The following is a 115,343-nucleotide window of genomic DNA, read 5'->3' as shown; positions in this document are numbered from 1 at the left end:
CGATTAAAGTAACAACGACATAGTTATCTCGCCGCTCTGAGCGCACAAGGCCGTAAATTGAATGCCGCTCCTGAAGCATAAAAGGCACGCCTTTATAGACTTGGCGCATTTTGTCTTCAAAGTTTTCTCGCTCGTGGTCGTGCAGATACACATTCCATGACAAGCCTTGCAGACTGGTTTGGCGTTGCAGAACCTCTTCGGCAAAGCGTTTAAAGTCAGCAGGAGAGGTCTCCAAATTGGAATAAAGAAAGCCCCGTAGATTGTAAAGCTGATTAATATGGGCATTCAGCTCTGCCTGTATCGCTAGCTGTAGGGCATTCGCTTGTCCTTTAAAACGAACACTCTGACTTTCTTCCTCTTTATCTAGCCCTTGGCGGTACATTAATATTGTGAAAATAACCACCAAGATCAAAGGTAGCCCTACAGTAAAACGCTGAGCTTTCCAGTAACGACGCGGCAGGGCAAACATCAAAAACATTAATGGAGCAAAAACAGTCACGCCAATGGTATCGCCCACCCACCACGTGAGCCAGTTAATCTCCGCGACCTGAGCATCAACAACGCCGGTGGAAATTAAGAAACCAACACTTAGGGTGGCACTGACCAAGCAGCTCACCGGCCCAGCAAGGATAAGAAAGCGTAAAATATCGCCAACTCGATTAAGACGTGTAGGGTAGCCGATATAACGGCGCATTAGAAAAGCCCCCAATATTGCCTGTAAGGCAGAGGCGCTAGCAATCCATGTCGGGGCAATTAATGCTTCAATGGCAGGGATCTGCAAGCCATGTTGGTTAATAACATTGATAAAAAAAGAAGCGAACCAGACGCCGACTAATCCTGGAGTACGCCAGATAAGCACGGATGCTAAGGCAACCCCTGATGGCGGCCAAATTGCCGTTGCATAACCTGGTGGAATCGCTAGCTGCACACCAAGTAAGCCAGCAAAAATATTAACCGTGAGTACGAGCAGAACTACCATTGTAAAGTGCCGCACAGAGATTCCTTAATATATTAGTCGGACATCAAATTAAGATATTACCAATTACCAACCGATGTGACTGCTAGCCTTTTGTTATCAATTGTCTGATAACCCAGCATTTTGTGTTATTAAGATTAAGACTAGCATGACAAAAACAAAAAAACCCCACATCAAAAGTGAGGTTTTTATACTTACTGGATCGTGTAACCATCCAACGGATTTAAGCTAATTGTGGCTATCTGACGAAATCTATCTAAGCGAACGAACTCTAGCTAACAAACCCTAACTAACGAGTCACTAACCCTAAGCCCGACTAAGCCGGATAACCCAAACGCTAAAATAATCCCTGTGCGTAACTGGTCACAACAACCCCTAATCCAAATATCAGTACCAATACCGTTACTAGATCAGGTCGATTTTTTTTCATGGTTATTCCTTGCCTCTTCTATATAGAGCCTACAAACCAAAATCGAGAAAACCCACCAAAATACTTAAATAACATTGTCGATATGAGTGTTTTCACGGTTAATGCTTATAGTTTATAGAGGTCCACTTGCTTTGCAATAGATACCTTACAGGCTCTTTGTCTAGGTCATTTTTTGCCGGTTTTTCGACTAAAAATACCGCTTAGAAAAGACACAGCAAAAAAGAGGCCAACCGTAATATCAACAGTTCTAGCCCAGAGCAGAACCATTACTGCAAAAACAGATGATAAGCAGGGTTTCCGCTCTCATCCCAGTAGCGATAACCGATCCGATCTAAATATTCAGATACTTTTTGTTTGTCTTTATTAGGCACCTGCATACCGATCAAGACACGACCATAGGCGGCACCGTGATTACGGTAATGGAACAGAGAGATGTTCCAATTCTGACCAAGATTATTAAGGAAATTAAGTAACGCACCCGGACGCTCGGGGAACTCAAAACGGAACAGTTGCTCGTTTTCAATATCATCATTACGCCCACCACCAAGGTGACGAATATGCAGTTTAGCCATCTCGTTGTCGCTAAGGTCGATGGTCGGATAGCCTTCAGCATCTAATGAGCGAATCAGTTCAGCCCGATCGTTAATATCTTTTAGTTGGATACCCACAAAAATTTTGGCATCACGACTATCAGAATAGCGATAGTTGAATTCTGTCACCATGCGACGGCCCACAATTTTGCAGAACTGTTTAAAGCTGCCCGGACGCTCAGGAATCGTCACCGCTAGAATCGCTTCCCGTTTTTCACCTAGCTCCGCACGCTCGGCAATATGCTGTAGGCGGTCAAAATTGGTATTAGCGCCAGAGTTAATACAGATAAGGGTTTCGCCTTTTGTATTGTTCTGCTGTACATACTTTTTTAGGCCAGCCAAAGAGAGCGCACCAGAAGGCTCCGATACCGCACGGGTGTCTTCAAACACGTCTTTTACGGCGGCACAGATCTCATCGGTATTTACCGTGATCACATCATCAACAAAGTGCTGAGCGATACGAAACGGCTCTTCACCAATTTGAGCCACAGCCACACCTTCAGCAAAAATACCAACCTGATCAAGAATGACCCGTTCGCCAGCATCCATAGCCGCTTTTAGGCAGGCCGCATCTTCCGCTTCAACACCGATAACCTTGATGTCAGGACGTAAGTATTTCACGTAAGCCGCGATACCGGCGATTAAACCACCGCCGCCCACAGGAACAAAAATAGCATCAATATCCGCAGGATACTGACGCAGAATTTCCATCGCGACCGTACCTTGTCCTGCAATCACTTCAGGGTGATCGTAAGGAGGGATATAGGTGTAGCCTTTCTCTTTTACCAGCTCTTGGGCGTACTCAGACGCTTCTGCAAAGGCATCGCCTTTTAGAATAACCTTTGCGCCACGGGCTTTAGCGGACGCGACTTTAATTTCTGGAGTAATTTTAGGCATCACAATAATCGCCTTAATCCCCATATGCTTAGCCGCCATTGCCACACCTTGAGCATGATTACCTGCAGAGGCGGTAATAACGCCACGGGCTTTCTCTTCTTCCGTCAACTGCGCCATCGCATTGTAAGCGCCGCGCAATTTAAATGAGAAAACGGGCTGTAGGTCTTCGCGCTTAATCAAAATGGTGTTGTTCAATCGTTTGGAGAGAAAACGAGCCTCACTCAGAGGAGTTTCTATGGCCACATCATAAACGCGGGCCTGTAAAATGCGCTTTACGTATCTTTCCAACATTCTCTTTTCCACTCTTTGAACAACACGATAGGGTAGTGATTTATATAGGGTTCACCATAAAGCCGACTATCTTATGCCTTATGGCAAGATAACGTCTACAGCTTACCGGCCTTACCCCGTATAATATGCGGGTATTTTATCCGTTAGCGTCTAAAAAAGACCCCCCATCCAGGCTCAAATCCCATGACTCAAGACGATCTGAAAAAAGCAGTTGCAGAAGCAGCCCTAGAAGAAGTTAAAAAAATCATCGATAAAGATAGCATTGTTGGCGTGGGCACAGGCTCTACCGCAAACTTTTTTATTGATGCTTTAGCGACCATCAAATTTGATTTTGACGGTGCGGTTGCCAGTTCTGAAGCAACTCGTGAACGCCTTCAAGCCCACGGTATTGCTGTTTATGACCTAAACGGTGTAGGTACGGTGCCGGTTTATGTCGATGGGGCTGATGAAGTTAATGATCGCCTGCACATGGTAAAAGGCGGTGGCGGCGCACTAACCCGTGAGAAGATTATTGGTGCGGCATCACAAACCTTTATCTGCATCGCCGATGAAAGCAAGCAAGTGCCTATTCTGGGAGGTTTTCCGCTGCCGGTTGAAGTGATTCCAATGGCACGTAGCTACGTGGCTCGGGAGCTGGTAAAAATGGGAGCCAATCCCGTTTACCGTGAAGACTTTGTAACCGATAACGGCAATGTAATTCTGGATCTATACAACTTCCCTATTGATGATCCGTTAACCATTGAACAAAAAATCAACAACATTACAGGGGTTGTCACCAACGGCCTGTTTGCATTACGTCCAGCGGATATTCTGCTTCTAGGTGGCGTTGATGGCGTTAAAAAACTAACCGCTAAGTAGCCTCAAAAGTAGTTTTTGTGGGCAGCCTCAGCCAGTAATAAAAACGGTAGCTATAGGGCTACCGTTTCTTATGTCAGCTTGCAACACACCCTTTAATCGCAAGACAATCATTCTGTTGATCACGGCCTTTCAAGCTCATTGCAAAATGATCACCGGCTTTAAGAGCAGCAACCCCGGCTGGGGTTCCTGTTAATACAACATCACCCGCTTCCAGGGTAAATGTTTGGCTGATAATACTAACAAGCTCCGCCAATGGTGTGATCATCTGGTCGCTACTACCCTCTTGGCGCAACTGATCATTCACACTTAACGTAATATGTAGGATTTTATCGCCGATCAATTGGCAAGGAACAAAAGCGGATAAAGGCGCAGAGCCATCAAATGCTTTTGAAACTTCCCACGGATGGCCATTCTTTTTCAACGTGCTTTGCAGGTCTCGCAGGGTCAGATCAAGCCCTAGCCCAACGCCAACAACTTTATCGATCGCCTCTTCTGGGCTTACTTTGCTTAATGTATCACCAATTAGCAGAGCAATCTCCGCTTCATGATGGCATTCGCCTTGCCCTTGGGGTAGCACTAAAGGCTGCGTGATATCAACAGCCGCCGTGGCAGGTTTAATAAAAAGCAAAGGTGTCGCCGGAATAGGGTTATTCAACTCTTTAGCATGTTCCGCATAGTTACGGCCAATGCAGACTATTTTCCCTAGATTCCAAGGCGTTGGTTTTTGATCAGACCATTGCAAAGTAAAGGCCATAACGAAAATATCCTTAATCTTACTTAATGTTAGTCGTGCCACCTAATTTTAGGCAGTTTCAGCTTGCAGCATAACATCATCGCTATTAGAGGATATGCCTCTTGTTTGAATCCCTGTTAAGGCTTAGAGACCAAAAAACGGCTGCATTAATTTTGGAATCCAACCGTCAAACTTTAACGGTGCATCGGTAACAATCAAACAGATACAGTCCTGATCACGGTCGGCAATGGGTTGATGATTGATATCAGGATCAAGGTCAGCAACATCCCCCGAGCATAGCCGTCCGGTTTCATCGCAATAAGAGCCGCTTAAAATAAGCGTCAGCTCACTACCGCTATGTCCATGCCGAGGCATACAGGTTCCAGGGGAGATCTTTAACAGTCGCACAGCCTTATCACCGGAAAAGTTAGGTTGATCGAACTTAATCTGACTGATCCCTGGTGCAAGCCGTTGCCAGTTTTGATCTTTTTCTAACCATTGAGCCACCGGCTCTGCCCACTCAGGCAACCAGTCTGGGCGCTCAAAATGCACCGCTTTTGACGTTAACGATGGCGCTGTATCGAGCAAATCCAGCTTAGCAAAAATATCATCAACGGAGGCCCGCATACTGCTCTGGGGTAGATGCTCCAGTAAATCGCCACCGATAGCTTCAGCGTCTGCGACACGATGCCGACAATGCTCACAGCAGGCCAAATGGCACTGCAATAACATTTGCGCACCGGGGCTTAAACTGCCAGCGGCATAACTCAGTAAGGTTGCATCGTCAGGGTGATGTTTGGGGGCAACATGAGCATCGTTCATTAGCTCATAGGGCGGTGCTATTTGAGCAGATTTCATACGGGCTCTCCCCCAGTTAAGCCATCACTGGCTAGCGACAGACGTAATTTTTTAAAAGCCAAACGTAAACCAGATTTAACGCTGCCAATGGGTATCTCCAAATCAGCGGCGATCTCACTGTGGCTTTTACCTTGGTAATAAGATTTGTAGACTAGCTGGGCTTGCATAAGCGGTAGTTCTTTTAAGGCATCTTCGATATGTTTCTGTGAACTCTTCCAATCACTATTATCGTCACTGGCGTACTCTTGGTGATCCAGCAAACTTTCATGCTCATGGTAAGAGTCCGTGCTTTTCTCTAGCTTTCCACGACCTGATCGCTGTTGATCAATAAATAGATTACGGGCAATACAGAAGATCCATGTAGACGCAGCAGCTTTCTCAGCATGATACTGCTCTGCTTTCCTCCAAACTTGTAACAGCGCCTCCTGCGCCAGCTCTTCCGCCTGCGCCTCAGTTAAGCCAAAACGCAGCAGGTAGGTTTTTACTCGCGGAGCAAAATACTGGTACAAGGCCGCAAACGCTTCACGGTCGTGATGTAAACCCACGTCCGTTAAAGCCTGATTCCAGTTTTTAGAGGCTGATCGCACTTTTTCCATCCGTTCTCTCCCGTTATCTACTGCTTTTACGAGCGAGTGTTTTCGCTGGATCACTGACCGTAGATATCAGTTCGATTATGTCTAGGCGATTCCCAAATGGGCCGCTCGGTTATCTGTGAAACAAGTGATCTGCTTTATTTACGCTACCGTAAGGTGAGTCAGTAGATTATGAATCATCAGCTTATTTTGGAGCGTCTTTTATGGCCCCTTCCGTTACCGGTCACTCTGTGTCTAGCTTGTCAAACTCTGGAACTGACGTATCAAGTTCTGAGGCTGACGTATCAAATATTGAAACCGCTCTATCTGCTGGCCACTCCGCCTTTGATAACAGAGGCCGCAGTAACGGCAAAACCATTGCCGTGATCGGCTCGGGAATCGCAGGACTCTCTGCCGCTTGGCTGTTAAGCAAAAAACACTCGGTCACTTTATTTGAGAAAGACGACCGTTTTGGCGGCCACTCCAATACGGTAACCGTTAATACGCCCGATGGCCTTATTCCTGTCGATACAGGTTTTATTGTTTACAACCCAACGAACTACCCTAATTTAACCGCACTGTTTAAGCACCTTAATGTTGATACAGCCGCGACTGAGATGTCATTTGCCGTCTCCGCAGAGGAAGGCCGCATAGAATATAATGGTAATGGCCTACGGGGTATTTTTCCCTCATTGGGCAACGTATTTAATCCTCGCATTTGGCGCATGTTAAAAGATGTGCTGCGTTTCTATAAAGAATCTGAAAGCTGGCAGGCCGTGCTATCTGAGGACGTAACCCTTGGAGAGCTGCTAAAAAACCATCATTACTCCGATGACTTCCGAGACCTACACCTGATTCCAATGGGGGCCGCCATTTGGTCAACGCCTGCGGATCAAATGATGGATTATCCTGCCCTAGCCTTTCTTCGCTTCTGTAAAAACCATGGCTTACTACAGGTTGATGACCGGCCTCAATGGCACTCTGTTCGCGGTGGTAGCCGTGAGTATGTCAGCAAACTGATCCATGAAATTCAACCGGCTACATTTTGTAATTTGGGGGTACGTCAAATCATTCGCGCCCAAGATAAGGCCGGAAAAAACAGCAAAGTAACCGTCGTCGACTCCCGCGGCGAACAGCGGGAGTTTGATGATGTGGTTCTGGCCTGTCATGCCGACCAAGCACTGCAATTATTAGCCAACCCAACCCAGCAGGAACAACACTTACTGGGAGCTTTTGGCTATCAGCGTAACAAAGCTATTTTGCATAGCGATACCGCGCTTATGCCCAAAAACCGTAAGGTTTGGTCAAGCTGGAACTACCTAAGAGGCCGAGATGACGACCTGCGTGATCAGCAATCTTTAGCGGTTAGTTATTGGATGAACAAACTACAGGCGCTAGATACAGATCAACCGATGATTGTCACCCTGAACCCACCGATCGAGCCGGAAGAAGGCAGCATTCATTGCAGCTTTTTATATGATCATCCGGTATTTGATCGTAATGCCATCGCCGCTCAAAAAGAACTCCATCAATTACAAGGCCAGCAAAACACATGGTTCTGCGGCAGCTATTTTGGCTATGGTTTTCATGAGGATGGCTTACAATCCGGCCTCGCTGTGGCAGAAGCCCTAGGGGACGTGCGCCGCCCGTGGCAAGTTGAGGATGAATCTGGCCGTATTTATTGGCCGGAGTCTATTCGTAAAGGATTAACTCTAAGCAGTAATAAACAGCAGTAGTGAATAAAAGGAAGTACTCTATGCCGACCAACATGCCCACAAATACCGCTGCCAAGATAACCACAAAAGAGCCTATCAATACAGGCCATAGCCGCCTGTATTACAGCACGGTCATGCACCATAGAGTGAAGCCTGTGGCACATAAATTCACCTATCAAGTCGGTACTTTTTTGCTGGATCTAGATGAGCTTGGCGATCTAGAACAGACATTAGGTAAACGCTGGGGAATGCGATTATTAGGCTACAACCGATCAGGATTATTTAGCCTATACGATAGTGATTACGTAACACACCAAGGTGATTCGCTAAAGCAGCATGCCCAGCGTTTACTGGCAACCAAGGATTGCTCCCCTGCCATTCGCATCGAACTACTGTGCATGCCGCGCCATTTGGGCTACAGCTTTAATCCACCGAGTATTTTCTTCTGCTACAACGCGAAAAATGAGCTGTACTGCACCTTATATCAAGTCAGTAATACCTTTAATCAAAAACATATTTACAGCGTAGAAGCCAAGCCCATTGAAACCAGTAAACAAGGGACACTGCAACATCAGGCAAAGAAAGTCTTTTATGTATCGCCCTTTATCAAAATGGATTGCCAATATCGCTTTCGAATAAAAGCACCCAGCGAGCAATTAAAAGTGCTGATTCGCCAAGACGATAGCGAAGGCTTATTGCTTCACGCCAACCTGACCGGCAAAGCCACACCGCTAACAGCCAAGGGCTTAATCAGTATGGCCCTTAAGCGGCCACTGTTCACTTATAAAGTTATTGCAGGCATTCACTGGGAAGCACTTCGTCTTTGGCTGAAAAGAATTCCACTGGTGAGTCGCAAAGGCATTCCACAGCCATCACTTGTCACTAAAGGCCAGCCCTTAGCCATAACGACTAAAGAGGATTAGAACCATGCCTTCTCGTTCACGCTCTATCGTACAACTATCAAGATCTGCGGCTCAGGACTCAGTATCTACAGATAAACATCAGCCGGTGCGTCACCCATTTTGGCGCTGGCTTATCAATATTATGAACAAGTCTCAGCTCAGTCGTCTGACATTGGTACTGCCCAATAATCATATCCTGCACATTGGTCGCATTACTGAAGGTGTGCCTGCTCCGACGATAAAAATCAACAACACGGCGGCTATTCGTAAGGCTTATATTTCCGGCATTCTAGGCTGGGGGGAAGCTTATATAGAAGGTGACTGGGAGACCAATGACCTGTTGCAAGTCACCGAGTGGGCGATGCAAAACTCTCAGGCTTTAAACGATATATTCGACGGCAGTACCTTTGGTCGTTGGTTGCATCGTTTATTACACCGCTTAAACGACAACAGCTTAAAAGGCAGTCGCCGTAATATCTCAGCCCATTACGATCTGGGTAATGATTTTTATGCACAGTGGCTAGATCCAAGCATGACCTATTCATCAGCACTGTATCATCATGCCAATGACAGCCTGCAAACGGCGCAGCACAACAAATATGACCGTATTCTAGAGCTGCTTAATCCTAAGGCTGGAGATAAAGTACTGGAGATAGGTTGCGGCTGGGGCGGTTTCGCCGAGCGGCTGTTAAATCAACACCCTGATAGCCACTATCACGGGATTACGTTATCCACAGAGCAGTTGGCTTGGAGCCAAAACCGCCTAAGAAAACAAGCGGTGGATAACCGAGGGGAAGCAACATTAACCGGCTCTCAAATAAGATTAACCGACCCTCAAACAACATTAACGGATTATCGCGAGATCACGGGACAATACGAAAAGATCGTTTCCATTGAGATGCTGGAAGCCGTTGGTGAGGCCCATTGGCCAACGTATTTTAAAACCCTCTATGATCGCTTAGTCCCCGGTGGTGAGGCGGTTATTCAGGTGATCACCATTGAAGAGCAGCGCTTTGAACATTATCGCAACAACGCAGATTTTATCCAACGCTATATATTCCCCGGAGGCATGCTGCTAACGCCAAGGGTGGTTCAAGAGCAAGCAGAACAGGCAGGACTGGAACTGAATGTCCAACAGGCCTTCGGTCAAGATTATGCCAAAACCCTTGCCGCATGGCGGGATAACTTTGATGGCGCTTGGAGCAGTATTCAATCATTGGGATTTGATGAACGCTTCCGCCGTCTATGGCGCTACTACCTTTGTTACTGCGAGAGTGGGTTTCGCCATGAAAGTATTAATGTGTATCTCTTCCGTTTGAAAAAGCCCGAGTAATGATGCCGATTCAACGCCAACACCCGTTCAGTATTTATGTTCAGCGGTTGTCGCTTCTAATAGGCATAAGATTGCTGCTTTTAATCAGCACAAGTTTGAGCGTTATGGCTTCAGCCGATGAGCCCAAAATAGATCATCGGCCCAAATATAAGCACGACTTTTACAGTCTATCCCATTGGAATAAATTATATGGTGGGACAATAGACTTTAGTGTCACTCGCAACCAAAAAACCGTGGGGCGTTATCAGATTTTATTTAAAGGCACGGAGGAAAACTGGCAAGTAGAAAGCAGCATGGCATTAGACTTTAAGGCTTTTCTATTTTTCCCTTACCGTTTTCGCTATCAAGGTATAGAGCATTGGCAGCAACAGACAATGACGCGTTTTAGCAGCAAAGTTGATCGCAACGGTGATATCAGCATCAGCCAGCTTCAACGTACCAGAAATAGTACCGGAGATCCCTTTTGGCAAGGCGGAGCATGGTCGCTTGATGATAAAATCACCAAAGAAACACAACCGCCAAAGTCAGCCATTAAGGTACTTTCCACTGGCGATCAGGGGTTATCATCGAGCCTTTCCTCTAACCTTTCGAATCTTGCCTTAAGCAATCACTATAACCCCAGCATTATCGGTCAAAGCCTGTTGTTTAATTCGTTAAGCGGGCAACTGAATCGTATTGCGCTGGTCAAAGAAGGCATTGAAACCGTCTATGATGGCCAAGCAAATATTACAGCAACCCGTTACCGCTATACCGGCGACCTTAAAGATACTTGGGTGTGGTACGCCAATGATGGGCGCTGGGTACGGATGCGCTTTATCGCCGATGACGGCTCTAGGATTCAGCTTAACTGCCAGCGCTGTTATTAACATCATCGCTATTATCTATTAGCACCACCGTGGTTTAACGCTATTAATACGAGGTAAAGCCATGACGCAGGAATTGATTTGGATTACCGGCGCCAGCCAAGGGATTGGTAAAGCCCTTGCTTTAGCTTATGCTCAGGAAGGTAAAACCGTCGCAATCAGCGCCCGCAATGCTAGCAAGCTGCAACAGGTTGTGGATGAATCGATCGGCTTAACGGGTCGTATCTTTGCCCTTCCCTGTGATGTCACCGATAAACATCAAGTACAAGCCTGTCTCAATCTATTAATCGAGGAAGAGACACTTCCTGATCGCGTTATACTTAACGCTGGAACCCACCAGCCAATGGCTGCCAATGAGTTCAGCGCCAGCACTCTGAAAACGCTGATGGATATCAACGTCATTGGCACGGCGATTCCTCTGGAAATGTTATTGCCGCTCTATCTTAAACCGCCGCTCTGTCTTAAGCAGTCTTCCCATCTCGAATATCAACCCGGCCAGCAAAAAAAGGTTCAGATTGCGATTGTTGCCTCGGTAGCCGGATATCGCGGCCTACCCACCGCCAGCGCCTACGGTGCCAGCAAAGCCGCACTTATCAACTTAGCCGAGTCATTAAAGGCCGAGCTGTATCATTCTAGAGTCGATATTCGTTTAATTAATCCAGGCTTTGTCAAAACCCCACTGACCGATGAGAATAACTTCAAGATGCCTTTTCTGATCAGTGCTGACAAGGCCGCCCAGACGATTATAAAAGGTCTCACTGGGAAACATTTCGAGGTCGTATTTCCATCAAGAATGGCCATTGCCATGAGCCTGCTAAAATGGTTACCTGATAGTATCTTCTTTCCACTGATCAACAGAGGAACCAAACATGGACGCTAATGCCAAGGTGCAAGATTCTGCCATCATGCAGGCCAATACGGAGCTTACGGAGACGCAGCATGAACAGCTGCACCAAACTTTAAAACAATATTTTGCACTTTTTCAGAGTGCTGATTATCAAAAAGAAATAACGCCCGAAGCCATTAATACCATCGTGCATAGCAATATTCTCTTTAAAGATCCTTTCCAGCGCATCAACGGCCATCAAGACTTTTGCCAGTTGCTGAATCACTTCCATCATTCGGTAAAAGATGCACGGTTTCTTATTGAAGCGATCTTTGAACACCCAGAGCGTGACAACCTGCATAACCGTCACTATCTTGTAAAATGGCGGTTTAGTGGCCACCTAAAAAGCACCGGCCTATGGCAGTTCCCTGGGGTTAGCGAAATAGAACAAGATGAAGACGGCCTTATAACTCATCACACCGATTACTGGGATGCAGGGGAGCACTTCTATGAGAAGCTGCCCTTCTTCGGCAGAATTGTCGGCTGGATCAAAGCCAAAGTGGCAAGCGCCGTAAGGAAAGCCTGAAACAAAGGGCTAGACTCAAAAAATTGGACGAGCTAGGACTTGCTAGAAAGCGCTAGAAAGTGCCCTGCTACCTGCCGCCGCCGTATATAAGACGGGCGCTTTCTAGTGCAATTACCGTAATTTAAAAATCAGAGTAAATAACCATCCACCAGCCCCACCAACTTACCAATCTCTGGTTTGGTCATGGTGTCGTTAGCACCAAGCGCTAAGGCTTTGCCACGGTTGTCCTCACTCATAATAGAGGAGAACATAATAATCGGTGTTGAAACATAGCCCTTGCTCTCCCGCAGGCGCTTCACAAGGTGTAAACCATCCATGCGCGGCATCTCCACATCACTGATAATCATGCTAACCAAGTCGCTAACCGGCAGGTGCTCTTCTTTGGCAACCAATTCAAACTCTTGCAGAATCTCGAAAGCATCCGCCCCATCTTTAGCCGCGATAACATTGTAACCGGCTGTGCGTAGAGTGGTTTCGATCAGCTTGCGGATAAAAGCGGAATCATCCACAACTAATAGAGTATTGGCCTGACGCTTAGCGGTCATACGGTCATCGATGATCACTTTACGATCTTCTTTGACATTATATTTTTCCATACTCAATTCTGGGTTGATATCGGCGATGATTTTCTCAAAGTCCAGAATCATAATCAGGCGTTTTTCACGACGAACAACGGCGACAACGCAGTCTTGCTCTCCGCTTTCTAAGAACTGGCTTGGAGATTCAACCTCTTCCCATGAGATACGATGGATGCGGCTAACACCATCGACCAAAAAGCCATTCGACATACGGTTAAAGTCGGTAACGATAACGTTTTTAGTCTCGAATGCACCAAGGGTTTTAATACCGAGCCAACCACCCAGATCAACAAGGGGAATCATACTATCCCGCAAGGAAAAGACCCCGACCAAGTTTGGGTTTGGATTTGGGTAATCCGTTGTTTCAGGTACGCGGATCACTTCACGTACTTTAGCGACGTTAATACCGTAATAACTGATTTTCTCACCGCCATCAGGAAGCTGTTTGCGCAGTTGAAACTCAATTATTTCCAGTTCGTTGGTGCCGCTTTCCAACAGAATGGCTTGTTTTTCTGGGCTAACTGCGTTCATAAACTCCCTCGCTGAAATTCCATAATCCTCTATGATAACAAGCCGATAGGATGCTTATTAATAGAGTGCTACTTGCTGTGGTTCTTGATAACTGTGGGGTACAGTTCTTTTTAAGGCTTTAACTCTAACAGAGCATCATAAGATAACATATAAATTTTAGGGCTTTAAAGGACAAAACCCCTAAGCCTCACACCAGTTTTAGCGGGAGTTTAGGGGCATCGCGCTTGTTTATCAGCATTATCTGATAAACACTCTTGCCTATCCAGTCTTAGCGCTCAAATACAACACTGCCATCCACTAAAGTCGTTTGCACCTGCCCTTTTAAATAAGCGCCCATCAGCGGTGTATTTTCCCCCGCTGTAAACAAGCTATCATCGTTAACTTGCCATTCACTCTCGGTATCAAAGATACACAGGTCAGCGGCTTGACCTACCGCTAAACTCCCCACAGCAAGCCCCATAGCCTGAGCAGGCCCTATGGTGAGGCGCTCAACCAGTTGCGGCAAGCTGATGACTTCCGCTTTTACCAGTTCAAGACCTTGGCTGAGCAAGGTTTCTAACGTAGCCATACCCGGTTCGGAAGCCGCAAAAGGAGCCATTTTAGCCGCTTCTTCATGGGGCAAATGAGCCGAAGTGATCACGCTTAACACGCCATCACGCACGCCTTGACGTAAAGCATCACGATCAGCATGGCTCCGCAAGGGAGGCTGCACAAAGAACTGGCTGTTGTAACCGTCTATTTCTGCTTCAGTGTAGATCAGATGCGTCATTGCCACATCCGCAGTAATAGGTAGCCCCTTAGCTTGGGCACGGGCGATCATTTCAACGGCTTGGGCTGTGGATAACATACTAAAATGAACCCGAACGCCAGTGACTTCTACCAAGTGCAAGACGCGAGATAAGCCGATAGCTTCTGCCGCAGCGGGAATACCGCCTAAACCTAAACGGGTCGCCAGCGCACCTTCATGGGCACAACCATCACCGCGCAACCAAGAATCTTCTGGATAGAAAACTACCCGCAGATCAAACGTGGATGCATATTCAAAACAGCGTCGTAAGATCAGAGTATCTTCAATGGCATTACGCATATTGGAAACAGCGATACAGCCAGAGTGCTGTAGGCCAGCCATATTGCTAAGATGGGTGCCCTCCAGATTTTTAGTCATGGCGGCAATCGGGCGAACTTTCGCTTGACCCAGTAACTTAACTTTATCCATAATTTGCTGCACAACGGCGGAGCTGTCGATACAGGGGTTCGTATCAGGCCGACAACAGATAGAGGTATAGCCACCGGCTAATGCCGCTTTAGTTTCGCTGCGCAAATTACCTTTGTAGCTTGGGCCTGGTTCTCGCAGATGTGCGCCAATATCAATAAAACCGGGACTAACAACCTGGCCTTCAGCATGAAGAGTGCGCTCTGGCGCAAAGCCCGCCGGTGCTTGCCCTAAGGCCAAAATACGGCCATCAGCAATATGAATATCGATGACTTCATCCAGTTGCTGAGCTGGGTCGATTAGACGACCACCACGAATCGTTAAGTTCATGCGGAGGCCTCCTCGCCATCTGTGTTTTTGTCGCTATTTGCGCCGCTTTCAGTACTAGCGCTTAGGGCGGCATCTTTTGCTTTCTGCTGGGTTTGGCCGCTAATAGCCATAGACATCACCGCCATACGAATCGGTATACCATAGCTCACTTGATGCAAAATCAAAGACTGGGGGCCATCGGCTACGGCAGACTCAATCTCAACACCACGGTTAATCGGCCCTGGGTGCATCACAACCGCATCCGGTTTGGCATAGCTCAGTTTCTCTGTGGTTAAACCGTAGAGACGATAAAACTCACTTTCGCTGGGCAATAAAGCCCCATCCATACGCTCTTTCTGTAGACGTAGCATAATCACCACATCCACATCTTTTAAGCCGTCTTCCATACGGGTGTACAGTGTCGCGCCCATCTCCGCTAAGCTAGCCGGCAACAAGGTTTTTGGCCCGATCAAACGCACCTCTTGTGCCCCTAAAATATTCAGCGCTTGGATTTGAGAGCGTGCCACACGGGAGTGCAAGATATCGCCGACAATCGCCACTTTCAGCTTAGCAAAATCACCTTTGTGCTTGCGGATGGTGTACATATCCAGCATCGCTTGAGTAGGATGCGCATGGCGACCATCTCCAGCATTGATAATCGCAACATTCGGTGATATTTGGCTGGCGATAAAATGCTGAGCGCCGCTATCCGCATGACGAATAACAAACATATCACTGCCCATCGCTTCCAAATTCTGTAGCGTATCCATCAGGGTTTCACCCTTGGTGGTTGCCGATTTGCTGATATCTAAATTCAACACATCAGCGGATAAACGCTTGGCGGCCAGTTCAAAAGTAGAGCGGGTGCGGGTACTGTTTTCAAAGAACAGATTGACGACGGTTTTACCCCGCAGCAAAGGCACTTTTTTTACCGACTGCTCGCCCATATTGACGAAGGAATCAGCGGTATCGAGGATCTCTTCCAGAATGTCTTTATTTAAGCCACCTAGGGTTAAAAAGTGGCGCAGCTTACCATCCTCGGTGAGCTGAACAGATCGAGGATCGACTCCTGATCCGATAGAGGCTTTAGTTTGGGGGGCGGTTATCGGCTTCATCGGTTGTTCTCACCAGTATCAAACAGCGTGTGTTTAGACCATTGCGTGTGCTTGGCGTTTAGAAACGACAAAAGACACTAGGATTCTACAATCTGCAGACGTAGAAAAACGGCAGTGAGGCCACTGCCGTTTTTGATAAAAATTAAGCGTCAGCAGGCTCTAATAACGTCAGCGCTAAAGGGTCGGGGCTAAGTTTGATCCGCGCCCCTTCTGGTAGCTGAATTTTTTGGCCTGTAATATCAGGCTGCACAGGGAGTTCTCGTCCTGGCAGATCTAACAAGGTAACAAGCGTGACGGAATCTGGGCGGCCATAATCGAACAATTCATTCAGAGCAGCCCGTATCGTCCGTCCACTCATAATGACATCATCAACCAGTACGATATGACGAGATTCAGTGGCAAATGGCAAGTTGGAAGGTTTTACACTGGGGTTTAGACCAACACGGGTGTAATCATCCCGATAAAAAGAGATATCCAATGTGCCCATTGGCTCAATAAGGCCTAAGCGGTCATGCAGTTGCTCGGCGATCCATACACCGCCAGAATGAATGCCCACAAGAGCAATATTATCCAACCCTAGCAGCCGAATACGTTGATGTAATGCATCGGTCATCTGTTCCAGTAGCGGCTCAACCTCTGGCAGGTCTTTATTCGAGCGAATCACTAAACGTTGGTTATCAGTCATGGGGCGATCCCTGATCCTACAAAATCATGTTGGCAGTTAAGCGGCCCTGAACAACCGTTAACTAACGATGACCGCAGATTTAAAGCGCAATTTACCATAATCGCAAGATTTATCCTTGAGGATCAGCAAACCAAGCCTCTAAAATTAGCTGAGCGGCGATGCCATCCACCGGATTATCCTTATAGCTGCCCCGATGACCTAAATCTTTAGCGATGCTTTTCGCCTGTTTAGTTGTGCCTCGTTCATCAACACCAAACCAAGGCTTGCCGTAGTGGCCGTACAGACGATTACCAAACTTGCGGGCGCGGCGACTCATTTCACTTTCGGTGCCATCCATATTAATAGGCAAACCAACAATAAAGAGATCCGGCTGCCATTCATCAATCAGCTTCTTTAACGCTTCCTGATTCGGTATACCATCACGGGCGGGCAACGGCGTTAACGCAGAGGCTGTACCAAGCAGTTCTTGCCCTACGGCCACACCGATTCGAGTTGTGCCAAAATCAAAAGCGAGCAGAGTGCGTTCACCAATAGTTGTCTTACGCGTTCGCATCTCAGCCATTAAGCATGACCTGCCTGACTACTGATTAAATTAATATCAACGCCTAACAAGCCTGCAGCAGCCTGAAGCTTTTGTTCCGGTTCTGCCTCGAAAAGCACAGGTAAGGTTGCAGGGCAGGTTAGCCAAGCATTCTCCTGCAGCTCACGTTCAAGCTGCCCGCCTTCCCAACCAGCACAGCCAAGGGCGATCAAAAACTGCTTTGGCCCTTGAAGGTTGGCAATAGCATCCAGAATATCCACAGAAGTGGTCAGCGCCAGTTCATCAGAGACTTGCATACTGGACTCCCATTTTTCTGAGCCACCGGTATGGATAATAAAACCACGTTCGTGATGTACAGGGCCGCCTTCAAAAATAGCCGGTACAATTTCTTCAGATTCTGATAGGCCACTATTAGGGTTAGGCAGCTCTAGCTGGGCAAATAGCTCTGATACTGGCAACTGAGCCAAGGTTTTATTAATCACAATACCCAGAGCACCTTCTTTATTGTGCTCGCAAATATACGTCACGGTGCCGGAAAAATGAGTATCTTCAAGATGGGGCATCGCAATTAGAAAATGGTTACGCAAACTTTGAAATTGACTCATTACTTAACCTTTGTTTGATGCCAATCGGAATCTAACCCGATTCGCCAAATAAATTGCCATTCCCGAACTGCCAAGTGCGGATAATTTCAAGAATGTCGGTGCGCTCTCGCATGGAGCGTGGAAAAGGAGCAAAAGGTGCGGCTAAACGCACAATATCCAATGCGGCTTGATCCAATACCGGATGACCGGAGGATTTTAGTATTTGTGCCTCTTTGACACTGCCATCTGGGTTTAATGCCACAAGAACCCGTAGGCGACCCGTCAGATTCTCTCTACGGATACGTTCAGGATAATTCAAGTTGCCGACGCGTTCGATCTTCTCCTGCCATTGGCGTAGGTAAAAAGCATCGTCTGAGGCCTTGGCGGTTAGGGTTGATATCGTGCGTACCCTAGGCCGTTTGGCATACTGTTCTGTTAGCGCTTGTTGCTCTGCTTCTAAACGCGCCATTTCAAGACTGCGGGCCAGTAACGCCTGTGCATCAATATAGGTATTGATCACTGGTGGTTCCGCTATTTCTTTAGCAGCGTTATCGGCTTTTTTCTCAACAACGCTAGGCGCTATTGTTTTCTCTTTCGGCTGAGGGGGCGGCGGTTCTGTTACCGTAACGGATTCAGCTTTTTTTTTCTCTAACGGAGTTCTTTCTAATCCGATCTCTTCGAACTTATTTTTTTCGACATTCGGTGCATCAGATGCTGTTTTTTTGGCCGTTTGAGGTTCGCGCTCAGTATCCCCTAATCCACTGGCCTGTTGATCCTGTTCAGCAAGATGCTTCACCGGCGTATCAATCGGCTTGGGCGCGGCCTTCGTCAAGGTAACAAACAAGGCGCTGGAAAGCTTAGGCTTCTCTTCCTGAGGGTGAGCATCTAAACCGGCCCAGATTAAAAAATGCACCGCAACAGCCATTAGCAGAGTGAAAGCGATACGGTCTATCGACCGCACCTGACTGTCGGGATGGATAATAGGCGGCAGTGCAGATTTCTGTATGTCTTGCATCACCGACCCATGCCTTAATCGAATAAACCTAATAATTGGCGCACTTAACGCTGCGCCAATTTATCAGCAATCACCGCCATTAGGTCACCGGCGATATCAAGACCAAACTGATCGTTCAGCTCCCGTACACAGGTTGGGCTGGTGACATTAAGCTCTGTCATATAGCCGCCAATGACATCAAGACCCACAAACAGCAGGCCTTTCTCTTTAACCACGGGAGCCACTTGTTCACACAACCAGTAATCACGATCCGTTAGCGGACGACCAACCCCTGATCCACCGGCGGCCAAGTTACCACGAACTTCACCCTGTGCAGGAATACGTGCCAAGCCATAGGGCACGGGTTTACCATCCACCATCAGGATACGGGTATCACCGTCAACAATTTCTGGCAGATATTTCTGCGCCATAATTTGACGGGAACCCATCTCAGTCAAGGTTTCCAAGATCGCGCCAATATTAAGACCGTCATCTTTAACCCGGAAGATGCCTGTACCGCCCATACCATCTAGCGGTTTAAAGATGACATCGCCGTGTTCTTTATGGAAGCTTCGCAGAATATCTTCCCGGCGGCTAACCACCGTTGGTGGGCAGCATTCAGGAAACTGCTGAGCGAAGAGTTTCTCGTTGCAGTCCCGTAAGCTTTGCGGTTTGTTAACCACTAATACACCTTCACGCTCGGCTTGTTCCAGCAGAAAGGTTGCATTCAAAAATTCGGTATCAAAAGGAGGATCTTTACGCATCAGCACAGTATCAAGTTCAGTCATGCTGAGATTCTGTGCCTCACCCAACTCAAACCAATGCTCTGAATCACGGAATACGGTTAGCGGTTGCATCACGGCCATCGCTTTGCCCTGCTGTAGGTAAAGGTCGTGCTGCTGCATATAGTACAGTTCCCAGCCTCGATCTTGAGCGGCCCACAACATCGCCAGTGTAGTGTCTTTTTTGTAGGTGATCCCCTCAATAGGATCCATAACCACACCTAGTTTGATACTCATATCCGCATGCTCCCGATGTCTAAAACCATTATCATCGTTGAAAAATGTATGACCCGATTAGAGGGTTAAATCATGGGCTAAATTCTTAGATTTAGAAGTCACCCCAGTTATATTGCAGCACACTGAGTGCCACCACGGGTGCTGTTTCAGTACGCAATACACGCGGCCCAAGGGCTAACGGCTTAAAATCCTGCTGCTGAGCCTGCTCAATCTCGCTGGCCGACAAGCCACCTTCTGGGCCAATCAACAGCGCGACGCGCTCAGGTTTATCGTATCCGCTAAGTTGGCGCTCGGTTCGATGGTGCAACACCAGTTTTAAATCGGCCTGAACCTCTTCAAGCCATTCCTGCAATGAAACCGCAGGATGCACCACCGGCACTCGATTACGCTGACACTGCTCGCAGGCGCTAATGGCCACCTGCTGCCAGTGCTGCTGTTTCTTCCCTGCGCGATCACCTTTTAAACGTACATCACCGTGTTCGGTATAGATGGGGGTTATTTCTGTAATTCCCAGCTCGGTGGCTTTCTGAATCGCATATTCCATACGATCACCTTTAGAAATAGACTGCGCCAAGTGCACCTTTAAAGGCGACTCTTTTTCATCTGGGTGAAAAGTATCAATCGAAACAGTAACCGATCGCTTACTGGATTCTTTAATCGTGGCAGAAAAACAGCCGCCATCTCCGTTAAAGAGTGTTAGCGGCTGTCCAGCCTTCATGCGTAGTACCAACCCAACATGGCGAGCTGCAGCAGCATCAAGCTGAATCAACTGACCAAGTGTTAAGGGTTGGGCGCTATAGATGCGTGGTGTGGCCATTCAGATTAAGCGTTACCAGCTTGCTCTTGCTGACGCTGAACAGCGTCGGCATAAAGCGCATCAAAGTTTACAGGGGCCAGCATCAGGGCAGGGAAACTACCACGAGTAACAATGCTGTCCACCGCTTCACGGGCATAAGGGAACAAGACATTCGGGCAGAAAGCGCCCAGTGTGTGATGCAGTTGAGCATCATCCAAACCTTGAATAAAGAACAGGCCCGCTTGCTGAATTTCAACCAAGAAAGCTGTCTTTTCATCGTTGGTTACGGTTACGGTTAACGCAACAACCACTTCATATAGATTTTCGCCCACTTGCTGACTGTTACTGTTCAGATCAAACTGAACTTTGGGCGCCCAATCTTGCTGAAAAGTTGTCGGAGAGCTTGGCGACTCAAATGACAAGTCTTTCAGGTAAATACGTTGCAGTACAAATTGTGGTTGGTTCTGTTCTTCGCTCATGGGGCTTCCTTAAGTTAACAATGTCGACGCTTTAATATCTAACAAAAACATCTAACAGACATCACACCAGCGGGTCTTAACTCGCCAGTAGTTTATCCAGCTTGCCTTGTTTCTCGGCGGCAAACAGGTCGTCACAACCGCCAATATGGGTATCACCCACCCAGACTTGCGGTACGGTGCGACGGCCACTGCTTTTTATCATTTCCTGCATCTTGGCAGGCTCACGCTCAACATCAATCTCGGTAAAGTCAATTTTCTTAGACGCTAGCAAGCGTTTAGCTTGCACACAAAACGGACACCAAGACTTGCTGTAAATCACTACTTTTTGCATAAGCACACCTTCAATTTATTTAGTGACCACCGGTAGACTATCGTTATGCCAGTTGCTCATGCCACCGCGCATAACACTGGCGTTTTCAAAACCTAGTTTCTGTAATTCGCTAACCGCCGTAGAGGCTGTATTACCCATTTTGCAGACCACAATAACGGGCTTTGTTTTATACTTTTCAATCTCACCGGCTCGATCTTTCAAACTCGCCAAGCTGATATTAACCGCACCGGCGATATGTCCCTTGCGGAAATCACCACGATCACGAATATCAAGAAAGACGCCATTTTCACGGTTAACCAGTAAGGTCGCTTGCTGACAACTAACGGCTTTATTGCTCGTTGTAAATTCATACCCTAGCCACAGAATCAACAGCACCACAAATGTAGCCACCATCATCCAGTTATTCGTGGCAAACTCTATAATCTGTTCCAACATATTTCCTCGTAAGCCTTGTCATTGATCATTGCCGCGCAGATCACGCTGAAATCGCCGCCATCAGGCTCATGTAAGATGAACCCGTCAGCCAACAAAGCCCAGTTTGGCGCTAGCATTTTCGGGCAGTAAGTATACACAACCTGACAAGGATTTAACCGCCCCTAACCACTCGCTTTTTAGACTTTTTTCATACCTTTTGACCGGTAAAGGGTTTGGGAGGGCTATGCAATCTGGGGTATGATGTGCAGCTCTTGTGCGTCCGAGGGACGTTCTGAACACTTTTGCGCTAATGCTTAAATTCTCTGACTCTTAAACGCGACCCTTAAAACATCATGCCAAAACGTACGCCTGTTGCTCTTATTATTCTTGATGGTTTCGGTTATAGCGAAATCGCCGAAAGTAACGCCATTGCTAATGCTAACAAGCCGGTCTGGGATCGGCTGTGGCAGCAATATCCTAACGCTCTGATAGAAACCTCAGGCATGGCCGTTGGTTTACCAGAAGGCCAGATGGGTAACTCAGAAGTGGGCCATATGAACCTAGGTGCTGGGCGTACGGTTTATCAAGAGTTTACCCGTATCACTAAGTCCATTGCCGATGGTGATTTTTTCGAGAATGAAGCCTTAGTCAATGGGATAGACAAGGCCGTTTCCGCTGGTAAAGCCGTGCACTTAATGGGCTTGTTGTCTCCTGGTGGCGTTCATAGTCATGAAGACCATATTATGGCAGCCTGCAAACTGGCCGCTCAACGCGGTGCGAAAAAAGTCTACGTACACGGTTTTCTTGATGGCCGCGATATGCCACCTCGCAGTGCTGAAGACTCTATTGTTAAAACTGATGCCCTACTCAAAGAGTTGGGTGTAGGTTTTGTGGCCTCTTTAATTGGTCGCTACTATGCGATGGATCGTGATAATCGCTGGGATCGTGTTGAACTTGCCTACGACTTACTCACTCAAGCAAAAGCGGCACACACCTACACATCAGCTCAAGAAGCTTTGATGGCCGCTTACGCCCGTGATGAAAATGATGAGTTCGTCGCCGCATCCAGCATTCAGCCCGAAGGTGAAGCGATTAAAATTGAAGATGGCGATGCGCTACTCTTTATGAACTTTCGTGCTGACCGCGCCCGTGAAATCACCCGATGCTTTGTCAATGCCAACTTTGACGGCTTCAACCGTAAAGTAACGCCGCAACTGGCCGACTTTATTATGCTGACTGAATACGCCGCCGATATTACAGCGACCACCGCCTATCCACCGGCCAAGCTGGTTAATACGCTGGGCGAATATATGGCAAAGCAAGGCAAAACTCAGCTGCGTATTGCCGAGACGGAAAAATACGCCCATGTCACCTTCTTCTTTAGCGGTGGGCGCGAAAATGAGTACGATGGTGAAACCCGTGTATTGATTCAGTCGCCTCAGGTTGCCACCTATGATCTTCAGCCTGAAATGAGCGCTCCAGAAGTTACTGACAAGCTGGTTGATGCGATTAAAAGCGGGGATTATGACCTTATTGTTTGCAACTATGCGAACGGCGATATGGTTGGTCACACGGGTAAATATGATGCCGCCATTAAAGCCATTGAAGCCTTAGATGTCTGCCTAGGACGTGTAACCGAAGCGTTGTTAGAAGTGGGTGGTGAATGCTTGATTACAGCGGATCATGGTAATGCAGAACAGATGGTTAGCCCGACCTCTGGACAGGCACAAACGGCTCATACAACATTCCCTGTTCCTCTGATTTATGTTAACCAGCGGTCAGAAAGCATTACCTTGGACAATGGTCGTCTTTGTGATATCGCACCAAGCCTGTTAAACATCATGGGACTAAAACAGCCCACAGAGATGAGCGGCCAAAACTTGATACAGAGAGAAAAAATAACAAATTCTCATTAATATCAGCATCTTAACTCCATTAGCGCCGGTGCCTTAGCTCCGTTAATATCTCTATTTTAACTCAGCGGGCACAGCGTCTTAACGTAACAAAGCCGTACGAAGAGCCTAATACATAACCCATCTGGCTCTTCGTTATAAGGACAAACCTGTCATTGATGATTAAAAGAGCTGCTGTGTCTGTGCTACATATAAATGTGACTCAAAACCGTTTTAGTAACATCCGACATCTACATCTGATGATCTGTTTATTGGTCTTTATGCTGCCATCGTTTCAAAGCTATGGCGCGGACAAGGGAGCGAATAAAGACGTCTCAGCACAGCAACTTCAAGCGTTAAACTCTCGCATTAAAACCCTAGAGCAATCGCTTAATCAGGTTAAAGGGGCAAAGGCGAAGGTACTCAAAGAGCTACAAGCTTCTGAAAAGTCCATTTCCAGTATCGCCAAAGATATCCGTAGCAATCTTGCCAATAGCCAGCGTTTACAAACGCGGTTAGGTGAGCTGCGCTCAGAAAAACGAGACCTTAAGCTCAAACAAAACCAGCAAAAAACCTACCTAGAGCGCCAAATTCGCTCGGCCTATGCCATGGGGCGACAAGAGTATCTCAAAGTACTGCTTAACCAGCAGCAGCCTGATCAAGTATCCCGCGTGCTCCGCTATTACGACTACATTAACAAAGAGCGCAGCCGACACATCGACGAATATTTAGAGACGGCCAAAAGTTTGAATCGTGTTGAAAAAGAGATGCTGCAAAAAGACTACGCCCTAAGCGCCATCCGCACAAAACTAGAAGAGCGCCGCAAACGCCTCAACAGCGAACAAACCAAACGTGAAACGCTCGTCGCCCAGCTGGATAAAGATATTGCCGGTAAAGGACAGGAGCTTGTCAGCTTAAACCAAGATAGAGCGCGGCTGGAAAAACTATTAGAAGAAGTCAGAGAAGCTATTGTTAATATTCCCATGCCGAAAGATACACGCCCCTTTAAATCCATGCGAGGCAAGTTACCTTGGCCGATTAAAGGCCGTGTCGCCTATGCCTTTGGTAGTGAGCAAATTAGAGGCAAACTAAGACGCAACGGCATGGTAATCCGCGCCAATGAAGGTAATGAAATTAAGGCGATTCACTCTGGCCGCGTGGTGTTTGCCGACTGGCTACGGGGTTATGGCGTGCTCTTGATTATGGATCACGGCAATGGCTATATGAGTCTTTACGGTCACAACCAATCGCTATTGCGTGAAGCAGGGGACTGGATTCATGCCGGTGAAAGTATTGCAACTGCTGGTCGAAGCGGCGGTCAAAGCCGCTCGGGGCTTTATTTTGAGATTCGGGAAAAAGGCGCGCCACAGGATCCGATCGTCTGGCTTGGTCGTCGTTAACGATTTAGCTTGGTCATTTATAAGCATTGACCAGACTAATAATAGGCATTGAATATCATAACCCAAGGAAACACCTTGGGAAGAAGGAGTTATCCATGAGCACCACACGGACCACACTTGGTATCAGCCTAGGCCTACTACTGAGCCTGACCGGATTCAATTTGTATGCAGATGATATTGAGCCCGTTGAGGAGCCCGCTTATGAGGAAGCTCAAGCGCTGCCCTTAGAAGAACTCCGCACCTTTGGTGAAGTGTTCGAGCGCATCAAGCGTGCCTACGTACACGACGTGGATGACAAAGACCTCTTAGATGATGCTATCCGAGGCATGATTTCAGGACTAGACCCGCACTCCTCTTACTTAACCCCCGAGGACTACAGCGAACTACAAGAAAGTACGCAGGGTGAATTTGGCGGTCTTGGTCTGGAGGTTAGCACCGAAAACGGCTTTATTAAGGTTATCACGCCTATTGATGACACCCCCGCCGCCCGAGCTGATATCCGTCCCCACGATCTAATCGTAAAAATTAATGATACGCCGGTTAAAAATCTTCCGCTTAATAAGTCCATTGAACTGATGCGCGGAAAGCCCGACACCAGTATCCGACTAACCATTATGCGCGACGGTGTTGATGCACCATTTGAAGTCACCCTTAAACGGGCGCTTATTCGAGTAACCAGCGTAAAGCATCGTATGCTGGATAAAGGTTACGGCTATATTCGGATTACCCAGTTTCAAGTACATACTGGCGAAGAAGTCGTCAAAGCTCTGGCCAAAATGCACAAAGAGGCCGACGGCACATTAAACGGTATCGTATTAGATCTGCGGAACAATCCAGGCGGCGTTCTACAGGCCGCCGCAGAAGTCGTCGATGCATTTATCACCCAAGGTATGATCGTTTACACCAAAGGTCGTTTGGATAATGCCGCCATGAATTTCCACGCATCCCCGTCAGACCCAAGCAAAGGCGCGCCATTAATCGTGTTGATCAACGAAGGCTCCGCCTCCGCATCAGAGATTGTGTCAGGGGCGCTGCAAGATCATAAGCGCGGCATTATTATGGGAACGCAGAGCTTTGGTAAAGGCTCCGTACAAACTATTTTGCCATTAGGTAGCGACCGAGGCTTAAAGCTAACCACCGCCTTATATTACACACCATCGGGGCGATCTATTCAGGCTCAGGGTATTACACCGGATATTGAAGTAAAACCTGCACATCTAACCCCATTAGAGGCTAAACTACAGATCAAGGAAGCCGACTTAAGCGGTCATTTAGAAAGTGGGCAAGAAGATAGCAACGGAAAAGCTCAAGCACCACAAGATTCCCTAGCAGAATCAGACTACCAACTATTTGAAGCTTTGAGCTTATTAAAAGGGCTGCATATTCTTCAAAAGTAGTCTTAAATGAATGGTTCTATCATTTTACACGTATGAACCTTAGACAACTTTATGAACCCTAGACAATGATGACCATGACCATTCAACGCGCCATTAAACCTCTGCTCAGCGGATTGCTGGGCAGTGTTATATTTATGCTAAGCCTAAGCACCACAACTCAGGCCTCTAGCGCGCCAACAATCACGCTTATTATTGATGATATTGGCTACAACCTGCGTAACGGTCTACGGGCAGTTAACTTACCGGGGGCTGTCAATTATGCGGTACTACCCCACACGCCTTACAGTAAACGCCTTGCCAAAGCGGCCCACCAACAGGGCAAAATCGTGATGCTGCACGCGCCGATGACCAATATACATCAGCGAGAGCCTGGCCCAGGAACTCTAAGCCCTGATATGGATCAGGCTAGTTTTATCAAAGAATTGAATAAATCCTTGGCTGTAATCCCCTTTGTGCAGGGCATAAATAACCATATGGGTAGCCAGCTAACCCAAGATAAAACCCGAATGCAGTGGCTAATGGAAGAAGCTAACAAGCGCAAATTATTTTTTATCGACAGCCGAACAACCGCCGCATCCGTTGCAGAAACCACCGCCCGAGAAAACGGTGTGCCAAGTATGAGCCGTGATGTTTTTCTGGATCATATCCGCACGCCTAAAGCTGTCAACGAAGCCTTTGAACTCCTGCTACGCACCGCGAAACGCAAAGGCCATGCCATAGGTATCGGTCACCCCCATCGCGTCACACTAGACATGTTAGAAGCGCGTTTGCCCGAGCTAAAAAAACAGGGTATCCGTTTAGTTTCTGTTCCCAGCCAACTTCTAGCCATGGGACAAGCTTATGATACTCAGCCTAATATCATGCCAGCTCAAATAACAGTACCACCGACTCAAATAACAGTACCACCGACTCAAATGACAGTACCGGCATCGTCCCCAGCGCCATCTCTTGATTCGTGGCTTGATGATGCTCCGAAGCTGGCCGATAATGATAAAACAACCATTATCAATAGCGTGCCTCCTCAAATAGCATTATCAAATCCATCAGATGCCACCACGTATAAAATCGATTCTTATAAAACATCCGACTATAAATCTACGATTTATAAAGCAGCCATTGTTCGCAAAAAACTGATTGACCATAACGATACCAATACCCAACCACCGGTTTCTAGGTCTGCTGTCACAGCACTGCAACGCCAACGACTCGTCGCTAGAGAAGCTGACTCGATGGAAAGCAAAGCCACCGATAATAGCGCTACTAACAATGACGTCAGAGCAAGCGATTCCCGTGCCGTACAAAAAAGTAACTTAACGGATAAAAACAGCTCTGAGCCACAACAGCCCGACACAGAGTATCAGTCCTATCAAGATGCATCATTGCAACAAAATCAAGAACCCCAGTGGCTAAAACCTATACTAACGCAACATTGGGAAACCCCTACGTACCGTAGCACTCCCAGCCTTAATTCGACCCCAAATTAGGTAGAGAAAACACCTTCATGAGCGCATTTTTTCAGCAACTTAAAGAACTTGCTCCTTGGCAGCAAACGGCATTTTCCGCCGCATTAGCAGAACGTATGATGCCTAATTACGCATTATTTTGCCAAGTGACCGAACAGGATGAGCGTGCCGCCCAACTTAAAAACAGCCTAATGCTGGTTTGGGAGCAACTCGCGAATAAAGAGAGCAAGATTAACTTTGAAGTACAGCTGGAAAAACTAGCCGAACTGATCCCCAATGATGCGGATCACGAGATGTATGGCGTATATCCCGCGATTGATGCGGCGATGGCGGTTCATACAGCGATGGAACTCGCTATGGGTACTCAAGCAGAAGAAGTTACCCGCGTTAGCCGCCTAATGCGTCAAACCATTATCAGCTTTATTGAAGCCACAGAAGAGCTTCCAGAAGACGATGAAAAAGCTCGCCGCAGCCTGCTTAACAACCATGAGTTGATGCAGTTTGATCGGGATTTTCAGGATGAAGTGCTTGAGCAAGTCAGCGCCATGAAACACCCTCACAAAGAGAAGCTAAAAGCATTAAGAGTGATGGCACACAATGACGGTGTTAGCTGCCTAGGTTTAACTGTTTAGATTTGGCTGTTTAGAGAAAAGCCTGAATGCTCTTACCGCCATCTAGGCTTCCGCTGAACCTATAAGTTCAGCGGAATGCCTTACTCCGCCAAATCCGCACCACCCTCTTTATTGTTTTCGATCTGTTCAGGCGGTGCAAACTGTACCGTACCGCTGGCCACTAAATCCTGATAGGCTTTGTAGCCAAAACCGATACAAATCAGTAGCACAATGGCGGGTAAGCTGACATACATTTTGCGGTAATGCCGGACAATAAATAGCAGAAAAAGCCCAACCTCAACTAAACCTAAAGCCAGCACCAGATAATCACCGATACTGGTTATTCCGGTAATAATGGGATGATCCGCATCTGGATTAGCCCCTACCATAATGCCAAGACTGACCGCCCCTGAGCCATTTAAGATACTGATAAAAAAGATAACTACCAGCCAGCTTATGGCAATGCGTTTCTCATGGAACAGCGCCTGAAAAAACAGAGTACAGATCGAGACAATAAAGGCCAAAAACGCGCCAGCTAAGAGCCATTGGTAAGTTAACAGTTGTTCGGTGCTCATCGGGTTTCCTTTAAATACAGGCGGGGGTTTAACGGCCCAAAAACAAAAAAAGCCTGACTTCCCCAAAAGAAAGGCAGGCTCTGTCTCTACTCATTTATTTCTTTAACCAACCATTACCTAGATCAACCAGGTTGCCCGGCTTGGTTTTTTCGATCACTTTTTTACCTGCGATTTTTTCGACTTCCTGTACGGTGATGCCATTCTTCGCCGCAAGTTCTTTATAGCGCTGCCCCCGTTTTTGATTGATTTCATCAACTAAGGCTTTCACTCCAGCCTGTGGCTGAACGACACCCAAATAGCCGGTATAACGCTCACCGACCCAGCCTTTATCTTTAGCCACATCAATATCCAATGCATAGGCAGGAGCCGCCAGCGTGAGTGTCAAAAAAACTGACAATAGTAAGGCTGTCAACAAAGAAGCCCACTGGGTGGGTATCAAGCTATTGATTTTCATCTTGTTCTCCATCAGGTTAGCGCCTTAGAAAAGATCACTGTTTTCGCTGAACATTTGATCCAGCTCTTTATCTACTTTCACCCGAATCTCATGGTCGATCTTCACATTAAGATTAATGGTGATGGGTTCCTTTGCCGACACTTCAATTCTGGGGGTACAGGCCACCAGTGCGCCGAATATGCCGATTAAGGCTAACGTTCTGAGTATCATTGATACATCCTTTGTGCGGATTCACTGAGCGATTTGTCGATCTGATCGCTTAATCGAAGTGCCTTAAGTAGCGTCAGAATATTCTGTTCGCTGGAAAAATTCAGGTTTACCGGCTGCTGTTCAACTCGGTTTTCCCCTTGAATCACCAGTTCAGCCTTTAACTGACCTTTTTCATCCATCTGGATATCACCCTGTAACAGATGATAATACAGATGATTCAGATGTCGTAGCTGTCCGGCTAGCGTTGGCTGCTGCTGCAACATCGCCTGCCATGCGGCGTTCTCTTGCAAAACAATTTCACCTTGATGACTGGCAACACGCCCCTGCTTAATAGCCACCCCTTGTTCACTAAGAATAAGGGGCAGTGTACCACTGAGCTGCCCCGTTACCTTGATCTGGTTATCGCCTAGGGCGATCAATTGGCTTAAATCTAAATGTTCCAGCTTTAAATTGGCCGCCTTCTGTTTATCAAACGGATAGGTTAGTTTTGCTAAAGCAATACCCCCGCCAAGGGTTTGGGCGGTCATATTAGCAAGTTCAGCGTCAAGCCGAAAATCATCACCAATCCCCTGCCCGCTAGCATTAAGATCAACCGCAAACTGAGTTAGTTCCACACCTGCGAAAATTCGTTCGATCGTAAGCGTTTGCGGTTCTAGCTGCCAACGGCCTGATTTAAGCGCCGCTTTTATGGGTAATTTAATGCCGGAAAACTCATACCCTTTCGCCCTACCCGTTAAATGGGTCAGATCAGCATCAATCTCTGCCATTAGCGGATTAAACAGTGTTTCAATATCAACCACCGTGTTAAGGCTAGCCGTCGGCAAGTGAGTGGTGACTCGGCCTTTTAGCTCACCGGTATTCAGCAAGGTTCCCGCTGGAAGTCGCTGCCACTCGCTGATACGGCTCATATCTAATTGCCAATCCAGTTGACTGGCTAATGCCTGCTCCGTTAGCCTCATCCCCAGTGAAAACTGAGGCAAAAGCCCAAGAGGACTACCACCCTGCCCCTTAGCAAACACCGCCATTGGTGAAGAATCCCCGGCCAACTGCCAATTCCATTGACCAACAAATCCTAGATTATTTTTCTTGGGTGAGGAGCCATTAGCAGGTAAAGAGCCATCAGCGGGTAAAGAGCCCAACTCAAGATCAGTGGTATAGGGCAACCGTAAGTTCTGCTTTAACATGGGATGCCGTATCAATAGCGCTCCCGAGGCTTGATGGCTCACTTGCCATTTCGCGACCTTCTGCCATTCCATAGCCTCCCGCCGTTTTGCCACATGCCCAGCTTGATATGAAATCTGCCATGTCCCTTGATGTCTAAGCAAAGGCAATTCAAACTGCTTAGGCGCCCACAGAACAGAAGTATCATTAACCGCTGGAGAAAGGGTTATCTGGCTCCGTGTTAACCTAGCAGATGCTTGCCGTAGTTCAGACATAGATACAGGGCTAAACTCAGCCTCTATATCCGCCAAAAAAGACAACGCTATTTGACGGGATTGATCCGCAAATAATGGATGAGGGTAAAGCTCTGCTTTTAGCTCAGCATCCAGTTTAGCCATCGCTTTTTTCGGGGAAAGCTTTAGCTCCTCAACCTCTAGCCTTATCTCTGGAGCCACGGTGTTATTAGGCTGCCACAGAAGCTTAATCCCTCTGGCATCGAGCTGAGGTGCTTTGGGCTCAGGCAAAAAGATTACCGGCTCTTCAAAAGCCAATGTTAGCAACCCGCCTTGCTGCCAACTCGCTGGCTCAAGACCTTTTAGATTAAAGCCTTCTTTTTGCTCTTCTAATGATGGGGCCTTAGCCCATACGGCGGGGATACTCGTCACAATAGCCGACAAGCATTGACCCTTTAGCGCCAGCTTTTGCCCTTGCGGCATAGCCAAATCTAGCCTCTCTTGATCGGTTTGATCGTCCTTGCTAGAGCTACGCCCGATAAAATAGCTCAAGTTCAATGTTTGAGCCTCTAGCTGTAGAGGACAGCCGTCCACGGGCTGAACACCAAAAGCCGGTAGATTCAGCGTTATATCCGCCTGCTCTGGGGTAAAGGTTGCCGCAAGCTTGAGGTTTGTTTTTGTGCTGGAAAGCCCATATTGCTTGCTGATCTGCTGCAACTGATCCAAACCATCTTTTACACCAGTCCAAACCGGTAATGGCCATTCTGCTTGCACCCAGTCCTCTAATAACTCCCGATGATCCAGCGACCCAAGGCTTAATTGAGCCTGATACTGTAAACCTGAACCCGAGCTCAAGCCCGTAGCTAAATCAAGATTTAGCCCTAGCTGAAGGGGTTGGCGCTTAGCCTGCCCTCCATTAGGAGGCATCATTTCTTCGCCACTAAGACGGATCATCCATCGACCCTTGCTTAGCGTATCCCTTGGCTCCCGCTCGATATTCACCGCAAAATCGAGCGGTAGTCCCTGCAGGCTTAACTGTTTAATGGTAAGGCTATTTAACTGGCTTTGCTCACTCAACTGATCGAGCTGGGTTAGTAAAGGCGCAACAGTGTTGTAAAGCTGCTGATAGGACTCTCGAATACTAAAACCCATTGCCTGCTGGGATGGCGCAGAACGTGAGAGTGTTTTAGTCTCTACTAAGGAAGGCGTGCTAGCCGGTACTAAAGACGGCTTCTGACTCGACGGCTTCCGTCTCGGTAGCGTCTCTGGCAAACGTAGGTTTAATCGGTCGATAACCAAATGCCCAGTCTGAGGCCAAGAGATACCTTCAACCTGTAGCTGGCTATTGGTGGGGCCGGTGATCTCAAGGGAACCCAAACGCTGCCAATGCTCAAATCTTATCGTCGAAACTTGTAAGCTTCCTGCGGGTAAGCCTGCGATAGATTCAGCCAAAATGGTTTGATTAACGGCTGCGGGCAACCAACGGGAATGGCTGACAGCCAGGCCATAGATAAGTACAGTCCCAACCAACAACAGCGCTAGAATCGTTATTAACGTCCGTCGAAGTATGATCAAGACTGTACTCCTCGCACAGGTTTCAGGTGATGGCCTTAAAGGCGCATCTCAATACCCTGAGCGGCCATAAAGGCTTTAGCTTCTGGAATGCTGTACTCACCAAAATGGAAAATACTGGCGGCCAGAACAGCATCCGCATGACCTTCAGTAACACCATCGGCCAAATGCTGCAGATTACCGACACCACCAGAGGCGATAACCGGAATCGGAATAGCATTACTGATGGCTCGAGTCACATCCAGATCAAAACCGTTTTTCGTGCCATCACGATCCATGCTGGTCAGTAGAATCTCACCGGCACCGTAATCGTTCATTTTTATCGCCCACTCAATCGCATCAATACCCGTTGGCTTGCGACCACCGTGGGTGAAAATTTCCCAACGGCCCGGCTCACCATCGGCACTAACGCGCTTGCAATCAATAGCAACCACGATACATTGCCGTCCAAAGCGTTCCGCTGCTTCTCGGACAAAATCAGGATTAAAAACCGCAGCGGTGTTAATGCCTACTTTATCGGCACCCGCATTTAACATACGGCGAATATCCTCACAACGGCGAATACCACCGCCCACTGTTAGCGGAATAAACACTTCGCTGGCAATCTCTTCCACCATATGAACCGTGGTATCACGATCTTCATTACTGGCGGTAATATCCAGAAACGTGATCTCATCAGCACCTTGCTCATTGTAGCGTTTGGCAACTTCTACCGGATTGCCTGCATCGCGAATATCAATAAAATTAACGCCTTTAACGACGCGCCCCTTATCTACATCCAAACAAGGGATAATACGTTTTGCCAGTGCCATTCTTGGCTCCTGTTTTCTTAAATCCAAAAAGGGGATCAGGCCGTTTTACCATCCCATTCAGCAAAGTTTTTCAGTAGCTGTAAACCTGCATCATGGCTTTTTTCTGGATGAAACTGCACCGCAACAACATTATCTTGAGCCAGAGCCACATGGCAGGTTTTGCCATAACGGGTTTCACCGATAACTTGATCGGTATTGGCCGCCTCAACATAGTAGCTGTGGACAAAATAGAAGCGAGTTTCATCCTCAATGCCCTGCCAAATAGGATGCGGGTGGGCTTGTTTGACCTGATTCCAGCCCATGTGCGGCACTTTTAACTTCTCGCCCTTTTCATCAAGCAGCGGATCACCAAAAAAGCGCACATGGCCATCAAAATGACCCAGGCAAGGTATGCCGCCATTTTCTTCACTGTCTTGCATTAGCGCCTGATAACCTACGCAGATACCCAAAAATGGCTTACCAGAGGCAATATTTTCCTGCACCACTTTATCCACACCCAAACGACGAATTTCCGCCATGCAATCACGAATTGCGCCGACACCGGGCAGAACAACATGCTCGGCCTGACGAATAACGTCAGGGTCAGAGGTCACAACAACCCGCTGATTATTAGCCACATGCTCCAGTGCTTTTGATACCGAGTGCAGATTACCCATGCCGTAATCGATAACAGCAATTGTCTTCATAGTATTTCCTTAAGCAGGTGCTTATAGGCTGCCTTTAGTTGACGGCATCATACCCGCCATGCGCTCATCCATCGTCAGCGCCATGCGCAGGGCACGGCCGAAAGCTTTAAAGACCGTTTCCGCCTGATGGTGTGCGTTATAGCCTTTCAGATTGTCGATATGCAGAGTAACACCGGCATGATTGACAAAACCGTGGAAGAATTCAGAGAACAACTGAGTGTCAAACTTGCCGATACTACCTCGGGTAAAGTCAACATTCAGACATAACCCAGGGCGACCAGAGAAATCGATCACCACCCGCGATAGTGCTTCATCCAGCGGCACATAGGCATGGCCATAACGCGTCATACCTTTTTTGTCGCCCACCGCTTTAGCGAAGGCTTGACCGAGGGTGATACCAAGATCCTCCACGGTATGGTGGTCATCAATATGCAGATCACCTTTAGCGACAATATCCATGTCGATCAGGCCGTGACGGGCAATTTGATCGATCATGTGCTCTAAAAAGGGAACGCCGGTATCGATATTCAGTTTTCCGGTGCCATCAAGATTGATAGAAACCTTAATTTCAGTCTCTAGGGTATTACGCTCTACGCTTGCGGTACGCTCCGCCATGCTATTCTCCGGAGGGCTGCTTATGATCAGAAAAAAGTGAATTATAGAGAATCTGCCCCGCTATCCGCTACAATACTTCAGCAAACTCTGTGCTTTATTATCGCCTTGTGTGTTTTATTATGGCCTTGATAGCTATCAAGTGACATCTCAAGTGACACCTATCATGGCCAAACTACCCTATTATGCCTTAAGCCAGAGTCCTTTTTATCTTTTGGAGACGCTGTATGCCTGTTTTGTTGACTGTCGTGACGGATAACCCAGACAAAGCTCGATTAGAGCAGTTAGAAAAAATTTATGCCGACGCTCAGCCTGAACGCCGTACTCAAATCAAGGGGGCAAACTCTGCGCCAGCGTTTGTCAGCCATATTTTGGCAGATCCGCAGCAGGCGCTTTATTGCGGCCTATTTAATGAACGCTTAATTGCTGCAGCGGTCATCACTAAAACAGGCACCTTTTGGGATATCAGCCATCTCTGTGTCCGAAAAATAACCCGCCGCCGCGGTGTGGGTAGCCGCTTGCTTCAACTGGTTTTAGAGGCCGCTCAAGCTGAAAATAAAGCACTTCGTGTGCCCGCTGATGCCCTGATGGCGCAGGACCTTATTATTTTGCAACGCATGGGCTATCCACTAAAAGCCGACGGTGATACTTATCTCTTTGAAGCGCCGTAAGTCACTTAACCGTTAACCACAGGGAAGAAATAACTGTGCGATTATTAATAAGATCTATCATCTATTTAGTAAGCTTTGCAGTCTTGCTATTAGCCGGTCTCGCTGTTTACTTAACGCAATTTTTTGATGCTAACCAGTTTAAACCTCAAATCTTAGCCGCCGCCCAAGACGCGGGGGTTCCCTTAGAGATTAATGGTGAGCTGAATGTGATGATTTATCCGCGCATCGGCATCAACATCAATCAGGTCGCCGTCAAACTACCGGATAACACGAATACCACCCTAGCATCGCTAGAACAGATGAGTGTCTCGGTTAAAGTGATGCCGCTATTGTCTGGCTCCGTTGAGGTCGACCGCATTCTTGTGGATCGTTTGCAGGCTGACTTGGTTGTGGATAAAAACGGTCGTGGTAACTGGCAGGCATTAATTCCAGAAAGTGATGCGGCGACATCAGAACCGGCCCCACAGGAAAGTAGCTCAACACAGCCAACAACATTACCGACGATCTTGATCGGCGGTATCGATCTTAACAAGGCTCAACTCACCTTTACCGACCAACAGCAAGATTTGCACTTTGCGGTTAAAGATTTAACACTGACCAGTGATAACATCACCCTAGGTGAAAGCTTCCCAATCAGCTTTTCAACTCAGCTATCAAGCCAAAACCCACAGCTTGATGCCCACCTAAAGCTAACCGCCAACCTGCGAGCAGACCTTGAAAACGAAGCCTTTAAGCTAAGCAATCTTGACCTGCAACTGAATGCCAACTCACCGTTAATCCCCGGAAACAAAGCAACATTAAGCCTACAAGCGGATGCCGAAGCGAATCTTAAGCACGATAGCGCCAATTTCTCTGCCAAACGGCTAAGTGTTAACGGCGTGACTATGGCACTGAGTACCCAGATCACACAGCTGACCAAAGCACCTATTATTAAGGGGAGCTTGCAGGTTTCCAGCTTTAATTTAAAAGCGCTATTGGCTCAGCTGGAGATTGTACTACCGGAAATGGCTCGCCAAGATGCGATGCAGCACGTCGCCCTAGCTGCTAACTTTGACGCATCCACAAAAGCGGCTGCTATTAAACAGCTAACGATTCAGCTTGATGACACCACGGTTAAAGGTAATGCCTCCATTCAATTAGCCAGCCAAGCCATTGTGGCTCGCCTTAATATCGACAAATTGAATGCCGATCATTATTTACCTCCGGTTAAAGAAGGCGAAGATGAAGACGATGCAGCAGCCCCCACCGGTGACAGCACCGCAAAATCAGCACCTGAAACTGACCTACTGCCAGTTGAGCTGATTAAAACCCTTAATGCCGATGCCCAAATCAACCTAAATCAGCTAACCATTAAAAAACTGGATATTTCTGATATTCAACTGGCCGTTATCGCCAAAAATGGGGTGGTTAACCTTAATAAAGCCAATGCTAAACTTTATGGTGGTAGCATCACCAACACAGCAACCGTCGATGTGCGCCCAGTTCCTCTTACAATCCGCTTCAAACATGCAACACAAGGCGTGCAGATCACACCGATTTTGGCGCAGATGGCAGAGTTTGAAGATGTAACCGGTGCAGTGTTTGCTAACGCCAACATCACCACACAAACAAACCGCGTTTCAACGCTGATAAGTCACTTGAATGGTCAGGTTGATTTTGATGTAAGAAATGGCGCGTTCTTACACACCAATATTGCAAAAGAGATGTGTACCGCCCTAGGTAGATCTAACACTAATCAGTGGTCTGCCAATACAGACTTTACCTCACTAAAAGGCAGCATGGTCTTTACCAATGGCGTGGGCAGCAATAAAGATATGACCATCGCAACCCCCGGTATTATGTTGACCGGCTATGGCGACTTGAACCTGCCGCAGGAACGCTTTAACTACAACTTAGGGGCTCAAATCACCGATGCTAGCGACACCGCCTGTACCGTTAATAGCAACTTTAAATCTGTTCGCTGGCCAGTAGCCTGCAAAGGTAGCTACGGTACCCCCTTTGATATCGACTGCGGTTTAGACAGTAGCGCTATTGGCGATACCCTAGGAAAAATAGCAGAGAACGAAGCCAAAGCAGCATTTAACGCAGAGAAGGCTCGCTTACAGGAAAAGGCCGATGCAGAGAAAGCACGCCTAAAAGCTAAGCTAGAGGAAGAAAAGCGGGCTGCCCGTCAAAAAGCGGAAGATAAATTAAAAGATAAACTGAAAAGCTTATTCTAGGCCATTCACGGTATATTCTCAGTGATACGCTTTTAGAATCAAAGCCGTTAGAATGATCAATAAAGTAGAATAGAATAGAATGAAGAGAAGGGTCAGCTTTTGCTGGCCCTTTTTAATGTCGACCATCCATCAACATTCAGTCAAGCAGGTAGGCACCTTTGGATCTGTCCGTTACTCTCCATAATGCTCAAGCAATATCCGATGCACTTTTAAACTGGTATAGCCAACATGGGCGTAAATCTCTGCCTTGGCAGAAAAACAGAACGGCCTATAAAGTCTGGTTATCAGAGGTAATGCTGCAACAAACACAGGTGAGCACGGTTATTCCTTATTTTGAGGCGTTTACACAACGCTTTCCAACCATTGAGCAGCTCGCAAAGGCAGATATTGATGACGTGCTGCACCTTTGGACAGGGCTTGGCTATTACGCTCGGGCAAGAAATCTACATAAATGCGCCCAGCAGATCACAGAAAAATATCACGGGGAATTCCCCAATGATGCCGTCGTATTGGAAACCCTACCCGGTATTGGCCGCTCAACTGCAGCGGCCATTGTGGCACAGGCATACAATACCCCAGCAGCCATTCTTGATGGCAACGTAAAGCGTTTTTTAGCACGACTACACTGCGTACCAGGCTGGCCGGGGCAAAGCAAAACGTTAAAGGTACTTTGGCAATTGGCTGAGCACTATACTCCCAACACCGCTACTCCCAATACCAATGCCTCCAACAGTCCAAACCCAGAGCCAAACAGCCCAAACCCAGAGCCAAACAGCTCAAGCCAAGCATCAAATAATCAGAGCCAAGCCTATACTCAAGCCGTAATGGATCTGGGAGCCTTAGTTTGCACCCGCCGGAACCCTAAATGTGAGCAGTGTCCAATTCAAGATTGGTGCGCGGCAAGAGCCACCGCCAGTCAGCATGACTTCCCCGCATCCAAACCGAAGAAAATTAATCCCGTGCGCCACAGCACACTTTATCTATTACGAGATAACGAGCGCGGCTATCTATTACTACAGCGTCCACCAACGGGAATTTGGGGCGGCCTGTGGAGCCTGCCAGATGCGGATGAAACAGAGCAATTGCTAAACCAGCAGCCGGTCAGCATTGAAAAACAGTCCCTTGAGCACAAGTTCTCTCATTTCACCCTAAAAGCCGATATTTATCTCTGCCATCTAACAAAGAATGAGAGCAAACAGATTGAGCAGGGCGTTAGAGAGCAAGGCCAGCGCTGGTACAAGCCAGAACAGCCAGATAGTATCGGTCTACCTGGGCCTATTTATAAATTACTGCACGGTTGAAATCTGTTCAGTATCCCCAATACACGCAAGACAATAAAAGAGACTTAACCTTATGAGCCACACGATCTTTTGCAAAAAATACCAACAGGAACTTGAAGCATTAATTCTGCCTCCATTTCCGGGAAAGAAAGGACAAGAGATTCTAAACAGTGTCTCCAAGCAGGCATGGCAGGAATGGATGAAGTATCAAACCATGCTGATTAATGAGAAGCACCTTAATATGATGAGTCCAGAATCTCGTGCTTTTTTAAGCGCCGAAATGGACAAGTTCTTCGCAAACGCAGATGATTTGGAGCCTGTAGCTGGGTACACCCCACCAGAAAACGTAAAAGACCAATAAGCGACTGTATTTTTTTAACTTTTTTTCAAAAAAGGGTTGACGAGAAAAAGAGTTTTTAGTTTAATACGCCTCGTTGGCCGGATAGCTCAGTTGGTAGAGCAGAGGATTGAAAATCCTCGTGTCGGCGGTTCGATTCCGTCTCCGGCCACCAAAAAAGTTTTGTTGGGGTATAGCCAAGCGGTAAGGCACCGGTTTTTGGTATCGGCACTCCCAGGTTCGAATCCTGGTACCCCAGCCATCTTTTGCTTAAAGCGTTATGTGCCGGTATAGCTCAGTCGGTAGAGCAACTGACTTGTAATCAGTAGGTCCCGGGTTCGACTCCTGGTGCCGGCACCATAAACGTGTTAGTTTCAAAAAAGATCCGCATATGCTTCACCGGCCGGATAGCTCAGTTGGTAGAGCAGAGGATTGAAAATCCTCGTGTCGGCGGTTCGATTCCGTCTCCGGCCACCATTTTTTCCCTTCTGTTTGATCTCTCTATTTTCTTTTTATATCTATTCATTTGTCATTATCTTTTCTATAATAACGATTTACGCCCTATATTGCCCGTTCCCTCTATTGCTCTTAGCTATTTCTATACTTCTCTGCCGCCTAGACAGCTATGCCACTTAAACAGCTATGGCATAAAAAAACCCTCAGCATGAAAATCACAACTGAGGGGCTTTGAAAACGGTCTATTAAAACAAACCGTCAAATCAACTTATAGAGTAAGGCTAGAAAACTTCGTCAGGCTTTAACTCAAACAGCCGCTCTTCAATTTCCATATTAACTTCTCCGCCTTCCTCTTTTGCTTCTTCATTCTGTTCATTTAAGAAGCTGATAGCGCCATTTTCTTCACTGAATCCTTGATCAACAATAATCTCGACGCGACGGTTCTTAGCACGGCTGTCACGGCTGTCATTGGACACTAAAGGTTTAGTATCGGCATAGCCAATAACTTTCATCCTAGAAGGGTCAACAAGATCATCTAACTCAAGCTCAAAGGCAACTGAAGCTGCACGAGCCGCTGAAAGATCCCAGTTCGAGCGGAAACGATCCGTATTAATGGGAATATCATCGGTATGCCCTTCAATAGTGATCTTCCCAGGAGTTGATGCCAACGCCTGCCGGATTTTATCCATGACCAATTCAAACTGCTCAGATAAAGTTGCGCTACCCGGTGAAAACGAGCCTTTCTCTTCAACACGAATAATAATATTGCGTCTTCGAGTTTCGACCTGAATTTTTCCTTCTTCTATCTCTTCTTTTAAAAGCTGAGCAATCGCCTCAGCATCAGCCTGAGTTTCAACCTCTTGCTCAGTGATTGTTTGCACACTCTCCGTACGCAGGTTAGGCTCAAACTCGGTGGTTTTCTGCTGAATAATTTCCAACGGATTTGGCTCAGGCTTGCCTGGGGAATAATTCTGCAAAATGACACTCGTTCCCATAGGAATATCATTTGCCTGAATCTGGCGCTGAATGCCATACGCTTTGGATAGCTCACCGGCCAAACGCTTGAACTTGGTGACATCCATCTCGGAGAATGACAGCAACAAGACGAAAAAACACATCAGCAGAGACATCAAATCTGCAAAGGTCATTACCCACGCGGCAGCCGGAGGGGGGCAATCACACTCTTCTACATCATCACTCATACGATAAACCCTGAATGTCTTAAGTGCCTACTGGCCGCCCGTATTAATACGAGAGGCCAACCCTGAAGCCTACTTTTATTCCGGAGCAGGCTGGTCAAAAGAGGCATCTTCACGAACGCCCGCAGGCAGGTAAGTACGCAGCATATCTTCGATAACACGCGGATTTTGCCCAGACTGAATCGCTAATAAAGCATCAATAATCACAGACTGAATCTGAGCTTCTTCTGTCATTCGCAGTGTTAATTTATCCGCAATAGGAATCGCAATCATCGTCGCCAACATAGCACCGTAAAGCGTTGTTAGTAGCGCCACAGCCATTGCAGGGCCAATTGATTTAGGGTCATCCATGTTAGACAGCATCTGAACCAAGCCGATCAAAGTACCGATCATACCCATTGCTGGGCCTACATCACCAATAGCGGTGAACACTTTGGCACCCCACTTATGACGCTCCAATGTCATTGCACGGTCTTTACTCAGCATAGTACGAACCACTTCACGGTCTTGACCGTCAACGAGTAGCTGCATACCGTTTTTCAAGTATTTGTTATCAACATCTTTATCTTCTAGCGCCAGTAAATCACCCTTGCGCGCCACTTGAGCAACATCAACCAAGATACCAATAATCTCTTCTGTCGATTCAAGTTTGAAAGCAAATGCTTTTGCAGCAACTTTCACTGCGCCAAGAAATCGGCCAAGACTAAATTTTGCTAGCACAACAAATAAAGACCCACCAATAACAATCAGCATGGAGGGTACATTAAGAAAAATAACGGGGTCACCGCCAAGAATCATCGCCATTGCGACAATACCTACGGCACCGATAATACCAAGTAGGGTTGCTATATCCACAGAGAACTCCTTGGTTCCTTGTTCACAAAATTGATGGCTCTAACCGAATGGGCCTGAAAAATCAGGTCTAACAACAGTCTTTACGAAGAGTTAGCATGTGTCTTTGGTTTTTACGCCTTTGTAACATTATGCAATTTCTCAGTACTTGGCCGTATAATAGCGGCTTTTCCTCAAGGGTTGAATGGCTTTCCAAAAAGAGATACGCCCCTTAGAGAGCACAGAGTAGAGCTTTCTTATATGCAAGTCGCTAACAAATTTACAACCCATTGATTTAAATAGTGTTTATAATCGGAAAAAGATTTGTATTTTTTTGGCTATTGAACCAATGGATATTCTCCGGTAACGTCTGCCGGTTTATTCTGGGAGTTTAGTGATGGCGCAATCCAAAGCAACAGATTTTGCTGGTAAAATGGCTGAACTGGAATCTCTCGTCACTCAGCTTGAAGCCGGAGACTTGCCATTAGAGGAATCTCTGAAGGCTTTTGAAAATGGCATTCGTTTAATTCGCGACTGCCAAACTCGCCTATCAAGCGCTGAGCAGAAAGTCAGCCAGCTTTTAGAACAAAGCGGTCAATTGAATGAAGCGCCTTTATCGTCTCATACCTTAACGGAATAATAGCCCAACGTGAGTATCCAAGACCAACTCAAACCTTTGATAGCACGCGCGGATCAACAGCTGGATTCAGCCTTGTCAGCACCATCATCAGCGTCTGACCAGCTTCTTCAAGCGATGCGTTATAGCGTATTTAATGGCGGCAAACGATTTCGCCCTGTTTTAGCGTACGCCGCCTGCAAAGCCATTACAGGGGCTATTGAATCAGCCGATGCCACCGCTGTTGCCATTGAGCTGATTCATGCTTACTCACTGGTACATGATGATTTACCAGCGATGGACGATGATGACCTGCGTCGAGGTCAACCGACTTGTCATATTCAGTTTGATGAAGCCACCGCTATTTTGGCCGGAGATGCCTTACAGACCTCTGCCTTTGCAGCACTGCTTAACCATCATAATCTAGCCCATTTGCCGCAGCTACTTGAAGAGCTAACCTTGGCCAGTGGCGCAAGAGGTATGGTCGCAGGGCAGATGATTGATTTAGCATCGGTAGGAAAAGCCATTGATGTGACCGCGCTAGAAAACATGCATCGCCATAAAACCGGCGCGCTTATCTGCGCCAGTGTACGCATGGGTGCAATAGCCGGTGGTGCAAATGATACACAGCTTAAACAGCTTACCGTTTATGCCAAGGCTTTAGGATTGGCCTTTCAAGTTCAGGATGACATCCTTGATATTGAAGGTGACACCGCAACACTGGGTAAACAAACGGGTGCCGATGCGGCTCTGCATAAGCCAACCTATCCCGCATTACTAGGTTTATCTGAAGCGAAAAAAAGAGCACATGAATTAGTTGAAGTAGGACTAGAGGCCCTTGAATCCTTTGGCCCAGAAGCCCACCTGTTGAGAGAGCTGGCACGCTATGTGATTCAGCGCAATCACTAAGCGGTACGTATAAAAGCCTATGCCTGACTACACTTTGTTCCAAGAAATCCCGCTAACCCAGCCTGTAACACCGTTACTTGATCAAGTAACCTTGCCTGAGAATATGCGTAAGCTAGATATCAATCAGCTACCTCAGCTGGCTAACGAGCTACGGGAATTTCTCCTTTACTCCGTCGGTCAGACAGGTGGTCACTTTGGCGCAGGTTTAGGGGTTGTTGAGCTGACCGTCGCTCTGCATTACGCCTTTAATACACCCGACGATCGCTTGGTTTGGGATGTTGGCCATCAAGCCTATCCCCATAAGATCCTAACCGGTCGCCGTAAGCAAATGCACACCATCCGCCAATACAATGGGCTAGCTGCATTTCCGAAAAGAACAGAGTCAGAATTTGATACCTTCGGTGTGGGTCATTCCAGCACATCTATTAGCGCAGCCTTAGGCATGGCTATAGCCGCCCGTGAACAGGGTTTAGATCGTCATGTTGCGGCAATTATTGGCGACGGAGCCATGACCGCTGGTATGGCCTTTGAGGCACTCTCTCATGCGGCTCACGTCGATGCCAATATGCTGGTCATCCTAAACGACAATGAGATGTCTATCTCCGAGAATGTCGGTGGTTTTGCCACCTATCTGGCAAAGATACTCTCCAGCAAAGCCTATACCAGTATGCGAGAAGGCAGCAAAAAGGTGCTATCAAAGTTACCTAAAGCTTGGGAGTTAGCGCGTAAAACCGAAGAACATTTCAAAGGCATGGTATCGCCGAGCACGCTATTTGAAGAGATGGGCTTTCACTATATTGGCCCTATTGACGGCCATGATGTGCAGTCTTTGGTTAACACGCTTAATAATATTAAGGGCTTAAGCGGCCCACAGTTTTTGCATGTTATTACCAAAAAAGGCAAACGCTTTGCCCCCGCTGAAGCCGATCCTATCGGTTATCATGCGATTACTAAATTTGAGAAACCAACGACCAAACCTGAAAAATCCGAGACTGAAACCCCAGAATCTCATCTAGCTTCTAAAGCATCTCGACCAAAATATTCTAATATTTTTGGTCAATGGCTATGTGATATGGCAGCTCTAGATCAGCGTCTTATGGGCATTACCCCTGCCATGCGCGAAGGCTCTGATCTAATTCAGTTTTCAAAAGATTACCCTGAACGCTACTTTGATGTAGCCATTGCAGAGCAGCATGCAGTGACTCTGGCAGCAGGTATGGCTTGCGATGGTTTAAAACCGGTAGTGGCGATCTACTCAACGTTTTTACAACGAGGCTATGATCAGCTGATCCATGATGTTGCCGTACAAAATCTTGATGTCCTGTTCGCTATCGACCGCGCAGGCTTAGTTGGTGAAGATGGCCCAACCCATCACGGCACGCTTGATCTGAGCTTTCTGCGCTGTGTACCGGGCATGATAATCATGGCGCCTGCCGACGAGAATGAAACCCGCCAAATGCTTTATACCGGCTATCAACACCAAGGCCCCGCAGCCGTGCGTTACCCGCGAGGCACAGGGCCAAATATTGAGATTCAGCAAGAGATGACCGCACTGCCTATCGGGCAGGCGGAAAAACGACTCTCCGGCAAGAAAGTGGCGCTATTAGCCTTCGGCTCCATGGTGAGCCCCGCACAAGAGATCGCAGAAAAGCACGGTTACGGCCTAATCAATATGCGCTTTGTAAAACCGTTAGATCAAAAAGCCATTTTTGAAGCCGCAAAAGAGTACGATCTTTTGGTCACTCTTGAAGAAAATACGGTCAGCGGCGGCGCAGGTAGTGGTATCAGCGAGCTACTCATGCAAGAAGCGATACTTAAACCCGTACTACATTTAGGCTTACCGGATGCATGGGTTGATCAAGGCAGCCCTCAGCAGTTATTACGAGATTGCGGACTGGATATTGAAGGCATTGAAGCATCGATAGAGCGCTATCTTGCCAAATTGACAGCTCGCTAAGCGAGCTATTAAGCAACTAAAGCGACTAAGAAAGCCCACAGGGAAGTGGGCTAGGTGAGACATTCGGTTCAACGCAGGCTTAATTAATCACCCGCAGGTTAACTAACCATCCACAGGCTTAGTCCGATTAACGTCCACATCATCTGCTTGAGTGAAGTTATCCAAATCCATCATATGCCCCAACTTCCCCGCCTTAGTCGCCAAATAACCTTCGTTATGGGGATTCATGCCGGTTTGAATTGGGACACGTTCAGCCACCTCAACCCCGTACTCCGTCAAGGCATTAACCTTGCGCGGATTGTTTGTCATCAGGCGAACAGTTTTTATGCCTAGATGATCAAGCATAGGACGGCACATGCTGTACTCTCGCAGATCTGCCTCAAACCCTAGTTGCTCGTTTGCTTCTACAGTATCAGCACCCGCATCCTGTAAATGATAAGCTCGGATTTTATTGAGCAAACCGATGCCTCGGCCTTCTTGACGAAGATACAGTAGTGCGCCACGCCCCTCGGCAGCGATACGCTTCAAAGCTTCCTGCAACTGATAGCCACAATCACAACGCATACTAAACAGTGCATCGCCGGTTAAGCACTCGGAATGAACCCGCGCCAGTGCAGGAGCACCATCGGTGAAATCACCCATAGATAGCACTACATGGTCTTTACCGGATTTAGAGTCTTCAAAGCCGTGCATAGTAAATACTCCCCAGGGTGTGGGCAGCTTGGATGATGCGATAAATGTTACGGACACGGTTCACCTCTACCGGATATCAGAAGGGCAACTATTCTAGCAGCGAGCTGACATTTGTCATCCTTTCAACGGCTTAAAACACGGTTAACCCACAACAAAAATTAAATGCCTCTGTGTAATAATGTCGTCTTTACCCTGCTTTCTGTACAATAAAGCTAAATATTACAGCCAAACGCTCCGGCGACGGGAAGACCCTTCCCACACGTCAGCCGATGCCAATACGTCCAAACTGGTTAAAGAGATCATGACAGAACTGAAAAACGATCGTTTTCTTCGCGCGCTGCTTCGCCAACCCGTTGATGTAACTCCTGTATGGATGATGCGTCAGGCAGGTCGTTATCTTCCAGAATACAAAGCCACTCGAGCGCAAGCAGGTAGTTTTATGGATCTGTGCAGAAATGCCGATCTGGCCTGCGAAGTCACCATCCAACCCTTAGAGCGCTTTGATCTGGATGCCGCGATTCTCTTTTCCGATATTCTGACCATTCCTGATGCGATGGATTTGGGGCTTTACTTTGAAGAGGGCGAAGGCCCTAAATTCAAAAAAACCGTACGTACTCAAGCCGATGTTGACGCACTGCCCATTCCAGATGCCAATACAGATCTGGGCTATGTGATGAATGCGGTAAAGACCATTCGCCATGAACTAAACGGTCGAGTGCCTCTTATCGGTTTCTCCGGTAGCCCTTGGACCCTAGCCACCTATATGGTTGAAGGCGGCTCTAGCAAAGAGTTCCGTCACATCAAAGGGATGCTATACGGTCAGCCAGACACACTGCATCAGCTATTAGATAAGTTAGCGGAATCTGTTACTAGTTATCTGAATGCTCAGATTTTAGCGGGTGCTCAAGCGGTGCAAATTTTTGATACTTGGGGTGGCGCGCTTAGCACACCGGCGTATCTTGAGTTCTCACTGAAATATATGGAGCAGATCGTTCACGGTCTAATCCGTGAGCATGAAGGCCGCAAAATTCCGGTCATTCTATTTACTAAGAATGGTGGTCAATGGCTTGAGCATATTGCCTCGGCAGGCGCTGACGCGATCGGCTTAGACTGGACAACGGAGATGGGTGCTGCTCGTGCTCGTACTAAAGGCCGCGTAGCCCTACAGGGTAATATGGACCCGAATGTCCTGTTTGGTTCTCCTGCCGGTATCAAGGCAGAAGTTGCCCGTATTCTAGACAGCTACGGTTATGGCAACGGCCATATTTTCAACCTTGGCCACGGTATTAATCAGTTTGCAAACCCTGATCATGCCAAAGTATTTGTTGATACGGTACATGAGCTAAGCGCTCGCTATCATCAGTAGTCGGGAAATTAGACCCGTAATCGGGGATTAGATATTAAAACAGCCTGCAAGGATTACCTGGCAGGCTGTTTTTTTATGCATTTTTAGCTTTTATCTTTTGGGATACGTCCCATCAGGTAAAACTCAGCATTGGGCGGTGTATTGGTTAGGCTGACCAAACGGTTTGATAATCCAAAAAAGGCTGTAATCGCACCAATATCCCAAATATCATCCTGACTAAAACCAACCGCTAGCAGTTTTTGCTCCCAGTCATCGTTTAATTCACCCACATCCTGAGAGATATAAAGAGCAAAATCGAGCATCACCCGCTCACGCTCACTAATATCCGCCGTTTTATGGTTAATCGCCACTTCATCGGCAACCGTTGGGTTTTTGCTGTAAATACGCAAAATAGCCCCATGAGCCACAACGCAGTATAGGCACTGGTTACGCGCACTAGTTGCCACCACGATCATCTCTTTCTCAGAAGGTGTTAGGGTATCCGATTCACGATCCATCAGCGCATCGTGGTAATCAAAAAATGCCCGAGCTTCCAAAGGCCGATGCACCAACATTAGAAAAACATTGGGGATAAAGCCTGCCTTCGCTTGAACAGCAAGAATGCGCTCTTTCAGGTCTTCTGGAAGATGTTCAATGGTATCAGGTACAGGGAAACGACTTAAAACTTGAGCCACGTTGCTCTCCTTATGCTCTTTTTGAGCTTTGTTATTATCACACCGCTATTCTGCGTTGAGAGCCAGAATAACACATAGTTATATTTGTATGACAAATAGAGTAATAAAGCATTTACGGATAAACAAGAGCGTTTTGTGACTTAGGAGTCAGTAGAAAGAAACGCGCGCCAGAGAAAAAAGCCTCACCAAAAAACTGGATCAATCCGGTTGTTGGTAGTTATAGCTGAGAATAAACCGGTAGAAATTAATACCGTTATTATCCTTATACATATAGTTATTGGAGTAGTGTCGGACACCAAAATCCCACTGCCAACGGGGAGAAAAATAACCCCCAATACCAGTATATTCGGTGAACTGGAGCGTATCTCCTAGTTTATGCCGTCCGACCTCATCATTAGCCAGCAGACTAAAACCCAACGACGTATCCGCATAACTTAGCCAACGTTGATTGGCAAAATTCCAGCGAAAACCCTGTATAAAGTCGAGAGTATTGTTGGAGGTTTCATGGCTTAAAGTCTCACCTTCAACCTGCCACATGGTGTAGCTAAACTGCTTATAACTGGTTAACCAGAAGTCTTCTGAGAACTTATATCCTGCATCTTGATTCCAGCGTAGGGTAATTTCATTAGAAATAATATCACCGGAAGAGCCACTACCCAGAGAGAAAGAGTCCGCTCCGACCACATTAGATGCAGCAACAGCCCCAACCCAAATAGGAATACCCAAGCGCCAGACAGAAGAAGGCGGCTCTGAAGCTTGGGCCGTTATCGATACGGATAACAGGCAGAGTAGCAAAAACTTGGGTAGTCGAAAGCCACAAAGCAAAAAGCCACGGAATAGAAGGCCAACCATCAGTAAACGTGGAAAAGCAACAGCCAATAAGCGCGGTGAAAAAAACATTCCGATGAAAGAGGTTTGCATGAAGATCGCTTCTGTTTATCAGATAAAAATACTAATAAAATCAGAAGGTTGAAAACACCTTCTGATTTTATTTATCTAACACTAATATGCAGTCAATATTGACATACATACTCAATATTAGCCTACGCTAAGCGCAAACCCATTACAGCGTTGCTTTTAACGCTTGAGTTAGATCCGCCAAAATATCATCAATATGCTCAATACCGATCGACAGACGTACCATATCCGCTGAAACACCGGCGGCCAGTAACTCTTCATCATTCAGTTGGCGGTGAGTGGTTGCCGATGGCATTGCAGCACAGCTTTTTGCATCACCAATATTAACCAAACGCAAAATCAACTGTAGGGCATCGTAAAATTTCACGCCTGCCTCAAGACCACCTTTAATGCCAAAACTTAGAATGCCCGATGCTTTACCATCCATGTATTCTTTTGCTAGCTCATGATCTTTATGATCCGCAAGGCCAGCATATTTGACCCAGCTAACCTGTTCATGATTCTGCAGGAATTCAGCTACTTTTTGAGTATTTTCACAGATACGTTCAACCCGTAGGCCAAGTGTTTCTAGGCCCTGCATTAGATTCCAAGCACTTTGCGCAGACAGAGCCGCCCCCATATTTCGCAGCGGCACCACACGGGCACGGGCGATAAAGGCCGCAGCCCCCACATCCCGGGTATAGCTTACGCCGTGATAAGACACATCAGGCTCGTTCAGCAGCGGGAAGCGATCCGCGTGTTCAGCCCAAGGGAATTTTCCTGAATCAACAATCACACCACCGATAGTCGTACCGTGACCGCCCATATATTTTGTCGCCGAGTGAACAACAATATCCGCGCCGTGCTCAATTGGCCGCCATAGGAAAGGCGTAGCAACCGTGTTATCCACAATAACTGGCAACCCATGCTTATGGGCGATCTCTGCCAGCTTAGCAATATCAACAATACTGCCAGAAGGATTACCAATCGACTCACAGTAAACCCCACGGGTTTTATCATCAATTAGGGCTTCTATGCCGCTAAAATCATCTTTGTTAGCAAAACGAACTTCAATACCTTGGCGAGGCAAGGTGTGAGCAAACAGATTGTAAGTACCGCCATACAGCTCGCTCATGGAGATAATATTATCCCCAGTGGACGCAATCGTTTGAATCGCATAGGTGATAGCAGCCATACCAGAACTTACCGCAAGCCCTGCAATACCACCTTCAAGCGCAGCAACACGCTGCTCTAATACATCGCAGGTCGGATTCATTATGCGCGAATAGATATTGCCCTGTACCTTAAGATCAAACAGGTCAGCGGCGTGTTGGGCATCGTCAAAGGAAAAAGAGGTGGTTTGATGGATAGGCACTGCAACCGAGTGTTGATTATCCGCGGTGTAACCATGATGAAGGGCGATCGTTTCTCGTTTCATAGAATGCTCTGCTCCGTCCGTGACGTTGTTAGAATATTAGCTTTTTTGTTAAGCCTGCCTCTGACAAGTAGAAGCAAGCCAGTACAGCATAATAGAACAGAAAATTATGAACCAGAAAAGATGCTCATTCTCGATAAACTCACACTAAGTAACACAAATTGCGCAGGACTTTTTCAAAGCCTCAAAATATACTGTACATTTACCCATATTCTATTGGATAGCAGCAGTTTAAAGGCGGCAGCATGGCAAAAGTTAAAACTGGTTTTGTCTGTATCGATTGCGGTGCAGACTATCAAAAGTGGCAAGGACAGTGTGGCCAATGCGGGCAGTGGAATACGGTGCAGGAAGTGCGTTTAGGCTCGGCTAGCAGCCGTAAAACAACACCCTCAGCCTCAGGACGCAGTGGTTATGCAGGGGCTACGGATGGCCAAGTTCAGGATCTGTCAGAAATAAACCTGCTGGCCTTACCGCGCTTTAGCAGCTCTATTGGTGAATTTGACCGTGTACTCGGAGGAGGTATGGTTCCTGGCTCTGCTATTTTGATCGGTGGCCATCCCGGTGCGGGTAAATCGACCCTGCTGCTACAGGTGCTATGCCAGCTATCCCAACAGATGTCTGCGTTGTACATCACCGGTGAAGAATCCCTACAGCAGGTTGCCATGCGGGCCCAACGGCTTAATCTGCCAACGCAAGGTTTGAAGATGCTGTCGGAAACCAGTGTTGAAGCCATCCTGAATGTTGCGGAGCAGATGAAACCGAAAATTCTGGTTGTTGACTCCATTCAAGTGGTGCATCTGGATGATATTCAATCCGCCCCAGGCAGTGTTAGTCAAGTCAGAGAATGCGCCGCCGCCTTAACCCGTTTTGCCAAGCAGACCGGCACCGTTTTACTCTTGGTGGGTCATGTGACGAAAGACGGCTCATTGGCGGGGCCTAAAGTTCTGGAGCATATGATTGATGCTTCGCTACTGCTTGAAGGGGATGCCGACAGCCGTTTTCGCACCCTTCGCGGTCAAAAAAACCGCTTTGGCGCGGTAAATGAATTGGGTGTTTTTGCCATGCTGGAAAATGGCCTCAAAGAGGTTAAAAACCCCAGCTCTATTTTCCTAACCCGAGATCAAGAAGACGCCTCCGGCAGTGTGGTTATGGTGATATGGGAAGGCACGCGCCCTCTCTTGGTCGAAATTCAGGCCTTGGTGGATGAGTCTCATATGGCAAACCCGCGCCGAATCAGCGTGGGTCTCGACACCAACCGAATGGCGATGCTACTAGCCGTACTTAACAAGCATGGCGGCCTGTTTACCGGTGATCAGGATGTATTTGTTAACGTTGTTGGCGGGGTTAAAGTACTGGAAACCAGTGCTGATTTAGCGCTGTTATTAGCGGTGGTTTCTAGCCTGCGTAATCAGCCATTCCCCCATGATTTAGTGATTTTTGGTGAAGTTGGCTTATCCGGTGAGATTCGGCCTGTTCCCAGCGGCCAGGAGCGCATTCGGGAGGCGGCTAAACATGGCTTCAAGCGGGCGATTGTGCCAAGGGCTAATAAACCAAAAGCCGCCATTGAAGGTATGGAGGTCATCGGCGTCACCAAGTTATCGGAGGCTTTAGAGGCGCTTTAGTTGGTTCGTCATGACCCGTAAGATATTCCTAACCCCCAAAGCTGGCATCCAGCTTTGAGGGCTGTTTTATTCACTATTCAAAGAATTACCCTATTCCGAAAACAGTCATACTTAAAAACTGGCCGGTTCGAAACGAGGTTAAGGCAAGCCTGTCATCAATAGTTTAATACCGTAGGATGCGGAAAGCACGGCGGCAAAGCCTCCAAGGTAAAGCAGGAGAAACCATTGCCATGATTTGAGCTTAGCCATTTTGGCTTTAAGACCTTTCAATAGCATTAATACCCCTCCTGATAATCTTCCACTTTCCCCGCAAATACGCGATAGCCCCAGAAGGTATAAGCGCAAATCAGCGGTACAAAAATACAGACACCGGGTAATAAGAAAAGCAAACTACTATCAGGTGATGCCGCTTCCATAAAGGTCAACTGTCTTGGTAGCAGGTAAGGGAAAAGCCCCACGACCAGTCCAGCAAAACCCAGTAAAAAGATTAAAGCAACAGCCCAAAATGGGCGGCTTTCGTAACGGCTACGATCCAATTCCTGTACGTCGAGAGCCTCTACATTATTAGAAGTACAGATCCCAGCATCACGGCCAGCATGCAGATATTTCCACGCAAAAGCGGCAGCAATACAGGTCAAAATTGGCAGGAATGACAACCATAAAAAGTTGTAGCCAGAAAACCAACGCTCACGAATTTCTACCTGACTCACCACCGTCCATAGGCTAACCGCAACCATCGCCAGTAGCGTTATGACTAACAGGCGCTTACCTAACTTAGCGGCATGTTTCTGAATACTGCCACGGCTTTTCATATAGAGATAACAAGCCGCCAATAAGGCGTAACCCGCCATAACCGAAAAGCCGGTCAAAACAGAAAACGGTGTCAGCCAATGCAAGCTAGACATACTATTCACACCCGCCGGAACCCCTTGAACCAAAGAGCCAAGCAGCATGCCCTGACAAAAAGCGGCAATGGCAGAGCCTGCGCTAAAGGCTAAATCCCAATAGGGCCGAGAGGTATCCGACTTAAAGCGATACTCAAACGCCACCCCGCGAAAAATAAGGGCGAACAGCATCAGCATAATGGGCAGATAAAAAGTTGATGTAATTTCCGCATAGGCCACAGGGAATGCGGCGAACAGAGTCACACCGCCAAATACAAGCCATGTTTCATTACCATCCCAAACATGAGAGATAGAGCGCATTAAATGGTCACGCTCACCGACCTCATCAAACCACGGATAAAGTATGCCAATGCCCAGATCGAAGCCATCGAGTAATACGTACATAAAGATGGCAAAACCTAACAGAAGAAAATAGAACAGAGCCAGATCCATTATTTATCTCCTTGTTGATGACTAGATTGATCGCTGTTTAAATTTTTCACCCAAGCAAGGGCATACCCCGGCGCGTTCATACCAATCATTTGTCGTTCTAACTCATCCATGCTCGGCGGCCCTTTCTTAATCAGCTTGCGCATAAAGTAGAGGTAAACCCCCAGCAGTAAGGTGTAGATAATGACAAACATAATAAAGGTAAAAAGCACTCGCTCCGCCGGTAGCGGCGATACGATGTCAGCGGTGCGCACAAGGTTATAAACGATCCAGGGCTGACGACCCACTTCAACAACATACCACCCCGCTAATACCGCAATAACACCGGTGGGCGTAAATAGAGTAACTAGGGCCAGGAAGGGTTTGTTCTCAAACAGACGATCTTTTCGGCGTAGCAACAGAGCTAACAGCGCGATACCAATCATGCCAACACCAATACCGACCATGACACGGAATGACCAAAAGACGAGGGGCACATTGGGCCGGTCTTCCGGTGGAACAGCTTTCAGTCCCTCTACGGCACCATCCCAGGAATGGGTCAGAATAAGGCTGCCAAGCCCAGGAATACCCACTTCATAATCGTTCGATTCGGTTTCCATATTTGGCAGGGCGAAGAGTAGCAAAGGCACATTCTCTTCTTGAGCGGGCCAAATACCTTCCATCGCAGCAAGTTTCGTCGGCTGATACTCTTTCACCGTCAAACCATGCAAATCACCGATCCATGCCTGTAATGGTGTTAAAACCAAGGCGAACCACATACACATGGACAGGCCTTTTTTGGCTAAAGGAATATTCTTCTTTTTCAACAGATAATAAGCACTAACACCCGCCACAACAAAAGTAGCCGTAATCAAAGACGCCATCACCATGTGAGTCAATCGGTAAGGCATAGAGGGGTTAAAGATCACCGCCATCCAGCTTTCGACTTCAAATTTACCTTCGATAATTTTGTAACCAGCCGGTGTTTGCATCCAAGAGTTTGCAGCAATAATCCAGAAGGCTGAAAACCAAGTACCCACCATGACAACCATCGTAGAGAAAAAGTGCAGTTTACGGCCGACTCGCTGCCAGCCAAATAACATAACACCAAGAAAACCCGCTTCCATAAAGAAAGCCGTTAACACCTCATAGGCCATGAGTGGACCTAATACTGCCCCCGTAATTTCAGAAAATTTGGAGAAGTTAGTACCAAACTCATACGACAAGACAATGCCGGACACGACCCCCATACCAAAAGTGATCGCGAAGGGCTTGATCCAAAATTTGGCCAACTGAAGATAATAGGGATTATGGGTTTTAAGCCATAGCCCTTCCCAGATAGCGATCAAGGTCGCCAAACCAATGGTGATACTGGGAAAGATAATGTGGAAGCTTACCGTAAAGGCAAACTGAAGCCGGGATAAAAGGGCGACATCGAGTTCCATAGTCATTCCAATAAGAAAAGTAGTGAAAAATCGAAAAGATTAAGACGCTTTATTTATCGTCATAACACGGACTTGTTGAATCGTCAGAGGAAGAAGCGCAAAACCCACAATGCCAAAAAGCGCGATGACTTCAGTCATAAAAAAACCAGTATTCATAATACATGCTCCACTAATAGATAAAAACTTGAGTTAAATCAAAAAACTTATATATCTAAGAGCAATCGTTAGGCCAAGTTTCCTATATTTTTATCTTACTGATTTAAAAGGGAAAAATTTAAATTTTGCACCAACTGTCAAATAAGTTTACGCTTTCTTCATCTTCAAGTGTAAACAAGGGTTACAGTTTGGCGCTCTCATTGATATTCGAAATAGCCATGTTGGTGTCCAGCGTATGCGGATGTTTAGTAGCAACTTGGTTGCTATGGCGTGCCCGTAAGCAGGGTGATCTTCAGGCACTAGCAGGCTTTGCCATCATGATGGCGATTTGGTGTTTTGGTCATGTCCTGTTATTTCACGGCTATGAACAGGCTGGAATTTACATCATTTTAGCAAACCCTCTGATGCCGACTTTTTTCCTGCATTTTGCGATCTGTTTTGTCAGCTCTGATGCCGAAAAAGAGCCGATGCTGGATCACTTGCATCAAGCGGTTCCCTGGATTTATGCCATCAGTGTTGCCGTAGTACTGCAAAGTTGGTGGGTTGGCGCAGGAGATACCATCAACACCTTAGATACCCGCTCGGTCTTTATTTTCACCGATGCAGGTTCATGGAACCTAGCCTATACGGTATTGATAGGTATCTTAGCTCACGGTGTTTTGTTGTTTGGCTGGCGCCGCCATTCAGGCAATAAAAAACGCTCTATTCTCGCCATGTTCGGGGTGGGTGCCTGGGGGCTATTACTGGCCACCAGTTTTGTTTTTCCTTCCTTTGGAATCAGCTGGTTTCCGTACCCTATGCTGCTCCTGCCAACCTATTTGCTACTCTTAGTTTACGCAGTAGTGCGCTATAAAATCCTTTCGGTAAACGCCTTTGCCAACAGGGCATTGCTTTGGGTTGCGATGATGCTGGTGATTCTCTGCCTTATTGCGGTAATCAGCGTTATATCAGGACGAGTAGGCCTACAAGCTTTAGCCGATGTACCGGGCTGGCAACTGTGGCTCTATTCACTACTGATGCTGGTGATGTCAGCATTAATTTACCAACCATTGAACCGACTTATTTCGCGAATTATTTACCCCGGTGCAGTATTAAATGAAGCGGTTTTAGATGCCTGGTCAAGCCAGCTAAAAGAAGCCCAAGACTGGCAACAGCTAATCGCCATTGGCGAACGTTCTCTTTCCTCTCAAATTAGGCGCGATGTCGATATAAAACTAGATGCCCCCGAAGCCTCCCCCAGTAACAGTGAAGGTCAAGAGCTGGCTTTGCGTGTTTTCCAGTCACACTCTGGCTGGCATTTCTTACTGCTCGGCTGGGAGGATGCCAGCCCCGGAATGCGGCTAACCGCAGAGGTTTTCGGTTCTTTATTTTCCACCAGTTGCGGCTTACTGGAGCATTCTTTGGCCCTGGCTGCCGCGGAACGAAAACGACTGGATGAACAACATCTTGTTGAACTCGGCAGTCTGTCAGCAGCTATGGCTCACGAGTTACGTAACCCGCTGAATATTATCGCCATGGCCGCTTACGATACACCACCGGAAACACGTCAGCATATTCAAACCCAATTACAACGGGCAGATAGGTTAGTCAGCGATATGCTGGTGTACTCTGGCGGCTTAGAGCTACAGGTCAGCACAGCACCACTGAGAACCTTAATTGCCAGTGTTCTGGCGCAGGTTCAACTGGAAGGTGTTTCCTATGAACTGGATGTTGATGAAGCCATCGAATTAGAAGCAGACCCTCAACGACTTCAGCAAGCTTTTATCAATTTAATCGACAACGCCATCGCTTTTTTACGTGGTCAATCTGACGGCCAGTTGTTTATCGAAGCTCAGGTTAAGGCAAGCACTGAAACAAACATCAAAGGTCCTGTAGTCGTGATTCAGGTACACAATAACGGGCCAGAGATCGACAGGAGCTTACAGGGGGATTCACTGTTCCAGCCCTTTGTCACCAAGCGAGCCGGAGGCACCGGATTGGGCCTGGCTATCGTGCGTCGTATTGTGGATGCTCACGGCGGCCTGATTCAATGCCATACCGACACGGCTTGGCCCGTAACGTTTCAGCTTACGCTACCGCTTTTTCAATCTGATCGCCTGATTCAAGGCACAGGGAAACACTGATGACACAGCATAAAATATTACTGGTTGATGATGAACCTGCTTTTCGTGAGCTGGCAAGCCGCTGGTTAGCCAATCAGGGTTATCACGTTAAAACCGCAGGCAATTTAGAGACAGCGCGGGATACGCTAACCACTTTTGATGCGGATCTGGTTCTACTGGATCTGTCTATGCCACCACATTTTGACCCTCAAACCACCTTAGCAGCCATGGCTGATTTTGAGGGGCGTCCTGTGATTATTATTACCGGCCATGCCGATCGTGATTTAGCGCTAAAAGCCGTAGCTCTTGGTGCCTGGGACTTTATCGCCAAACCCATTGACCCAGATATGTTAGCGGTTGTCGTACGCAGGGCCATTACCAAAACCACATTAGAGCGAGAACTAAATCAGCTTAAACAAGCCAGCAAACAGCCAGAAGGCGCGGCATCTTACATCGGCCATTCTACCAGCGCGCAGAAAATACGCGCACTGATCGAGCGCATCGCTCCTACCGATGTTCGTGTTTTGGTTACTGGCCCCTCGGGAACAGGTAAAGAGGTTATTTCAAGAGGGCTGCACGATCTTAGCCACCGATCAGCTAAACCATTTATATCTGTACACTGCGGCGCCATCCCAGAAGATCTTCTGGAAAGCGAATTATTCGGCTACAGCAAAGGCGCATTTACCGGTGCCGATAAAGACAAAGCAGGCTTACTATCGTTATCTGATGGTGGCACGCTGTTTCTAGATGAAATTGGCGAAATGCCCCTAGCGATGCAGGTAAAGCTCTTACGTGTATTGCAGGAAGGGACATTTTTTCCCGTTGGCGGGCGTGAACAAAAGCATATTGACGTTCGGGTTATTTCTGCAACAAACGCCGATCTGCGAGAGAAAGTAAGAGACGGTAGCTTCCGAGAAGATTTGTACTATCGTATCAAGGGCGTCAACATTGAGACACAACCCCTTGCGGAGCGGTTAGAAGATGTTCCTGTTCTGCTGCAAGCCTTCTTATCTCTTTTGCAAAACAAGCAAACCAGGCAACATAAACAAGCCAAACAGCCACCATCGAATCAACTACAGCTTAGCCCTGAAGCGATGCAATGGTTTCGCGCCCAAACATGGCCGGGTAATGTACGAGAACTGAAAAACACCCTTGAAAGCGTCGCCTCTATTTGCTCTGAAGGGCAGATCTCACTGGACGATATTCAGCTGTTATACCCGCATATTGGGCGAACAAGGGAACCATCACCAACATCCGACGCTCCCCTTTCATCAGCCACGCTGGATGAGCAGGTCAAAGACCTTGAGATTCGCCTTATCCATCAAGCTTTAGAAAAAAGCCAAGGTAATCGAACCCAAGCCGCGAAACAATTGGGTATTTCACGACAAGGACTGATTAAGAAAATAGAACGCTATGGATTATAAGCTAGGAAAAAATAAGCTGAATACAGGCTACAGATCAAACTCAACGCCAGCACTTAACTGAGCGGTATCAGTTCTGAACTGCGTATAATCGACAGTAAAAACAAGGGAGTTTGTCATCTTTAACGTAACGCCACCGCCATAAGATTCACCCGAAAATGAGAAGCGCTCTTTGGAATAATCCTGCTGGTTAAGTTCATCAAAGCTGTAGTCAACTTGAACATAGCCATACTTCATATTGATATCAACCCAGCTTCCCATCGGCTTTATGAACATTAAATAAGCACCTGATGTGGTGTATTCAATATCCCGAGCGTAAGGCGTACTGTAACTATCCTTTTTAACCATGCCACGGAAAGGCTTTGCATCGGAATACTCAAATTGAAAGGCCCATAATGAGCTTACCCGATAGCCTAATGTGTAAATTAAAGGCCTTGCTCTTTCGGCTTCCATACCGTCCATTAATAACGCACCGCCAAAAACCCCAAGATAACCGTGAGCTGTAGCGGCAAAAACTCCCTTTGGCACGAACATCAATGCAACAGCAAAAAGGATAACCCTTAACAAATCAGAACCCTCTAAGAATAGTCCTTTTAATTGGCAAGAATTATCGCATAGATTAATTTAAGCGTCTGTGATGCTGTGTAACAAATCGTTCCCCAACCTAGCTATTCTCAGCCAAGCAACAGGCTATCATCGCTGAGTTCTTCACCCTTTGTTTTAGAAAATAGCGCTAGCAGATCAGGAACATCAAGCCCTTCCCGATCCTGGCCTTCCACATCAAACGCAATATTACCTTCATGCAGCATAAGAGTACGTTCACCAACATCTAACGCCTGGCGCATTGAGTGCGTCACCATTAATGCTGTTAGGTTTTGCTCTTCGATAATATTTTTCGTCAGCTCCAGCACAAAAGCCGCAGTTTTCGGATCAAGCGCTGCGGTATGCTCATCTAATAGGAGAATCTTCATCGGCTGCAAGGTTGCCATTAACAGGCTAACAGCCTGTCGCTGGCCGCCGGAGAGTAAGCCCATACGGTCGCCTAAACGCTTTTCAAGACCCAAGCCTAAGCGGGCGAGCTTCTCTTGAAATTTTTTCTGATACTCATGACGAATCGAGCGGCTTAAGCCTCGACCATGGCCCCGTTTTAGCGCCAGCGCCATATTTTCTTCAATCGTCAACGCCTCACAGGTGCCTGCCAAAGGATCTTGGAACACCCGCGCCACTAAACCCGCTCGCTTGTTGGTAGGCCAGCGAGTGACATCTTGATCGTCGATCAGAATCTTACCGTTATCCGCTAAAACTTCACCGGCTAATGCGTTAAGAAAGGTCGATTTACCTGCACCATTACTGCCAATCACGGTAACAAACTGACCTTCTGGGATAGTAAGGCTCAATCCTCTTAAAGCACGGTTTTCCAGCGGTGTATCCGCGCCAAAGGTAACTTCAAGATTATCAACTTGAATCATGCCTGACCTCCTCTACGTTTAAGCAGCTTCATACGGGGCATTACAATGGCAAGGGTAACCAGCACAGCCGTAATTAAATTAAGATCTTGTGCTTTTAAACCGATCCAGTCGGCATTCAAAGCAACCGCAATCGCTAGGCGATAGAGCACCGCACCAATTAGACAAGCAAAAATCCAGCGAGCAATGGTACGGGTGGATAGAATCGCCTCGCCACCGATAACCGCAGCTAAACCAATCACAATGGTACCCACCCCCATGGTGACATCGGCAGTACCTTGGCTTTGAGCAAAAAGCGCACCGGCAAGTCCAACTAAGCCGTTAGCGACCGCAACACCTAAAATGGTCAACCGGCCAGTATGCACACCGTTAGCCCGCGCCATTTTGTCATTAACACCAGTTGCTCGCATGGCAAGGCCGATTTCCGAGGTCATAAAACGCACCAACAGGAAAAATACGACTAAAACAAAGCCCGTTAGGATAATCGGGTTGATCAGATAGAAAGGAATATCCCAGTTTTCAAAGGGCGTAAAAACCGTTTCATCCCCCAGTAACGCCACATTAGGTTTTCCCATAATGCGTAAATTAATGGAGTAAAGAGCAATCATCGTTAAAATTGAGGCTAATAGATTCAAAATCTGCAAGCGCACATTAAGCCAAGCGGTCACCACACCGGCCATACACCCCGCAACCATTGCCATCGCCGTTGCCAGCCAAGGGTTCCATCCCGTTACAATCAAGGTTGCAGCAACCGCAGCCCCTAATGGAAAGCTGCCATCAACCGTCAGATCTGGAAAATCTAGAACACGAAAGGCGATAAAGACGCCAAAGGCAACCAGGCCGAATAACAGACCCGATTCCACCGCACCGAAAAAGGCAATTGAACTCACGATGATTCCGTTTTTTTAAAGTTAATCGCTCACAATGAGCAAGTGATAAAAGCGAACAAACAAGCGGTAACAGTTAAAGCCAAAACGACAAAAAGCGGCCCATAGGTCCGCTTTTTCTCTTATATAAAGGCTACTGAATCACTTTTTTGGCTTCCGCGATTAGTGATGCCGGTAAAGTAACACCCATACGCTCCGCCGCCGCTGGGTTAATCACAAGATCCATCGTGCTAATGCCTTCAACAGGGATATTCTGCGGTGACTCACCTTTCAGAATACGGCTAACAATAACGCCCGTTTGACGACCAACCTGATAGTAGTCAAAACCGACCGCAGCAATAGCACCACGATTAACAGAATCAGTATCACCGGTAATCACAGGAATATTGGACTGTTCCGCCACTTTTAGTACTGCTTCTAGTGCAGAGATAACAGTGTTATCAATCGGCAAATAGATGGCATCCACTTTACCCACCAAAGAACGGGCAGAGGCCAAAACATCGGATGATTTAGTAGCTGCCGCTTCGACAACCTTCATGCCTCGCGCTGGAGCCGTATCATGTACCATCTGCACAGAACTTACAGAGTTTGCTTCACCGGGGTTAAAAATAACACCAATTGCTTTAGCGTTAGGCACAATTTTTTTCACCAGATCCATATGCTTACCCATTGGCAGCATATCCGTTGTACCCGTTACCCAGCGCGATGGCTTGTCCAGCGCCTTAACCAGCTTAGCTCCCACAGGGTCTGTCACCGCGGAGAAGACAATGGGAATACCTCGGGCAGCGGAAACCGCCGTTTGGGCCGAAGGCGTGGTGATCGCAACGATCACATCGGGGGCATCACCGGCAAACTTTTTAGCAACTTGAGCCGCCGTTGCAGGACTACCCTGGGCGCTTTCGTAGTTCCAGCTCAGATTTTTACCGACCACATAGCCTCGCTCAGCCAACTCATCTTTCACCCCTTGACGAATAGCATCCAAAGAAGGGTGTTCAACAATTTGCGTGATCGCAACAGAAGCATCGGCCTGCACAAAGGCACTTGATAGGCTGGATGCCACCAGCAATGAACCAGCAATGAGCTTACGAAGTTTGGTCTTAAGCATAATCGTCTCCAAATAAAGCAACTGTTCTCAGTCACCTGAAACATTAGGGCTACCCCACATGGAACCGCTATGATGAAGCCGATATGATCCTGTGAGCTATTTATTGTGAAACAGCAAATATGGTGCGTAACTATACCTTAATATCCCCTATGATCGAAAATGATGCTGCTCAAAATAATCAAGCCTAATTAATTTCGCGGAAAAATTAATGAACACCATTCCCAATAACGCCAGAGATGCGCTTTATATCGTTCTTGATCAGATTCCTGAAGGTCGCTTTACAACCTATGGCCGATTAGCGGACATGATGCCGGTTCGAACGAGTGCAAGACAGGTAGCACGCTTGTTAGGTCGACTACCGGAAGGTACTCAGCTACCTTGGCATAGGGTGGTCAATAGCCAGTTTAACCAGTTTAAACTGGCGAACTTTGGCGGGCAGGAAGAACAAGTCCAACGTCTAAAGTCAGAAGGTTTACTTCCCTCTGCAACAGGCCGATTACCGGCGAATAAGGTGTGGCCGTAATCAGATGAATAGGATTCATTAATAAGTGAAGAAATCTTGAACAGAAATTACAAAGGGTTGTGTTAATATAACGCGCCTGTTGTTGAGGTAAATCTTGAAACACCCCGTAAGGGCTCAGTTATCCTGTGTTAAGTGTTAACCCCTGTGTTAAATGTTTAGACCCCGTGTTAACAGTGTTAATAGTGTGAATCTGCAACAGACGTTCGCTTCAGCTTATTCTCAGACCGGCGACCTGCCGTGACCGTTAGAGGGTTCCAGCACCATGGCTACTACGTCTCTTGACAAGAGCAAGATCAAAATTCTTCTTTTGGAAGGTGTACACCAATCTGCCGTTGATAACTTCAAAGCAGAGGGTTACACCAATATCGAATATCACGCGGCTTCACTTCCAGAAGAACAGCTTAAAGAATCGATCAAAGATGCCCACTTTGTCGGTATTCGCTCCCGCACCCAGCTAACCGAAGCCGTCTTCGACGCTGCTGAGAAGCTGGTTGCAGTGGGTTGTTTCTGTATCGGCACCAACCAAGTTGATCTAACCGCAGCCATGATTCGTGGCATTGCAGTCTTCAACGCGCCTTACTCCAACACACGCTCTGTAGCAGAGTTGGTTCTGGCTGAGTCCATCATGCTGTTGCGCGGTGTTCCCGAGAAGAATGCAGTGAGCCATCGCGGTGGCTGGCTGAAATCTGCAAAGAACTCCTTCGAAATTCGCGGTAAAACCCTAGGTATTGTCGGCTACGGTAGCATCGGCTCTCAACTGTCAGTTCTGGCTGAAGCTTTTGGTATGAACGTGATCTACTTTGATGTGATCACCAAATTACCAATGGGTAACGCAAGCCAAGTTGGCAGCATGAAAGAGCTGCTGAACACAGCGGATATTGTGACACTGCACGTACCTGAAACCGAAGCGACTAAGTGGATGATGGGGCCTGAACAGTTTGCTGAAATGAAGCAAGGTTCTATCTTCCTGAATGCAGCTCGCGGTACGGTTGTTGATATTGATGCGCTAACAGAAGTTTTGCGTAGTGGTAAGTTGCTAGGCGCTGCGATTGACGTATTCCCTGTTGAGCCTCGCTCAAATGATGACGAATTTGTCTCACCTCTACGTGAATTCGACAACGTGATCCTAACCCCTCACGTTGGTGGCTCAACCATGGAAGCGCAGGCGAATATCGGCGTTGAAGTATCTGAGAAACTGATCAAGTACAGCGACAACGGCACCAGCACCAGCGCAGTGAACTTCCCAGAAGTTGCTCTGCCTGCACACCCAGGCAAACACCGCTTGCTGCACCTGCATGAGAACGTGCCAGGCGTGATGTCCGAAATCAACAGAGTGCTGTCTGATAACGGTATTAACATCTCTGGCCAGTTCCTACAGACCAACGAAAAAGTAGGTTATGTGGTTGTTGACGTTGAAAAAGAATACAGCCCGCAAGCACTGCAGGCGCTACTATCCGTTAAAAACACCATTCGCGCACGGGTGCTGTTCTAAACGGAGCATCACTTTTAAGCGTTATTAACGCTTACAATTAGCAATGGTGAACAAAGAAGCCCGACGCTCCATATTTTCTGTGGATTGATCGGGCTTTTTGGTCAGTGCTCAATCTGATCTTATTAGTCCGAGCCCAACCTACGCTTAATAACCGGTGTTCAACCTACATCTAATACAATCTACATCTAATACAACCTACATCTAATCTAATAGTAGGTGTTCTATAATCTTGATTTTTGCTAATCTGCCTGTAGCCTATATTTCTAAATATTTTTATAACTGTGCTCAATTGAAATAAGTCATCAAAGGATCTGGAATGATGAAAAAAGCGTCGTGGTTAAAACTTTCAGCATTGTCTTTAGCATTAGGCCTAGCGGCTTGCAGCGGTTCACCTGAGAAAGAAGCCATACTGTCAGGGAACTATCCATCTTGGATCGATAAGCCGGTTGTCACTGACGGCATCGCAGAAAGCGCCTGTGTTTCTTCAAGTGGCAATATGACATTGGATAAAAAGCGCGCCACCGCTAATGCTCGCGCCATGATCGCTCAATCGATTGAAACCCGTATTAAAGCGATGGATAAAACCTATCAGCGTGTGACCGAAAGCGAACAAGAGATGACCTCCGGCTCTACTTTTGAAAGTGTATCCAAACAGGTTACCGAACAAAGCTTGAACGGCACAAAAGCCGTAGAAAGTGGCTATTTTAGAATTAACGATAAAAGCCAATACTGTGTCATGGTTGCTTTTGGCCAGCAAGAAACCAAAGCCGTATTTGAACAAGCCTTAAAAGCTGCAAATACATCATTATCGCCAACATCAGAACGCGCGATGTATGAAGAGTTTCGAGCTTACAAAGCACAGGAAGAACTAGAACAATCTTTGCGCTAGCAGCGATTGGATTATCGCCTTAAGCGCTAAACAGCAGATCCAAATTACCGATCAAAAAAACGGGCTTTTTACGTAGCCCGTTTTTTTATACTCAAACAAGGCCTTGTATGACCGCCACCTGCCCTTTATGCCACGAGCCCTATGCCGATCACTACCATCAGGACAAAAAACGAGACTATTGGCAGTGCCAAACATGCGACCTAGTGTTTGTGGATAAGTCACAACAACTTAACCATGATGATGAAAAGGCCGTATACCAACAGCATGAAAATAATCCACAGGATCAAGGTTATCGCCACTTTCTCAACCGCATGGCACAGCCCATTTTGGACAGAGTACAACCGGCAAGTCAGGGGCTGGATTTTGGTTGTGGGCCAGGGCCAACACTATCGCTAATGTTTGAAGAAGCCGGCCATAACATGTCGGTCTACGACCCCTATTTTGCCAACCATCCAGAAGCGCTAAAGCAACCCTATGACTTTATCACCAGCACCGAGGTGTTCGAGCACCTATCCAATCCCAAAACAGTATTAGAACAGCTATTGGCCATCATCAACCCCCAAGGATGGCTCGGCATTATGACCAAACGCGTACGGGATAAAACCTCATTCCAAAGCTGGCACTATAAAAATGACCCGACCCATATCACCTTTTTTAGTGAACAAACATTTCACTGGATCGCCCAGCACTACCTTCTAGAACTAACATTTGTTGATCAAGATGTGGTGTTATTTCAAAAGCTTAGCGAAGAGCAGTTTTAGAGTCATAAAACAGACACAGCACGGTCAGCTTGCTGTCACTTTATCTGCTTAAAGTTGCCACAAAGCATCAACCTGAAAGGATGGTCCTGTGGTTAATACCGAGCAAGCAGTCAATATTGAAAAATCCGATGATGTTGGACGTGTTCATATTGAAAAAACCGTTAATATCGAAAAGATTATTAACGCCAAGTTTCCTGCTATTTCTCGCCGGAACCCTATCCTCAAAAGTGGTTTGTTTCGCTTTTTACGCTGGTTATCTCGCGAGCAAGAAATTAACCGTTTTATGGATATTAATCAGGATGCCAGCGCCCCTGAGTTTGTTGACCGTGTCTTAGATTACTTTGATTTCAGCTTATCAATTAGTGAAAATGAGCGGGAAAATATTCCGACAGAAGGCCGCGTTGTTATTGTTGCCAACCACCCGATCGGTACACTTGATGGCTTAGCGCTGCTTAAACTGGTGCGTAGCGTGCGCCCAGATGTACGCGTTGTTGCCAACGATATTCTGATGCAATTTACACCGCTGCAGCCGTTATTACTACCTGTGGATAACATGAGCCAAACGGGCTATAAAGAAAGTACCGCCCGAATTATCAACGCGTTAAAAAATGATGAGGCCGTTATTATCTTTCCCGCAGGGGAAGTGTCTCGGGCAGGCCCTGCCGGTATTAAAGATGGACGCTGGCAGAGTGGATTTTTGCACTTTGCCCGCAAAACCAATAGCTCGATTTTGCCAATTCACTTAGGTGGCCGGAACTCATCGCTCTTTTATAGCCTGTCATCGGTGGCTAAGCCAATTGGCACCTTGATGCTAATGCGTGAGATGTTTAAGCAGCAAAAAGTGACCTTGCCCGTGCGCATTGGCCAGCTAATACCTATTACTCATCTGGATATTGGCTCGTTGTCGAATCGAGATAAGATCAAGTTATTAAAAAAACACGTTTACCGCCTGAACAAAGATCGAAAGCCCTTATTTAATACCGAAAAATCCATTGCCCATCCAGAAGATCGTCGCATTCTGCGTCGCGAATTAAAGCAATCAAAACTGCTTGGCGAAACCAAAGACGGTAAGCAAATTTACCTGTTTGATAGCTTTAGAGATTCTGTGGTGATGAAAGAGCTAGGTCGGCTACGGGAGATCTCTTTCCGTCGAGTCGGGGAAGGCAGTGGAGAAAAGCGTGATCTGGATAAATATGATCACTATTACCGCCATATTATCCTCTGGGATGAGGATGAGCTGGATATTGTAGGTGCATACCGTATCGCAGAGGCAGCAAAAATCATTGACCAAGAAGACCAAGGAGCACTTTATTGCAGCACCTTGTTTTCCCTATCCCCTGAGTTAACGCCAAAGCTAGCCCAAGGCATTGAGTTAGGCCGAAGCTTTGTTCAACCAAAATACTGGGGCAGGCGCAGTCTTGATTATTTATGGTTTGGAATTGGGGCGTACCTAAGGCACCACCCTGATGTGCGCTATATGTTTGGCCCAGTCAGCCTAAGCAATAGCTACCCTAAAGCAGCTAAAGATCTGATTGTGCACTACTACAACCACTATTACGGTAGCCCGCTGTCCTTTGCTAAGGCCAATGCGCCTTACACGTTAAGCGCCGCCGATCGCAGCCAGATGTATCAACTATTCAGCGGTGATGATCTTCAAAGTGACTTTCAGATCCTGCGCGAGCAACTGGATCATCTTGGCGTAACCGTACCCACCCTTTATAAACAATACAGCGAGCTGTGCGAACTGGGTGGTATCGAGTTTCTCGACTTTAGTGTGGATGCAGATTTTGGCTACTGTGTTGATGGTCTCATTATGGTCGATATCCATCACATTAAAGCAAGGAAGCGGGAACGCTATATCACGACAGGGTTATCATCAGAGCTATCACAAGCGCCATCAAAAGAGCTAGAAAAATCACCTAGTGGTGAAAAAGAGTATTTTTCCGCTAAAAGTAACCCCTTATTTTAGTTTTTACAGACTTTACTTCGCACATGCACAATTTATCAGACATAATATCCCTATAAAAATAAATGTCACTAATACGTCTTTTTGCTGTCAATGTTTTGGCATAAAAATTCAATATATTCACTCGTAGACCAAACATTTTAATTGCTTAATAAAGAATCACTTATGGAGAAGAAAATGTCGTTATCATTGAAGGGTAAGAAAGGAATTGTGGTCGGTGTCGCTAATGAACATAGTATCGCTTTTGGCTGTGCTAAAGCACTGCATGAAGCAGGTGCTGAAATTGCGATGACCTACCAAAACGAGAAAGCGTTACCCTTTGTAGAGCCTCTAGCAAAAGCTGTTGATGCCAAAATTCTAATGCCTTGCAACGTCGTTAAACAAGGTGAGTTAGAATTGCTGTTTAAAGCAGCAGAAGAGATGTGGGGGCAAATTGATTTTGTGATTCACTCAATTGCTTGGTCTCCTATTAATGAGCTTCATGGTCGTGTGGTTGATTCAACAACGGAAGGGTTCTGCAAGGCGATGGATATCTCTTGCCACTCTTTTATTCGTATGGCGAAACTGGCTGAGCCTTTAATGAAAGATGGCGGTTCATTGATCACCATGAGCTACTACGGTGCGGAAAAAGTAGTCGATCATTACAATATGATGGGGCCGATCAAAGCCTCTCTTGAAAGCTCTGTTCGTTACCTTGCCTCAGAGCTAGGCGGTAGTAACATTCGAGTAAACTGTGTATCCCCTGGCCCGATGATGACTCGTGCGGCTTCAGGTATTGATCAATTTGATACGCTGGTTGAAAGCGCTAAGAGCCAATCCCCTCTTCATCGCTTAGGCACCACAGAAGAAGTTGGAGACATGGCAACATTCTTAGTCAGCTCTCTATCCTCTGCCGTTACCGGTGGCGTACATTATGTTGATGCTGGCCATCACATCATGGCATAAAATAAAAAAGGGCCGTTCTTAACGAATCGGCCCTTTTTAGCTATTTTATCTAACGAGTCCCTAAGGCTATCAATCTAGAGGCCATCAATCTAGTATTCGTAAACACGATTACCGCCTTCTTTTTGCGCTCGAATCAAGGCACGCTCGGCTTCACTGAACATTAACTCATAGCTTTTACCACCGCCAAGAACTGCGCTCATCCCAACGCTAACCGTTTGTTCTCGCTCACCGTCAACGCCAAGACTCATCTGTTGCTGCAACGACATCGCCAAACGCATACCTTCACTGGCATCAGTATAGCTGCACCAGTAAACAAACCCTTTGCCTGCAACATGGCACGCTAGCACATGATCCGGCAAACCATGACGTAAAACACCAGCGGCCATACTCACCCGCTCCGTTAAAGTCTGGTGGGTTAATGCCTCCTGATCAAAGGCCAATATAACAAGTGTATTTGGGGTATTCGGATCTAACGCTGCGATTCTTTCTGCCGTTCGAAGATTAAAAGCTTGCTGACTGAGCAACCCCGTAGCAGGATCTTGCTCCGCCATCTCTTTCAGGTTCTCATGGGCGTGTTCAAGAGCTTCTGCTTGATTGCAAATCTGCGAGATCATGGACTGAAGATGATCCAGCGTTAGCTGCTCCGGCTTCTCCATTAGCGTAATATCAGATTGAGGCTGCATCCGTTGCATGGCCGTTAGAAAGCGATCGCCTTCTCGGTGGACTTGTTCTGCCATATTTTCCAACTTAGCGACTAGCAGGTTGTATGAGGTCGCAACATCGGATATTTCTGCACCGCCCGAAATCGGCAAACGCTCACGCAGATCACCCTGGCCACCGGCCAGTTTTCGTATGGTTTCAACAACCGACTTCACCTGAAAGTTCACTCTGCGTATAAAAAATAGCACTAACAAGCCAACAGACAACATAACAAGAACCAAATTGATCCAGCTTGCCTCTTGAATGACATGCAGATCTTGTCTTAGCGATTCTATATTTAAACCACTACCGATCGTCCACTGCCAAGGCTCAAAATAATCCGCATAACTGGTCTTGGGTAGTAGCTCACTTTTATTCTCGGTATCAGGCCATTGGTAGTCCACAAAACCACCGCCACTGACAGCAACCTCATAAAGATTTCGCACAAGAGGCAGACCCGTTGGATCTTGCATACCTAAAATATTAGTACCGACAAGCTCCTTCATACCGTTGCTTATCGAGATGCCTTCGTTGTCACCCATAAAGATATAATTGCCATTATCATAACTTATCGCTGAAATGGCCTCTAAAGCGAGACGTTTAGCCTCTTCTTCGGTAAGTTCTCCAGCTAAATAGCGGCTATGATAGTGCTGAATAATGCCTTTTGCCGCATCAACAATATGCTGAACATTATCTTCATAGCAGCTTTGAACGGCATTTCGGGTATTGGTAGTTTCAAGGTAGGAATTAATCAATAGACCTAAGGAGAACAAGCCAAGAATAAACCAGATACGAACAGAAATGGATGTACGTTTCATGCACAAAGAGCTCCGTTGCACCGCCTTTAATCCCTGAAGAGCGATAATCTACTAAGGTGAATTTTTTATACGAACCTTAATTCTAGCTTAATACATCTTTTAAAGCTGCAAGCGAGCAAGTAAACGCTCACTTTATTAACCCCGCAGACACTTAAACTATTAGCCCTATAAAATATCATGTTATTGATAACAAGCATGATCGCTAATAGCCTATTAAGCAAAAACTTTACCGCCTAAGTTTGCCGCCTTGCAAGAGGCGCATTAAAATAGCCCGCCTCTGCCCCTTAAGGAACTCTAATGGCTAAAAACAAATACCCAAAAAGCTTCTGGCATCCTAGATTTTGGCCAACTTGGGTGGGGTTCTTTTTTATCTGGCTGGTGGCTTTTTTGCCTTGGCCTATTAAAAGAGGGTTAGGTCGAGCGCTAGGCTGGTTGATTTTTAGCTTGGCGAAACGTCGTCGTCATATTACCGAGGTTAATATCCGCCTCTGCTTTCCAGAGCTTGATATCACAGCTCAACAGAAGCTGGTCAAAGACACTTTTCTAGCCAATGGTATTGGTCTTTTTGAAACGGCAACCGCCTGGTTTCGCCGACCTGAATATCTACGCCCCATCACCCAGATAAAGGGGGCTGAGCATCTACAAAAGGCACTCGATCAGGGTAAAGGCGCTATTATTATCGGCATTCACTTTAGCACCCTTGATCTTGCCGGAGCCATCAACAAGCTCTACTTTGACATTGATACCTTTTACCGCAAACACGACAACCCCGTCTTTGAGTGGATTATGACGCGCTCTCGACAGCAGATTTACGGTAAAGCGATTGACCGCCATGATTTAAAAAGCGCCTTGAAGCGCATCAAACAGGGGCGAGCGATCTGGTACTCTCCCGATCAAGATTTTGGCCGCAAAGTCAGCGTCTTCGCCCCTTTCTTTGGTATTGAAGCTGCCTCAATCAAGATGACCGCCCGCCTTGTTAAAATGACAGGCTGTGCCGCCGTGCCGTTGGCCGTTCGTCGCCTAGCCGATAACCGCTACGAGCTGGAATATTTCCCCCCGTTGGATCATTTTCCATCCGGTGATGATGCAGCTGATGCCCGCCGTATTAATACCGTCATCGAGAACATTATTCGCCAGCACCCAGAACAATATATGTGGATGCATCGACGCTTTAAAACGCGCCCCGAGGGTGAGACAGGCTTTTACTAAGGGATAGGGCGGAATTATCTTGCTGGCTTCGTTATATTTTCTTGCCTGAGGTATCATAAGCCCCATTCGGGTCTTTTCTAGACCCTTGCCCAACGCTAATTATCAAGATTACTACCAGGAGCATTTTGCTGCTATGGCACAGTTTGTTTACACCATGAATCGAGTGGGAAAAGTTGTCCCACCGAAGCGAGAGATTCTAAAAGACATCTCACTATCCTTCTTCCCCGGTGCAAAAATCGGTGTTCTCGGTCTGAACGGCGCAGGTAAATCTACCCTGCTACGTATTATGGCCGGTGTTGATACCGAATATAACGGCGAAGCCCGCGCACAACCGGGTATTAATGTCGGCTATCTACCACAGGAACCCGTGCTGGATAACAGCAAAAACGTGCGTGAAGTGGTTGAAGAAGCGCTATCCGAAATCAAAGATGCCCAGGTTCAACTAGCGGCTGTTTATGATGCCTATGCTGAGCCAGATGCAGATTTTGACAAGCTAGCCGCTGAGCAAGCCCGTCTTGAAAATATTATCGAAGCCTCTGACGCCCACAACCTAGAGCGCAAACTGGAAGTGGCTGCCGAAGCGCTGCGCCTGCCAGACTGGGAAGCCAATGTTGCCAACCTGTCCGGTGGTGAGCGCCGTCGTGTGGCTCTTTGTCGCTTACTGCTATCTAGCCCAGATATGCTGCTGCTTGACGAACCAACCAACCACTTGGATGCAGAATCTGTAGCATGGCTAGAACGCTTCCTGCACGAATATGCCGGCACTGTTGTGGCCATTACCCACGATCGCTACTTCCTTGATAACGTTGCAGGCTGGATTCTAGAGCTTGACCGTGGCCACGGTATTCCGTGGGAAGGCAACTACTCAAGCTGGCTAGAACAGAAAGAAGCCCGTCTTGAGCGTGAAGCCAAGCAAGAAGTCTCCCGTCAAAAGTCGATGAAATCTGAGCTTGAATGGGTTCGCTCCAACGCTAAAGGCCGCCATGCTAAAAGTAAGGCGCGTTTGTCACGCTTTGAAGAGATGCAATCTCAAGAATTCCAAAGCCGTAACGAAACCAACGAAATCTACATTCCACCTGGGCCTCGTCTAGGTGACAAAGTGGTTAACTTTGAAGGTGTTACCAAAGCCTTTGGCGACAAATTATTAGTCGACAACCTAAGCTTTAGCGTACCTCAAGGTGCCATCGTCGGTATCGTAGGCGGTAACGGTGCGGGTAAATCGACACTGTTCAAGATGATCGCTGGTGAAGAACAACCGGATTCCGGTACCGTGGAAATCGGTGAAACCGTGAAACTGGCCTTTGTGAACCAGAGCCGCGAAAATCTCGACGGTTCCAAGACAGTTTGGGAAGCCCTATCCGACGGCCAAGATATTCTAACCATTGGTAGTTACCAAGTACCGTCTCGCGCCTATGCCGGTCGCTTTAACTTTAAAGGCAACGACCAACAGAAGTTTGTTAAAGATCTGTCCGGTGGTGAGCGTGGCCGTCTGCATCTGGCACAAACCCTGAAACAGGGTGCCAACGTGCTGCTACTCGATGAGCCATCCAACGATCTGGATATCGAAACCCTGCGCGCACTGGAAGAAGCTCTACTTAACTTCCCAGGTTGTGCGTTTGTGATCTCCCACGATCGCTGGTTCCTTGACCGTATCGCCACACATATCATGGCTTACGAAGGTGAATCTAAAGTGGAATTCTTCACCGGCAACTACACCGAGTACGAAGCCGACCACCAGAAACGCGTAGGTTCAGACGCGCCTAAGCGTGTGAAGTACAAGCGTATTGATGCGTAAAAGAGCCAAGCGTATTGGTGCTTAACGGTGTATTAACGCCTAACACCGAAAGCCGCCTGAATCGGCGGCTTTCTTATTTCCCGACATAAGCTATGCGGTTTTGAATAAGCCGGCCGATGAAGGGAGAACATTTTTCTATCATTTCCCCCTGTAGGCGAGGGGGCTACCGAGCCAAAAATCACATTTTAGAGAGCATGGGAGAGGCTCATTTTGAAAAATGCCAAACAATCACGTTGCATGATCGGCATTAAAGGTCAAACTCTCGCCCCCTGATTACCTTGTCGATATTTGGTTCTGCTCGCTTAAATTTGTCGCCAATATGCTATTAAAAGAAAACCAGTACCTATTAAAAGTGATACAGGGCAAGAGCCGTAATCAGTCACCGAATTAGCCTCGCTTACTGGGCGTGCGGTAAGTAGTGTGTCGAAAATACTAAAACATTGGGCAAGTACAATTTATTTGAAATGCAAAGCACAAGAACCATGCTTAGCCCTAAAGTCATCCATCAAGAATTTCTAATAGTAGTGAATAATGAACAATAGAACCAACGTCCTTCTACAAGCAGAAGAAATTATTAAGCCCTTAGCACTTGAGCATGTGCCACAAGACAGTGACGTTGATGCGGTAATTGATCAGTGGCTACATGCTATTGCAACCGATAACCAGTTTTACTGTAACCCTGATTTAGACAAGCCTGAAAATCTCAAAGAAAATGTAATAACTCTGCTACAAGAAAAAGGTTTATACACAACGCGAGATGCATTTTTTAATGAAGTGTTTGGAGCTCTAAAGTTAAAGCCTGATTTTGACGCTAAGTTTCGTTTTATCGACTTATTTGCAGGGATCGGTGGGGTTCGACTCGGTTTTCAACAAAATGGAGGTGTTTGTGTATTTTCTTCTGAATTTGATAAACACGCTCAACAAACCTACAAAAATAATCATGGCGAAGTACCCTTTGGCGATATTACAAAGATACCTGCGAATGAAATCCCTGAACATGATGTGCTGTTGGCAGGTTTTCCTTGTCAGCCCTTTTCTCATGCAGGTTTAAAGCGTGGTATTGACGACACTCGAGGAACCCTTTTTCACGATATTGCAAATATTTTGGAAAGAAAAAAGCCTAAATTTGCCTTACTCGAAAATGTAAAAGGCCTAATAAGTCACGATAAAGGTCACACACTAAAAGTTATACTCAAAACCCTCACCAATATTGGCTATAGCTGCAATATCCCAAAAGAAATTATTGAGCATGGAACGATTAAAGAGATTCAAACTTTAGCCAAAAAAATGGTTCTGAAATCAGTCGATTTTGGGATTCCTCAGAATAGGCAGCGTATTTATATTGTTCTATGGCGCGATGGCGAGATTGATCACTTTGAGTATCCAGTGCCGATCCAAACAGAAGTAACTGTAGGTGACAAGTTAGAATCAAATCCCGATCCTAAGCTAACCATTTCCGACAAGTTATGGGAGGGTCATCAGCGTAGAAAGATTCAAAATAAGATTAATGGCAAAGGTTTTGGGTATGGCTTAGTGACTGAAGAATCTCCGTATACGAATACTATTTCTGCAAGATATTATAAAGATGGTAGTGAAGTTTTAATTGAGCAAAAAGGCAAGAATCCTAGGAAAATAAGTCCTAGAGAAGCAGCTAGATTGCAGGGGTTTCCAGACGAGTTTGAGGCTAGTAGCTCAAAAGTTCAAGCGTATAAACAATTCGGCAATAGCGTTACAGTCAACGTGATTAATGCACTTGCACGTCAAATACGCTCACTGATGGAATAGGAAAAATGACAGATTTAAATACTTACTTCGATTCAGTTTCAGGGCAGTCTAAGTTTCCTTGTAGTCTCGGGAGTTTAGGTGGTTTTGTAAATTTCAGAAATAGCGGTCAGCGTGGCAGCGTTAAAGAGTTTACATTATCTTTAGAATCAATTTTGAGTGGGCTAAAAGATATAAGGTCTAATTTAAAAGAATTTAGTTCGATGACTCGTTATGTTGAAAAGGAATGGCGAGATAATGGCTCTAAGTATTTCACTGACCTGATTCTTAATTCTATGATTACGGTTCAAACGAAGCCATGCTTTACTACATTTTCTAAAATAATTAATTGGGCAGCTGAGCAAGACTTTTCTGATTATGACGACAATGTAATTGACTTAAGTTCTGAATCGCTAAACGTAACGATAGAAAAAATAGAAAATTTAGCTTTATCTTTTTCACCAAATGAACATGCAAAAAAGAAAAGAAAAACAAATGCAGTAAAGCCGTTAGAAGCGCAGCTACTTTCCAAACCCTTCCTCCTTCTCGCAGGCATCTCTGGTACAGGTAAAACCCGTTTTGTGCGCGAGCAGGCAAAAACATCAAAACAGTTTGCTGAAACCTATTGTTTAACCTCGGTGCGCCCCGACTGGCATGAGCCGAGTGATTTGCTTGGCTATATATCGCGTCTTGCAAAAGGCGGCAATGCCGAATATATCACTACTGATGTATTGCAGTTTATCGCCAAAGCATGGCGTGCGATTGCTGATAACAACCTAAACGTTGAAGTTCAAGATAGCGAAGATTTAGGCAAACGCCTAGTGGTAAAAGGTGAACGTGATGCGCTTGAGAAAGTGTTGCCTTACTGGCTGTGTTTGGATGAAATGAACCTTGCACCTGTCGAGCAGTATTTTGCCGATTATTTATCGGTACTTGAAACCCGCGAATGGAATTGGAAAGAAAACGGAAGCTTTACTTACAGCAGTGATGCATTGTTAAAACCTGCAGCCATTAAAGAAGTGGCAAATAGTGGCAAGTTACGTGAAGCGCTAGGCTTTGGTAGCGCTGAAGACGGTAAGTATAATGAACTTTGGAAACTAATTTGCCAATACGGCTTAGGTATTCCATTTAACCTAATAGTAGCTGGCACAGTTAACATGGATGAAACCACGCATGGCTTTTCACGTAAAGTGATTGACCGTGCACTGAGCTTTGATTTTGGTGAGTTTTTCCCTAATAACTTTAACGAATTTTTCACCTCAACCAGTTGCAATAAACGCCTGAGCTACCCAATTTGGTCACAAGCCAGTAAAGCGGATTTAGCCGATACCTTTGATACTGATGGCTCGAAAACGGTAGGTTTTTTAACGGCAGTTAACGCAGTGTTGAAAAACACACCTTTTGAACTGGCTTATCGTGCATTGAATGAATTACTCCTTGCCGTTGCCAGTAGCCAACCACAAGATGACTTGACTCTGAAAGCCGTGTGGGACGATTTTATGATGTGTAAGGTATTACCACGAATCGAAGGAGATGAAGATAAATTGGTTGGCCATATCGAAAATAATATTTTAGAAGAGCTACTAAAAGTATTAGAACAACAGTTGGCTGGGGCTTGGGAAAACGGACGACCGGATTTATACCGTGAAAAAGTAAAGCCTGCAGGTGAAACAATAACGATAGCTTGTCGTTCTAAGAAAAAACTAAATTGGATGAATAATCAACTTGTTCGTGGCTTTACATCTTTTTGGCCTTAAATAAACGGAACTTTGATACTTTGGCGGTAATGGAACATGGCTAAAAATACTGAATTGTTGAGCTATGAACATAATGACTTTGAGATTCATGTATCTACAGATAGCTTAGATCCCCCTAGGAATAAACTAAAAAGGACTTATTTATCACGGTCTGTAGAGCTACCGAAATATAATGAGATGCTTGTGTTGGTTGGTTCTCAGCCAATGTTTCCTCGTTCTGATATTGTGGGTCCACCACATATTCAACCGTTCTTTTTTGAAAACCGACAGTATTGGTTTGAAATTGAGTTTAATGACCATGTTGATAAAGACTCTTTTTCCGTCAATCACAAGTATGCTTTGCTTGATCAAAGCTTTTCTTCTCACCCCAAACGAAAATCACTGAATGCAGCGATTAACTTCGGCAATGATGTTGGATTATGTCGTTTTGAAATCCAATACAGTATTAATGGGGTTCAGCAATCTGTATCAGTAGCTTTTACAGTTTTTGCGACAAAAATGATACAAGCTCTAGATCTGAGCATTATGAACCAAGAAATTGATCGTGTTTATCCGCTGTGGCGATATGCCATTAGTGGTAAAACAACTCATACTCAAGGCAGATCATCTAGACAACCCGAGAAATTTGAACTCTTTTGGTTAGCGCAATTTGAGCGTTTAGTTGCCGAGTTTAATCAAGGTGTTAAAAGGGTATTAAATGCTCCGCATAATCGCTTACAGTCTTATATTTTTCAGCAAAAACTAGAAAGAATAAATAAAAGACTAGGAGCGAAACAGGAGCAGAAAGCAAAAGAGTTGATAGCATCAAAACGTTCATCTCGGCTGACTATCAAAAAGCAGCGCTTGAATCTTGACACCCCAGAAAACCGCTGTATTAAAATGGTTATTGTGAAAACCAAAGCGAACTTATCTCAGATACTTTTAAGTATTCGTGCAGACAATGATTCAAGAGTATCCAGCTCTTTTCTTAAAAATTTAGAAGTATGGCGTGATCAAGTTGGACGGTATGCAAAGCACCCGTTATGGCAAGAGGTTGGTGATTTTAAAGGGCAATATACTGAATCTAAAGTGCTGCAAGAAGCTGCTGGTTATTCAAAGGTTTATAAAGTCTGGCAGCAATTAAAATACTACTTAAATGGAAGCCTAGGAGAAAGCCAATTATCCATGAAGTCTGTAGCGGATATTTATGAGATTTGGTGTTTCTTAGAGGTGAAGTCGATTATTGAGTCTTTGGGCTTTATACAACAAACTAAAACCCTTAGTCACCTTAAACAAGTGCAGTTTGAAAAACAATTTCCAAAGGACGAGATGGCTGCCGCTTTCGTATATCAACATAAAAGTGATGGAATGCAGATAGAGCTTGCCCATGAACCTTCATTTACGCCTAGAGGTTCCGCTAATCGAACTTGGCTTGCAAACCATCGACCTGACATTGTGCTTCGTGTCACATTGGAAAATGGAGAAGCATTCTTTATTTTGTTTGATGCAAAGTATCGTATAGACACTACGCAGTTTGGTGAAAAAGATGCCGTACCTGAAGATGCTATTAATCAGATGCATAGATACCGAGATGCGATTATTCACCAACGACTTTTTGAACATGAGTCACCAATGAAAAGTCGACCCGTTCTTGGCGCATTTGCTTTATATCCAGGTTTTTTTCCAAATCAAAAATCTGAACAAAATCCTTATACCGAAGCTATCAAGGAAATTGGTATTGGCGCATTTCCACTATTGCCAAGTGAGGGCAATCAAGATTCTAATAATTATTGGATAAAAGAATATTTAGCTCAGAAGCTTGGTAAAACTCGGGAGGCTTTGGGATACAAAAAATCTTCGTCATATGATTATCATTTTGTTGAAGATTCTGCCCGTATTGCTCCTTATGGCGTCAATGTGTCTAGATACTACGGTTTGACATTCGTGGCGCCAGTGAATGAACTTGATCGTGACCAAGAGTATTTGGAAAAAGCTAAAACAGGTCATTTAAAAGGTTATCACACAAGACTTATCGCGACTAATCGTCAAAATGTACACAGAAACATTGTGCGTGAAATACGTTATCTTGTACTCACAGTCCGTGACAGTGATCAAGATAAGGAGCAATTAGGACAATACTTGTATTCAGTCGCTAGCGTGAAGCTTTTGCCGAGGCGTGACATTAATAAGGAAATAACAGGAAAAGATAGTGACGCTATCGAAAAATACTGGGTCTTTGAGTTTTCCGGTAGGCCAGTGCGCTTAAGCAACGCAATTAAAAAGCCTTACGAAGAACACTTTAACTTCAAACTCATAAAAGCTGAGCGTTTGCCAGAGGTTTCGCACTGGAGTGATATTCAAGGCGACCTAGAACTATACAAGGATCTGAGTTCTATTTGGTAAAAAAATGCGTTGCTCAAGCTGCTGTTGGATTATTCTTAACCATTGAAGGGTTAATCTGAAACTGTTTAATTTCTTTACCATCATTGTTTTTCCTTGTTCTAACGATAACAGGTGATTCAGGTCTATTAGATATATTTACCAAGTCCATAGTCTATCTCCTTTTAATATATATCTATAATTAGCAAAAACTGTGCCGTTAAAAGCGAAAAAAATTGCCGGTCTTGATTAGGGCATCAGACCAAGAAAAAAAACCCAGCCACTCTTCAGCAACTGGGGTTTTGTAGATCAGCTATTCAGTGATTAATCACCATAAACCACGCTTGGCAGCCATGTTGCTAATTCCGGCCAGAGGGTCAGTGCCAGTAGCATCGAGAGCTGAATCAGAATAAACGGAATCACGCCTTTATAAATAGCGGAGGTTGGTACCGAAGGTGGTGCCACGCCCCTGAGATAGAAGAGGGCGAAACCAAACGGCGGCGTCAGGAAGGAGGTCTGTAGGTTGATCGCCATCATGATACCCAGCCAGACAGGATCTAAGCCCATCATCATGAGTACTGGGGCGACAATCGGCACGACTACAAAGGTAATTTCGATAAAGTCGAGGATAAAGCCCAGTAAGAACATCACCAGCATGACGATCATCATGGCCCCCACGACGCCACCTGGCATACGTTCAAACCAATGATGGATCAGTTCTTCACCACCAAAACCACGGAACACCAGCGAGAAGATAGACGCGCCGATAAGAATCAGAAACACCATCGAGGTGACATTGGTCGTTGAGCGTACGACTTCACCCAGCATTTTAAGACTCAATTGCTTTTGCATCGCCGCTAACAGCACAGCACCAAAAGCACCAACTCCCGCCGCTTCGGTTGGCGTAGCTGCACCAGTAAGAATGGAACCTAGCACGGCTACAATTAGGATAATCGGCGGTACTAAACCCTTCAGAAGAATAACCATCAAGGGTTCTTGAACATGTCGATCCGCTTGAATCTGCTCACGGCTCACCGCAGGTGCTGCGTCTGGTTTTAACCAAGCAACCAAGACCATATAAGTGATATAAGCTGCGACCAGCAACAAGCCTGGAATCATAGCGCCAACAAATAGATCACCAACGGAGACTGTTTTTGGGCTAAAGATACCCATATTCAGCTGGGCTTGCTGGTACGCGCTGGACAGCACGTCACCTAGCAATACTAGGGCGATAGAGGGCGGGATAATCTGACCCAGAGTACCGGTTGCGCAGATGGCACCGGTTGCCAATGACGGTGAGTAGCCCCGTTTTAGCATGGTTGGCAGCGAGATCAAACCCATGGTAACAACCGTTGCACCAACGATGCCGGTACTGGCGGCAAGCAGCATACCAACAACAACAACGGAGATGCCTAAGCCGCCGCGCATAGAGCCAAACAACAGCGCCATTGCATCTAATAGGTTTTCGGCCACCTTAGATTTTTCTAACAGCACGCCCATCAAGACAAATAAGGGGACGGCGATTAAAGTTTGGTTGGTCATAATGCCGTATAGACGATTTGGGAAAGCCTGCAGAAAAGCCATATCAAATACGCCAAAGGCCATGCCGCCACCGGCAAAAACCAGAGCGGTACCAGCCAGCGACAGCGCAACAGGGTAGCCGAACATCAACACAACACAAACGGCAGCAAACAGGAATAGAGGTAGGAACTCAATCACTAGACTTTCTCCTCGTTAACATGATGCTCTACCGAGGAGCCTTTACCCATCAGCAGCAAGAGGTTACGTAAAGCTTCGGCAATTGCCTGTAATAGCATCAGCGCAACCATCGCAATAATCAGTGTTTTCAATAGGTAAACGCCGGGAATACCACCAGCCTCTGGCGAGGATTCCATAACATGCCAAGAGTTCATCACATACTGCCAGCTCATCATGCCCATAAAGATCATCACGGGTATAAGGAGAAAAATGGAGCCAAAGAAATCTACCATGGCTTTACGTTGCGGTGACATCTCACGATAAAAGATATCCACACGAACGTGCCCATCATGTTTCAGGGTATAACCCGCTGCCATCATAAAGACGGTCGCATGCAGGTACATGACCGATTCTTGCATCGCAATAGAACCGGAGTTAAATAGATAGCGCAGTATTACAACCGCAAACATAACGATCATCATGACCAGGGTAAGCCAAGAGATAGATCGTCCAACAAACTCTGTCACAGCATCAATTTTGTTGATCAGCCGCCCTAGAGTTCCAGAACCATTTGTCATGGTCGACCTCTTTTTTATTTAGTTATTAGCGAAGTTTTTTTATGTGCGCAGTCTTTAGAGCAATGCGCTTATGTTTGTTTGCTAGACCAGTCGCTCAGCCTATGCAGTAGCGTCTCAATCATACTCTTTACTCTCTGTCTGATAAAAGTTTTCAAACAGCCATTTTTGTAATGTTTGGATTCAAACAATCCGTTCAATCCTATTTACGTAACAGGCCGTACTTTAAGCCTTATCAATCCGCTATTTTGGCTCTTTTTAGACGCAAAAAAGCCGACCCTAAGGTCGGCTTCTTTGGCGCAATAACACGATATAGAAAAGTGGCAACCGTAAGAAATTATCCCTTACGTTCTTCTTCAATCAAGTACTCTGCAATTTTTAGCATATTTGCCCAGCTACCTGCCGTGCTGGTATCAATGCGGTATTTTCCGTTAACCACTAGCGCAGGAACACCCATCGCTTGATAACCACGAATACGCGCGCCAGCCTGATTCACTTTAGATTTCACACCGAAAGATTTCAGTGCTTTCTCAGCTTGATCTTCCGTTACACCATATTCCGAGAAAAACTTAGCAAGGCTGTCAGTGTTCGACAGACGCTGGCCTTGACGGTGGATACGGTTGAAAAAGTCACTGTGTAGCGTTTTACCAATACCCAATGCTTCTGCCGCATAGAACCCCGTTGCATGGGTCTGCCATGGCTTGCTAAACGTTGCGGGCACTCGTTCAAAACGAACATCACTAGGAAGCTTTTCACTCCAAGGGGCGATGTAGGGCTCAAACTCAAAGCAGTGGCCACAGCCATACCAGAACAGTTCAGCAACTTCGATTTTACCCGGCTCAGATACCGCCACAGGCGTGGCCAGTTTTATATAATGTACACCTTCTTTAAAATCTGCTGCCTGTGCTGCAGTGCTCATTACAGCCATTAGCATCAAAGCACCAATATGCTGAATCAGTTTTTTTATCATGGGTTCAGTCCTGTATAAACGGGGGAGTATTTGCGTCACGCAGATCATTCAACGATAACTTACTATACGCCTGAACTCGCTTAAAGTTCCCTTGAAGCAAGAGATAAGAGACCGCTGATATAAATAGCAGACACAAAAAAAGGGCCCAAGGGCCCTTTCTTTATAACGTGTATTTAGTTCAAGCCAAATACATAGTTAGATACAGCTTTCATGTCTTTATCGCTCATTTTTGCAGCGATAGCGCGCATCATATTATTAGGATCATTTGCACGCTCAGCATCGCGGAATTTCTTCAGCGCTGATTCAGTGTAAGCTGGATTTTGACCGCTTAACACTGGATATTTAGCTTGAGCATTACCCATGCCTGTAGGTGAGTGACAAGCAGTACAGGCTGGAATGCCTTTTGCCATGTCACCAGCACGATACAGCTCTTGACCACGCTCTAACATAGCAGGGTCAACTTGACCTAGATTCTTAGGCTTAGCTGCAAAGTAAGCGGCAACATCCTGAGCATCTTGATCCGTAAATGCTGTCACCATTCCTGTCATTTCAGGAACTTTACGTGCACCATCGCGGATATTCATAATCTGTTTTGCCAGATAGCTTTCATGCTGGCCTGCCAGACTTGGGTAATTAGGAATCATCGCGATACCGTTACCGCTGTGACAAGCTGCACAAATTGCCGCTTTTGCTTCCCCAGCTTTCGCATCGCCTGCGGCGTGTGCAAAGCTTACTAGGCTAAGAGTAACTGCCAGACTTACCAGTAATTTCTTCATCGCTAATCCAATCTTGCCAATTTTAAGTTGATTACTGTTATTTTCCTGAGACTTACCAGAGTTCAGCGCTTTTTTATGAGGGGTTACATTCTCATCAAATGCACCCTCATCAACGCATTACTGCTCTGTCAGACCGAAACCCTGCGAGGCTTCTGCCGGAAAGCCTTGGCAGCGCCAGATTGATTTACACGCCCGCTGGTAGCAACAGACGTTTAATTGTAGCAACAGACGTTTAAGTTCGTGCCAAATCAACCGGAATGGTACACTACCATCTAAAAAGTGGTGGCATTATATACTAATCCGAAGGGAAACGTGAACGCCCCATATAACCTGTCTTTTGCCCCATTAGTTGAATACGCCATGACTGAATCATCAAGCCAAGACCAAATCTCGAATTTAGCCGCTACTCATGCACCTAAATTAAACTATCAAACTGCTAGTTTTATGATCAGTGCGCCGACGCTAGCACAGTGCCCCCCTGACTTTGGAACAGAGGTCGCCTTTGCCGGTCGTTCTAATGCAGGTAAGTCCAGTTCGATTAACACTCTAACGTTAAACTCGCGGTTAGCTCGAACCAGTAAAACCCCGGGACGTACGCAGCTTATCAACTTTTTTGGTCTGCACAACGGCACAGATCAAAAACTAGTAGATCTGCCCGGTTACGGTTACGCCAAGGTACCCGAAAAAGTTAAATTAGAGTGGCAGCGCCACCTCTCTGAGTATTTGCTAAACCGTCAGGCTCTGCGCGGTATCGTTCTGGTAATGGATATTCGTCATCCACTGACCGAATTTGACCAAATGATGCTGGAATGGGCCGACAAGGTGAACAAACCTGTCCATATTCTGTTAACCAAAGCTGACAAACTGAAAAAAGGCGCGGCAAAAAAAGCGCTATTAGACGTTAAAGAGGCCTTAAAAGATTGGGAAGATCTGGTTAGCGTGCAAAATTTCTCGGCCTTGAAAAAAGATGGTATACCCCAACTGCGCCAAAAACTGGATCAGTGGCTGGAACTAGCACCAATTGAGCCGATCGAATAGATCCATAAGACAAAAAGAAGCCAAAGCTCAGCTTTGGCTTTTTTGTCTATTATCCAGCAAAAAACTTTGCCCTTTTATCTCACTAAATGTATCCCGCTAAACGTTCAACGGCTTTATGCAGCTGGCTTAAGGAATCGATACGAGCATCAAAATGCTTCGGTTGCGTCGCTAAAGGCTTAACCTGAACCCACAGCGTTTTCATCCCCATCTGATGAGCCCCATCGATATCATGCTCTGGGTTGTCGCCCACAAAGATAATCTCTTCCGGGTGGCAGTCTAGGTGGTTTAATACCGCTTGAAACGCTTTTGGATCAGGCTTTGCAACGGATAATCCCTCGGCACTAAAAGCAAAATCGAACCACTCCGCCAATACCGTTTGGCTAACATCCGCATTACCATTACTTAGCGCCCCGATAATATAGTCACGCTTTAAGCCTTCTAAAGCTTCAAAGGCATAGGGAAAGGGTTCAATTTGGTTGCGATGCTGCCAAAACACAGCAAAAGCGTGCTCGGCCAAGTAAGCGGCTTGTTCCGAGCTGTAGCCGGATAAACGTAAACACTCATCCATAGCTCGCATTCTAGAGCGGGTAACAAAGTGCATAAGCTCAGGGTGGCGTCGCGCCAAGCTCATACGATAGCCTCGCAGCTCGCCCTCAGTAAAACGAGCCGTTAGCAAAGGAGCCTGTTGATTCAGCCAACGGTAATGGGCATTCTCAGCCTTAACGATAACGGGATTTACATCCCAAAGGGTATCGTCCAGATCAAACACGACCGCTTTAATCGCCATACGTTTCCTTTTAGATGATATAAACCAGCACGGTCGAGGGGTGATGACGAAAGAGTTAACGCAGATGATGCAAGAGTCGGGCGACAACATCCGCCACATAAGCAGCAAATTCAGTTCCCATCTCTGCTCGAAAATAATCTGGATTCTCACTGCCCAACAGCAGATAACCTTTTATGTCATCTTGGCTAAGAGGAATCACCGCCACCGAGCCATCAGACACCATGCCAAATTCAAACAAGTGCTCAAGTTGCTCCGCTGTCACTTCCCCACAAAAAGTACGACTACGTTGCAATAGCGCTTGAATCAAGGCCGTTAGGCCGTTATCAGCTTGAGTCACCAGTTGAGAGGTGTTGACCGTATCTGCACTGCCATAATCAACCAAAACTAAGCGACTGTGACTGGTGCCAAAACTGTTGCGAAGCTGCTCTGAAAGCGTCACCACCAGATCATTAAGATCATCGGCTTCTAGCAGAGCTAAAACCAAACGCCGTACCCGTGACAACTGCATGTCATTATGGCGGGCGGTATCAAGTAGATCTTCAAGATGATCCTCACGATCCGCTAGGCGCTCTCGCATCAGCAACATTTGGCGCTCCAGCAGAGATACCGCTTTACCGCTGGCGTGAGGCAGACTTAACTCCAGCAGTAAATCGCTATGTTTCTGGAAGAAATCTGGGTGTGTTTTCAGATAGTCAGCAACAGCCTGAGCATCGATCATAGATAGATTTGTCCTTCAAAAATCCGTGTCGCGGGGCCGGTCATCATGACTGGCTCACCGTTACCCGACCAACGAATTTTTAGTGTACCACCAGGAAGGTGTACCTCTACCACTTCATTTAGTAACCCTTGTAACCGACCTGCAACAACAGCAGCACAAGCTCCCGTTCCACAGGCTAGCGTTTCGCCAGCACCTCGCTCGTAAACCCGTAAGCGTACCTTGTCTCGGCTTAATACCTGCATAAAGCCAACATTAACGCGATTGGGGAAGTTAGGGTGGCTTTCGATCTTAGGTCCCAGCTGTTCAACCGCTGCCGTATCGATATCATCCACCACCAATACCGCATGAGGATTCCCCATAGATACCGCACCAATGGTATGAATATCACCATCAACGTTGAGTGAATACTGGGCTGCTTGCTGCTCCGCCATAAAAGGGATGGCTTCCGGCACCAAGCGCGGCTCACCCATATCAACAGTAACTCCACCATCATCGGTTAGATTCAGTTGGATATTGCCACCGCTGGTTTCAACATTGATCGTTTTCTTGCTGGTCAGGCGTTTATCATAAACAAAACGCGCAAAACAGCGGGCCCCGTTGCCACACTGTTCAACCTCACTACCATCTGCATTAAAAATGCGATAACGGAAATCCATATCAGGGTCCGTTGGCGGCTCTACAACTAATAACTGATCAAAGCCGATACCAAAGTTACGATCAGCTAGTTCTCGCACTTGATCAGGGAAAATCTTTGCTCGCTGCGAGACCAAATCAACCACCATAAAGTCGTTGCCTAGGCCGTGCATCTTGGTAAATTTCAACAGCATTTTGCTCGGTCTCCCACAGGGCAGCGAGCCACCCTGTTGATAAGTCATCATCTTAAAGATTAGATATCACTTCAAACACAGATCACCTAAAAACACATGCCGCGATTAGGCTGGCAGAATATTTTCACCGGCGATCTGCTGTTCAAATGTCTCACGACGACGCACCAAGAAACTATTTTCACCATCGACCATAATTTCAGCGGCACGATTACGACTGTTGTAGTTTGATGACATCGCAAAACCATAGGCTCCCGCTGAGCGTACAGCTAGCAGATCACCTTGTTTTAGCGACAAATCACGATCTTTACCGATAAAGTCGCCAGTTTCACAGATAGGGCCAACCAGATCATAAGGGGCCTTAACCGCATCAGCTGCAGGCTGAACCACAGGAATAATCGCTTGCCACGCGCTATACAAAGAAGGGCGCAACAGATCATTCATTGCCGCATCCACAATGGCAAAATTCTTCGCCTCTGTTGGTTTTAGGTACTCAACCCGCATCACAAGAATACCCGCGTTGGCAGCAATAGAGCGGCCAGGCTCCATAATAAGGGTGAGGTCACTATCCCCAAGACGCTCCAGCACTTTGGTGGCGTACTCGCTAGGCTCTGGCGGGGTTTCGTTGTCATAACGCACGCCCAAGCCCCCCCCTAGATCAAGGTGTTTGATCTTAATGCCTTTGTCAGCCAATTGAGCAATAAGGTTCAGCAGACGATCTAGCGCATCTAAAAATGGCGTACTTTGAGTCAACTGAGACCCAATATGACAATCCACACCTTCAACTTTTAAATTGGGCAGGCTATCGGCTTTCAGGTACACCTCTTCCGCACGATCAATAGAGATACCAAACTTATTCTCTTTTAAACCGGTAGAGATATAAGGATGTGTTTGAGCATCAACATCAGGATTAACCCGCAGTGAAACCGTCGCCTGAACACCCATAGATTCCGCAACATCGTTTAAGCGATCTAACTCAGCTTCCGACTCAACGTTGAAGCACTTAATACCAACTTCCAGCGCACGACGCATCTCATGGGCTTGTTTGCCCACACCCGAGAAAATCACCTTAGCAGGATCACCACCGGCGGTTAAAACACGCTCCAACTCACCAACAGAAACGATATCGAAACCAGCCCCTAAACGGGCCAGCACATTCAATACGGCAAGATTAGAGTTCGCTTTTACCGCATAACAGATTAAATGAGGCTGTCCCGCCAACGCATCATCATAGGCGCGATAGTGGCGCTCAAGGGTCGCACGGGAATAAACATACAGCGGCGTACCATACTGCTCGGCCAACTGATTAACCGCGACATCTTCTGCAAATAGGGTGTCGCCTTGATAGTTAAAAAAGTCCATAACTGTCTCACCGAAGTGGGTATCAGGCATCGCCTGATACCAAAAATTTGGGCTTCCCCAGCGACGATCACCAAAACTTATCGCCGCTAGGAGAGTGACTCATTCTGTGCAAGCTTAAGGGATCTGCATTACTGCAGGAACAGAAGCAGGCTCTGGCTCTGGCAGATAAAGCGGGCCTTTTTGACCACACCCCACCAGAACCAATGCCAATAGGCACACACTCAGAATCGCTTTCATTTGACGCCCCATGATTAGCCGCGGGCGGCCAGTACGGCACGACCACGTTGAACCGCTGCACGAACCTGATCCGGTGCAGTACCACCAATATGATCACGGGCACTAACAGAACCTTCCAGCGTCAATACCTCAAACACATCATCGGTGATGGTGTCGGAGAACTGCTGCAGCTCTTCCAGCGTCATCTCACCCAAATCTTTGCCAGTTTCAATGCCATAAGCCACAGACTTACCCACAATCTCATGGGAATCACGGAAAGCAATACCCTTGCGAACGAGATAATCCGCCAGATCGGTCGCGGTGGAGAAACCACGTAAAGCGGCCTCACGCATCTTATCTTTGCGGGACTCAATGGCAGGAATCATATCCGCAAAAGCACGCAAACAGCCTTGCAGGGTATCAACCACATCAAAGATCGGTTCTTTGTCTTCTTGGTTGTCTTTGTTATAAGCCAGCGGCTGAGATTTCATCAGTGTCAGCAACGAAAACAGATGACCAAACACACGGCCACTCTTACCCCGTACAAGCTCAGGCACATCAGGATTTTTCTTCTGCGGCATAATAGAAGAGCCTGTGCAGAAACGATCCGGCAGATTGATAAAGTTAAACTGCGCTGAAGTCCACAGCACCAACTCTTCCGACATACGGGACAAGTGCATCATAATCAGGCTTGCCGCTGAAGAGAATTCAATGGCAAAATCACGATCAGAGACAGAATCCAGCGAGTTTTCCGTTGGGCGATCAAAGCCCAGCAGTTCTGTGGTCATATGGCGGTCGATCGGGTAAGTCGTACCCGCCAGTGCCGCAGCGCCCAATGGCAAAATATTAATCCGTTTACGACAATCCTGCAGACGCTCATAGTCACGATTTAGCATCTCAAACCACGCCATCAGATGATGACCAAAGGTCACTGGCTGTGCAGTCTGAAGATGGGTAAAGCCCGGCATAATGGTATCGGCTTCTTTTTCTGCCAAACCTAACAGGCCATTCTGTAGACGGCTCAACTCAGCGCTAATCACATCAACTTCATCGCGCAAATAAAGACGAATATCCGTTGCAACCTGATCATTACGGGAGCGGCCCGTATGCAGTTTCTTACCGGTAATACCAATCTTTTGCGTTAAGCGTGCCTCGATGTTCATATGCACATCTTCCAGCGCCACAGACCATTGGAATTCACCGTTGGCAATCTCTTCACGAATCTCGGTCAGACCTTGGATAATCTGATCACGCTCGTCGTCGGTCAGAACCCCAACCTTAGCCAGCATCTTGGCATGGGCAATAGAGCCTTGAATATCTTGGTTCGCCATACGCTGATCAAAATCAACCGACGCAGTAAAACGAGCAACAAAAGCATCCGTTGGCTCATTGAAACGACCACCCCATTGCTGGTTGGTAGACTCGGTGTTCGACTGTTCTGTGTTCTCTTGCTTAACGCTCATTGTCATTCCTTATGCCGGTAACTCTGCTAAACCCCCAATCCTACACTGTAGGGTTATCCTCAGTGGTTATCAGGTACAGAATTAAGCTAACTTTTATCAGTATTATAAACAGATAGCGCGACGCCTTCATTTAATTCCATGATTCAAATGCTATAAAATTTGCTAAGGTGCAGTTCTGACTGAATTTGGAGTAATAGCGGTGAAAATTGAAAACCTGCAGATTGAAAATTTCAGACGCTTTGAGTCGTTGGAGATCGACTTTCATCCTGAACTTACCGTGATTATTGCTCAGAATGGGCAGGGTAAATCGTCTATTCTTGACGCCTGCAGCATCGCTTTAGGCACGTTTGTCGGAGCTTTTGATTTTGGTAAAGCCAAGCATATTGAAGTAAAAGACGCTCGCTATAAACGCTTGCCAGACAGCGTCAATAATGAACAGCAGTTTCCGGTGGATGTCAGCGCAGCTTATATATCACCTGATATTACCATCAGCCGTCAGCTAACTGGGATCAAAAGCCGTACAACCATAAAGCATGCAGAGCCTCTAACAAAATTTGGTAAAGCGCTTGGCGAACAGGTACGAAACTTAGAACAGATGCTTTTGCCTGTTATCGCATACTTTGGCGCAAGTCGGCTTTGGGTTGCCCATAAAAATACCAGTCGTAAATCCGTACTATCAACCAGCAGAACCATGGGCTATGAAGACAGCCTATCGTCTGCGTCTAATTTCAAACAGGTTCAACAATGGATGATGAAGGCAACTTATGCCGCACTTCAGCAACAGGAGATGGATACCTATAAGAGCTACAACCTACCCGAGCAATTATCAGCCATTAAAAATACCGTCAATCAAACTCTAAAGACTGCAGGTTGGTCTAATTTCCATTACAGCATGAGCCATGAAGAACTCGCTATGTTGCATGAGGAACTAGGGGTTTTACCAGTTAGCATGTTGAGTGATGGTGTACGGGCAATGGTCTCTTTAGCAGCAGATTTATCGTGGCGTTGCGTTAAACTCAATCCTCATCTGGGAGAAAAGGCATCATTACTAACCGAAGGCATTGTAATGATCGATGAAGTGGATATGCACCTGCATCCAGAGTGGCAACAAACCGTTATCCATTCACTAAGAACCGCCTTCCCAAAAGTGCAGTTTATTGTTACTACGCACAGCCCGCAGGTGCTTTCTACGGTACCTAAAGAGTGTATTCGCCTGATCGGCAACAATGCCGCCGGACAAACTATCGCCTCCGAACCTTTGGCATTTTCTTATGGCGAACCCAGTGGCGATATTCTGCAATCCATTATGCAGGTTGATCCACAACCGCCTGTGCCAGAGAAAAAAATGCTGGATGAACTGACCTCTCTGGTTGATCAGGGCGAATATAAGAGCCCTAGAGCAGACGAGCTTCTCGAAGAACTCAGCTCCCGGCTTAATAAGCGCCACCCTCAACTGGAAAAAATCCGCAGAAGCATCCGCAGGCAGGAGGCACTGGGCTAATGCGAGCAATCACAAAAGGATCTTGTGGCCTTTACCCTTTGGAGAAAGCCAACGACACACCACCCAAAACAGACCAAGAAGCACGAAGCCGCTGGGGTTCATTTAGTCACAAATCAGCCTTGAACGATTTGCTGATGAATGAACAATATGGGCTATGCGCCTACTCTGAGATCAATCTTGAACATCATCATTTAGGCGTGCATATTGAGCATATTCAGCCCAAAAGCCGCTTTCCCAAAAGAACGTTTGACTACCAAAACTTAGTACTGAGCGCTCTAGCAATCTCCGATTTGGAGACTATGGATAAAGCTTCGATTTTTGGCGGCCATCACAAAGGCAGTAGGTTCGACCCAACACTCTTTATCTCCTGCCTGATAGATAACAGCGCCAATTACTTTACCTATCTTTCCAACGGCTATATTGAGCCAAAACGTACGTTGTCAGAACGCGATAAAGAAAAGGCTCAATACACGATTAATCTTCTGAACCTCAACAGTCCCTATCTTCTTGCCGAGCGCAGACGTTGGCTAGATGAGCTGGATACCTTGATTGATGAGCATATTGATCAGGGGCTTTCCATTGAAGACTTAGCCGCGATTTATCTCCTACCCAGAAACCAAAGGCTGGACTCCTTTTTTACCGCTAACCGCCAACGGTTTATGAAAATTGGAGACCAATTAATCGCACAGGAAGCACCTGAACTCTAGCCGTGATCTGCCTGCCTATAGTCCCTAATCTCTCTTACCTCTGGTAGAATCGAATCAATACAAAGTTCAGGGGCAAAGCCCAAACCCATTTATCAGAGTTTCTATCTCCATGAGCCAACACGTTATTCGTATCGCAACCCGTAAAAGCCCGCTGGCCATGTGGCAAGCGGAACATATTCAGGCACGTCTTGAAGCCCTACACCCAGAGTTAACGGTTGAGCTGGTGCCGATGAGCACCCAGGGCGATAAGATTCTGGATACGCCCCTTGCTAAGATTGGCGGTAAGGGCTTGTTTGTAAAAGAGCTTGAGCTGGCGATAAGTGAAGGCCGTGCGGATATTGCGGTACACTCCATGAAAGACGTACCTATGATGCTACCGGAAGGTTTTGCGTTACCGGTGATCTGCGAACGTCACTCACCAACCGATGCCTTTGTTTCCAATAAATACGCCAGCTTTGATGAACTGCCACAGGGCGCTATTTTAGGTACCTCAAGCCTGCGCCGTGAGCTGCAGGCTCGTGCCAATCGCCCTGATTTACTCGTTAAAAGCCTGCGCGGCAACATCCAGACCCGTATGGGAAAAATGGATGCAGGTGAATATGATGCGATCTTATTGGCAACATCTGGCCTACAACGTATGGCATTAGATGCACGTATTCGTCACGAAATGACTCCAGAGCAAAGTCTTCCAGCGGTAGGCCAAGGTGCCTTAGGTATCGAAACCCGTAAAGGCGATACCGAGATTATCAAGCTGCTAGAACCGCTAAAACACGAAGATACATGGAATACGGTACGGGCAGAGCGGGCCATGAATCGTCACCTTGAAGGTGGCTGCCAAGTGCCTATCGGCGGTTATGCCGTGCTGGTCGATAACGGGGAAAATATTCATCTGCGCGCCCTCGTCGGCGAGCCAGACGGCAGCTTGCTGCTACAGGCGGAAAAAACAGGGCCTGTATCCGACCCTGACGCTTTAGGTATCGCCGTAGCAGAGATGTTAATTGAGCAGGGTGCGAAATCGATCTTAGATAAAGTTTACGACCGAAAATAAGCGCTTAATACGCTAGTTCGAGCCATCATTGATCATGTCTCGAACTAGCGTAAATAAAGCCCGATAAGCTCTAACGCTACGATAACGCGACTCACAGCTGCAAGGAATACAGAGCACGATGAACGCCACCCGTCTGCTTAAACACTCAAACCAGCAACCACTTAGAATTGCCGTTACTCGCCCAAATGGGCAGGAGCAGAGCCTAATGGCCGAGCTAAAAGCTGCTGGCGCTGATCCCTTCCATATTCCGCTGCTGGCCATCGACCTGCTGGAAGAAACACCTATTGATCGTACAACCCTTTTAAATCTTGATCTTTATAGCAAGGTGATCTGCGTTAGCCCAATTACCGCTAATATTTTTCTTGATCGCTTAGATCAATATTGGCCGCAACCACCCGTGCAAGTACTTTGGGTGACCCCTGGGGCTGGAACCGCTGCAATTCTAGATGATTATGGCCTACCCGTGGTTTATCCTGAGCAAGGGGATAATAGCGAAGCCATGCTAACATTACCGGCATTAATCGATGTGGCTGGTGAGAAAATACTGCTTTGCAAAGGCGAAGGTGGCCGCCATCTATTGAAGAGTACGCTGGAAGAGCGAGGCGCACAGGTTAGCGAACTCTTCTTGTATAAACGGGTTTGCCCTCCCATTTTGAATGCCGAGCGCGAACTGCTCCAATCGGAGTTTTTCGATGTCATCCTAATTAGCAGTCTAGATGCTCTGAATAATCTGGTTCAACTGGCCGGCACTGAGCCGAGCCTATTTAATACCCCTTTATTGGTTTCCAGCCCCCGTTTGCGTCATGAAGCCCGAGCACTGGGCTTTAAGATAATTGTGCAGGCTAAAGGTGCTGGTGGACAATGGCAGCAGGCCGCACTGGAATCTATAGCCAGCCAACGCTAAGCATGAGGCGATGCAATGAGCGATAACGAAAAGAAAACACCAAACAACACTCCTAATGATCAAGCGGGTCAAGCGCCGTCGGCTGAGTTAAATAAGCCGACGGATAAAAACACGCTGTCTAGCTCAGAAACCTCGGAGCAGAAAGATTCTACCGACACTAACTTTGTGTTGGTTAAACCTGAACCAGATCAGAAAGAGAGCGTTGACCAGCAATCGCCGGTGGATAAAACAAGCTCATCGACAGAAGCACCACAACAATCAACAGAAGCACCAAAAAAAGCGCAAAAGCCGCAACCACCGCAAAAAAAGAGCAGCCCCATTCTAGCCCTAAGCGCTCTGGTTATCGCTTTAGGCGCTGCCGCTATTTCCGGTTACACCTTCTGGCAACAGCAGGAACAAACCACACAGACGTTGCAACAGCTTGGTGAGCGTAACAACCAATTGGCAACACAGCTACAGCAGCAGAAACAAGCCCTAGACTTATTGCAAAACCTGCCAAACACCGCCAACATCCTGAACCAACAAACCCAAGTATTGCAGAAAAAACAGGGCGAACAACGTCTACAGTTGCTTGATTTAGCCGCTGCCTTTGCCAAAACCCAAGGCCCTAAACCATCTGACTGGCTGCAGGCTGAAGCAGAATATCTATTACGTATTGCCAATCATCGCGTGCAACTGGAAGGTGATATTACAGGGGCTAAAACCCTACTTGCCAGTGCCGATGACCGTTTACAAAAAGCAGATAACCCTGCGTTATTTGCAGTACGGGAAGCGATCGCCAACGAATTGGCAGCCCTGAACAGTGTTAACGTACTGGATCAAAGCGGACTGTATTTTAAACTTAGCGCACTCGAAGGTCAGATTAATCAATTACCATTACCCTTAGAGCCTGAAAACCGCAGCGCTTTCCAACAAAAAGCCACTGAAAAAGAAACACAGCAAAGCGTTTGGCAAACTCTATGGAACGAAGCTAAAACCTTAGTGGTGGTTCGTTATCAAGATGAAAAAATCACCCCACTGCTACCGCCACAGGAAAGCCTCTATCTACGACATAATCTGCGCCTAACGCTGCAACAGGCGCAAATTGCACTATTAAAAGAAGAACAACAGCTGTTTCTAACGCTCATAAACCAGGCCTCTAGCTGGGTAAAAACCCACTTTGATCAAACACATGCCCGCACGCAAAGCATGTTGGCAACTCTAGATTTGCTGGCACAGCAAAATATTCACCAGCAGCGCCCCAATATCTCGGGTTCGTTAACACTATTGCGGGATTTGCAAAAACAGCGCTTTAGCAGTTCAGCACCCGTTAATACATCCGCCAAACCAGAAACCACATCCACACCAAAAAACGCGACCACCCAGAATGAGGAGGCCCCCGCATCATGAAACGCCTCTATATCTTTGCCATTTTAGCCCTAGCGGGCGGCATGTTTGCCGGTCTGCTGATGCGAGAAGACCCCGGTTATATTCTGTTGAGCTGGGGTAAAACCACTGTCGAAATGTCTTTCTGGATCGGCCTGCTATTACTGGGCGCACTTATCGTTGGCTTCCACATACTAATGCGACTGCAATCAGGTATTCGTCAGCCGTTAAAGGCTTTGAATATTTTTTCCTCGGCAGGTCGTGATAAACGAGCACTTAAAGCCACGGTAAAGGGCCTGCTCTTAATGGCTGAGGGGCAATGGCGCAAAGCAGAGAAACTGCTCAAGCGCAGCGCACCTCATTCTGGTGCCTCGGTAATCAACTATTTGGCCGCCGCCCGTGCAGCCCATGCCCAAGGCCGCTTTGAACAGAGTGATCAGCTATTAAAAGAAGCCCTAGAAAGCACGCCTAGTGCAGAAACAGCGGTTTGCCTACTACAGATCGAGTTTCAGTTAGAACGAGGGCAATACGAGCAGTGCCTGGCGCAACTCTTACGTCTGCAAAAAAAGAATCCCCGTCACCGCTGGGTACTGAAAACTTTACTAAAAGTTTATCAGAAACTGGAAGATTGGCAGGGCTTGAAAGCACTTTATCCACAGCTGATCAAACACGATATTCTGACCGATGCCGAAGGCAAGCAACTGTTCGTTAAACTGCATCTGGCGATGTTTGAACAGTGCAAAAAGCTCTCTCAAGAAAGCTACCTAGAGCGCATCCAGCATATTTGGAAAGAGATGCCTAGCGAACTAAAACGAGAGGAAAGCCTCTGCGAGGTATACGCGCGAGCACTGCACGACTGCAAAGCCGATATTCTTCTGGAACGTTTTATCAGCGAACGTTTGCGTCATAGCTGGCAAGACAGTTTGGTTATTATTTACGGCTTGCTAGAAAAAGGCGACGTGCGCCAGCAGATGAATCAAGTTGAACAGTGGCTGAAAAAACATGATGACAGCGCAGCCCTGTACCTCACTGCCGGTCGAGTAGCCCTACGTAACCAGCTCTGGGGGAAGGCCTCAGACTTTATGGAAGAGAGCTTTAGCCTGCAGCCTTTAGCCACCACGGCAGCGGAGCTAAGCCGACTCTATTCAGCCATGGGACGCACCAGCAATAGCCGTACTTATTATCGCTATTGCTTAGATCTTGCGGGCTATCATTTACCCAATTTGCCACTGCCCAACAATACATAGCAGGACATAAAAGCAAATGAAAACTATTCTCAAAAAGGCTTTACAGAGCAAATGATAACCGTTATCATTTGTTCAAGCTTAGAGATCAGCCAAATCCCTAAGCTTATTTAAACCATGTTTTGACAGGTTCAGGTTCCCGTTTTACTGGTTTATCTCCTCATCAAGCTAATCACGGTCTAGCCCAGTGAACTCCCATTCGCTGGGCATTTTTTTGTCTTCTTTTTAAGAGTGCCGCTCCCGTTAAAAAGCGCCCCTTTAAAGGTTTTCTCCTTAAAACGCACAAATGAAAACTATTCTCAAAAAGGCTTTACAATGCAAATGATAACCGTTATCATTTGTTCAAGCCTAGAGATTAGCCAAATCTTTAAGCCCATTTAAACCATGTTTTGACAGGTTCAGGTTCCCGTTTTACTGGTTTATCTCCTCATCAAGCTAATCACGGTCTAGCCCGGTGGCCTCTCATCCACCGGGCATTTTTTTGTCTGAAAAAACTATCTACTTGACCAACAAAAGCTATCCGTTAAAAAAACAGGCTGCCTGGCTAAAACGCAGGCATAAAAAAAGCGCCCATCGATAAAGAGGGGCGCTTCATTTTATTTGTAATAACTTAAGGCTTAATCTTCTTCAGGCTTAAAGTCTGTTTCAGCCCGTTTGCGAATCATGCCAAAGCCAACACTTTTACGATCAACGGGAGCTGTTTGCTGTTTCTTCACACTACCGCCTTCAGCTTTTTTCTGCTGACGTTTTTGCGCTTTTTTCTCTTGGCCTTTTTTCTTATCTTTTAACGCTTTTTTCTCTGTGGTGGTTTTAGCGGCTTTTTTCTTGCCCACTATTTTTCCATTACCACGCACATCTCTTGGGCCTTTATATTTGCCTTCAAGACCTTTAACTTTTACCAATTCAAAACGTACCTGCAGATAACGTTCAATTGCAGCCTTAAGATTCCACTCGTAAGTGGTAATCATGGATACGGCTGTACCCTGTTCGCCAGCGCGGCCTGTACGACCAATACGGTGAACATAATCATCACCTTTGCGAGCCATATCGTAGTTAACCACCAGCTCTACACCGGAGATATCCAGACCACGAGCAGCAACATCAGTCGCCACAAGTACGTCGATATTGCCACGACGCATCAGATTCATAACGTGATTACGTTGATCCTGATCCATTTCACCATGCAGAACTCCCGCACGTAAATCCTTATAGCGGAGATAACCGCCCAAACGATCCGCATCGACCCGTTTATTGACGAAAACGAGTGCTTTTTGATATTTACGATCATGCAGCAAGCGCACCAGTAAGTCATTTTTATGCTTGGTATCGTCCGCAAGCAAATACTGCTGAGTAATACCTTCATGCTGGTCACGTACGGTGTTAACCATTATCGTTTCAGGATCGGCCAAAACACGATCAGCAACACCACGCACGCCACGATGGTTCAGTGTGGCGGAGAACAGCATAGTTTGTCGTTCTTTACGGCAAAAATCGACAATATTTAATACTTCTTCGCTTAACCCCATATCAAGCATACGGTCAGCTTCATCTAATACCAGAAACTCTAGGTCGTTAAGATCCAGTGATTCTTTCTGCAAATGCTCAAGAATACGCCCCGGTGTTGCAATAATAATTTCTGGGTTTTTACGCAGCATCGCCTTTTGAAATTTAAAGGTTTCACCACCAATAATCCAAGCCGCTTTAACATGAGTAAATGCAGATAGCTCAGTAAAGTGCTTATAAATCTGACGAACTAATTCACGGGTCGGCGCCAAAATTAGCGCACGAGTGCCAGTATTTGGCTCAGGGTTATTGAGGAAGTGATGCAGCATTGGCAGTAAAAAAGCTGCTGTTTTACCGCTACCGGTTTCTGCACTGACGAGCAGATCTTTTTTTGTCATCGCCGCGGGAATCGCTTTTAGCTGAACCGGAGTGGGTTCGCTAAACGCTAGTTTGTCCAACGCCAACATTAGGCGTTCATGCAGGGAAAGCTCGGTAAACAAAGACTACACCTCAAAAATACTTACAGAATCAAAGCGTTAACCAAAGCCGCTAACATGACGTATGGCATCTTGGTTGAGCACTTTTATCAGGGGGATATAAGAAGTCTGATGAAACTCAGACCCTCTTTAATTTCTACTTAATGTCTATTCATCGCTACACATTAATAATGCTGGGAAGCATAGCACAGCCAAGGGCTGAGGCAGATAAAAAAGCGCTATTTATAGTGGATATAATTAACGCCAAGACAACCAGGCACCACAACTTATCAAAAATAAAATCAATACAAAACCAGCGCAGGCCAGAGCAATAATACGTCCATATTAAAATAATTACATAAAACGTAAATCGTAGTATTTATTACGATTTTTCTGCCAAATAAATGGTATACCGATTGCCTTTGCCGTTATGGGCTCTCACCGTTTTAGTTTGAACCTTAAATTTAGCTTTTTTAAGATGCGTGGTAAATTTTGGATCATGCCAGCCTGACCACACTGCCAAAACACCACGGGGCCGTAGGGTTTGCCTAATGGCTGAAAGACTCTCAAGTGAATATAAATTATTATTATCGCCGTGGGTAAAACCCTCAGGGCCGTTATCCACATCCAGTAAAACGGCATCAAAGGCAGGCTGCTTTGCTTTAAACAGCTCCGCCACATCACCTAAATGAAGAATTACGCGACTATCATTCAAGGGATTACCCGCACATTCCCCTAGCGGGCCTCGGTTCCACTCAATAACCTCGGGCACTAATTCAGCCACAACAACATTAGAGCTTGCGGTTATGGCCTTCAACGCTGCCGCCAAGGTGAATCCCATTCCCATACCGCCGACTAATACTTTGGCATTTTCAGTATTTTTCACATGGGCACAGCCTAACTCAGACAAAGCAAGTTCAGAGCTATGCATCCGGCTATTCATTAGTTCTCCACGGACACCTTTTAAGTGAATAGAAAATTCTTTATCGCGCTGAGTTAATTCAAGTTCGCCACCATTATTCGGTATAACGGCAGTGCCTAAATGCGTCCAAGGAGTCATAGTTTATCTCGTAATAAAAGAAGAAATGAATCACCCGATCTTAACACCTAATACGCCTATTTAAGTTTGTCGATTCAGGATTATTGACCCAAGACTGCCGACCCAAGACTGCGATCAATAGGATGAGTGCATCTCAAGATTCACCCCGCTCTCTCCGGCAATTTCCTGAGTAATCAGCCCTTCATTGAGCATAAGGCGCAAACATTGATCCATTGTCTGCATACCTTGATGGCTACCGGTTTGAATCACTGAATTCATCTGAGCCGTTTTATCTTCTCGAATTAAATTTCTGATAGCGGGTGTCGCGATCATAATCTCATGGGCAGCCACTCGACCGCCGCCGACTTTCTTCAACAAGGTTTGCGATACTACGCCCTGCAGCGACTCCGACAACATGGATCGCACCATCAATTTTTCTTCAGCAGGAAAAACATCAATAATTCGATCAATGGTTTTAGCCGCAGAACTTGTATGCACCGTGCCAAATACCATATGGCCTGTCTCTGCCGCCGTTAATGCCAATCGAATGGTTTCTAGATCACGCATTTCACCCACTAGAATGATATCGGGATCTTCCCTTAACGCAGAACGCAGGGCTGCACTAAAACTATGCGTATCTCTAGAGACTTCTCGCTGAGTAATAAGGCTCTTTTTACTCTTATGGATAAACTCGATGGGATCTTCAATCGTAAGAATATGCTGGCTTTTCCGCTCATTGATATAATCCAGCATGGCCGCAAGGCTCGTTGTTTTGCCAGAGCCTGTAGAACCAGTAACCAGCACAAGTCCCCTAGAAAGCATTGCAAGCTTTTGAAAAATAGCCCCCATACCAAGCTGATCCAAGCTGAGAATACGATGAGGTATGATACGAAAAACAGCTCCAGCGCCTCTGCTATGATGAAAAGCATTCACCCTAAATCGTGACAGTGATGACAGATCAAAAGAGAAGTCGATTTCTAATAATGCCTCATAATCCTGACGCTGCTTGTCGTTCATAATGCCTTTAATCATAAGGCGTATATCCTGGTCGCCCAGGGGAGGCGTATTGATACGGCGCATATCACCGTCGACACGTATCATAGGGGGCATATCAGAAGATAAGTGCAGGTCAGAAGCACCTTGTTTTACACTAAAGGTGAGCAGTTCGGTAATATCCATATTACATAACATCCTGAGTAGATAAGTTCGCTCTATATCCGCTTTTACACTGACCGTTAAAAACTCTTAACCATTAAAAACATCGTCACGGGATACAGAATTTAATGACAACAGCTTATATTGCCAAAAATATTTCTGAGGTGCGCCAACAGATTCACAATCATTGTGCGCAATATCAACGAAACGCCACCAACGTTACTTTATTGGCCGTTAGCAAAACCAAACCCGCAGCGTTACTCAGGGCAGCTTACGACACCGGTCAGAGAGATTTTGGCGAAAACTATTTGCAAGAATCTCTCGATAAGCAAAAAGAGTTGTCCGATTTAGCCATTATCTGGCACTTTATTGGCCCGATTCAGTCAAACAAAACCCGCGCCATCGCAGAGAATTTTCAATGGGTGCATAGCGTGGATCGATTAAAAATCGCCCGTCGCCTAAGTGAGCAGCGCCCGGAGGATATGCCGCCGCTAAATATCTGCCTGCAGGTTAATATTAGCCGTGAAGAGAGTAAATCCGGCGTGGCACCAGAAACCTTGCCAGAACTCGCAAAAGAGATTGCAGCACTACCCAATCTAACACTACGGGGGTTAATGGCTATTCCTGCGCCTGCGGAGACATTGGCTGAACAACGAAAACCCTTGGCGGAGCTTCAAAAAGCCCTAACTGCGCTACAGAAAGATTATCCGCAACTGGATACCCTTTCGATGGGCATGAGCGGTGACTTAGAAGCGGCTATTGCAGAAGGCTCGACGATGGTTCGCATTGGTACGGCTATTTTTGGCGCACGGGACTACGCCCCAACCATCTAGAAAGGGAGGAATGCCATCTCGTAGCAAACAAATGACGCTTAATTTGCCTTTATTGCCGATTAAAGATGGAAAGTTGCCGATTAAAGGTGGAAATAAGCGCTTTTACCTCCATACAATAAGGCAGGGATATTGATCGCGAAAAACGCAGTGAACCGTAAGATGTTATGGCGCACCGTTACCGAATCAAATATCACCTCATACGATTTCACAAGACCCAGCTTTGGAGCACCAGTTTGATGGGACAGTCCGTAGGTAGTGCCGGCGTTTTTCTGGTAATGACCCTTGTTAATCTTTACCTTTTTATCGTAGTACTGCGCTTTATTTTGCAGTTCTCAAAAGCAGACTTTTACAACCCGATTTCTCAGGCTCTTGCCAAGGCGACGTCGCCTTTGGTGAGGCCTCTACAAAAAGTCATTAAGCCCATAGGCCGTATTGATCTTGCAACGTTAACGATCGCTTTTTTGGTCAAAGCGGTGGGCTTAGCAGTGGTTTATCTTATTGCAAGCGGTGGAATGCCACCGACTATTGGCCTACTACTCGGTGCCCTTACAGGTGTTATTACAACGCTGCTGGATATCTACTTTTATGCGCTTATCGGCTCGATTATTTTAAGCTGGGTTGCACCACAAAGTAGCCACCCTGGTGCGATGTTAGTTTACCAAATCACCGAACCCGTCTTAGGCCCAGTGCGTAATATTCTGCCTTCTTTAGGCGGTTTAGATCTATCACCTATTTTTGTCTTTATTACCATCAATGTTATTGAGATTATGGTGATAGGTACGATTGGCCAAATGTCAGGAATGCCTCGTCATTTGATTGCGGGTTTATAAATTTCCTACGATTTTAATCGACTTAGCAGGGAGGCTTTGCCTCCCTTTTTTGTGCGTGACAAGAATGCCTTTAGCCTGCCACTTTCCAACGTTTACGTAAGGTATTACGCAATAAAGCGGTGCCTTATTTATCAAATTTTATGTTACAGTGTGCCTTTCTGCGGCTTGTATCTCTGTGTTTTAACATAATATTCACAGGGAAGGCTAAGCCGTCCGCAGACATCTTGATTGAGGAAGATCCTAGGAAATGCCTAATGCGATTCCTGAAGATTCTGTCGGTATTGTTGAACCGCAGATCGCGCGCTTTAACACCCCGCTGGAACTCACCTGTGGTCGTAAGCTTGATCGCTACGAACTCATCTACGAAACCTACGGCACGCTAAATGCTGATCGCTCGAATGCAGTGCTGATTTGTCACGCCCTAAGCGGCACACACCATGCAGCAGGCTATCACTCCCCCGATGACCGGAAACCTGGCTGGTGGGATGCTTATATTGGCCCCGGCAAGTGCATTGATACCAACCGCTTTTACGTGGTTTGCCTGAATAATCTTGGTGGCTGCAGCGGCTCAACCGGCCCCACCTCGATAAACCCAGATTCAGGCAAAACCTTCGGGCCAGATTTCCCCGTGATGACCGTCACCGATTGGGTTAATAGCCAAGCATGCCTTGCTGATTATCTTAATATTGATATCTGGGCTGCGGTTGTTGGCGGTAGCTTAGGCGGTATGCAAGCTTTGCAATGGTCTATTTTGTATCCAAATCGGCTCTTGAACGCCGTCGTTATTGCCGCTGCACCTCGCTTATCTGCCCAGAATATTGCATTTAACGAAGTGGCTCGTCAGGCCATAATGAGCGATCAAGAATTCTACGATGGCCGTTATGCGGATCATGACACCATACCTCGCCACGGATTGCGTTTAGCACGAATGGTGGGACATATTACCTATCTGTCTGAACACTCCATGGGTGATAAGTTTGGCCGAGACCTGCGCTCCGATAAGATAAATTTTGGCTATGATGTTGAATTCCAAGTAGAAAGCTACCTGCGCTATCAAGGCGATACGTTCTCAGAAAGCTTCGATGCCAACACTTACCTGCTAATGACTAAAGCCTTAGATTATTTTGATCCTGCCGCGTCTTTTGGCGGTGACCTATCCAAGGCTCTAGCTCAAGCCAAAAGTAACTTTTTATTGGTATCGTTTAGTACCGACTGGCGTTTTGCTCCGGCGCGCTCAGAGGAGATCGTCAACGCCTTAACCGAAGCGGGCCGCCATGTCAGCTATGCCTGTGTAGAATCGCCCCACGGCCACGATGCTTTTTTGATTCCAAATGAACGCTATGAGGCTATTTTCTCCGCCTTTATGGGGCGAGTTGCCGACAAACTAGAACACGCCAATAAAAAACAAGGGGAGGTTCCATGCATCTGACCCGCCCTGATTTAGCCATTATTCAAAACTGGATTAAACCCAGCAGCCGTGTACTTGATTTGGGTTGCGGCAATGGGGAGCTGCTTTACTTCTTGCAAGAGCAAAAGCAGGTTCATGGTTATGGCCTAGAGATCGACGACCAGAAAATCACCGAATGTATCGCCAAAGGTGTCAACGTCATTGAACAGAATTTGGATGACGGCCTAAGCAACTTTAAAGACCAAAGCTACGACATGGTCGTGATGACTCAAGCTTTACAGGCGATGAAACGCCCTGACCTGATGCTAGAAGAGATGCTGCGAGTTGGTAAAGAGTGCATTGTTACTTTTCCTAACTTTGCCTACTGGCGCTGCCGGTTTTATTTGGCAGTAAAAGGTGAAATGCCGGTGTCCAAATCGCTACCACATACGTGGTACAACACGCCTAACATCCACTTATCGACCTTTCGAGATTTTGAACAGCTTTGTCAAAGCCGAAATCTGCGTATTATCGATCGAGCCGTGGGCAATAGTGAGCATGAAAGCCACTGGGCGACCAATATGTGGCCGAACCTTTTTGGCGAAGTAGCCATTTATCGCGTGACACGCTAGTCAAGCGACATAGATGGCGACCTGCAATTTTTAATTGGAGTAATATTATGCAAGGATCTCACCTTACCCCAAGTGTCTGCCGCTTGTTTTATAGCCTTGTCGCGCTGCTAGCCTTTGCGCTACCAATATCGACACAGGCCGCTCAATTTGAACAAGTGGGCGACTACCAGATTCATTACAACACCCTGACCACCGGCTTTTTACAGCCCGATGTGGCTCAAGCCTACGGTATTGTGCGTAGCCGTTATCAAGGGATGATTAATGTTTCTGTCTTGAAAAAACAGCCCGATGATAGCTACAAACCTGTTGAGGCGATGGTCACAGGAGATGTTGCGAACCTAGCCGGGCAAAGTGTTAATCTGGCTTTTCGTAGCATTCGCGAGCCAAACGCTATCTACCAGATCACCACCTTTCGCTTTACCGAAGATGAGCCAACACGCTTTCGGTTAAAAGTGCGTTTTGATCCCAATATTGAACCTTACGACCTAAGCTTTATTCGTCGTTTCTACGGTGAATAGCCTTAGGCCGCTTTATACTGATCGACTTTAATGACGAAAAAAGCCAACAAGCTGTTGGCTTTTTTCGTTTATCATCATCGCAATAGGATTAACGTGGATTGGAAGAATATACGATGAGCCAGAAATTAGTCTTAGCCAGCGGCAACAAAGGTAAACTGAAAGAGTTTGGTGAGGTGCTTGCGCCATTAGGTTTTGAGGTTGTCGCCCAGTCAGAATATAAGGTGCCAGAAGTCGACGAAACAGGACTAACCTTTATAGAAAATGCTCTGTTGAAAGCCCGTGAAGCCAGTCGTGTTAGCGGTCAACCGGCTATGGCCGATGATTCAGGTATAGAAGTTGATGCGCTCAATGGCGCTCCGGGAATCTATTCCGCCCGTTTTTCTGGCTTAGGGGCGACGGATACGGAAAACAACGCCAAGTTACTGGCCGACCTAAAAGGCTTACCGCAGGCCGCTCGCACTGCCCGTTACTGGTGTGTGCTGGTGTATCTTCGCCATGCAGACGACCCAACCCCGATTATTGCTCAAGGCAGCTGGGAAGGCCGAGTATTAGAAGCGCCAGAGGGTGAAGGTGGTTTTGGTTACGATCCACTGTTTTATATCGAAGCACTGGGCTGTACAGCGGCGGCACTGAAGCCGGAAGAGAAAAACAAATACAGCCACCGAGGTAAAGCAACGCTGGATCTGGTACACCAGCTCACGCAGCGTCAAGCCAAAACCTCGATCTAAAACACTAAGAAAACACCAAGATAAATCCAAACAGGACACAAAGCCAAAACTGATGACTCAACTTTCTGCGCCAAGTCTACCGCCACTAAGCCTGTATATTCATATTCCGTGGTGTGTACAAAAATGTCCTTACTGCGACTTTAACTCCCACGGGGTTGATCGCTTTAAAGCCGCTACGGATACACCTCAAGATGCAGGCTTACCGGAAAAGGCGTATATCGCGGCCTTAATGCGGGATCTGGATGCGGATCTTGCCGGTGTTCAAGGCCGGCCATTGGTGAGCATCTTTTTTGGCGGCGGCACCCCGAGTCTGTTTTCGCCAGAAGCTATTGGAGAAATCCTAACAGGCGTAGAAACTCGGATTCCCTTTGCAGACGATATTGAGATCACCCTTGAGGCAAATCCTGGTACGGTTGAGCAAGCCCGTTTTGAGGGTTATCGAGCGGCGGGGGTTAATCGGCTGTCGATTGGTATTCAAAGCTTTGACCCGGAACAACTGAAACGTCTTGGTCGTATCCATAACAACGAAGATGCCATTCGAGCCGCAGAAAGTGCCCGTAAGGCAGGCTTTACCCGCTTTAATCTGGACTTGATGCACGGCTTACCGAATCAGACTCAGGCTGAAGCCTTAAAAGATCTGCAACAGGCCATTGACCTGCAACCGGATCACCTATCTTGGTATCAGCTAACCCTAGAGCCAAATACAGCGTTTTATCAAGCGCCGCCGGTACTGCCGGATGACGATACTCTCTGGGAGATTCAACAGGCTGGGCAGGCGTTAATCGCTCAAGCAGGTTATCAACAGTATGAAGTATCGGCCTATGCAAAGAGCGGCTCTGAAGCTCGTCATAACCTCAATTACTGGCAGTTTGGTGATTATTTAGGCATCGGTGCCGGTGCCCACGGCAAGATCACTTGGGGGCATCATAAGGGAGGGTTGGAGATTGTTCGCACCAGCAAACAGCGTCATCCAAAGCAGTACCTTAAGGCTTTAGATGCAGTTTCCCAGCGGACGGTTCTCGAACAAAAAGACCTGCCACTGGAATTCCTGATGAATGCGCTTCGGCTCAAACAGGGTGTGGATGAATCACTTTATCCACAACGTACCGGTTTAACCTTAGTCTCTTTATCCCCAGGCCTAGAGCAACTCCAGGGACAGGGTCTCATGGTGCAAAATGAACAAATGGCACAAAGAGCTCCCAGGCTGGCAACAACCGATGAGGGCTTCACCTATCTTAATGCCGTTCTAGAGGCCTTTTTAGTCTCAGATTAACCCCGAAATAGACAGTCAATCTTCAAAGTAAAGCCGCCGCACTTAATGGAGTAAGTGCAGTTTGCGATAGCTTTTCTTCTAGGGCTTCAATCGTTAGAGGTCTGCTATAGAGAAAACCTTGGCCAATATCGCAGCCACTTTCAGTAAGAAACTTCGCCTGCTCTAACGCTTCTATACCTTCAGCGACCACACTTAAACCTAGCTGCTGGGCAAGGACAATAATAGTGCGAGCAATCGCACCATCATTTTTACCATGAGGCAGGTCTTTAACAAACGCCCGATCAACTTTTAATACATCAATCGGCATCGTTTTTAAGTACGCTAACGAAGAATATCCCGTACCAAAATCATCAATGGCCAGACTCACGCCCAAGCCTTTCAGTTGATGTAGTATCTTGAGCATGTCATCCATATTATCCATTAACATGCTTTCGGTGATCTCTAGCTCAATTAGCTCAGGGTTAACGCCGGTTTCCTGCAAAATAGCCTGAACTTGCGTAACAAATCCCGGATCTTGGAACTGCCGAACCGATAGGTTGATCGCCATTTTAATCGAGCTGCGCCCCGACTGCTGCCAAAGAACTACTTGCTTACAGGCCTGCTCCAAAACCCAATGACTTATGGGTAAAATAAGACCGACTTCTTCTGCAAAGGGAATAAATTCCAAAGGTGGTATTAAGCCTTTTTTGGGATCATTCCAGCGAATTAACGCCTCAACCCCCATAATATGGTGCTTTTTCAGACAAACCTTGGGCTGATAATACAACTCTAAATGGCCCTGTTGCATGGCCTCCCGTAAGCGCACCTCCAAATCAAGACGCTTCTGCGCTTGCACATTAAGCTCTTCAGAAAAGAAATGGCAAGTGCTGCCATTCTGCTGCTTAGCCTTGTACATCGCCAACTCTGCATTGCGTAAAGCCAAGCTAGTATCACTGGCGTCTTGAGGCAAAAAAGCCACGCCAATACTGGCAAAGGCGCTAATAATATGAGGGCCTAACTTTACCGTACGATTAAACTGTAAGCAGAGCTGATCCAGCCAACGTTCTAATGTCTGCGTACTACTAACACGGTGAAGAATAGCAAACTCATCACCGCCCAAACGCACAAGAATATCCGAATCACTCACAACGACCTTGAGCCGGTGGGCGGCTGTTTTGATTAACCGATCCCCCATATCATGGCCCAGGGAATCATTAACCCGCTTAAAATCATCCAGATCAATAAATACCAATACGGTTTGCTGATCTTGTTCTGTCATGTCTTCTTTAGCAAACAGTTCATCTAGGTTATCCAATAGAAACTGTCGATTGCCCAAACCTGTAATCGGGTCAGAAAAAGCCAGCTGCTGAATTTTACGGTCAGTTTCGCGCTGTTCCGTAAGGTCCTCGGCGACGGCAACCATGCCTGTCACTTCGCCGCTTTCAGAAGCAATTGGCGATACCGACATACTGCTCCAAAACAGCTCCGCATTTTTTCGACGACACAGTAACTCTCCATGCCAACTGCGACCTTGCTTAAGCGTTTCTGCCAGATGACGTCGTATATCGCTAGAGGATCGTCCTGCGGAAAGAAAATCGACATGCTGCCCAATAACTTCATCGGGTGAAAATCCAGTAACACGGCAGAAATGCCAGTTCACATACTCAATGCGATACTCTACGTCCGTTAGCATTACGCTGCTGCCGCTTTGATCTAAGGCGTTGGATAACTTATCTTTCTGCCGTTCAGCTTCTAAGCGATAGGTAATATCGTGGACAATAGAGTAAAGCAACGGCTCCCCTTGTCGCCGCACAAGGCTAGAGTGAACTTCTACATCACGTAACTCACCGGAGGCTAAGCAGTGTTTAAAAATAAAATGGCCGCATCCGCTTTTTTCTGCCTCCAGCATCGCCAAAGCAAGCTCGTCTGAAGTCATAGGATTGATCTCACTAATCTTCATCGAAACCATTTGTTCGTAGCTGTAACCGTAGAACTGACAGGCCGCAGGATTGGCATCCATAATTTCACCCGTTTCGGGTCTGACCAATAACTCAACAACTTGACTGCCTTCAAACAGCTGTCGGTAGTATTGCTCACTTTCTACGAGATTTTTTTCGGACTGTTTTCGCTCAGTGATATCAACCAAATAACCGTTAAAATATTCCAATTTTCCAGAGTCATGCCACTGAAGCTGGGTCATATCCATCACCCAAATATAGTGGCCATTATAATGACGTAAACGATAATCCTGATGGGAAACAAAAGAGGCATTAGCGTCAAGCGCCCGCGAAACTTCACAGGCCACTCGCCCTATATCATCGACATGTATCAGGTCGGCGAAGCCTATCTCATTGGCCAAAAAGGCACTAGGAGGGTAGCCCAGTAATTCGAGCACATTATTACTGACAAAATCCACCGGCCACGGATTATTATCTACTGCTTGTGCGCCCCATTTAAAAACGACCACAGGCCCTATATCAAATAAATTAGAGTCAATATAGGCCTTTTCTTGCGTATCCATTGCCTGCTCCGGCTGGTGCTCAATCACAATCGATCTAGGTTGCGTTATTATTGTTGGCACTAGCCTATCTTGTTACTAGTGCAGGTCTGTTTAAAAAACCAGACTCAAAGTTTGCCCTCTAAGTTACCCTAAACAAAAAAGCCCCTGCAAGAGGGGCTCCGTTGGTAAACGATAATTAACCTGCTTTTCGTCGTAACCATTGATCAAGTGCAGCAATATCTTCCTGTTTTAGCGTACCCGCTGCTTGCTTCAGCTTAATAAGATTCACCAAATAGCTGTAGCGTGTGTCTAAATAAGCGGTTTCTGCTGTGTAGTAGGCTTGCTCTGCTTGCAGTACATCTACAATATTACGAGTGCCTACTTCATAACCTGAGCGTGTTGCTTTTAGAGCGCTTTCAGAAGAGATCAGTGCTTGACGACGCGCTTCAACCTGCTGAACGCTCGTCGTTACCTGAATATAATAACTGCGGGCACTTAAGGCGATAGACCGACGCTCTAACTCAAGTCCTTGTTCCGACTGATTTAGATAGTGACCCACTTTATTAATGTTGGCACTGGTTGAACCACCCGCATAAATCTGCCAGCCAAGCTCAACCCCTAGCGCCAGATTCGTAAGGTCTGTTTTGCTCGCCAAATCATTATTTTGATAAGCAAACTCCGCCTTAGCATTCACATAAGGCAAATAAGCAGCTTTAGCCGCTTTTACCGCAACTTGTGCGACATCTCTTTGCTTCTGAGCCGCTTTCACATCAGGGTTATTCGCTAAGGCAAGATCAATCCAGTACTGAACCGTTGCAGGTTGAGGCGCTTCTACCGGAAAATCTTCCGCTAGAGTGTCTAACTTGCTGTAGCTTTTACCAGTTAACAGCTGCAATGATTCTTCACTAATCAGCAACGCACCTTCTGCACCGATACGAGCCGCACGAGAACCATCAAAGGCCGCTTGTGCTTCATTAACACCAGTAATAGGAATCAAGCCAACTTTAAACTGTTGCCTCGCCTGTTCTAACTGACGCTTAATCGCTTTTTCCTGTGCCTGAGCAGAGGTTAGGCTGTCTTGCGCGCGCAAAACACTAAAGAAAGCCTCTGTCACCCGAACCATCAAATCCATTTCAGCGGTTTGATAGTCAAAACGGGCTTTTTCGGTTGTCGCTTGAGCGATACCGATCATCTGAATATTACCAATATTCAACAAAGGCTGAGTTAACGTCACCGACATCTGCGTTTGGGTATAGTTGTCATTATACGGACTGCCACCCGACGTACCATCAGGTGTATTGTTCGTTAGACTCGCGCCAGCGGTGATCGTCGGCTTTACCCCTGCCCAAGATGCGTTCTCATCTTCGATAACCGCATTTAGTTCAGACCGGGCTATTTTCAGCTGGTAATCATTCTCTAGGGCATCTTGATAGACACCAGATAGGGTTTGCGCTTGAGCATGAATACTCAAAACAGAGATTAAAGCCGCTGAAATAGCGGTAAGTCGTCGCATGACCTGCTCCTGCACGTTATCAAATTCGTTCCGATAAAAACGGTTATGCTCCCTTTTTGCTTTGCTTTTAATGAGGAAGCAATAAGGGAGCGCCTTCCAAGATTTTTGTAATCTCTTGCTAGCCGGTTTTAGGTAGCGTCAAGTTAACGTCAATCTGGCTTGGTTATAGATAGAATACATACACTTTAAATTAATCTAATGTATACACCGACTAAAAACAAGATTGGGGGTTCGTAAGTCTCGCAGAGGCTTCGTGCGCACCCAAGTAAGATAATTAATCGTAATTACATCTTTAACTAAGAATGGCAAAAAAAATCAAGAAATGATGGAAAATAGAGGATTAAGCGGCCAGATTGATCTGACGAGCAAGCTGCTCACCCAGCTCTGGAGTCTCAACAACACGATACAGTTGAGCCGCCTCAGCAGTACGCACACCGGTCACTTGCTGTATATGAGGAAAAACATCGGACAAAGCACGCAGAAAACTAAAATAACCACCATAACCAGACACCATTGAATGGTTAAAGGCACGGTTAACAACCATAGCCGTTTTACGGGACTTAGTATCTGCTTCAAGGTTTTGGCGCAGCATATCCACTTGGGCGTTACTGTCGATACCTTGAATATCAGAAGCATAAAGCGGTGTAGTCAGTAGGCTCAACAACATAGAAAACTGCGCACCCTGCGATTTATGCAGAGCGGTGTTCATCGATTGTGCGACACCTTGCGACTGTTCTAGTTGATTGACGATTTTCATCGATAGGCCTAATTCAAAAAAGAAATTGTATAAAAGAGTATCGGCAGCGTATTTACTTTCTTTACTCTTCATTGCGAAATTTTACTAAAAAAAATAGCCGCGCTCATTTCCATCTCAGCAGAGAGAGGTCCGCAAGCTGGCGTCACTCACATTAACCCTATTTTTATTGCTGATTTTAATCTCATTTTATCCATCAATGTATACATCAACATTAGCCTAAAAGGGCTGGACAATGGCCCTTGCTCTACCTAGACTCTATGCCATCTTGACGGGGTGCACGGTTGGCTGAGATCGCTATAAAATAGCGGAACCCGAAGAACCTGAACTGGGTAATTCCAGCGTAGGAATCGAGACTTTGAATCATACGTTAAATAACAATAAAACGATAAACTGAGCCTCCTTAAATTAATTGACGTTTAAAAAACGTCTTTTAATAATAGGCAAAACATTAAACACTACGCTCAGTTTATTCACTCTTATTTGCGTTAGATCCAGTGCATTTCGCGCTGAGTCGTTTGAATTCAATGATCCCCTCTCTGGCCTCCAGTCCAGCCAACCTTAAAGTCCTCGTCGGCCCATACACGGCTCTTTTAATAAGACGACGGTCAAAGGTAGGCAAAATGAAAAACAATCAAAAGACTTCGCAAAACCACGTACAAGGCCCACTCAACCAAACCGCTCAGGTGGATCAGGCTTCTATTCAACCATTCCCCAATTCTCAGAAAATTTACATTGAAGGTAGCCGCCCTGATATTCGCGTGCCGATGCGTGAAATTAGCTTAAGCCCCACCACTGGCAATTTTGGCACCGAAACAAACGAACCTTTACGCGTATACGACACCTCCGGCCCGTACAGCGACCCGGACGTACAGGTTGATGTTCGCCAAGGTTTACACCCTTTGCGCCACGCATGGATTAAAGAACGAAACGACACAGAGCTACTCACGGCACTGTCATCTAATTATGGCCGTATGCGTGAAGCTGATATTACTCTTGAACCACTCCGCTTTGACCTGCAACGCAAGCCGCTTCGTGCCAAAACCGGTAAAAACGTCACCCAGATGCACTACGCACGCCAAGGTATTATCACCCCAGAGATGGAGTTCGTTGCCATCCGTGAGAATATGAAGCTGGCTCAGATGCGTGAACAGCCACAACTGAACGAGCAGCATCCGGGTCAGTCTTTTGGTGCCGCCATTCCGGATGAGATCACACCGGAGTTTGTCCGTTCCGAGATCGCCCGTGGCCGTGCAGTACTGCCTGCCAATATCAACCACCCGGAAATCGAGCCGATGATTATCGGCCGTAACTTTCTGACCAAAATTAACGGCAATATCGGTAACTCTGCGCTGGGGTCTTCTATTGAGGAAGAGGTCGCCAAGATGACCTGGGGCATCCGCTGGGGTGCCGACACCGTGATGGACCTGTCCACCGGCAAGAATATCCACGAAACCCGTGAGTGGATCGTACGTAACAGCCCCGCCCCCGTCGGTACCGTTCCTATCTATCAGGCGCTGGAAAAAGTGAACGGCGTTGCTGAAGACCTGACCTGGGAGGTGTTCCGTGACACCCTGATCGAACAGGCAGAACAGGGTGTGGATTACTTCACTATTCACGCCGGTGTACGTCTGGCCTATGTTCCCATGACCGCCAAGCGTATGACCGGTATTGTCTCCCGTGGTGGCTCTATCATGGCGAAATGGTGTCTGGCGCACCATAAAGAGAGCTTTCTCTACACTCACTTTGAAGATATCTGCCAGATCATGAAAGCCTACGATGTCACCTTCTCACTGGGTGATGGCCTGCGTCCGGGTTCTGTCTATGATGCCAACGATGAAGCCCAGTTCGCCGAACTGGAAACCCTGGGTGAACTGACCAAAATCGCCTGGGAACATGACGTGCAGTGCTTTATCGAAGGCCCCGGTCACGTGCCGATGCATATGATCAAAGAGAACATGGATAAACAGCTAAAAGAGTGTGGCGAAGCCCCTTTCTATACCTTAGGTCCTCTGGTGACCGATATTGCACCGGGTTATGACCATATCACCTCCGGTATCGGTGCCGCCATGATCGGCTGGTACGGCTGTGCCATGCTCTGCTACGTCACCCCAAAAGAGCACCTGGGTCTGCCGAATAAAGACGATGTAAAAACCGGCATCATCACCTATAAAATTGCCGCCCACGCCGCTGACTTAGCCAAAGGCCATCCAGCCGCACAGGTACGTGATAACGCCATGTCCAAAGCGCGCTTCGAGTTCCGCTGGGAAGACCAGTTCAACATCGGCCTCGACCCGGATACCGCCCGTAGCTACCACGATGAGACCTTGCCGAAGGAATCTTCAAAAGTGGCACACTTCTGCTCCATGTGTGGGCCGAAATTCTGCTCCATGAAAATCTCACAGGAAGTACGGGATTTAGATGCCGATCAAATCGCCGCGATTAACGCCCAGGCAGAACAAGGTATGCAGGAAAAATCAGAAGAGTTTATGAAGAAAGGTTCTGAGCTGTATCAGGAAGTTTAAGCCTCTACGGAAGACACCGGCAGACAGGAACGTCTGCCGGTTTTGAACTAAACTCTAGGGCATCACATCAAAACAACAGGATGTTATCTGATGTCTGAACTACTCGACCCTAAAAACGACTATGTTTTTAAACGCCTTTTTGCCGAGGCACCTGAACTGCTGGTCTGCCTGATCAATGACCTGCGCCCCAACCTGCCTGAAGTCACCGCACTTGAAGTACTGAACCCCAATATTGAAGCCAGCGAACTCACTGGCAAATACATTATTCTTGATGTCTTAGCCAAAGATATTGCAGGAAATCAGTATAATATTGAGATGCAGGTCAGGCGTTATAATGCCTAGGGACAGCGCAGTCTGTATTATCTGGCACGTATGCTCAGTGATCAGCTGAATGCAGGGCACGAATACCACGGTTTAAAAGCTGCTGTCGGTATCCATCTGTTAGACTTTGACCTGTTCACAAAAACCTCGGCTCAGAAACAGCAAGCGTTCTGGCGCTTTGAAATGAGAGATGCACAGTTGCCAGAGGTTAAACTTGGTGACGAGTTACAGCTCAATATTCTTGAACTGAAAAAAGCGGATCAGCTCAAAGAAACAGATAACACCCTGATCTCGGAAGCCCTGAGTAACTGGATTACTTTTTTTGAACACTGGCAGGAGGAAGCACTGATGGCCAATATCTACCATGCTCCGATTCAAAAAGCGATGCACCGTATTAAGCAGCTTAGTGCTGACGAAAACGCCAAACGCCTGGCGTTTGTACGCGAACGCGCCCTGCATGATGAAGCCTCGTTAATCTACGACGCCAAACAGGAAGGTCGCGAAGAAGGCGAGCTCAAAGCCAAAGAAGCGATGGCGAAAAGCCTGATTGCGCTAGCGGTCCTGACCGATGAGCAGATTGTGGCCGTAACGGGATTGCCGCTTGAAACGGTTCAGGCGTTACGCCATTAGCACTGAAATAATTACAATCTTGACCTTTGGTGAAACCAGAAAATCTGCAGGGTTAGCACTGATGCTTTTTATAAATCCTAGCGATACAAAAATCTCAATCCATGGTAGTGTTCAAAAGTCTGTGTCACCCCTATAGTTAACCCTCTACAGGGAGTGACACATTATGTCCGATAAATACGAAATCGACATTCAGGCCTTCGCTAAGGCTCTTCAGTCCGGTCAGGGACTTAATGGTAAAGATGGCCTTCTGACACCACTGATTAAACAGATTACCGAAGCGGCCTTGGGCGCAGAACTCGATGAGCATATGGCTCAGGATGACCAGCCCAACCGTAAAAACGGTACCTCCCGTAAAACAGTTAAAACAGCCTCTGGCTCGTTTGAGCTGGACACACCCCGTGACCGTAATGGCTCGTTCGAACCG

At 46.7% G+C, this 115,343-nt stretch carries 105 protein-coding genes, 4 tRNA genes, 1 pseudogene and 1 riboswitch (1 of these 111 running past the window's edge); of the genes and pseudogenes, 55 read left to right on the top strand and 55 right to left on the bottom strand.

Annotated features, from left to right (window positions below; genetic code table 11):
* A protein-coding gene (locus tag G517_RS0106145; protein ID WP_157833160.1) for an EAL domain-containing protein crosses the window boundary here: on the bottom strand, positions 1-994 show its beginning. It extends 2,666 nt beyond the left edge of the window; 994 of the gene's 3,660 nt are visible here — the first part of the coding sequence; it begins with the start codon at positions 992-994; its stop codon lies off the left edge, out of view.
* Positions 995-1,672: 678 nt separating this feature from the next.
* Positions 1,673-3,196: a threonine ammonia-lyase, biosynthetic gene (ilvA, locus tag G517_RS0106135; RefSeq protein ID WP_281167503.1), complete on the bottom strand. Its 1,524-nt coding sequence runs from the start codon at positions 3,194-3,196 to the stop codon at positions 1,673-1,675.
* Positions 3,197-3,367: 171 nt separating this feature from the next.
* Between ilvA and rpiA the strand changes: the two genes are divergently transcribed.
* Positions 3,368-4,042 (top strand): ribose-5-phosphate isomerase RpiA, encoded by a 675-nt coding sequence (gene rpiA / locus G517_RS0106130; RefSeq protein ID WP_028303675.1) that lies wholly within the window; start codon positions 3,368-3,370, stop codon positions 4,040-4,042.
* Between the two features lie 73 nt (positions 4,043-4,115).
* Here the strand turns inward: rpiA and G517_RS18015 are convergent, their stop codons facing one another.
* From G517_RS18015 to G517_RS18010, 3 genes are all read right to left on the bottom strand, one after another.
* Complete coding sequence (locus G517_RS18015; protein ID WP_051206155.1) at positions 4,116-4,796, bottom strand: fumarylacetoacetate hydrolase family protein; 681 nt, start codon at positions 4,794-4,796, stop codon at positions 4,116-4,118.
* 123 nt (positions 4,797-4,919) lie between these two features.
* Positions 4,920-5,633, bottom strand: a complete 714-nt coding sequence (locus tag G517_RS0106120) for a ChrR family anti-sigma-E factor (RefSeq protein WP_051206154.1) — start codon at positions 5,631-5,633, stop codon at positions 4,920-4,922.
* The gene (locus G517_RS18010; protein ID WP_051206153.1) at positions 5,630-6,229 is read right to left on the bottom strand and encodes a sigma-70 family RNA polymerase sigma factor; all 600 of its coding nucleotides are present in this window, start codon (positions 6,227-6,229) and stop codon (positions 5,630-5,632) included. Before G517_RS18010 ends, G517_RS0106120 begins: the two co-directional genes overlap by 4 nt.
* A gap of 200 nt (positions 6,230-6,429) precedes the next feature.
* Here G517_RS18010 and G517_RS0106110 point away from each other — a divergent pair, with 200 nt between their 5' ends.
* The 6 genes from G517_RS0106110 (at position 6,430) to G517_RS0106085 (ending at position 12,430) form a co-directional block, all read left to right on the top strand.
* Positions 6,430-7,941 (top strand): NAD(P)/FAD-dependent oxidoreductase, encoded by a 1,512-nt coding sequence (locus G517_RS0106110; RefSeq protein ID WP_084632088.1) that lies wholly within the window; start codon positions 6,430-6,432, stop codon positions 7,939-7,941.
* A gap of 20 nt (positions 7,942-7,961) precedes the next feature.
* Entirely contained in the window at positions 7,962-8,843 is an 882-nt protein-coding gene (locus G517_RS18005) for a DUF1365 domain-containing protein (RefSeq protein ID WP_051206152.1), read from the top strand.
* A 4-nt stretch (positions 8,844-8,847) separates the two neighbouring features.
* A complete protein-coding gene (locus tag G517_RS18000) occupies positions 8,848-10,155 on the top strand; it encodes an SAM-dependent methyltransferase (RefSeq protein ID WP_084632087.1) in 1,308 nt (435 codons plus the stop codon).
* Positions 10,156-10,259: 104 nt separating this feature from the next.
* The gene (locus tag G517_RS0106095) at positions 10,260-11,021 is read left to right on the top strand and encodes a DUF6134 family protein (RefSeq protein ID WP_157833159.1); all 762 of its coding nucleotides are present in this window, start codon (positions 10,260-10,262) and stop codon (positions 11,019-11,021) included.
* A 61-nt stretch (positions 11,022-11,082) separates the two neighbouring features.
* Positions 11,083-11,898: an SDR family NAD(P)-dependent oxidoreductase gene (locus G517_RS0106090; protein WP_036590572.1), complete on the top strand. Its 816-nt coding sequence runs from the start codon at positions 11,083-11,085 to the stop codon at positions 11,896-11,898.
* Positions 11,888-12,430 (top strand): nuclear transport factor 2 family protein, encoded by a 543-nt coding sequence (locus tag G517_RS0106085; RefSeq protein ID WP_028303670.1) that lies wholly within the window; start codon positions 11,888-11,890, stop codon positions 12,428-12,430. Before G517_RS0106090 ends, G517_RS0106085 begins: the two co-directional genes overlap by 11 nt.
* A 128-nt stretch (positions 12,431-12,558) precedes the next feature.
* On the opposite strand, the gene G517_RS0106080 is transcribed toward G517_RS0106085, so the two are convergent.
* From G517_RS0106080 to G517_RS0106025, 12 genes are all read right to left on the bottom strand, one after another.
* Positions 12,559-13,539, bottom strand: coding sequence for a chemotaxis protein (locus G517_RS0106080; protein WP_028303669.1), 981 nt, complete (start codon positions 13,537-13,539; stop codon positions 12,559-12,561).
* Between the two features lie 268 nt (positions 13,540-13,807).
* Positions 13,808-15,082, bottom strand: coding sequence for a dihydroorotase (locus tag G517_RS0106075; RefSeq protein ID WP_028303668.1), 1,275 nt, complete (start codon positions 15,080-15,082; stop codon positions 13,808-13,810).
* Entirely contained in the window at positions 15,079-16,176 is a 1,098-nt protein-coding gene (locus G517_RS17995) for an aspartate carbamoyltransferase catalytic subunit (RefSeq protein WP_084632086.1), read from the bottom strand. Before G517_RS17995 ends, G517_RS0106075 begins: the two co-directional genes overlap by 4 nt.
* 142 nt (positions 16,177-16,318) lie before the next feature.
* The gene (gene pyrR / locus G517_RS0106065) at positions 16,319-16,861 is read right to left on the bottom strand and encodes a bifunctional pyr operon transcriptional regulator/uracil phosphoribosyltransferase PyrR (RefSeq protein ID WP_051206151.1); all 543 of its coding nucleotides are present in this window, start codon (positions 16,859-16,861) and stop codon (positions 16,319-16,321) included.
* Positions 16,862-16,970: 109 nt separating this feature from the next.
* Positions 16,971-17,423, bottom strand: coding sequence for a Holliday junction resolvase RuvX (ruvX, locus tag G517_RS0106060; RefSeq protein WP_245543204.1), 453 nt, complete (start codon positions 17,421-17,423; stop codon positions 16,971-16,973).
* Entirely contained in the window at positions 17,423-18,007 is a 585-nt protein-coding gene (locus G517_RS0106055; RefSeq protein WP_028303665.1) for a YqgE/AlgH family protein, read from the bottom strand. Before G517_RS0106055 ends, ruvX begins: the two co-directional genes overlap by 1 nt.
* A gap of 31 nt (positions 18,008-18,038) precedes the next feature.
* On the bottom strand, positions 18,039-19,001 hold the full coding sequence (locus G517_RS0106050) for a TonB family protein (protein WP_028303664.1): 963 nt from the start codon (positions 18,999-19,001) through the stop codon (positions 18,039-18,041).
* Between the two features lie 44 nt (positions 19,002-19,045).
* The gene (gene gshB / locus G517_RS0106045) at positions 19,046-19,999 is read right to left on the bottom strand and encodes a glutathione synthase (protein WP_028303663.1); all 954 of its coding nucleotides are present in this window, start codon (positions 19,997-19,999) and stop codon (positions 19,046-19,048) included.
* Between the two features lie 91 nt (positions 20,000-20,090).
* Complete coding sequence (locus tag G517_RS0106040; protein WP_028303662.1) at positions 20,091-20,816, bottom strand: 16S rRNA (uracil(1498)-N(3))-methyltransferase; 726 nt, start codon at positions 20,814-20,816, stop codon at positions 20,091-20,093.
* Between the two features lie 5 nt (positions 20,817-20,821).
* Complete coding sequence (secB, locus tag G517_RS0106035) at positions 20,822-21,274, bottom strand: protein-export chaperone SecB (protein WP_028303661.1); 453 nt, start codon at positions 21,272-21,274, stop codon at positions 20,822-20,824.
* Positions 21,275-21,350: 76 nt separating this feature from the next.
* Positions 21,351-21,605 carry a glutaredoxin 3 gene (gene grxC, locus G517_RS0106030; protein ID WP_028303660.1) on the bottom strand — a complete coding sequence of 85 codons (255 nt, stop codon included), beginning with the start codon at positions 21,603-21,605 and terminating at the stop codon, positions 21,351-21,353.
* Between the two features lie 15 nt (positions 21,606-21,620).
* Positions 21,621-22,040, bottom strand: coding sequence for a rhodanese-like domain-containing protein (locus G517_RS0106025; RefSeq protein ID WP_028303659.1), 420 nt, complete (start codon positions 22,038-22,040; stop codon positions 21,621-21,623).
* 332 nt (positions 22,041-22,372) lie between these two features.
* Between G517_RS0106025 and gpmI the strand changes: the two genes are divergently transcribed.
* The 5 genes from gpmI (at position 22,373) to G517_RS0106000 (ending at position 28,803) form a co-directional block, all read left to right on the top strand.
* Positions 22,373-23,935, top strand: a complete 1,563-nt coding sequence (gpmI, locus tag G517_RS0106020; protein ID WP_036590567.1) for a 2,3-bisphosphoglycerate-independent phosphoglycerate mutase — start codon at positions 22,373-22,375, stop codon at positions 23,933-23,935.
* A gap of 173 nt (positions 23,936-24,108) precedes the next feature.
* Complete coding sequence (locus G517_RS17990) at positions 24,109-25,311, top strand: murein hydrolase activator EnvC family protein (RefSeq protein ID WP_157833158.1); 1,203 nt, start codon at positions 24,109-24,111, stop codon at positions 25,309-25,311.
* Positions 25,312-25,406: 95 nt separating this feature from the next.
* Positions 25,407-26,708 (top strand): S41 family peptidase, encoded by a 1,302-nt coding sequence (locus G517_RS0106010; protein WP_028303657.1) that lies wholly within the window; start codon positions 25,407-25,409, stop codon positions 26,706-26,708.
* Between the two features lie 74 nt (positions 26,709-26,782).
* Positions 26,783-28,192: a divergent polysaccharide deacetylase family protein gene (locus tag G517_RS20005; protein WP_051206148.1), complete on the top strand. Its 1,410-nt coding sequence runs from the start codon at positions 26,783-26,785 to the stop codon at positions 28,190-28,192.
* Between the two features lie 17 nt (positions 28,193-28,209).
* Positions 28,210-28,803, top strand: coding sequence for a YjaG family protein (locus G517_RS0106000; RefSeq protein ID WP_028303656.1), 594 nt, complete (start codon positions 28,210-28,212; stop codon positions 28,801-28,803).
* Positions 28,804-28,883: 80 nt separating this feature from the next.
* Here the strand turns inward: G517_RS0106000 and G517_RS0105995 are convergent, their stop codons facing one another.
* The 7 genes from G517_RS0105995 to hisB form a co-directional block, all read right to left on the bottom strand.
* Positions 28,884-29,357: a hypothetical protein gene (locus G517_RS0105995; protein ID WP_028303655.1), complete on the bottom strand. Its 474-nt coding sequence runs from the start codon at positions 29,355-29,357 to the stop codon at positions 28,884-28,886.
* 94 nt (positions 29,358-29,451) lie between these two features.
* Complete coding sequence (locus G517_RS0105990; protein ID WP_084632093.1) at positions 29,452-29,811, bottom strand: YdbL family probable chaperone protein; 360 nt, start codon at positions 29,809-29,811, stop codon at positions 29,452-29,454.
* A gap of 24 nt (positions 29,812-29,835) precedes the next feature.
* A complete protein-coding gene (locus G517_RS0105985; protein WP_036590565.1) occupies positions 29,836-30,021 on the bottom strand; it encodes a YnbE family lipoprotein in 186 nt (61 codons plus the stop codon).
* Positions 30,018-32,990, bottom strand: a complete 2,973-nt coding sequence (locus G517_RS0105980) for an intermembrane phospholipid transport protein YdbH family protein (RefSeq protein WP_028303652.1) — start codon at positions 32,988-32,990, stop codon at positions 30,018-30,020. The genes G517_RS0105985 and G517_RS0105980 overlap by 4 nt, the downstream gene beginning before the upstream one ends.
* 35 nt (positions 32,991-33,025) lie before the next feature.
* A complete protein-coding gene (hisF, locus tag G517_RS0105975) occupies positions 33,026-33,799 on the bottom strand; it encodes an imidazole glycerol phosphate synthase subunit HisF (RefSeq protein WP_028303651.1) in 774 nt (257 codons plus the stop codon).
* A 35-nt stretch (positions 33,800-33,834) separates the two neighbouring features.
* Positions 33,835-34,485 (bottom strand): imidazole glycerol phosphate synthase subunit HisH, encoded by a 651-nt coding sequence (hisH, locus tag G517_RS0105970; protein ID WP_028303650.1) that lies wholly within the window; start codon positions 34,483-34,485, stop codon positions 33,835-33,837.
* 21 nt (positions 34,486-34,506) lie between these two features.
* Positions 34,507-35,100, bottom strand: a complete 594-nt coding sequence (hisB, locus tag G517_RS0105965; RefSeq protein WP_028303649.1) for an imidazoleglycerol-phosphate dehydratase HisB — start codon at positions 35,098-35,100, stop codon at positions 34,507-34,509.
* A 224-nt stretch (positions 35,101-35,324) separates the two neighbouring features.
* On the opposite strand from hisB, the gene G517_RS17980 reads away from it, so the two are divergent.
* The 8 genes from G517_RS17980 (at position 35,325) to G517_RS0105925 (ending at position 40,081) form a co-directional block, all read left to right on the top strand.
* Complete coding sequence (locus G517_RS17980) at positions 35,325-35,768, top strand: acetyl-CoA sensor PanZ family protein (RefSeq protein WP_051206143.1); 444 nt, start codon at positions 35,325-35,327, stop codon at positions 35,766-35,768.
* Positions 35,769-35,803: 35 nt separating this feature from the next.
* Entirely contained in the window at positions 35,804-37,987 is a 2,184-nt protein-coding gene (locus G517_RS0105955; protein ID WP_028303648.1) for an AsmA family protein, read from the top strand.
* Between the two features lie 158 nt (positions 37,988-38,145).
* Positions 38,146-39,288, top strand: coding sequence for an A/G-specific adenine glycosylase (locus G517_RS0105950; protein WP_245543203.1), 1,143 nt, complete (start codon positions 38,146-38,148; stop codon positions 39,286-39,288).
* A 52-nt stretch (positions 39,289-39,340) separates the two neighbouring features.
* Positions 39,341-39,628: an oxidative damage protection protein gene (locus tag G517_RS0105945; protein WP_028303646.1), complete on the top strand. Its 288-nt coding sequence runs from the start codon at positions 39,341-39,343 to the stop codon at positions 39,626-39,628.
* A gap of 75 nt (positions 39,629-39,703) precedes the next feature.
* A tRNA-Phe gene (locus tag G517_RS0105940) sits at positions 39,704-39,779 on the top strand.
* A 12-nt stretch (positions 39,780-39,791) separates the two neighbouring features.
* Positions 39,792-39,866 (top strand) — tRNA-Gln (locus G517_RS0105935).
* A gap of 22 nt (positions 39,867-39,888) precedes the next feature.
* A tRNA-Thr gene (locus G517_RS0105930) sits at positions 39,889-39,964 on the top strand.
* 41 nt (positions 39,965-40,005) lie between these two features.
* Positions 40,006-40,081: transfer RNA gene (locus tag G517_RS0105925), tRNA-Phe, on the top strand.
* 260 nt (positions 40,082-40,341) lie between these two features.
* Here the strand turns inward: G517_RS0105925 and G517_RS0105920 are convergent.
* Positions 40,342-41,262 carry a flagellar motor protein MotB gene (locus G517_RS0105920; protein WP_028303645.1) on the bottom strand — a complete coding sequence of 307 codons (921 nt, stop codon included), beginning with the start codon at positions 41,260-41,262 and terminating at the stop codon, positions 40,342-40,344.
* A gap of 75 nt (positions 41,263-41,337) precedes the next feature.
* On the bottom strand, positions 41,338-42,114 hold the full coding sequence (pomA, locus tag G517_RS0105915) for a flagellar motor protein PomA (RefSeq protein WP_028303644.1): 777 nt from the start codon (positions 42,112-42,114) through the stop codon (positions 41,338-41,340).
* A 373-nt stretch (positions 42,115-42,487) separates the two neighbouring features.
* Between pomA and G517_RS0105910 the strand changes: the two genes are divergently transcribed.
* The 3 genes from G517_RS0105910 to dxs are packed head-to-tail and all read left to right on the top strand — an operon-like array spanning position 42,488 to position 45,572.
* Entirely contained in the window at positions 42,488-42,730 is a 243-nt protein-coding gene (locus tag G517_RS0105910; protein ID WP_028303643.1) for an exodeoxyribonuclease VII small subunit, read from the top strand.
* 9 nt (positions 42,731-42,739) lie between these two features.
* Positions 42,740-43,615, top strand: a complete 876-nt coding sequence (locus tag G517_RS0105905; RefSeq protein ID WP_211224256.1) for a polyprenyl synthetase family protein — start codon at positions 42,740-42,742, stop codon at positions 43,613-43,615.
* Between the two features lie 19 nt (positions 43,616-43,634).
* Positions 43,635-45,572: a 1-deoxy-D-xylulose-5-phosphate synthase gene (gene dxs / locus G517_RS0105900; protein WP_028303641.1), complete on the top strand. Its 1,938-nt coding sequence runs from the start codon at positions 43,635-43,637 to the stop codon at positions 45,570-45,572.
* Between the two features lie 102 nt (positions 45,573-45,674).
* On the opposite strand, the gene ribA is transcribed toward dxs, so the two are convergent.
* Complete coding sequence (gene ribA / locus G517_RS0105895; RefSeq protein WP_028303640.1) at positions 45,675-46,322, bottom strand: GTP cyclohydrolase II; 648 nt, start codon at positions 46,320-46,322, stop codon at positions 45,675-45,677.
* A gap of 244 nt (positions 46,323-46,566) precedes the next feature.
* Between ribA and hemE the strand changes: the two genes are divergently transcribed.
* The gene (gene hemE / locus G517_RS0105890; RefSeq protein ID WP_028303639.1) at positions 46,567-47,631 is read left to right on the top strand and encodes a uroporphyrinogen decarboxylase; all 1,065 of its coding nucleotides are present in this window, start codon (positions 46,567-46,569) and stop codon (positions 47,629-47,631) included.
* Positions 47,632-47,714: 83 nt separating this feature from the next.
* Here hemE and G517_RS0105885 read toward each other — a convergent pair whose 3' ends face one another.
* From G517_RS0105885 to G517_RS0105875, 3 genes are all read right to left on the bottom strand, one after another.
* The gene (locus G517_RS0105885) at positions 47,715-48,305 is read right to left on the bottom strand and encodes a peroxidase-related enzyme (RefSeq protein ID WP_028303638.1); all 591 of its coding nucleotides are present in this window, start codon (positions 48,303-48,305) and stop codon (positions 47,715-47,717) included.
* 198 nt (positions 48,306-48,503) lie between these two features.
* Complete coding sequence (locus G517_RS0105880) at positions 48,504-49,226, bottom strand: acyloxyacyl hydrolase (protein WP_028303637.1); 723 nt, start codon at positions 49,224-49,226, stop codon at positions 48,504-48,506.
* A 142-nt stretch (positions 49,227-49,368) separates the two neighbouring features.
* Positions 49,369-50,640, bottom strand: a complete 1,272-nt coding sequence (locus tag G517_RS0105875; protein ID WP_028303636.1) for an O-acetylhomoserine aminocarboxypropyltransferase/cysteine synthase family protein — start codon at positions 50,638-50,640, stop codon at positions 49,369-49,371.
* Positions 50,641-50,882: 242 nt separating this feature from the next.
* On the opposite strand from G517_RS0105875, the gene radA reads away from it, so the two are divergent.
* Positions 50,883-52,259: a DNA repair protein RadA gene (gene radA / locus G517_RS0105870; protein ID WP_028303635.1), complete on the top strand. Its 1,377-nt coding sequence runs from the start codon at positions 50,883-50,885 to the stop codon at positions 52,257-52,259.
* 138 nt (positions 52,260-52,397) lie between these two features.
* Here radA and G517_RS20725 read toward each other — a convergent pair whose 3' ends face one another.
* The 3 genes from G517_RS20725 to G517_RS0105855 are packed head-to-tail and all read right to left on the bottom strand — an operon-like array spanning position 52,398 to position 55,017.
* Positions 52,398-52,535 (bottom strand): hypothetical protein, encoded by a 138-nt coding sequence (locus G517_RS20725; protein ID WP_157833157.1) that lies wholly within the window; start codon positions 52,533-52,535, stop codon positions 52,398-52,400.
* A complete protein-coding gene (cydB, locus tag G517_RS0105860; RefSeq protein WP_028303634.1) occupies positions 52,535-53,596 on the bottom strand; it encodes a cytochrome d ubiquinol oxidase subunit II in 1,062 nt (353 codons plus the stop codon). The genes G517_RS20725 and cydB overlap by 1 nt, the downstream gene beginning before the upstream one ends.
* Positions 53,596-55,017, bottom strand: coding sequence for a cytochrome ubiquinol oxidase subunit I (locus G517_RS0105855; RefSeq protein ID WP_028303633.1), 1,422 nt, complete (start codon positions 55,015-55,017; stop codon positions 53,596-53,598). Before G517_RS0105855 ends, cydB begins: the two co-directional genes overlap by 1 nt.
* Before the next feature lie 356 nt (positions 55,018-55,373).
* Here G517_RS0105855 and G517_RS17975 point away from each other — a divergent pair, with 356 nt between their 5' ends.
* Both G517_RS17975 and G517_RS0105840 read left to right on the top strand, forming a co-directional pair.
* A complete protein-coding gene (locus G517_RS17975) occupies positions 55,374-57,296 on the top strand; it encodes a sensor histidine kinase (RefSeq protein ID WP_245543202.1) in 1,923 nt (640 codons plus the stop codon).
* Entirely contained in the window at positions 57,296-58,699 is a 1,404-nt protein-coding gene (locus G517_RS0105840) for a sigma-54-dependent transcriptional regulator (RefSeq protein WP_028303632.1), read from the top strand. Before G517_RS17975 ends, G517_RS0105840 begins: the two co-directional genes overlap by 1 nt.
* 27 nt (positions 58,700-58,726) lie before the next feature.
* Here G517_RS0105840 and G517_RS0105835 read toward each other — a convergent pair whose 3' ends face one another.
* The 4 genes from G517_RS0105835 to G517_RS0105820 form a co-directional block, all read right to left on the bottom strand.
* On the bottom strand, positions 58,727-59,263 hold the full coding sequence (locus G517_RS0105835; protein WP_157833156.1) for a hypothetical protein: 537 nt from the start codon (positions 59,261-59,263) through the stop codon (positions 58,727-58,729).
* Between the two features lie 107 nt (positions 59,264-59,370).
* Positions 59,371-60,165 carry an ABC transporter ATP-binding protein gene (locus G517_RS0105830; RefSeq protein ID WP_028303630.1) on the bottom strand — a complete coding sequence of 265 codons (795 nt, stop codon included), beginning with the start codon at positions 60,163-60,165 and terminating at the stop codon, positions 59,371-59,373.
* Positions 60,162-61,052 carry an ABC transporter permease gene (locus G517_RS0105825; RefSeq protein ID WP_211224255.1) on the bottom strand — a complete coding sequence of 297 codons (891 nt, stop codon included), beginning with the start codon at positions 61,050-61,052 and terminating at the stop codon, positions 60,162-60,164. The genes G517_RS0105830 and G517_RS0105825 overlap by 4 nt, the downstream gene beginning before the upstream one ends.
* A gap of 130 nt (positions 61,053-61,182) precedes the next feature.
* A complete protein-coding gene (locus G517_RS0105820) occupies positions 61,183-62,154 on the bottom strand; it encodes an ABC transporter substrate-binding protein (RefSeq protein ID WP_028303628.1) in 972 nt (323 codons plus the stop codon).
* Between the two features lie 208 nt (positions 62,155-62,362).
* Here G517_RS0105820 and G517_RS0105815 point away from each other — a divergent pair, with 208 nt between their 5' ends.
* From G517_RS0105815 to fabI, 6 genes are all read left to right on the top strand, one after another.
* Positions 62,363-62,677 (top strand): MGMT family protein, encoded by a 315-nt coding sequence (locus G517_RS0105815; RefSeq protein ID WP_028303627.1) that lies wholly within the window; start codon positions 62,363-62,365, stop codon positions 62,675-62,677.
* 262 nt (positions 62,678-62,939) lie between these two features.
* The gene (gene serA, locus G517_RS0105810; protein WP_028303626.1) at positions 62,940-64,169 is read left to right on the top strand and encodes a phosphoglycerate dehydrogenase; all 1,230 of its coding nucleotides are present in this window, start codon (positions 62,940-62,942) and stop codon (positions 64,167-64,169) included.
* A gap of 319 nt (positions 64,170-64,488) precedes the next feature.
* Positions 64,489-65,058 (top strand): LPP20 family lipoprotein, encoded by a 570-nt coding sequence (locus tag G517_RS0105805; protein ID WP_157833155.1) that lies wholly within the window; start codon positions 64,489-64,491, stop codon positions 65,056-65,058.
* A 107-nt stretch (positions 65,059-65,165) separates the two neighbouring features.
* The gene (locus tag G517_RS0105800; RefSeq protein ID WP_028303624.1) at positions 65,166-65,819 is read left to right on the top strand and encodes a class I SAM-dependent methyltransferase; all 654 of its coding nucleotides are present in this window, start codon (positions 65,166-65,168) and stop codon (positions 65,817-65,819) included.
* Positions 65,820-65,907: 88 nt separating this feature from the next.
* Positions 65,908-67,788 (top strand): bifunctional ornithine lipid synthase OlsF, encoded by a 1,881-nt coding sequence (gene olsF, locus G517_RS17970; RefSeq protein WP_245543201.1) that lies wholly within the window; start codon positions 65,908-65,910, stop codon positions 67,786-67,788.
* 174 nt (positions 67,789-67,962) lie between these two features.
* Complete coding sequence (gene fabI / locus G517_RS0105790; RefSeq protein WP_028303623.1) at positions 67,963-68,730, top strand: enoyl-ACP reductase FabI; 768 nt, start codon at positions 67,963-67,965, stop codon at positions 68,728-68,730.
* Between the two features lie 89 nt (positions 68,731-68,819).
* Here the strand turns inward: fabI and G517_RS20000 are convergent, their stop codons facing one another.
* Positions 68,820-70,247: a cache domain-containing protein gene (locus G517_RS20000; protein WP_051206140.1), complete on the bottom strand. Its 1,428-nt coding sequence runs from the start codon at positions 70,245-70,247 to the stop codon at positions 68,820-68,822.
* Positions 70,248-70,544: 297 nt separating this feature from the next.
* Between G517_RS20000 and lpxL the strand changes: the two genes are divergently transcribed.
* The 5 genes from lpxL (at position 70,545) to G517_RS0105760 (ending at position 79,151) form a co-directional block, all read left to right on the top strand.
* On the top strand, positions 70,545-71,456 hold the full coding sequence (lpxL, locus tag G517_RS0105780) for an LpxL/LpxP family Kdo(2)-lipid IV(A) lauroyl/palmitoleoyl acyltransferase (RefSeq protein WP_028303622.1): 912 nt from the start codon (positions 70,545-70,547) through the stop codon (positions 71,454-71,456).
* A gap of 133 nt (positions 71,457-71,589) precedes the next feature.
* Positions 71,590-73,251 (top strand): energy-dependent translational throttle protein EttA, encoded by a 1,662-nt coding sequence (gene ettA, locus G517_RS0105775; protein WP_028303621.1) that lies wholly within the window; start codon positions 71,590-71,592, stop codon positions 73,249-73,251.
* Positions 73,252-73,782: 531 nt separating this feature from the next.
* Positions 73,783-75,036, top strand: a complete 1,254-nt coding sequence (locus tag G517_RS0105770) for a DNA cytosine methyltransferase (protein ID WP_028303620.1) — start codon at positions 73,783-73,785, stop codon at positions 75,034-75,036.
* A 5-nt stretch (positions 75,037-75,041) separates the two neighbouring features.
* Complete coding sequence (locus G517_RS0105765; protein ID WP_211224253.1) at positions 75,042-76,769, top strand: McrB family protein; 1,728 nt, start codon at positions 75,042-75,044, stop codon at positions 76,767-76,769.
* 36 nt (positions 76,770-76,805) lie between these two features.
* Positions 76,806-79,151 carry a DUF2357 domain-containing protein gene (locus G517_RS0105760; RefSeq protein ID WP_028303618.1) on the top strand — a complete coding sequence of 782 codons (2,346 nt, stop codon included), beginning with the start codon at positions 76,806-76,808 and terminating at the stop codon, positions 79,149-79,151.
* 13 nt (positions 79,152-79,164) lie between these two features.
* Here G517_RS0105760 and G517_RS21205 read toward each other — a convergent pair whose 3' ends face one another.
* From G517_RS21205 to G517_RS0105735, 5 genes are all read right to left on the bottom strand, one after another.
* Positions 79,165-79,299, bottom strand: coding sequence for a hypothetical protein (locus G517_RS21205; protein ID WP_281167502.1), 135 nt, complete (start codon positions 79,297-79,299; stop codon positions 79,165-79,167).
* A 152-nt stretch (positions 79,300-79,451) separates the two neighbouring features.
* On the bottom strand, positions 79,452-80,846 hold the full coding sequence (locus tag G517_RS0105750) for a TRAP transporter large permease (protein WP_028303617.1): 1,395 nt from the start codon (positions 80,844-80,846) through the stop codon (positions 79,452-79,454).
* Positions 80,846-81,403 (bottom strand): TRAP transporter small permease subunit, encoded by a 558-nt coding sequence (locus G517_RS0105745; protein WP_036590557.1) that lies wholly within the window; start codon positions 81,401-81,403, stop codon positions 80,846-80,848. Before G517_RS0105745 ends, G517_RS0105750 begins: the two co-directional genes overlap by 1 nt.
* A 334-nt stretch (positions 81,404-81,737) precedes the next feature.
* Complete coding sequence (locus G517_RS0105740; protein WP_028303615.1) at positions 81,738-82,370, bottom strand: thiol:disulfide interchange protein DsbA/DsbL; 633 nt, start codon at positions 82,368-82,370, stop codon at positions 81,738-81,740.
* A gap of 173 nt (positions 82,371-82,543) precedes the next feature.
* Positions 82,544-83,146, bottom strand: a complete 603-nt coding sequence (locus G517_RS0105735; RefSeq protein ID WP_028303614.1) for a c-type cytochrome — start codon at positions 83,144-83,146, stop codon at positions 82,544-82,546.
* Positions 83,147-83,506: 360 nt separating this feature from the next.
* Between G517_RS0105735 and yihA the strand changes: the two genes are divergently transcribed.
* A complete protein-coding gene (yihA, locus tag G517_RS0105730) occupies positions 83,507-84,184 on the top strand; it encodes a ribosome biogenesis GTP-binding protein YihA/YsxC (RefSeq protein WP_051206166.1) in 678 nt (225 codons plus the stop codon).
* 82 nt (positions 84,185-84,266) lie between these two features.
* Here yihA and G517_RS17960 read toward each other — a convergent pair whose 3' ends face one another.
* The 6 genes from G517_RS17960 to argH form a co-directional block, all read right to left on the bottom strand.
* Complete coding sequence (locus G517_RS17960; protein ID WP_036590554.1) at positions 84,267-84,971, bottom strand: HAD family hydrolase; 705 nt, start codon at positions 84,969-84,971, stop codon at positions 84,267-84,269.
* A gap of 55 nt (positions 84,972-85,026) precedes the next feature.
* Positions 85,027-85,689, bottom strand: a complete 663-nt coding sequence (locus G517_RS0105720; protein WP_028303612.1) for a DUF484 family protein — start codon at positions 85,687-85,689, stop codon at positions 85,027-85,029.
* A complete protein-coding gene (gene dapF, locus G517_RS0105715) occupies positions 85,686-86,516 on the bottom strand; it encodes a diaminopimelate epimerase (protein ID WP_028303611.1) in 831 nt (276 codons plus the stop codon). Before dapF ends, G517_RS0105720 begins: the two co-directional genes overlap by 4 nt.
* 105 nt (positions 86,517-86,621) lie before the next feature.
* Positions 86,622-87,875, bottom strand: coding sequence for a diaminopimelate decarboxylase (gene lysA, locus G517_RS0105710; protein WP_028303610.1), 1,254 nt, complete (start codon positions 87,873-87,875; stop codon positions 86,622-86,624).
* A gap of 114 nt (positions 87,876-87,989) precedes the next feature.
* Positions 87,990-88,124, bottom strand: a complete 135-nt coding sequence (gene lptM / locus G517_RS20440; protein WP_084632082.1) for an LPS translocon maturation chaperone LptM — start codon at positions 88,122-88,124, stop codon at positions 87,990-87,992.
* A gap of 2 nt (positions 88,125-88,126) precedes the next feature.
* Positions 88,127-89,554, bottom strand: coding sequence for an argininosuccinate lyase (argH, locus tag G517_RS0105700; protein WP_028303609.1), 1,428 nt, complete (start codon positions 89,552-89,554; stop codon positions 88,127-88,129).
* Between the two features lie 199 nt (positions 89,555-89,753).
* Here argH and G517_RS0105695 point away from each other — a divergent pair, with 199 nt between their 5' ends.
* The 6 genes from G517_RS0105695 (at position 89,754) to G517_RS0105670 (ending at position 96,326) form a co-directional block, all read left to right on the top strand.
* On the top strand, positions 89,754-91,055 hold the full coding sequence (locus tag G517_RS0105695; RefSeq protein ID WP_051206138.1) for an AAA family ATPase: 1,302 nt from the start codon (positions 89,754-89,756) through the stop codon (positions 91,053-91,055).
* Complete coding sequence (locus G517_RS0105690; protein ID WP_028303607.1) at positions 91,055-91,762, top strand: retron system putative HNH endonuclease; 708 nt, start codon at positions 91,055-91,057, stop codon at positions 91,760-91,762. Before G517_RS0105695 ends, G517_RS0105690 begins: the two co-directional genes overlap by 1 nt.
* A 109-nt stretch (positions 91,763-91,871) precedes the next feature.
* Positions 91,872-92,810 (top strand): hydroxymethylbilane synthase, encoded by a 939-nt coding sequence (hemC, locus tag G517_RS0105685; RefSeq protein WP_028303606.1) that lies wholly within the window; start codon positions 91,872-91,874, stop codon positions 92,808-92,810.
* A gap of 118 nt (positions 92,811-92,928) precedes the next feature.
* Positions 92,929-93,714: a uroporphyrinogen-III synthase gene (locus G517_RS0105680; RefSeq protein WP_051206136.1), complete on the top strand. Its 786-nt coding sequence runs from the start codon at positions 92,929-92,931 to the stop codon at positions 93,712-93,714.
* 15 nt (positions 93,715-93,729) lie between these two features.
* Positions 93,730-95,103: a uroporphyrinogen-III C-methyltransferase gene (locus G517_RS19995; protein WP_051206134.1), complete on the top strand. Its 1,374-nt coding sequence runs from the start codon at positions 93,730-93,732 to the stop codon at positions 95,101-95,103.
* The gene (locus G517_RS0105670; RefSeq protein WP_028303604.1) at positions 95,100-96,326 is read left to right on the top strand and encodes a heme biosynthesis HemY N-terminal domain-containing protein; all 1,227 of its coding nucleotides are present in this window, start codon (positions 95,100-95,102) and stop codon (positions 96,324-96,326) included. The genes G517_RS19995 and G517_RS0105670 overlap by 4 nt, the downstream gene beginning before the upstream one ends.
* A gap of 614 nt (positions 96,327-96,940) precedes the next feature.
* On the opposite strand, the gene G517_RS17950 is transcribed toward G517_RS0105670, so the two are convergent.
* The 3 genes from G517_RS17950 to G517_RS17945 form a co-directional block, all read right to left on the bottom strand.
* Positions 96,941-98,326 (bottom strand): DEAD/DEAH box helicase, encoded by a 1,386-nt coding sequence (locus G517_RS17950; RefSeq protein WP_245543200.1) that lies wholly within the window; start codon positions 98,324-98,326, stop codon positions 96,941-96,943.
* 358 nt (positions 98,327-98,684) lie between these two features.
* Positions 98,685-99,362: a spermine/spermidine synthase domain-containing protein gene (locus tag G517_RS0105660; RefSeq protein WP_028303603.1), complete on the bottom strand. Its 678-nt coding sequence runs from the start codon at positions 99,360-99,362 to the stop codon at positions 98,685-98,687.
* Positions 99,363-99,476: 114 nt separating this feature from the next.
* A complete protein-coding gene (locus G517_RS17945; RefSeq protein WP_051206132.1) occupies positions 99,477-100,520 on the bottom strand; it encodes a type IV pilus twitching motility protein PilT in 1,044 nt (347 codons plus the stop codon).
* A gap of 104 nt (positions 100,521-100,624) precedes the next feature.
* Between G517_RS17945 and G517_RS0105650 the strand changes: the two genes are divergently transcribed.
* From G517_RS0105650 to hemW, 7 genes are all read left to right on the top strand, one after another.
* Entirely contained in the window at positions 100,625-101,329 is a 705-nt protein-coding gene (locus tag G517_RS0105650) for a YggS family pyridoxal phosphate-dependent enzyme (protein WP_028303602.1), read from the top strand.
* A gap of 236 nt (positions 101,330-101,565) precedes the next feature.
* Positions 101,566-102,159: a YggT family protein gene (locus tag G517_RS0105645; RefSeq protein WP_028303601.1), complete on the top strand. Its 594-nt coding sequence runs from the start codon at positions 101,566-101,568 to the stop codon at positions 102,157-102,159.
* Positions 102,160-102,406: 247 nt separating this feature from the next.
* The gene (gene metX / locus G517_RS0105640) at positions 102,407-103,588 is read left to right on the top strand and encodes a homoserine O-succinyltransferase MetX (RefSeq protein WP_028303600.1); all 1,182 of its coding nucleotides are present in this window, start codon (positions 102,407-102,409) and stop codon (positions 103,586-103,588) included.
* Positions 103,579-104,178, top strand: a complete 600-nt coding sequence (gene metW, locus G517_RS0105635) for a methionine biosynthesis protein MetW (RefSeq protein ID WP_036590550.1) — start codon at positions 103,579-103,581, stop codon at positions 104,176-104,178. Before metX ends, metW begins: the two co-directional genes overlap by 10 nt.
* Before the next feature lie 47 nt (positions 104,179-104,225).
* Positions 104,226-104,696: a DUF4426 domain-containing protein gene (locus G517_RS0105630; protein ID WP_051206130.1), complete on the top strand. Its 471-nt coding sequence runs from the start codon at positions 104,226-104,228 to the stop codon at positions 104,694-104,696.
* A gap of 113 nt (positions 104,697-104,809) precedes the next feature.
* Positions 104,810-105,424 carry an RdgB/HAM1 family non-canonical purine NTP pyrophosphatase gene (gene rdgB / locus G517_RS0105625; RefSeq protein ID WP_028303597.1) on the top strand — a complete coding sequence of 205 codons (615 nt, stop codon included), beginning with the start codon at positions 104,810-104,812 and terminating at the stop codon, positions 105,422-105,424.
* A gap of 52 nt (positions 105,425-105,476) precedes the next feature.
* Positions 105,477-106,697 (top strand): radical SAM family heme chaperone HemW, encoded by a 1,221-nt coding sequence (gene hemW, locus G517_RS17940; protein WP_051206128.1) that lies wholly within the window; start codon positions 105,477-105,479, stop codon positions 106,695-106,697.
* 22 nt (positions 106,698-106,719) lie between these two features.
* On the opposite strand, the gene G517_RS17935 is transcribed toward hemW, so the two are convergent.
* The 3 genes from G517_RS17935 to G517_RS0105605 all read right to left on the bottom strand — a co-directional run bounded on the left by G517_RS17935 (position 106,720) and on the right by G517_RS0105605 (position 111,446).
* Complete coding sequence (locus G517_RS17935) at positions 106,720-109,197, bottom strand: sensor domain-containing protein (protein WP_051206126.1); 2,478 nt, start codon at positions 109,195-109,197, stop codon at positions 106,720-106,722.
* A gap of 175 nt (positions 109,198-109,372) precedes the next feature.
* Positions 109,373-110,689, bottom strand: a complete 1,317-nt coding sequence (locus G517_RS0105610) for a TolC family outer membrane protein (protein ID WP_036590548.1) — start codon at positions 110,687-110,689, stop codon at positions 109,373-109,375.
* Between the two features lie 340 nt (positions 110,690-111,029).
* Complete coding sequence (locus G517_RS0105605) at positions 111,030-111,446, bottom strand: hypothetical protein (protein WP_157833154.1); 417 nt, start codon at positions 111,444-111,446, stop codon at positions 111,030-111,032.
* A 259-nt stretch (positions 111,447-111,705) separates the two neighbouring features.
* Positions 111,706-111,810, top strand: a riboswitch (TPP riboswitch).
* A 256-nt stretch (positions 111,811-112,066) separates the two neighbouring features.
* On the opposite strand from G517_RS0105605, the gene thiC reads away from it, so the two are divergent.
* From thiC to G517_RS17925, 3 genes and pseudogenes are all read left to right on the top strand, one after another.
* On the top strand, positions 112,067-113,968 hold the full coding sequence (gene thiC, locus G517_RS0105600; protein ID WP_028303594.1) for a phosphomethylpyrimidine synthase ThiC: 1,902 nt from the start codon (positions 112,067-112,069) through the stop codon (positions 113,966-113,968).
* Between the two features lie 90 nt (positions 113,969-114,058).
* Positions 114,059-114,919: pseudogene (locus G517_RS17930) on the top strand (Rpn family recombination-promoting nuclease/putative transposase).
* 163 nt (positions 114,920-115,082) lie between these two features.
* The coding region (locus G517_RS17925; RefSeq protein ID WP_036590440.1) for a transposase at positions 115,083-115,343 on the top strand (261 nt) is incomplete at its 3' end.

The sequence above is a fragment of the Oceanospirillum maris DSM 6286 genome (genome assembly GCF_000422865.1).
Taxonomy (GTDB): Bacteria; Pseudomonadota; Gammaproteobacteria; order Pseudomonadales; family Halomonadaceae; genus Oceanospirillum; species Oceanospirillum maris.
The sequence above is the reverse complement of the archived record's forward strand: the minus strand, read 5'-3'. Positions and strand labels throughout refer to the sequence as shown.

Bases quoted from the DNA above. Each gene is read 5' to 3' on its own strand.
- G517_RS0105875 (WP_028303636.1), bottom strand. From the start codon at position 50,640: ATGAAACGAGAAACGATCGCCCTTCATCATGGTTACACCGCGGATAAT.
- G517_RS0106095 (WP_157833159.1), top strand. From the start codon at position 10,260: ATGGCTTCAGCCGATGAGCCCAAAATAGATCATCGGCCCAAATATAAG.
- G517_RS0105830 (WP_028303630.1), bottom strand. From the start codon at position 60,165: ATGATTCAAGTTGATAATCTTGAAGTTACCTTTGGCGCGGATACACCG.
- G517_RS0105610 (WP_036590548.1), bottom strand. From the start codon at position 110,689: ATGCGACGACTTACCGCTATTTCAGCGGCTTTAATCTCTGTTTTGAGT.
- G517_RS0106090 (WP_036590572.1), top strand. From the start codon at position 11,083: ATGACGCAGGAATTGATTTGGATTACCGGCGCCAGCCAAGGGATTGGT.
- G517_RS0106000 (WP_028303656.1), top strand. From the start codon at position 28,210: ATGAGCGCATTTTTTCAGCAACTTAAAGAACTTGCTCCTTGGCAGCAA.
- G517_RS0105990 (WP_084632093.1), bottom strand. From the start codon at position 29,811: ATGAAAATCAATAGCTTGATACCCACCCAGTGGGCTTCTTTGTTGACA.
- G517_RS0105910 (WP_028303643.1), top strand. From the start codon at position 42,488: ATGGCGCAATCCAAAGCAACAGATTTTGCTGGTAAAATGGCTGAACTG.
- rpiA (WP_028303675.1), top strand. From the start codon at position 3,368: ATGACTCAAGACGATCTGAAAAAAGCAGTTGCAGAAGCAGCCCTAGAA.
- G517_RS0106080 (WP_028303669.1), bottom strand. From the start codon at position 13,539: ATGAACGCAGTTAGCCCAGAAAAACAAGCCATTCTGTTGGAAAGCGGC.
- G517_RS0105920 (WP_028303645.1), bottom strand. From the start codon at position 41,262: ATGAGTGATGATGTAGAAGAGTGTGATTGCCCCCCTCCGGCTGCCGCG.
- G517_RS0105765 (WP_211224253.1), top strand. From the start codon at position 75,042: ATGACAGATTTAAATACTTACTTCGATTCAGTTTCAGGGCAGTCTAAG.
- hemC (WP_028303606.1), top strand. From the start codon at position 91,872: ATGAGCCAACACGTTATTCGTATCGCAACCCGTAAAAGCCCGCTGGCC.
- dapF (WP_028303611.1), bottom strand. From the start codon at position 86,516: ATGCTGTTGAAATTTACCAAGATGCACGGCCTAGGCAACGACTTTATG.
- G517_RS0105645 (WP_028303601.1), top strand. From the start codon at position 101,566: ATGGGACAGTCCGTAGGTAGTGCCGGCGTTTTTCTGGTAATGACCCTT.
- G517_RS18010 (WP_051206153.1), bottom strand. From the start codon at position 6,229: ATGGAAAAAGTGCGATCAGCCTCTAAAAACTGGAATCAGGCTTTAACG.
- G517_RS0105770 (WP_028303620.1), top strand. From the start codon at position 73,783: ATGAACAATAGAACCAACGTCCTTCTACAAGCAGAAGAAATTATTAAG.
- G517_RS0105820 (WP_028303628.1), bottom strand. From the start codon at position 62,154: ATGCTTAAGACCAAACTTCGTAAGCTCATTGCTGGTTCATTGCTGGTG.
- G517_RS0105720 (WP_028303612.1), bottom strand. From the start codon at position 85,689: ATGATCGATGCTCAGGCTGTTGCTGACTATCTGAAAACACACCCAGAT.
- G517_RS0105605 (WP_157833154.1), bottom strand. From the start codon at position 111,446: ATGAAAATCGTCAATCAACTAGAACAGTCGCAAGGTGTCGCACAATCG.
- G517_RS17945 (WP_051206132.1), bottom strand. From the start codon at position 100,520: ATGGATATTACCGAACTGCTCACCTTTAGTGTAAAACAAGGTGCTTCT.
- G517_RS0106010 (WP_028303657.1), top strand. From the start codon at position 25,407: ATGAGCACCACACGGACCACACTTGGTATCAGCCTAGGCCTACTACTG.
- ruvX (WP_245543204.1), bottom strand. From the start codon at position 17,423: ATGGCTGAGATGCGAACGCGTAAGACAACTATTGGTGAACGCACTCTG.
- G517_RS0105815 (WP_028303627.1), top strand. From the start codon at position 62,363: ATGAACACCATTCCCAATAACGCCAGAGATGCGCTTTATATCGTTCTT.
- G517_RS0105880 (WP_028303637.1), bottom strand. From the start codon at position 49,226: ATGCAAACCTCTTTCATCGGAATGTTTTTTTCACCGCGCTTATTGGCT.
- G517_RS0105760 (WP_028303618.1), top strand. From the start codon at position 76,806: ATGGCTAAAAATACTGAATTGTTGAGCTATGAACATAATGACTTTGAG.
- G517_RS20005 (WP_051206148.1), top strand. From the start codon at position 26,783: ATGACCATTCAACGCGCCATTAAACCTCTGCTCAGCGGATTGCTGGGC.
- dxs (WP_028303641.1), top strand. From the start codon at position 43,635: ATGCCTGACTACACTTTGTTCCAAGAAATCCCGCTAACCCAGCCTGTA.
- G517_RS21205 (WP_281167502.1), bottom strand. From the start codon at position 79,299: ATGGACTTGGTAAATATATCTAATAGACCTGAATCACCTGTTATCGTT.
- radA (WP_028303635.1), top strand. From the start codon at position 50,883: ATGGCAAAAGTTAAAACTGGTTTTGTCTGTATCGATTGCGGTGCAGAC.
- metX (WP_028303600.1), top strand. From the start codon at position 102,407: ATGCCTAATGCGATTCCTGAAGATTCTGTCGGTATTGTTGAACCGCAG.
- G517_RS18000 (WP_084632087.1), top strand. From the start codon at position 8,848: ATGCCTTCTCGTTCACGCTCTATCGTACAACTATCAAGATCTGCGGCT.
- G517_RS0106040 (WP_028303662.1), bottom strand. From the start codon at position 20,816: ATGGCCACACCACGCATCTATAGCGCCCAACCCTTAACACTTGGTCAG.
- G517_RS18005 (WP_051206152.1), top strand. From the start codon at position 7,962: ATGCCGACCAACATGCCCACAAATACCGCTGCCAAGATAACCACAAAA.
- G517_RS0106025 (WP_028303659.1), bottom strand. From the start codon at position 22,040: ATGTTGGAACAGATTATAGAGTTTGCCACGAATAACTGGATGATGGTG.
- G517_RS0106075 (WP_028303668.1), bottom strand. From the start codon at position 15,082: ATGAACTTAACGATTCGTGGTGGTCGTCTAATCGACCCAGCTCAGCAA.
- G517_RS0105660 (WP_028303603.1), bottom strand. From the start codon at position 99,362: ATGACTCCTTGGACGCATTTAGGCACTGCCGTTATACCGAATAATGGT.
- G517_RS0105670 (WP_028303604.1), top strand. From the start codon at position 95,100: ATGAAACGCCTCTATATCTTTGCCATTTTAGCCCTAGCGGGCGGCATG.
- metW (WP_036590550.1), top strand. From the start codon at position 103,579: ATGCATCTGACCCGCCCTGATTTAGCCATTATTCAAAACTGGATTAAA.
- G517_RS0105735 (WP_028303614.1), bottom strand. From the start codon at position 83,146: ATGAAGAAATTACTGGTAAGTCTGGCAGTTACTCTTAGCCTAGTAAGC.
- G517_RS0105805 (WP_157833155.1), top strand. From the start codon at position 64,489: ATGAAAAAAGCGTCGTGGTTAAAACTTTCAGCATTGTCTTTAGCATTA.
- G517_RS17935 (WP_051206126.1), bottom strand. From the start codon at position 109,197: ATGGATACGCAAGAAAAGGCCTATATTGACTCTAATTTATTTGATATA.
- ettA (WP_028303621.1), top strand. From the start codon at position 71,590: ATGGCACAGTTTGTTTACACCATGAATCGAGTGGGAAAAGTTGTCCCA.
- G517_RS17995 (WP_084632086.1), bottom strand. From the start codon at position 16,176: ATGAAGCCGATAACCGCCCCCCAAACTAAAGCCTCTATCGGATCAGGA.
- cydB (WP_028303634.1), bottom strand. From the start codon at position 53,596: ATGGATCTGGCTCTGTTCTATTTTCTTCTGTTAGGTTTTGCCATCTTT.
- G517_RS0105650 (WP_028303602.1), top strand. From the start codon at position 100,625: ATGACAACAGCTTATATTGCCAAAAATATTTCTGAGGTGCGCCAACAG.
- lptM (WP_084632082.1), bottom strand. From the start codon at position 88,124: ATGGGGCGTCAAATGAAAGCGATTCTGAGTGTGTGCCTATTGGCATTG.
- G517_RS0105745 (WP_036590557.1), bottom strand. From the start codon at position 81,403: ATGACAAATGGTTCTGGAACTCTAGGGCGGCTGATCAACAAAATTGAT.
- hemW (WP_051206128.1), top strand. From the start codon at position 105,477: ATGACTCAACTTTCTGCGCCAAGTCTACCGCCACTAAGCCTGTATATT.
- gpmI (WP_036590567.1), top strand. From the start codon at position 22,373: ATGCCAAAACGTACGCCTGTTGCTCTTATTATTCTTGATGGTTTCGGT.
- lpxL (WP_028303622.1), top strand. From the start codon at position 70,545: ATGGCTAAAAACAAATACCCAAAAAGCTTCTGGCATCCTAGATTTTGG.
- G517_RS0105840 (WP_028303632.1), top strand. From the start codon at position 57,296: ATGACACAGCATAAAATATTACTGGTTGATGATGAACCTGCTTTTCGT.
- thiC (WP_028303594.1), top strand. From the start codon at position 112,067: ATGAAAAACAATCAAAAGACTTCGCAAAACCACGTACAAGGCCCACTC.
- hisB (WP_028303649.1), bottom strand. From the start codon at position 35,100: ATGGCGGAGCGTACCGCAAGCGTAGAGCGTAATACCCTAGAGACTGAA.
- G517_RS0105945 (WP_028303646.1), top strand. From the start codon at position 39,341: ATGAGCCACACGATCTTTTGCAAAAAATACCAACAGGAACTTGAAGCA.
- argH (WP_028303609.1), bottom strand. From the start codon at position 89,554: ATGAGCGTTAAGCAAGAGAACACAGAACAGTCGAACACCGAGTCTACC.
- G517_RS0106055 (WP_028303665.1), bottom strand. From the start codon at position 18,007: ATGAGTCAATTTCAAAGTTTGCGTAACCATTTTCTAATTGCGATGCCC.
- G517_RS0105995 (WP_028303655.1), bottom strand. From the start codon at position 29,357: ATGAGCACCGAACAACTGTTAACTTACCAATGGCTCTTAGCTGGCGCG.
- G517_RS0106050 (WP_028303664.1), bottom strand. From the start codon at position 19,001: ATGCAAGACATACAGAAATCTGCACTGCCGCCTATTATCCATCCCGAC.
- G517_RS0105800 (WP_028303624.1), top strand. From the start codon at position 65,166: ATGACCGCCACCTGCCCTTTATGCCACGAGCCCTATGCCGATCACTAC.
- hisH (WP_028303650.1), bottom strand. From the start codon at position 34,485: ATGAAGACAATTGCTGTTATCGATTACGGCATGGGTAATCTGCACTCG.
- G517_RS0105680 (WP_051206136.1), top strand. From the start codon at position 92,929: ATGAACGCCACCCGTCTGCTTAAACACTCAAACCAGCAACCACTTAGA.
- G517_RS0105855 (WP_028303633.1), bottom strand. From the start codon at position 55,017: ATGGAACTCGATGTCGCCCTTTTATCCCGGCTTCAGTTTGCCTTTACG.
- G517_RS17980 (WP_051206143.1), top strand. From the start codon at position 35,325: ATGCCTGTTTTGTTGACTGTCGTGACGGATAACCCAGACAAAGCTCGA.
- G517_RS0105690 (WP_028303607.1), top strand. From the start codon at position 91,055: ATGCGAGCAATCACAAAAGGATCTTGTGGCCTTTACCCTTTGGAGAAA.
- lysA (WP_028303610.1), bottom strand. From the start codon at position 87,875: ATGGACTTTTTTAACTATCAAGGCGACACCCTATTTGCAGAAGATGTC.
- G517_RS0105740 (WP_028303615.1), bottom strand. From the start codon at position 82,370: ATGATAAAAAAACTGATTCAGCATATTGGTGCTTTGATGCTAATGGCT.
- G517_RS0106120 (WP_051206154.1), bottom strand. From the start codon at position 5,633: ATGAAATCTGCTCAAATAGCACCGCCCTATGAGCTAATGAACGATGCT.
- G517_RS0105630 (WP_051206130.1), top strand. From the start codon at position 104,226: ATGCAAGGATCTCACCTTACCCCAAGTGTCTGCCGCTTGTTTTATAGC.
- G517_RS17960 (WP_036590554.1), bottom strand. From the start codon at position 84,971: ATGGCGATTAAAGCGGTCGTGTTTGATCTGGACGATACCCTTTGGGAT.
- G517_RS0106110 (WP_084632088.1), top strand. From the start codon at position 6,430: ATGGCCCCTTCCGTTACCGGTCACTCTGTGTCTAGCTTGTCAAACTCT.
- rdgB (WP_028303597.1), top strand. From the start codon at position 104,810: ATGAGCCAGAAATTAGTCTTAGCCAGCGGCAACAAAGGTAAACTGAAA.
- G517_RS0105985 (WP_036590565.1), bottom strand. From the start codon at position 30,021: ATGATACTCAGAACGTTAGCCTTAATCGGCATATTCGGCGCACTGGTG.
- hemE (WP_028303639.1), top strand. From the start codon at position 46,567: ATGACAGAACTGAAAAACGATCGTTTTCTTCGCGCGCTGCTTCGCCAA.
- G517_RS20725 (WP_157833157.1), bottom strand. From the start codon at position 52,535: ATGCTATTGAAAGGTCTTAAAGCCAAAATGGCTAAGCTCAAATCATGG.
- pyrR (WP_051206151.1), bottom strand. From the start codon at position 16,861: ATGACTGATAACCAACGTTTAGTGATTCGCTCGAATAAAGACCTGCCA.
- fabI (WP_028303623.1), top strand. From the start codon at position 67,963: ATGTCGTTATCATTGAAGGGTAAGAAAGGAATTGTGGTCGGTGTCGCT.
- gshB (WP_028303663.1), bottom strand. From the start codon at position 19,999: ATGAGTATCAAACTAGGTGTGGTTATGGATCCTATTGAGGGGATCACC.
- serA (WP_028303626.1), top strand. From the start codon at position 62,940: ATGGCTACTACGTCTCTTGACAAGAGCAAGATCAAAATTCTTCTTTTG.
- hisF (WP_028303651.1), bottom strand. From the start codon at position 33,799: ATGGCACTGGCAAAACGTATTATCCCTTGTTTGGATGTAGATAAGGGG.
- secB (WP_028303661.1), bottom strand. From the start codon at position 21,274: ATGAGCGAAGAACAGAACCAACCACAATTTGTACTGCAACGTATTTAC.
- G517_RS19995 (WP_051206134.1), top strand. From the start codon at position 93,730: ATGAGCGATAACGAAAAGAAAACACCAAACAACACTCCTAATGATCAA.
- G517_RS20000 (WP_051206140.1), bottom strand. From the start codon at position 70,247: ATGAAACGTACATCCATTTCTGTTCGTATCTGGTTTATTCTTGGCTTG.
- grxC (WP_028303660.1), bottom strand. From the start codon at position 21,605: ATGCAAAAAGTAGTGATTTACAGCAAGTCTTGGTGTCCGTTTTGTGTG.
- yihA (WP_051206166.1), top strand. From the start codon at position 83,507: ATGACTGAATCATCAAGCCAAGACCAAATCTCGAATTTAGCCGCTACT.
- G517_RS0106085 (WP_028303670.1), top strand. From the start codon at position 11,888: ATGGACGCTAATGCCAAGGTGCAAGATTCTGCCATCATGCAGGCCAAT.
- G517_RS18015 (WP_051206155.1), bottom strand. From the start codon at position 4,796: ATGGCCTTTACTTTGCAATGGTCTGATCAAAAACCAACGCCTTGGAAT.